The organism is Defluviitoga tunisiensis (assembly GCF_000953715.1).
Taxonomy (GTDB): domain Bacteria; phylum Thermotogota; class Thermotogae; order Petrotogales; family Petrotogaceae; genus Defluviitoga; species Defluviitoga tunisiensis.
Window position 1 is genome coordinate 403,391 of record NZ_LN824141.1, and the last position, 115,343, is coordinate 518,733.

The 115,343-nt window shown below is 30.6% G+C and carries 105 protein-coding genes and 6 tRNA genes (2 of these 111 running past the window's edge); 50 read left to right on the top strand and 61 right to left on the bottom strand.

The features are described 5' to 3' along the window. The 3 genes in view from DTL3_RS01860 to DTL3_RS09890 are tightly spaced (each overlapping or abutting the next) and all read left to right on the top strand, a layout consistent with a single transcriptional unit that may run on beyond the window. A protein-coding gene (locus tag DTL3_RS01860) for a redox-sensing transcriptional repressor Rex (protein WP_231854030.1) crosses the window boundary here: on the top strand, window positions 1-411 show its 3' portion. 291 nt of this gene lie to the left of the window's left edge; only the last 411 of its 702 coding nucleotides appear in the window; its start codon lies off the left edge, out of view; its stop codon occupies window positions 409-411. Beyond that, a complete protein-coding gene (locus DTL3_RS01865; protein WP_052670256.1) occupies window positions 408-908 on the top strand; it encodes a hypothetical protein in 501 nt (166 codons plus the stop codon). The genes DTL3_RS01860 and DTL3_RS01865 overlap by 4 nt, the downstream gene beginning before the upstream one ends. Further along, window positions 901-1,428 carry a metal-dependent hydrolase gene (locus DTL3_RS09890; RefSeq protein ID WP_084217090.1) on the top strand — a complete coding sequence of 176 codons (528 nt, stop codon included), beginning with the start codon at window positions 901-903 and terminating at the stop codon, window positions 1,426-1,428. The genes DTL3_RS01865 and DTL3_RS09890 overlap by 8 nt, the downstream gene beginning before the upstream one ends. Window positions 1,429-1,434: 6 nt before the next feature. On the opposite strand, the gene tsaB is transcribed toward DTL3_RS09890, so the two are convergent. Together tsaB and DTL3_RS01875 are read right to left on the bottom strand one after the other, a co-directional pair. After that, window positions 1,435-2,106, bottom strand: a complete 672-nt coding sequence (gene tsaB / locus DTL3_RS01870) for a tRNA (adenosine(37)-N6)-threonylcarbamoyltransferase complex dimerization subunit type 1 TsaB (RefSeq protein WP_052670258.1) — start codon at window positions 2,104-2,106, stop codon at window positions 1,435-1,437. A gap of 19 nt (window positions 2,107-2,125) precedes the next feature. Next, entirely contained in the window at window positions 2,126-3,517 is a 1,392-nt protein-coding gene (locus tag DTL3_RS01875; RefSeq protein ID WP_045087282.1) for a tetratricopeptide repeat protein, read from the bottom strand. 141 nt (window positions 3,518-3,658) lie between these two features. On the opposite strand from DTL3_RS01875, the gene recJ reads away from it, so the two are divergent. The 11 genes from recJ to DTL3_RS01925 all read left to right on the top strand — a co-directional run bounded on the left by recJ (window position 3,659) and on the right by DTL3_RS01925 (window position 13,344). Beyond that, a complete protein-coding gene (gene recJ, locus DTL3_RS01880; RefSeq protein WP_052670260.1) occupies window positions 3,659-6,772 on the top strand; it encodes a single-stranded-DNA-specific exonuclease RecJ in 3,114 nt (1,037 codons plus the stop codon). 1 nt (window position 6,773) lies between these two features. Next, on the top strand, window positions 6,774-7,046 hold the full coding sequence (locus tag DTL3_RS01885) for a putative Se/S carrier-like protein (protein ID WP_171820573.1): 273 nt from the start codon (window positions 6,774-6,776) through the stop codon (window positions 7,044-7,046). Then, window positions 7,043-7,732, top strand: coding sequence for a Holliday junction resolvase RuvX (gene ruvX, locus DTL3_RS09350; RefSeq protein ID WP_062198230.1), 690 nt, complete (start codon window positions 7,043-7,045; stop codon window positions 7,730-7,732). Before DTL3_RS01885 ends, ruvX begins: the two co-directional genes overlap by 4 nt. Beyond that, window positions 7,723-7,794, top strand: a tRNA-Arg gene (locus tag DTL3_RS01890). Before ruvX ends, DTL3_RS01890 begins: the two co-directional genes overlap by 10 nt. 50 nt (window positions 7,795-7,844) lie before the next feature. Beyond that, complete coding sequence (mreB, locus tag DTL3_RS01895; protein WP_045087284.1) at window positions 7,845-8,849, top strand: rod shape-determining protein; 1,005 nt, start codon at window positions 7,845-7,847, stop codon at window positions 8,847-8,849. 22 nt (window positions 8,850-8,871) lie between these two features. Then, window positions 8,872-9,594 carry a flagellar hook-basal body protein gene (locus DTL3_RS01900; protein WP_045087285.1) on the top strand — a complete coding sequence of 241 codons (723 nt, stop codon included), beginning with the start codon at window positions 8,872-8,874 and terminating at the stop codon, window positions 9,592-9,594. 56 nt (window positions 9,595-9,650) lie between these two features. Further along, window positions 9,651-10,436, top strand: a complete 786-nt coding sequence (flgG, locus tag DTL3_RS01905; RefSeq protein WP_045087286.1) for a flagellar basal-body rod protein FlgG — start codon at window positions 9,651-9,653, stop codon at window positions 10,434-10,436. A 101-nt stretch (window positions 10,437-10,537) separates the two neighbouring features. Continuing rightward, window positions 10,538-11,419 (top strand): flagellar basal body P-ring formation chaperone FlgA, encoded by an 882-nt coding sequence (gene flgA / locus DTL3_RS01910; protein ID WP_231854031.1) that lies wholly within the window; start codon window positions 10,538-10,540, stop codon window positions 11,417-11,419. Between the two features lie 5 nt (window positions 11,420-11,424). Further along, on the top strand, window positions 11,425-12,057 hold the full coding sequence (locus tag DTL3_RS01915) for a flagellar basal body L-ring protein FlgH (protein WP_045087288.1): 633 nt from the start codon (window positions 11,425-11,427) through the stop codon (window positions 12,055-12,057). 13 nt (window positions 12,058-12,070) lie between these two features. Next, the gene (locus DTL3_RS01920) at window positions 12,071-13,057 is read left to right on the top strand and encodes a flagellar basal body P-ring protein FlgI (RefSeq protein WP_045087289.1); all 987 of its coding nucleotides are present in this window, start codon (window positions 12,071-12,073) and stop codon (window positions 13,055-13,057) included. Window positions 13,058-13,059: 2 nt separating this feature from the next. Further along, complete coding sequence (locus tag DTL3_RS01925; RefSeq protein WP_045087290.1) at window positions 13,060-13,344, top strand: hypothetical protein; 285 nt, start codon at window positions 13,060-13,062, stop codon at window positions 13,342-13,344. Here DTL3_RS01925 and DTL3_RS01930 read toward each other — a convergent pair. After that, window positions 13,335-14,105: a lipoate--protein ligase family protein gene (locus DTL3_RS01930; RefSeq protein WP_052670263.1), complete on the bottom strand. Its 771-nt coding sequence runs from the start codon at window positions 14,103-14,105 to the stop codon at window positions 13,335-13,337. The two genes, DTL3_RS01925 and DTL3_RS01930, sit on opposite strands and share 10 nt — an antisense overlap. Continuing rightward, window positions 14,102-14,779: a 16S rRNA (guanine(527)-N(7))-methyltransferase RsmG gene (rsmG, locus tag DTL3_RS01935; protein WP_045087291.1), complete on the bottom strand. Its 678-nt coding sequence runs from the start codon at window positions 14,777-14,779 to the stop codon at window positions 14,102-14,104. The genes DTL3_RS01930 and rsmG overlap by 4 nt, the downstream gene beginning before the upstream one ends. A gap of 71 nt (window positions 14,780-14,850) precedes the next feature. Between rsmG and DTL3_RS01940 the strand changes: the two genes are divergently transcribed. The 3 genes from DTL3_RS01940 (at window position 14,851) to DTL3_RS01950 (ending at window position 16,660) form a co-directional block, all read left to right on the top strand. Then, window positions 14,851-14,938 (top strand) — tRNA-Ser (locus tag DTL3_RS01940). A 277-nt stretch (window positions 14,939-15,215) separates the two neighbouring features. Next, window positions 15,216-15,650 (top strand): hypothetical protein, encoded by a 435-nt coding sequence (locus DTL3_RS01945; RefSeq protein ID WP_045087292.1) that lies wholly within the window; start codon window positions 15,216-15,218, stop codon window positions 15,648-15,650. 203 nt (window positions 15,651-15,853) lie between these two features. After that, window positions 15,854-16,660 (top strand): class I SAM-dependent methyltransferase, encoded by an 807-nt coding sequence (locus DTL3_RS01950; protein ID WP_231854032.1) that lies wholly within the window; start codon window positions 15,854-15,856, stop codon window positions 16,658-16,660. 306 nt (window positions 16,661-16,966) lie between these two features. Here DTL3_RS01950 and lepB read toward each other — a convergent pair whose 3' ends face one another. From lepB to ffh, 8 genes are all read right to left on the bottom strand, one after another. Beyond that, the gene (gene lepB / locus DTL3_RS01955; protein WP_045087294.1) at window positions 16,967-17,935 is read right to left on the bottom strand and encodes a signal peptidase I; all 969 of its coding nucleotides are present in this window, start codon (window positions 17,933-17,935) and stop codon (window positions 16,967-16,969) included. 5 nt (window positions 17,936-17,940) lie between these two features. Next, the gene (gene rplS / locus DTL3_RS01960) at window positions 17,941-18,300 is read right to left on the bottom strand and encodes a 50S ribosomal protein L19 (RefSeq protein WP_045087295.1); all 360 of its coding nucleotides are present in this window, start codon (window positions 18,298-18,300) and stop codon (window positions 17,941-17,943) included. A 284-nt stretch (window positions 18,301-18,584) separates the two neighbouring features. Then, window positions 18,585-19,160, bottom strand: a complete 576-nt coding sequence (locus DTL3_RS01965) for an RNA methyltransferase (protein ID WP_045087296.1) — start codon at window positions 19,158-19,160, stop codon at window positions 18,585-18,587. Window positions 19,161-19,178: 18 nt separating this feature from the next. Next, window positions 19,179-19,925: a tRNA (guanosine(37)-N1)-methyltransferase TrmD gene (trmD, locus tag DTL3_RS01970; RefSeq protein ID WP_045088546.1), complete on the bottom strand. Its 747-nt coding sequence runs from the start codon at window positions 19,923-19,925 to the stop codon at window positions 19,179-19,181. A gap of 4 nt (window positions 19,926-19,929) precedes the next feature. Further along, window positions 19,930-20,487, bottom strand: a complete 558-nt coding sequence (rimM, locus tag DTL3_RS01975) for a ribosome maturation factor RimM (RefSeq protein WP_045087297.1) — start codon at window positions 20,485-20,487, stop codon at window positions 19,930-19,932. Window positions 20,488-20,494: 7 nt separating this feature from the next. Then, window positions 20,495-20,725 carry a KH domain-containing protein gene (locus DTL3_RS01980; protein ID WP_045087298.1) on the bottom strand — a complete coding sequence of 77 codons (231 nt, stop codon included), beginning with the start codon at window positions 20,723-20,725 and terminating at the stop codon, window positions 20,495-20,497. Then, entirely contained in the window at window positions 20,722-21,054 is a 333-nt protein-coding gene (gene rpsP, locus DTL3_RS01985) for a 30S ribosomal protein S16 (protein WP_045087299.1), read from the bottom strand. The genes DTL3_RS01980 and rpsP overlap by 4 nt, the downstream gene beginning before the upstream one ends. Before the next feature lie 52 nt (window positions 21,055-21,106). Beyond that, a complete protein-coding gene (ffh, locus tag DTL3_RS01990; RefSeq protein WP_045087300.1) occupies window positions 21,107-22,426 on the bottom strand; it encodes a signal recognition particle protein in 1,320 nt (439 codons plus the stop codon). Window positions 22,427-22,704: 278 nt separating this feature from the next. Between ffh and DTL3_RS01995 the strand changes: the two genes are divergently transcribed. Next, window positions 22,705-22,780, top strand: a tRNA-Trp gene (locus DTL3_RS01995). A 65-nt stretch (window positions 22,781-22,845) separates the two neighbouring features. Here the strand turns inward: DTL3_RS01995 and DTL3_RS02000 are convergent. The 5 genes from DTL3_RS02000 to gcvH all read right to left on the bottom strand — a co-directional run bounded on the left by DTL3_RS02000 (window position 22,846) and on the right by gcvH (window position 28,999). Continuing rightward, complete coding sequence (locus DTL3_RS02000) at window positions 22,846-23,337, bottom strand: DUF1292 domain-containing protein (RefSeq protein ID WP_045088547.1); 492 nt, start codon at window positions 23,335-23,337, stop codon at window positions 22,846-22,848. Window positions 23,338-23,397: 60 nt separating this feature from the next. Beyond that, complete coding sequence (locus DTL3_RS02005) at window positions 23,398-24,345, bottom strand: methylenetetrahydrofolate reductase (protein WP_045087301.1); 948 nt, start codon at window positions 24,343-24,345, stop codon at window positions 23,398-23,400. A gap of 129 nt (window positions 24,346-24,474) precedes the next feature. After that, window positions 24,475-27,135, bottom strand: coding sequence for a pyruvate, phosphate dikinase (gene ppdK / locus DTL3_RS02010; RefSeq protein ID WP_045087302.1), 2,661 nt, complete (start codon window positions 27,133-27,135; stop codon window positions 24,475-24,477). Window positions 27,136-27,241: 106 nt separating this feature from the next. After that, window positions 27,242-28,420 carry a metallophosphoesterase gene (locus DTL3_RS02015; RefSeq protein ID WP_045087303.1) on the bottom strand — a complete coding sequence of 393 codons (1,179 nt, stop codon included), beginning with the start codon at window positions 28,418-28,420 and terminating at the stop codon, window positions 27,242-27,244. Between the two features lie 228 nt (window positions 28,421-28,648). Continuing rightward, window positions 28,649-28,999 (bottom strand): glycine cleavage system protein GcvH, encoded by a 351-nt coding sequence (gene gcvH / locus DTL3_RS02020; protein ID WP_045087304.1) that lies wholly within the window; start codon window positions 28,997-28,999, stop codon window positions 28,649-28,651. Window positions 29,000-29,893: 894 nt separating this feature from the next. Here gcvH and DTL3_RS02025 point away from each other — a divergent pair. Then, window positions 29,894-32,530: a calcium-transporting P-type ATPase, PMR1-type gene (locus DTL3_RS02025; protein ID WP_045087305.1), complete on the top strand. Its 2,637-nt coding sequence runs from the start codon at window positions 29,894-29,896 to the stop codon at window positions 32,528-32,530. 48 nt (window positions 32,531-32,578) lie between these two features. Here the strand turns inward: DTL3_RS02025 and DTL3_RS02030 are convergent, their stop codons facing one another. Together DTL3_RS02030 and DTL3_RS02035 are read right to left on the bottom strand one after the other, a co-directional pair. Next, on the bottom strand, window positions 32,579-33,178 hold the full coding sequence (locus DTL3_RS02030) for an ECF transporter S component (protein ID WP_144403459.1): 600 nt from the start codon (window positions 33,176-33,178) through the stop codon (window positions 32,579-32,581). An 83-nt stretch (window positions 33,179-33,261) separates the two neighbouring features. Next, window positions 33,262-35,271: a S9 family peptidase gene (locus tag DTL3_RS02035; RefSeq protein ID WP_045087307.1), complete on the bottom strand. Its 2,010-nt coding sequence runs from the start codon at window positions 35,269-35,271 to the stop codon at window positions 33,262-33,264. 329 nt (window positions 35,272-35,600) lie between these two features. Between DTL3_RS02035 and DTL3_RS02040 the strand changes: the two genes are divergently transcribed. Further along, window positions 35,601-36,806, top strand: a complete 1,206-nt coding sequence (locus DTL3_RS02040) for a pyridoxal phosphate-dependent aminotransferase (RefSeq protein ID WP_045087308.1) — start codon at window positions 35,601-35,603, stop codon at window positions 36,804-36,806. 27 nt (window positions 36,807-36,833) lie between these two features. Here DTL3_RS02040 and DTL3_RS02045 read toward each other — a convergent pair whose 3' ends face one another. The 25 genes from DTL3_RS02045 to DTL3_RS02160 all read right to left on the bottom strand — a co-directional run bounded on the left by DTL3_RS02045 (window position 36,834) and on the right by DTL3_RS02160 (window position 67,574). After that, complete coding sequence (locus DTL3_RS02045; protein WP_045087309.1) at window positions 36,834-37,256, bottom strand: hypothetical protein; 423 nt, start codon at window positions 37,254-37,256, stop codon at window positions 36,834-36,836. Then, window positions 37,240-38,646 (bottom strand): DUF5693 family protein, encoded by a 1,407-nt coding sequence (locus DTL3_RS02050; protein ID WP_045087310.1) that lies wholly within the window; start codon window positions 38,644-38,646, stop codon window positions 37,240-37,242. Before DTL3_RS02050 ends, DTL3_RS02045 begins: the two co-directional genes overlap by 17 nt. A 20-nt stretch (window positions 38,647-38,666) precedes the next feature. Continuing rightward, complete coding sequence (locus tag DTL3_RS02055; protein ID WP_052670267.1) at window positions 38,667-39,569, bottom strand: RluA family pseudouridine synthase; 903 nt, start codon at window positions 39,567-39,569, stop codon at window positions 38,667-38,669. Between the two features lie 220 nt (window positions 39,570-39,789). Then, on the bottom strand, window positions 39,790-40,959 hold the full coding sequence (locus DTL3_RS02060; RefSeq protein ID WP_197539537.1) for a sn-glycerol-1-phosphate dehydrogenase: 1,170 nt from the start codon (window positions 40,957-40,959) through the stop codon (window positions 39,790-39,792). 9 nt (window positions 40,960-40,968) lie between these two features. After that, window positions 40,969-42,030: a GntR family transcriptional regulator gene (locus tag DTL3_RS02065; RefSeq protein WP_052670270.1), complete on the bottom strand. Its 1,062-nt coding sequence runs from the start codon at window positions 42,028-42,030 to the stop codon at window positions 40,969-40,971. Between the two features lie 63 nt (window positions 42,031-42,093). Continuing rightward, window positions 42,094-43,974, bottom strand: coding sequence for a glycoside hydrolase family 127 protein (locus DTL3_RS02070; protein WP_084217094.1), 1,881 nt, complete (start codon window positions 43,972-43,974; stop codon window positions 42,094-42,096). 184 nt (window positions 43,975-44,158) lie between these two features. After that, window positions 44,159-44,971 (bottom strand): carbohydrate ABC transporter permease, encoded by an 813-nt coding sequence (locus DTL3_RS02075; RefSeq protein ID WP_045087311.1) that lies wholly within the window; start codon window positions 44,969-44,971, stop codon window positions 44,159-44,161. Next, window positions 44,964-45,881 (bottom strand): carbohydrate ABC transporter permease, encoded by a 918-nt coding sequence (locus DTL3_RS02080; protein ID WP_045087312.1) that lies wholly within the window; start codon window positions 45,879-45,881, stop codon window positions 44,964-44,966. Before DTL3_RS02080 ends, DTL3_RS02075 begins: the two co-directional genes overlap by 8 nt. 141 nt (window positions 45,882-46,022) lie before the next feature. After that, window positions 46,023-47,273, bottom strand: a complete 1,251-nt coding sequence (locus DTL3_RS02085; protein WP_052670273.1) for an ABC transporter substrate-binding protein — start codon at window positions 47,271-47,273, stop codon at window positions 46,023-46,025. A 373-nt stretch (window positions 47,274-47,646) separates the two neighbouring features. Then, window positions 47,647-47,916: a hypothetical protein gene (locus DTL3_RS09585; RefSeq protein ID WP_171820574.1), complete on the bottom strand. Its 270-nt coding sequence runs from the start codon at window positions 47,914-47,916 to the stop codon at window positions 47,647-47,649. Window positions 47,917-48,105: 189 nt separating this feature from the next. Beyond that, window positions 48,106-49,608, bottom strand: a complete 1,503-nt coding sequence (gene arfA / locus DTL3_RS02090) for an arabinosylfuranosidase ArfA (protein WP_045087313.1) — start codon at window positions 49,606-49,608, stop codon at window positions 48,106-48,108. 52 nt (window positions 49,609-49,660) lie between these two features. Continuing rightward, window positions 49,661-50,638 (bottom strand): ABC transporter ATP-binding protein, encoded by a 978-nt coding sequence (locus DTL3_RS02095; RefSeq protein ID WP_045088553.1) that lies wholly within the window; start codon window positions 50,636-50,638, stop codon window positions 49,661-49,663. 15 nt (window positions 50,639-50,653) lie between these two features. After that, on the bottom strand, window positions 50,654-51,619 hold the full coding sequence (locus DTL3_RS02100) for an ABC transporter ATP-binding protein (protein ID WP_045087314.1): 966 nt from the start codon (window positions 51,617-51,619) through the stop codon (window positions 50,654-50,656). After that, the gene (locus DTL3_RS02105; protein WP_045087315.1) at window positions 51,620-52,468 is read right to left on the bottom strand and encodes an ABC transporter permease; all 849 of its coding nucleotides are present in this window, start codon (window positions 52,466-52,468) and stop codon (window positions 51,620-51,622) included. Window positions 52,469-52,489: 21 nt separating this feature from the next. After that, entirely contained in the window at window positions 52,490-53,506 is a 1,017-nt protein-coding gene (locus tag DTL3_RS02110) for an ABC transporter permease (RefSeq protein ID WP_045087316.1), read from the bottom strand. A 76-nt stretch (window positions 53,507-53,582) separates the two neighbouring features. Next, complete coding sequence (locus tag DTL3_RS02115; protein ID WP_197539539.1) at window positions 53,583-55,487, bottom strand: ABC transporter substrate-binding protein; 1,905 nt, start codon at window positions 55,485-55,487, stop codon at window positions 53,583-53,585. 31 nt (window positions 55,488-55,518) lie between these two features. After that, the gene (locus tag DTL3_RS02120; RefSeq protein WP_045087317.1) at window positions 55,519-56,919 is read right to left on the bottom strand and encodes an L-fucose/L-arabinose isomerase family protein; all 1,401 of its coding nucleotides are present in this window, start codon (window positions 56,917-56,919) and stop codon (window positions 55,519-55,521) included. Between the two features lie 130 nt (window positions 56,920-57,049). Further along, window positions 57,050-58,582 (bottom strand): FGGY-family carbohydrate kinase, encoded by a 1,533-nt coding sequence (locus DTL3_RS02125; protein ID WP_045087318.1) that lies wholly within the window; start codon window positions 58,580-58,582, stop codon window positions 57,050-57,052. Between the two features lie 26 nt (window positions 58,583-58,608). Next, entirely contained in the window at window positions 58,609-59,250 is a 642-nt protein-coding gene (locus DTL3_RS02130) for an L-ribulose-5-phosphate 4-epimerase (RefSeq protein ID WP_045087319.1), read from the bottom strand. A 331-nt stretch (window positions 59,251-59,581) separates the two neighbouring features. After that, window positions 59,582-60,604, bottom strand: a complete 1,023-nt coding sequence (locus tag DTL3_RS02135) for a carbohydrate kinase family protein (protein WP_045087320.1) — start codon at window positions 60,602-60,604, stop codon at window positions 59,582-59,584. Between the two features lie 52 nt (window positions 60,605-60,656). Next, window positions 60,657-61,487, bottom strand: a complete 831-nt coding sequence (locus tag DTL3_RS02140; RefSeq protein ID WP_045087321.1) for a class I fructose-bisphosphate aldolase — start codon at window positions 61,485-61,487, stop codon at window positions 60,657-60,659. Window positions 61,488-61,543: 56 nt separating this feature from the next. Next, complete coding sequence (locus DTL3_RS02145; RefSeq protein WP_045087322.1) at window positions 61,544-63,865, bottom strand: methyl-accepting chemotaxis protein; 2,322 nt, start codon at window positions 63,863-63,865, stop codon at window positions 61,544-61,546. 15 nt (window positions 63,866-63,880) lie between these two features. Beyond that, on the bottom strand, window positions 63,881-65,374 hold the full coding sequence (locus DTL3_RS02150) for a sugar ABC transporter ATP-binding protein (RefSeq protein ID WP_045087323.1): 1,494 nt from the start codon (window positions 65,372-65,374) through the stop codon (window positions 63,881-63,883). After that, window positions 65,371-66,318 carry an ABC transporter permease gene (locus DTL3_RS02155; RefSeq protein WP_045087324.1) on the bottom strand — a complete coding sequence of 316 codons (948 nt, stop codon included), beginning with the start codon at window positions 66,316-66,318 and terminating at the stop codon, window positions 65,371-65,373. The genes DTL3_RS02150 and DTL3_RS02155 overlap by 4 nt, the downstream gene beginning before the upstream one ends. A 236-nt stretch (window positions 66,319-66,554) precedes the next feature. Continuing rightward, window positions 66,555-67,574 (bottom strand): sugar-binding protein, encoded by a 1,020-nt coding sequence (locus DTL3_RS02160; protein ID WP_045087325.1) that lies wholly within the window; start codon window positions 67,572-67,574, stop codon window positions 66,555-66,557. A 524-nt stretch (window positions 67,575-68,098) separates the two neighbouring features. On the opposite strand from DTL3_RS02160, the gene DTL3_RS02165 reads away from it, so the two are divergent. Genes DTL3_RS02165 through DTL3_RS02175 form a run of 3 tightly spaced genes read left to right on the top strand, consistent with a single transcriptional unit; the run spans window position 68,099 to window position 71,361 of the window. After that, a complete protein-coding gene (locus tag DTL3_RS02165; RefSeq protein ID WP_045087326.1) occupies window positions 68,099-69,946 on the top strand; it encodes an ATP-binding cassette domain-containing protein in 1,848 nt (615 codons plus the stop codon). Between the two features lie 37 nt (window positions 69,947-69,983). After that, on the top strand, window positions 69,984-70,571 hold the full coding sequence (locus DTL3_RS02170; protein ID WP_045087327.1) for an ANTAR domain-containing response regulator: 588 nt from the start codon (window positions 69,984-69,986) through the stop codon (window positions 70,569-70,571). 37 nt (window positions 70,572-70,608) lie between these two features. Continuing rightward, on the top strand, window positions 70,609-71,361 hold the full coding sequence (locus DTL3_RS02175) for a fumarylacetoacetate hydrolase family protein (protein WP_045087328.1): 753 nt from the start codon (window positions 70,609-70,611) through the stop codon (window positions 71,359-71,361). A 30-nt stretch (window positions 71,362-71,391) separates the two neighbouring features. Here DTL3_RS02175 and era read toward each other — a convergent pair whose 3' ends face one another. Continuing rightward, the gene (era, locus tag DTL3_RS02180) at window positions 71,392-72,333 is read right to left on the bottom strand and encodes a GTPase Era (RefSeq protein ID WP_045087329.1); all 942 of its coding nucleotides are present in this window, start codon (window positions 72,331-72,333) and stop codon (window positions 71,392-71,394) included. A gap of 453 nt (window positions 72,334-72,786) precedes the next feature. Here era and DTL3_RS02185 point away from each other — a divergent pair, with 453 nt between their 5' ends. The 11 genes from DTL3_RS02185 (at window position 72,787) to DTL3_RS02235 (ending at window position 85,522) form a co-directional block, all read left to right on the top strand. Next, the gene (locus DTL3_RS02185) at window positions 72,787-73,797 is read left to right on the top strand and encodes an ABC transporter ATP-binding protein (protein ID WP_052670275.1); all 1,011 of its coding nucleotides are present in this window, start codon (window positions 72,787-72,789) and stop codon (window positions 73,795-73,797) included. A gap of 431 nt (window positions 73,798-74,228) precedes the next feature. After that, the gene (locus DTL3_RS02190; protein ID WP_045087330.1) at window positions 74,229-75,545 is read left to right on the top strand and encodes an ABC transporter substrate-binding protein; all 1,317 of its coding nucleotides are present in this window, start codon (window positions 74,229-74,231) and stop codon (window positions 75,543-75,545) included. Window positions 75,546-75,653: 108 nt separating this feature from the next. Continuing rightward, window positions 75,654-76,526, top strand: coding sequence for a carbohydrate ABC transporter permease (locus tag DTL3_RS02195; protein ID WP_045087331.1), 873 nt, complete (start codon window positions 75,654-75,656; stop codon window positions 76,524-76,526). Between the two features lie 13 nt (window positions 76,527-76,539). Continuing rightward, window positions 76,540-77,379, top strand: a complete 840-nt coding sequence (locus DTL3_RS02200) for a carbohydrate ABC transporter permease (RefSeq protein ID WP_045087332.1) — start codon at window positions 76,540-76,542, stop codon at window positions 77,377-77,379. A gap of 121 nt (window positions 77,380-77,500) precedes the next feature. Continuing rightward, complete coding sequence (locus DTL3_RS02205) at window positions 77,501-78,220, top strand: glycerophosphodiester phosphodiesterase family protein (RefSeq protein WP_052670278.1); 720 nt, start codon at window positions 77,501-77,503, stop codon at window positions 78,218-78,220. 285 nt (window positions 78,221-78,505) lie between these two features. Continuing rightward, window positions 78,506-80,554, top strand: a complete 2,049-nt coding sequence (locus tag DTL3_RS02210; RefSeq protein ID WP_045087334.1) for a serine aminopeptidase domain-containing protein — start codon at window positions 78,506-78,508, stop codon at window positions 80,552-80,554. Window positions 80,555-80,825: 271 nt separating this feature from the next. Then, the gene (locus DTL3_RS02215; protein WP_052670280.1) at window positions 80,826-82,256 is read left to right on the top strand and encodes an NAD(P)/FAD-dependent oxidoreductase; all 1,431 of its coding nucleotides are present in this window, start codon (window positions 80,826-80,828) and stop codon (window positions 82,254-82,256) included. Continuing rightward, complete coding sequence (locus DTL3_RS02220; RefSeq protein WP_045087335.1) at window positions 82,253-83,470, top strand: NAD(P)/FAD-dependent oxidoreductase; 1,218 nt, start codon at window positions 82,253-82,255, stop codon at window positions 83,468-83,470. The genes DTL3_RS02215 and DTL3_RS02220 overlap by 4 nt, the downstream gene beginning before the upstream one ends. Beyond that, entirely contained in the window at window positions 83,457-83,849 is a 393-nt protein-coding gene (locus tag DTL3_RS02225; RefSeq protein WP_045087336.1) for a DUF1667 domain-containing protein, read from the top strand. Before DTL3_RS02220 ends, DTL3_RS02225 begins: the two co-directional genes overlap by 14 nt. Before the next feature lie 60 nt (window positions 83,850-83,909). Next, the gene (locus DTL3_RS02230; protein ID WP_045087337.1) at window positions 83,910-84,470 is read left to right on the top strand and encodes a glycerol-3-phosphate responsive antiterminator; all 561 of its coding nucleotides are present in this window, start codon (window positions 83,910-83,912) and stop codon (window positions 84,468-84,470) included. Between the two features lie 80 nt (window positions 84,471-84,550). Next, entirely contained in the window at window positions 84,551-85,522 is a 972-nt protein-coding gene (locus tag DTL3_RS02235; RefSeq protein ID WP_045087338.1) for a phospholipase C/P1 nuclease family protein, read from the top strand. 172 nt (window positions 85,523-85,694) lie between these two features. On the opposite strand, the gene DTL3_RS02240 is transcribed toward DTL3_RS02235, so the two are convergent. Next, window positions 85,695-86,384, bottom strand: a complete 690-nt coding sequence (locus DTL3_RS02240; RefSeq protein ID WP_045087339.1) for a hypothetical protein — start codon at window positions 86,382-86,384, stop codon at window positions 85,695-85,697. 369 nt (window positions 86,385-86,753) lie between these two features. Between DTL3_RS02240 and DTL3_RS02245 the strand changes: the two genes are divergently transcribed. From DTL3_RS02245 to DTL3_RS02275, 7 genes are all read left to right on the top strand, one after another. Beyond that, a complete protein-coding gene (locus tag DTL3_RS02245; RefSeq protein ID WP_045087340.1) occupies window positions 86,754-88,085 on the top strand; it encodes an MATE family efflux transporter in 1,332 nt (443 codons plus the stop codon). Window positions 88,086-88,117: 32 nt separating this feature from the next. After that, window positions 88,118-89,047 carry an ABC transporter ATP-binding protein gene (locus DTL3_RS02250; RefSeq protein WP_045087341.1) on the top strand — a complete coding sequence of 310 codons (930 nt, stop codon included), beginning with the start codon at window positions 88,118-88,120 and terminating at the stop codon, window positions 89,045-89,047. A gap of 10 nt (window positions 89,048-89,057) precedes the next feature. Then, window positions 89,058-90,200 (top strand): ABC transporter permease, encoded by a 1,143-nt coding sequence (locus tag DTL3_RS02255; RefSeq protein WP_045087342.1) that lies wholly within the window; start codon window positions 89,058-89,060, stop codon window positions 90,198-90,200. Then, window positions 90,190-91,254, top strand: coding sequence for an ABC transporter permease (locus DTL3_RS02260; RefSeq protein ID WP_045087343.1), 1,065 nt, complete (start codon window positions 90,190-90,192; stop codon window positions 91,252-91,254). The genes DTL3_RS02255 and DTL3_RS02260 overlap by 11 nt, the downstream gene beginning before the upstream one ends. Before the next feature lie 135 nt (window positions 91,255-91,389). Further along, window positions 91,390-91,466, top strand: a tRNA-Lys gene (locus DTL3_RS02265). A 32-nt stretch (window positions 91,467-91,498) separates the two neighbouring features. Beyond that, window positions 91,499-91,586, top strand: a tRNA-Leu gene (locus DTL3_RS02270). Window positions 91,587-91,624: 38 nt separating this feature from the next. Continuing rightward, window positions 91,625-91,699, top strand: a tRNA-Gly gene (locus DTL3_RS02275). 29 nt (window positions 91,700-91,728) lie between these two features. Here DTL3_RS02275 and pruA read toward each other — a convergent pair. The 12 genes from pruA to DTL3_RS02335 all read right to left on the bottom strand — a co-directional run bounded on the left by pruA (window position 91,729) and on the right by DTL3_RS02335 (window position 102,232). Beyond that, window positions 91,729-93,360 (bottom strand): L-glutamate gamma-semialdehyde dehydrogenase, encoded by a 1,632-nt coding sequence (pruA, locus tag DTL3_RS02280; RefSeq protein WP_045087344.1) that lies wholly within the window; start codon window positions 93,358-93,360, stop codon window positions 91,729-91,731. A 24-nt stretch (window positions 93,361-93,384) separates the two neighbouring features. Continuing rightward, window positions 93,385-94,530, bottom strand: coding sequence for an NAD(P)/FAD-dependent oxidoreductase (locus DTL3_RS02285; protein ID WP_171820616.1), 1,146 nt, complete (start codon window positions 94,528-94,530; stop codon window positions 93,385-93,387). Further along, window positions 94,520-94,801 carry a (2Fe-2S)-binding protein gene (locus DTL3_RS02290; RefSeq protein WP_045087346.1) on the bottom strand — a complete coding sequence of 94 codons (282 nt, stop codon included), beginning with the start codon at window positions 94,799-94,801 and terminating at the stop codon, window positions 94,520-94,522. Before DTL3_RS02290 ends, DTL3_RS02285 begins: the two co-directional genes overlap by 11 nt. Window positions 94,802-94,811: 10 nt before the next feature. After that, window positions 94,812-96,446, bottom strand: coding sequence for an FAD-dependent oxidoreductase (locus DTL3_RS02295; RefSeq protein ID WP_084217096.1), 1,635 nt, complete (start codon window positions 96,444-96,446; stop codon window positions 94,812-94,814). Then, window positions 96,439-96,747: a (2Fe-2S)-binding protein gene (locus DTL3_RS02300; protein WP_045087347.1), complete on the bottom strand. Its 309-nt coding sequence runs from the start codon at window positions 96,745-96,747 to the stop codon at window positions 96,439-96,441. The genes DTL3_RS02295 and DTL3_RS02300 overlap by 8 nt, the downstream gene beginning before the upstream one ends. Before the next feature lie 575 nt (window positions 96,748-97,322). Further along, complete coding sequence (locus DTL3_RS02305; RefSeq protein ID WP_045087348.1) at window positions 97,323-97,844, bottom strand: hypothetical protein; 522 nt, start codon at window positions 97,842-97,844, stop codon at window positions 97,323-97,325. 139 nt (window positions 97,845-97,983) lie between these two features. Next, a complete protein-coding gene (locus tag DTL3_RS02310; protein WP_045087349.1) occupies window positions 97,984-98,382 on the bottom strand; it encodes a secondary thiamine-phosphate synthase enzyme YjbQ in 399 nt (132 codons plus the stop codon). Window positions 98,383-98,400: 18 nt separating this feature from the next. Continuing rightward, window positions 98,401-98,673, bottom strand: a complete 273-nt coding sequence (locus DTL3_RS02315) for a hypothetical protein (protein WP_045087350.1) — start codon at window positions 98,671-98,673, stop codon at window positions 98,401-98,403. 7 nt (window positions 98,674-98,680) lie between these two features. After that, a complete protein-coding gene (minD, locus tag DTL3_RS02320; protein ID WP_045087351.1) occupies window positions 98,681-99,505 on the bottom strand; it encodes a septum site-determining protein MinD in 825 nt (274 codons plus the stop codon). Between the two features lie 241 nt (window positions 99,506-99,746). After that, entirely contained in the window at window positions 99,747-99,929 is a 183-nt protein-coding gene (locus DTL3_RS02325) for a ferredoxin (RefSeq protein ID WP_045087352.1), read from the bottom strand. Between the two features lie 212 nt (window positions 99,930-100,141). Beyond that, window positions 100,142-101,077, bottom strand: a complete 936-nt coding sequence (locus DTL3_RS02330) for a D-2-hydroxyacid dehydrogenase (RefSeq protein ID WP_045087353.1) — start codon at window positions 101,075-101,077, stop codon at window positions 100,142-100,144. A gap of 6 nt (window positions 101,078-101,083) precedes the next feature. Beyond that, window positions 101,084-102,232, bottom strand: a complete 1,149-nt coding sequence (locus DTL3_RS02335) for a pyridoxal-phosphate-dependent aminotransferase family protein (RefSeq protein ID WP_045087354.1) — start codon at window positions 102,230-102,232, stop codon at window positions 101,084-101,086. 289 nt (window positions 102,233-102,521) lie between these two features. On the opposite strand from DTL3_RS02335, the gene DTL3_RS02340 reads away from it, so the two are divergent. The 4 genes from DTL3_RS02340 to DTL3_RS02355 are packed head-to-tail and all read left to right on the top strand — an operon-like array spanning window position 102,522 to window position 106,133. After that, window positions 102,522-102,863, top strand: a complete 342-nt coding sequence (locus DTL3_RS02340) for a L7Ae/L30e/S12e/Gadd45 family ribosomal protein (RefSeq protein ID WP_045087355.1) — start codon at window positions 102,522-102,524, stop codon at window positions 102,861-102,863. After that, window positions 102,864-104,960 carry a translation initiation factor IF-2 gene (gene infB, locus DTL3_RS02345; RefSeq protein ID WP_045087356.1) on the top strand — a complete coding sequence of 699 codons (2,097 nt, stop codon included), beginning with the start codon at window positions 102,864-102,866 and terminating at the stop codon, window positions 104,958-104,960. Window positions 104,961-105,014: 54 nt separating this feature from the next. Then, window positions 105,015-105,362 carry a chorismate mutase gene (aroH, locus tag DTL3_RS02350; protein WP_045087357.1) on the top strand — a complete coding sequence of 116 codons (348 nt, stop codon included), beginning with the start codon at window positions 105,015-105,017 and terminating at the stop codon, window positions 105,360-105,362. Between the two features lie 57 nt (window positions 105,363-105,419). Then, window positions 105,420-106,133: a YjjG family noncanonical pyrimidine nucleotidase gene (locus DTL3_RS02355; protein ID WP_052670283.1), complete on the top strand. Its 714-nt coding sequence runs from the start codon at window positions 105,420-105,422 to the stop codon at window positions 106,131-106,133. Here DTL3_RS02355 and DTL3_RS02360 read toward each other — a convergent pair. Continuing rightward, window positions 106,130-107,446: an alpha-amylase family glycosyl hydrolase gene (locus DTL3_RS02360; protein ID WP_045087358.1), complete on the bottom strand. Its 1,317-nt coding sequence runs from the start codon at window positions 107,444-107,446 to the stop codon at window positions 106,130-106,132. The genes DTL3_RS02355 and DTL3_RS02360 overlap by 4 nt on opposite strands. Before the next feature lie 534 nt (window positions 107,447-107,980). Here DTL3_RS02360 and DTL3_RS02365 point away from each other — a divergent pair. The 5 genes from DTL3_RS02365 (at window position 107,981) to DTL3_RS02385 (ending at window position 113,397) form a co-directional block, all read left to right on the top strand. After that, entirely contained in the window at window positions 107,981-109,180 is a 1,200-nt protein-coding gene (locus DTL3_RS02365; protein ID WP_045087359.1) for a TolB-like translocation protein, read from the top strand. A 63-nt stretch (window positions 109,181-109,243) separates the two neighbouring features. Next, window positions 109,244-110,206, top strand: coding sequence for an alpha/beta hydrolase (locus tag DTL3_RS02370; protein WP_045088559.1), 963 nt, complete (start codon window positions 109,244-109,246; stop codon window positions 110,204-110,206). Between the two features lie 43 nt (window positions 110,207-110,249). Beyond that, entirely contained in the window at window positions 110,250-111,254 is a 1,005-nt protein-coding gene (locus DTL3_RS02375) for a dienelactone hydrolase family protein (RefSeq protein WP_045087360.1), read from the top strand. Window positions 111,255-111,287: 33 nt separating this feature from the next. Then, window positions 111,288-112,577: an amidohydrolase family protein gene (locus DTL3_RS02380; protein ID WP_045087361.1), complete on the top strand. Its 1,290-nt coding sequence runs from the start codon at window positions 111,288-111,290 to the stop codon at window positions 112,575-112,577. Between the two features lie 37 nt (window positions 112,578-112,614). After that, window positions 112,615-113,397: an ECF transporter S component gene (locus tag DTL3_RS02385; RefSeq protein WP_052670287.1), complete on the top strand. Its 783-nt coding sequence runs from the start codon at window positions 112,615-112,617 to the stop codon at window positions 113,395-113,397. A gap of 62 nt (window positions 113,398-113,459) precedes the next feature. On the opposite strand, the gene DTL3_RS02390 is transcribed toward DTL3_RS02385, so the two are convergent. Beyond that, window positions 113,460-114,071, bottom strand: coding sequence for a superoxide dismutase (locus DTL3_RS02390; protein ID WP_045087362.1), 612 nt, complete (start codon window positions 114,069-114,071; stop codon window positions 113,460-113,462). A gap of 81 nt (window positions 114,072-114,152) precedes the next feature. Continuing rightward, window positions 114,153-115,343, bottom strand: partial view of a ComEC/Rec2 family competence protein gene (locus DTL3_RS02395; protein ID WP_045087363.1) — the 3' portion only. Its footprint extends 141 nt past the window's final position; 1,191 of the gene's 1,332 nt are visible here — the last part of the coding sequence; its start codon lies off the right edge, out of view — the gene reads right to left on this strand; it ends in the stop codon at window positions 114,153-114,155.

Below are 115,343 nucleotides of genomic sequence, written 5' to 3' on the forward strand. Positions count from 1 at the left end.
GTTGGAAATTTAGGAAAAGCAATATCACACTATCCTGAACTTGAAAAAAACAAGTTTAAAATTGTATCTGCATTTGACGTAGATAAACGAAAGGTTAATTCTATTTTATTACCAGGAGTAGTTATTAAACATATTAACGATTTAAAGGAAGATATAAAAAAGACTAATTTTGAAATAGCTATTTTGACGGTTTCACCTTCTGCTGCTCAACCTGTTACAGATTTGTTAGTAGAAGCAGGTATAAAAGGCATTTTAAATTTTACTCCAGTTACACTAAATGTAAATGAAGACGTAGTCGTAGAAAATGTAGATTTTGTTATTTCACTTAAAACTTTAACATATGAAATAATTTCTAAAGCCGGTAGATCTTTTGAAGACCAAAGCAACTCTGAGGAGGATAGGGTATTTTGATAAACCTAATCTATCCAATTTCCTTAGAAAATTTAAACAAACTTAAGAATGGAGACAAAATATTATATACTGGAAAAGTCATATTTGTTACTCCACAAGCATTAGAAAGATTATTAAATTATTATAATTTGGAAGGTATTCCTTTATTTAACTTCTTAGGAGAGTTTGTAACTTATGGAACATTTAATTGGGCACATAATGAAATTAGGAATATTACTATCTCTAAAATTTCAAATTATTTTGATTTTATATTCTCCGCAGGGGCAAATTCTATTATAGCTGACAAACTCACTTCTAAAGCTTTGCAGCAGTTACAATATTATAACAGACCAATTTTAAAAACAATTACAAAAACAATAAAATGTGAGCAATCAAAAATTTTATTTTATAAAGACATAAAGAATGGTGGCATCATCGAATGTTGGATAAAAAATCATCCTATGGAAGTACTAACTGTCGACGAACAAAGCAAGGTGGAAAATAAAAACAATGCCTAATTTTAAAACACACATTCTCTCAGGCATTTTTATTTTCCCTTTCTTTTTTTTCTTATTTAATTGGTTTTACAGTTTTTTCTGTTTTGAAGTAAATTATATTCCCTCGGAAATTATATTCTCTTACTTTTTATTTGTGTTTGGTAGTGATTTCTCAGATGTCGATCATAATAATTCATTCATTAATAAACTTTTTAGATTATTATTAATATTCATCTCTGTCTATTATCTGTTTGAGTTTGATTATCTATACAGGACTTATTTACCTTTTTCATATAATACCTCAAATTTTATTATTATATTGTTCGGAACATTAATAGGATTACTTTTAGGTCTTTTATTTAACACACTAACTAAACATCGAGGATTTTGGCACTCAATATTTACAGGAATTGGTATCTCAATTATAATTTACTTGACAAATATCAACTCAAGAAAACCTATGAAATTATTATATAGTTTAAGCTTTTTATTTGGATTCATCATACATTTTTTACTAGACAAATATTTTCATAATAAGTAATTGAAATCATTTTTTATTCTTTTCATAATTTTCTACGGCTATTGGTTTCTGAAGATACAAAGGTTTTAATTCTTCTACTTTTACTCGCTCACCCCTCATTGCCACTTCAATAACACTTTGATTATCTATTTCTGAAATTAACAGTTCATTTTCTAGTTTATATTTTTCTTTAAAATAAATTGACTCTTTGTTTATTAAAATACAATCCTTTAGAATTTTATCAAAATTATTGAAAAATACCATTTCTGGTCCAAAAATTCTCGTGTTATTCTTATAAATAGCCACATAAGCAGCATTTTCTCTAGCACGTTTTAATACTGCTAATTTTTTATTTAATAGGTCATTTTTATATTTAATTAAAGAGGAATGACATAAAAAATCAGTTGACAAAAAAGTATAAACCTCTTTTTCTGGCTGACTTACTAACAAACCTTGTAAAGTTGCTATTGCCACTCTTATTCCTGTAAATGATCCAGGACCAATATCGACTGCAAATTTTTCTATATCGTTTATTGTTACGTTCGCTTCTTTTAATGTATCTTTTACCGCTTTCGCTAGATAATTCCCGGATTTTTTATCTAGCAAACTTTTTTTATATATATTGTCATTTTTATCTTTTAACAGCACAAACATTTCATCTAAAGAGGTAGATAAAATCAACAAATTAAATTCATTCACGGTTAATGTCTCCCTTTAACTATTCTTTTTTATCAAATACGTTCTTATCCTTTAGGTTTATAGCTGATCTATATGCATCTATAGAAGCAGTATAATCTCCCAATACTTCATAGGCTCTTGCAAGTATTAAAAAATTTTTATAGTTTCCTGGATCTTTAATTACCAGCTTTTCAGCTAAATGTACTGCGTATTTACCCAATTTAATGTTACACAAAAAATTAATTTTATTATAGGTAGGAAATAATTCAAAATATAAAAACACAAACAGAATACCTATTCCTATTCCCGCTACAACATATAAAAAAGTGGAATGTGTGTTGTTTTTATTTTGAGCTTCTTCATTAGATTTTTGTTCTGCTAATGATGAAGATAAAGAAGCTTTTCCCGCTGGATAACTTTGAATCCTCACTACATTATTTTGTAATTTTAATATTTCACCGTTGATCTCATTGTTAAAAGCAAATTTTAACTCTTCAAAGTCTTTTTCAATTGGTACAAGTTCTTGAATATTCTCTAATTTAGAATTCAAGGTTCTTAACAGAGAATAGTACATATTAGATAAAAGAGTTTTCTCAATTTGAAGGTCTTTTAGTTCATTACCTACATCAAAAACTTGAGAAATAAAAGATGATAGTTCTTGCTTTTCTACAAAAAAAACGCTATTGTTAAGCGAAGTAAGCTCCTTTTTTAACGAGAAATATTTGTCAAGCTGTGAATAAATTACTAGAGACTGCTTTAATGCATTATTATCATTTAAAAAAGAAAGAAGACTGTATATACCTAAGTAGTTCTCCTCATTTACTATATATTTAGACTTATTAATAATTTCTTCAAATAAAGCAAAATTATTTTTTGGAACAAAGGTTAATACAAAATGTTTCATGTCTTCATCAAAAAAAATTGGCAATTTAATTGAATTTTCTATAATCTTTTGAACAAATAAATCATATGAGTCAACAATTATAAAATAATTTAAGCCTTCTAATTTGTACAAATACTTATAAGACGGTTCAGAAAAATTACCGGTTGTTAGAATTTCTTCAACAATATCAGGAATTTGTGGAAATATAAAAATAATCTTTTCTGTATCCTCTTTGGGTATACGAAAATCCGTACTTAATACACCTAAGTTAATACAAAAAGACTTAATGTTTTCTGTAATAAGCTCATTCACAAAATAAAAATCTTTATACTTGTTGTATAAATATATTTTTGCAGAGATCAATTCACCAACCTCTGAAATTCGCTCGTCGGAAGGATTGTCTTGTAAATATTCTAAAAATCTTTCCCAAGCTAGCTCTAGTGTGCCCGTGTTTTTTGAAAGATTAATTAAATCATCAATTGAAAGTGCTCCAAATATACTAGAAATTGATAGAAACAAAATTGACAAAGTCAAAATACATTTTTTCACTCTTAATATCTCCTTTTTCTTAGTTAACTAAGTTAATTATACTACATTTATATCCCTCTTAATATACTTGTTTTGGTTTGTGGAGTCCTATAATGTATAATATATATAAAGAAAAAAATAATAAGAAGGGAGAAATTTAATATGGAGGAAAAATGGAAGGTTTTTTGGGACCCAAAGGATCCTCATTATAAAGAAAGGGAAAAGATCGCAAAAAACCTATCTCTTTCTTTGGGAATTTCAGATTTTTTAAGTAAACTTCTAGTATCAAGAAACATTACCAATCCCGAAGAAGCTGATATATTTTTAAACTATCCAGAAAAGCGAACTTATGATCCTTTTCTAATGCAAGACATGTCAAAAGCTGTAGAAATATTAAAAACGATTAAACAAAAAAAAGAGAAAATAGCAATATTTGGCGATTATGATGTTGACGGAGTTACTTCGTGCGCGGTTTTATATCTTGGAATGAAAAAATTAGGCTTTGAGGTAACCTCTTATATCCCATCTAGAATAGATGAAGGATATAGCCTTAATGAAAAGGCAATTTTTGAATTAAAGTCAAAAGGTTACAATAACCTAGTAACCGTAGACTGCGGAACCACATCGTTAAAAGAGATAGACTATGCCAAATCTTTAGGAATGAGGGTAATTGTTACTGATCACCACATCCCTAAAGATGAGCTTCCAAATGCCGACGCAATTTTAAATCCTAAAAGAAATGACTGCAAATATCCTTTTAAAGATTTAGCTGGGGTTGGTGTAACTTTTAAATTGCTTCAAGCACTATTTGAAACTTTTGATAAATCATTAGATCCTTTCGAATATATAGACCTAGTAGCTGTTGGCACTATTGCTGATATAGTATCTATATTATCTGAAAATCGATATTTTGTAATAAGAGGGATTGAAAAGTTAAAAACCAACCCAACCAAGGGGCTTGCATATTTACTAAACGAACTAAAAATAGTTGAATCCGAAATTGATTCAAGAACAATTGCATATAAAGTAGCTCCGAAAATAAATGCAGCAGGCAGAATGGCAAATGCATATGCAGCTTTTAAGTTATTAACTTTAGATGATGAAGAAAAAATCAATAAAGCTGTTTCTGATCTTTTAAAACTCAATTCAAAAAGGCAAAGTACAGAAAGAGAAATATACCTATATGCTTTGAGTTTACTAGATTTACATCCAGAATACAAAGATGATGATGTGTTAGTTCTCAGTGGTGAAAATTGGCATTTAGGAGTCCTTGGTATAGTCGCTTCAAAATTATCAAGTCAACTTAATAAACCTGTTTTAATGATCTCCAAAAGTAAAGATATTTGTAAAGGTTCTGGAAGAAGTCCGCAAGGAATTGACCTAATGGAACTATTACTTAAAGTCAGCGAAGAAAATATTCTTGAAGAATTTGGAGGACATAAGCTAGCTGCAGGTTTCTCCTGCTACTCAAAAAATATAGAAGCTCTTAGAAAATCTGTTAACAAAGTATATAAAGAACTTTATGGAAAAAAAGAAATTTCATACTATCTAGAGATAGATATGGAAATCGACAGTATATTTCCAAACATGTTTGAAGACCTAGAAAAATTGGAACCTTTTGGTTATATGAATCCTGAACCATTATTTCTAATAAAGAATGCTAAAATTGAAAATTTTAAATTTTTCAGTAATGGTTCTCAAAACTTTTCTGGCATTTTGAGAAATGATAACTCATTAATAGTTGACGTTTTAGGGTATGATCTAGGAATTAACTTATTAAATCTGAATTGGAACAAAAGAAAAGATCTTTTGGTAGACGTTGTTGGTACCTTTAGAATAGAAAATTCATATAATCTAAAAAACAGTTATATAAAATTTTATTTACAGGATTTAAGCATTAAAGAAAGTTTCTTCTTTGAAGAATCTTCAGAAAATGATCTTTTAAATCCAATATTAAAAGATGAACTAGATAAGATTTCTCAAATTGAAGTATTAAATGAAAACTTATATTACAATAAGATAGCAATGTTTTTGCCTAGTAAGCTCAAAAATGTCTCTTTAATCAAAAAAATCTTATTAAACCTGGAAAGTAAGAAGAAAGTAATATTAATATCTGGTACAAAAAGTCTTTTAGAACATTCTTATAAAATTATCTCTTCTTATTTGCCAGAAAATATTCTTTTTATAAATAAATATTACTCTATAAATTCAAATGTGCTTTCAAAATATGAAGTATTTTTCTTAACCGTACCTGAATTTCTAAAAAATATTGCATTGTTTGACTCAATTGACTGCCAAATTATAATTGATGAACCCTTTTACACTTTATTTCATCCGGTTATTAGAAAAGTTAGAGATTTCATCGAGTTTAGAGATTATATATTTGCAAAACAAAATGTAAGCATGTTTGGAGCTCTGTATGATGAAAATCTAAAAGAACTATTAAAGAATTATGGATTCAAAATTTTAATGGCTTCTTCTGCAAATAATAATTTTGAAGTTACAAAAGAAAGAGGTAGTATCGTTAGTATTATGAAAGAATATATCGACACTAGAAATAGTCGTGTTATAGTTCTAAATGAACCTAACAGACAAAAATCCCTTATAAAGTTAATGGATAAAAAACTTAACATAAATGATGGTAATGTCAAAGTTTTTAACCACTCTATGAGTTATAGAGAAAAAATGTTAGCAAGAGAAGAGTTTAGAAGAGAATATGCATACTTATATGTAACCTCTTTCTCAAATAATGGACTAGCTTTAGAAACAAAAGGTTATCCTACAACAATTATAATTCTTGATGTGCCAAAAACAGCCTTAGAGTTTTTAGATTTAGTTTCTGGATGGACTAATAAAAATCAAAAGATTTCTATTGTTTTTGGATATGATAAAAAATTTAAGGTTAGACTAATGTATGATTATGCCAAAAAGTACCCGTCTTTTAAAATTCTAAAGAAAACTTATGATTTTATTAAAGCAAACAATCCAGAAATAGATACTGTTGTGAGTACTTTGTTTAAAGGAGAAAATGACCTTGCATTTGTTGTTTTAGGAGTGCTTCAAGAAGCTAATTTAATAAAAATTCATAACGAAGATATAGAAATTACTAATCCGTTTGATTTAAAAAAATTACGTGATACTTCTAATTTTAAAGAAAACATTCTTGATAGTTGGTTGCTTAAAAACTCCATATATTTTTATGAAAATCTTGATACAAGAGAATTCATAGAATTCTTAAAAGGAGATACCACTAAAATAGGAGCTAGAGGTGTATAATTTGAATAAAATTATCACAACAACTATTAATCTGGATACAATTATTATTACGCAAAATTATGATATTATTTATATAAAAAATTTATTAATACAAAATGGGATTTTTTGTAAAATTTTTCCATGTCCTCAAAGTTTATCAGAAAATTGCGAACCAGTAATTGTTGTTTCTTCAAGCAATGAATTATCTATAAAAAAAATATTAACCAAAAATAACATAAGTTATGAATTGATAAAAATGAAAAAAGATATAGTAGGTGAACTTTTAGAAAAATGAGTATATATTGCGTTGATTATGGAAACACCTTATGTGGAATAGCTGTTGCTGATGAAAATCTTAAGATAGCCTTACCAAAAAATACCGTTAAATCAGATTCTTTAATTGATTTTTTACAATCTTTAAATTTGGACGAAAAAAGTGTACTTGTTTTTGGTTTACCTATTTCTTTATCTGGAAGATATTCACATCAAACTTATTTAACTGTTGAAGCGGCTTTGAATATTAAAGAACAACTAGGTTGCCAAATCTACTTTGTAGATGAACGACTAACAACTACGTCATTATTCAATGAACTAAAAGGTGATATATCATTTAAAAAAATTAAAAAAACGAAGGATCAAAACAGTAGTGTTTTGATTTTAAACGTTTTCCTAGAAAATCCTCATGCAGCTATAGAATTAAAAGAAAAATCAACATATAAAATAGAAAATGATTTGTCTAGTTATAACAATATCATAATTTTTGATGTAGCTATTAACAATATACTAGAAAAAGCTAATAAAGATCATTTGATTTTATTCACTCAAGATCCTTGGATCTTTTGGTTTTATTACAGACAAGGACTAAAAAGCACATCTTTAATTTCTGATTTATACGATCAATATGACTTAATAATATCTATTAAAGAAAATGAAAAAAAAATTAGAACTTTATTTCCTTTGTCCAAATTAATGTGCCTGTAGCCTAAAGGACAAAGCGTTGGACTCCGGATCCAAAGATGCGGGTTCGATTCCCGCCAGGCACATAATTAATTTATTTTATTTTTTATTAGTAATCAAAGACAGGAGGTAAATTATGGCAAAGTCTGATTTAGGTATAGATTTAGGAACTGCAACTTTTGTTGTTTACCAGCGAGGCAAAGGAATTATTATTGAAGAACCATCGGTTGTTGCTATAGACAAAAACAAAAAAAATATGATAGCTATAGGAAAAGAAGCAAAAGATATGCTTGGAAAAACTCCCGATCAAATACAAATAATTAGACCTGTACAAGATGGAGTAATTGCTGATCCAAATATAATAGAAGAGGTTTTAAGATATTTCATAAAAAAATCTAACTCTCGTGGTTTCGGCCTTTACAAACCTAGTTTAATTATTGGTATTCCTGCTTTAACTACTGATGTTGAAAGAAGAGCAGTTAAAGAAGCCGCTGCACGGGTTGGAGCATCTAAAGTTTTTCTAATTAGCGAACCCTTAGCAGCTGCAATTGGAAGTGAAATTGATATTGCAGAACCTAACGGACATATGGTTATAGACATTGGCGGAGGTACAACAGATATAGCTGTACTAAGTTTAGGAGGATGTGTAATAAGCGAGACAATTAAAGTAGCAGGGGAAACAATGGATCAAGAGATTGTAAAATACATTAAAAGGCGTTATAAATTTTTTATTGGTGAAGCTACAGCTGAACGGTTAAAAACAGAAATAGGCAAGGCTCATCCAAGCGAAGAAAATTTTGAAACAGAAGTAAAAGGGCAAAACCTGAAAACTGGTTTACCTTCTTCTATAGTCATTAATTCTGAAGATATTTTAAACGCTATAAGACCTGTTCTGAATGAAATTATTAATAAAATCAAAAATATTCTAGAAAAGACTCCTCCAGAATTATCGGCAGATATTATGATGAATGGCTTAATTGTAGTAGGAGGTACTGCAAGGTTAAGAGGTTTAGATAAATTAATAAGTGAGCAAACTGGTATAAAAACACATATTCCAGAAGATCCCCATTTAACTTGTGCTAAAGGTACAGGAATTTTGTTAGAGAACATAGAATTATTAAACAAGGTGCAAGTAAGTTAGTTTATAAAAATGGAGGATAGATATGAGGGGGATTTATGCAGCCACCGCTGGTATGTTAAATTCTTTTGCTGAACTTGATTCTATAGCAAATAATTTAGCAAATGCCGATACTATAGGTTATAAAAAAGATTATAACATTTTTAAAAGTTACTATGAAAAGGAAATAAGGGCTTATCAAAATGAAGATACCCAAGGAAAAACTATAGGCAATATTTATAGTTCTGTAATTTTAGACGAGGTCATACCGAATTTTGAACAAGGCCCTTTATCCGAAACTAATAATTCTTTAGATTTTGCTATAAATGGTCAGGGTTTTTTTAAAATTCAACGAAACGATAATTTTTATTATACCAGAGATGGTGAATTTACAATTAACAATCAAGGTTTTCTTGTAAACAAAAATGGTGATTTTGTTTTAGATGCTCAAAATAATCCCATACTTGTTGATACAGATGATTTCTTTGTACTGAATGATGGAAGTATCTCAGGAACAAATATAAGATTAAATATTGTTAACCTAGATAATATAACTAAATATGGTAATAATTATTTTACTGGAGAAGAAATCGCCCTTACACAAGAAGACTATGAAGTAAAACAAGGCTATTTAGAAGGTTCTAATATTAATGTACTGAATGAAATGATAAAAATGATTGAAGCAAATCGGAAGTTTGATATTCTACAACAAGCTATAAGTTCGACTGATTCATTAAACGCAAAACTCATTGAAATATCTTCATTTTAAGTATTTATAAGATAAATAATCTTGGTCTTCCACAAAAATAAACTGGAGGGAAGAGGATGTTAGTATCTTTATACAGTGCAGCAACTGGAATGAACGCTGAACAACGTAAATTAGATATCATCTCAAACAACTTAGCTAATGTTGATACTACAGGATATAAAAAGCAGAGGGCAGAATTTCAAGACCTTCTATATTCATCTGTTAAAGAATCAGGTACTCCAACTGCACAAGGTTCGATTCTACCAACCGGATTATATGTAGGTCATGGCACGAGGTTATCTTCAACAACAAGGATTTTTACATTAGGAAATATTGAACCTACAGATAATTCGACAGATCTAGCCATAATGGGAGATGGTTTTTTTCAGGTCCAAATGCAAGATGGAAGAATAGCTTATACAAGAGATGGTTCTTTTAAAATTGATGCAAATGGACGACTCACAACTAGTGACGGTCTTATGATAATCCCGAACATCGTAATACCTGAAAATTCCGTAGGCATTAATATCTCTCCTGATGGTATTGTCAGTGTGGTTTTGGGAGATGGAAGCATACAAAATGTTGGAAATTTAACAACTATAAGATTTTTAAATCCATCAGGTTTAAAGCCTATGGGAAATAACCTATATATTGAAACACCTGCATCTGGAAATGCTGTAGAAGGTATCCCCGGACAAGATGGGTTTGGCTCTTTACAACAAGGTTATCTAGAAAAATCTAATGTTGACGTTGTTAAAGAAATGGTCGATATGATTATTGCACAAAGGGCATATGATATCAACTCAAAAACAATAACTACTGCTGATGAAATGTTGAGAACTGTATCTAATATTAAACGATAAACTTAGTTTATGTTCCTGATGAGCCTGTTTCATAATGAAAGGCGGAAATTTGTATGCTAAATCGATTTTTGGTAATTTGTATCTTATCCATATTTTGTTTGATGTCTTCATTCGTATTTTCAACAATAATTTTCCATGTTCCAAAAGAAATAATTTCAGAAGATAGGATCTTTTCTTTGAAAGATATATTTCAAGACCTTGATTATGATAGAACAATTTCTTATATTAGTGGTGATTCAATTACCTATTCAAAAGAAAATTTGTCAAAAATATTATACGGTTTATTATCCAGTTACTACAATAACTTTGAAGTATCATTTGAATCTGACCAAATCAAAATAATATATAACGATAAGCAAACAGCCAATAAAAATAATGTTGATTTACTAGCTCTTCTAGAAAAAGCCATTAATGAATATGACTCTGAACTAATAATACAAAATATAGACCTAAAAAATGCACCTAATACTGCTGTTGAAGCTGAAATAACAAGAATCACACAATCAAATAATAAGTTATTTTTCAGCTTGTACATAACGGATGAAGATAATAAAAAAAAGTATCTTTCCCTCACAGCAGAAGTTGCTAAATTTGAAAAGGCGTTAATATATTCGAAAGATACAAAGCGAGGCACTATTTTAAACGAAAGCATGACAGAAGAAGCAACTATTAATTCATTAATAACAACATACAACCCTATCGATATTCAACTACTACAACAGGGAAAATATGAGTTATCAAAAGATGTAAAAGCTGGAGAAATCTTGGATAGTAGATACTTAAAAAGGATTCCTGACATTAAATCTGGGGATATTTTAACCATAATAGTAGAATATGAAGGCATAAGGATTACAAGTATTGCAAGAGCAATGACTAATGGAAATTATGGTGAAATCATTAACGTTAGAAATACAGAAACTGGACAGATAATATCAGGTAAACTGATAGAAGGCCCTGCAGTTTTGGTTAAAATTGGAGGATGAGAGTAATGATTAATAAGTCTAAATTTCTTTTAATTTTCACATTGATCTCTTTAGCGTTATTGACCACCACATTCGCAGATTCTCTGTGGAATAAAAAAGATGAGGAAGCTAACTCTTTATATACATATAACAATAGTTATAATATTGGTGACATTGTCACTATAGTTGTTTCAGAAAATCCCTCTCTGTCTCTATCAGAAAGCATGCCCGATTACAAAGGCTCGTCTGCTAAAACCATTAACTCCTTTGTAAGTAATATTGGTGGTATAGATTTAAATAAATTTTTACCAATTGGTTCTTCAGATCCTTCCCAGATATCAGTTCAAAATAATCAAGTTACTTCGACTTCAAGTGCGAAGGTACAATTATTTATTTCCTCTATAATCGTTGATAAAAATGAAAATGGTTTATATAAAATAAGGGGAGAAAAAGAAATTAAAATTGGAAAGAATAGAAATACGATTATAATAGAAGGGCTTATTTCCCCTAAAAATATTGCTAAAGATGGAACTGTATTTTCTGAAAGTATTGCTAATGCTAAAATATGGTACGATGGCGATATTGTTTTTCAACAAGACCCAAATGAACCATCTTGGTTATCTTCAATTCTTTCAGGAATAGCAAATTTATTCTTTTAGAGGTGGGATTCTAATGAAAACAAGACTCTCGTATTTTTTAATTTTATTAATCATAATTCCGTCTATATCTTTTTCTGCAGTTAGAATAAAAGATATTTCAAATTTTAGAGGTGCAAGAGATAACCAATTGTTTGGTATTGGATTGGTTACTGGATTAAGTGGTACAGGTGACTCAGGTAATGTAACATCAGAAATGATTAGTAATATGTTGGTTAATTTTAACATCTATCTTGATTCTCAAGTTAAGACTAAAAATAGTGCTGTTGTTATGGTCTTTGCAGATATTCCGCCTTTTTACAAAGAAGGAATGAGGCTCGATGTTACCGTAGCTGCCATAGGAGATTCACAATCACTTGAAAATGGGGTCTTAGTCCAAACGCCTTTGTATGGAGCAGATAATAGGGTTTATGCAGTTGCTCAAGGTAATGTCTTAACAGGAGGAACTAACGTCAGAACAACCTCTAATTTACAGAATAGATACAAGGTCGTAGGCTATATACCTGAAGGAGCCATTATTGAAAAAGAAATACCAGCTAGTATAGTTAAAGATAATACTGTGACCATCCATCTCAAGCAACCTGATGTTACCACTGCATCAAGAGTTTCTAGCGCCATTAATTCAACTTTTTCTTATAAAATTGCTCAAGCAACTGATCCTTCTTCTATTAGAATAGCTGTACCAGACTTTTTTGAAGATGATATCATCTCTTTCCTAGCCTTAATAGAAGAAATTGAAGTTGTTCCTGATGCAAAAGCTAAAATAGTAATTAATGAAAAAACTGGTACTATAGTTTTAGGTGGAAACGTTGAAATAGCCGACTTTACAGAAAGTTATGGTAATTTCAACATAAGCATTGAAAACAATAAAATCAATGGAAAACCTGCAACTGTTTCAACACTAATTACAGCCTTGAAATCTGCAGGCGCTACACCTCAAGATATTATAGCAATAATACAAACTGCTAGCCCTTATATTTATGGAGAACTGGTGGTGATGTGACAATGAATACAGATAGTATAATCTCAGCTTTAACGTTAACAAGGTCTAGTTATAATAATTCTGATGTCAAAGAGATTACTGAAACTTTTGTTGCAAATATTTTTTCAAAGGTTTTAAACGATATCCAAGAAAATGAACTTATTAAAGATAATAAATTAATTCCTGAATCCAATGCTGAAAAGTGGCTTAAAGAATTAATAAACCTAGAATACGCAAATTTAATAGTAAAACGATCAATGCAACCTTTAGTCCAAGAGATAATAAAAGCTTTCCCTCCTCAAAGATGAATATTAAAGTTTTTTCTAATACTATCAGCATACTGTATTTCTTTTTGTTCTAATTTACTATCGATAACTTTTTCTTTAAAAATCAATTCAAAGCCTTTTTTAAAGGCATTCGCGAGGTTTTCTTTTGTGAAGTTACTATTGTTCAATGATTTAATATCAACAGTATTTTTTTGTAAATAATTTTTAATTTCTTGCTTATTTGAATATTTAAAAGAACTTACATAATCCTCATAATCAAACTCTATAGGAATAGAACCATGCTGTAAAATAAATATATTTGTTCTATATTGAGCACTTCCGACAAATTTTCTTCCATCAATTTTAATTTCATAAACAGAGGGCGCATCATAACATATATCTTTTGTTAACCCTCTTTTTTTTGAGTTTTCTAATTCTGCATTTACTCCCAATAATTTAAAAGATTCTATCAGCGCAGATGATATTTTCAAATAACTCTCTAATAGATTTCCAGATAATGTTGTATTATTTAGATAAGTTGAAAATGAATACGTAAATTCTCTGTTGTGCAAAACAGCCCTTCCACCTGTAGGTCTTCTAACGATGGATATCCCTTTTTTAGCTATATAGTTTAAATCCAAATTCACAGTTTTTTGATGTTTACCAAGAGAGATAGTAGGATTAGTCCATTCATATATCCTTATTGTTGAAACTTTTTCTGAGGAAGAACTATAAGCTAAAGCTAAATCCAACGCCATATTCATTGTACCTTCATGTTTCCCATCTACTATCAATCTAATCATATACTCTCACCAATTGGATATTTCTTAGGAATTCCTTTTTCTCTGGGATATATTTTAGCAGTTTTTTCTAACTTTTTAAAAATTAACAAATATCTTTTCTTTTTACCCCCTTCTATTTCGTATTCAATTATCTTCTCTTGACTGAGCTTAAAAATGTTTAACGCTTTCTGTATATATTCCCATTCATCATGGAAGACATTTGGTCCCTTAAAAAGAGACACTAAGCCCTGAATCTTTACCAAGGGGGTTAAATATTCTAAAGCAATATCTCCTCTTGCTAACGCTCGACATGTTGCATAATCAAAGTATTCACGATATCTCTTTGCAAAATCTTCGACTCTCTCATCAAAAACCTTTACATTCTTCAAATTTAATTCTTCAATAAAACTTTTTATAGCTGCAGCCTTCTTTTTCACACTTTCTACAAGATAGAAAAATTTCTCAGGAAAACATATAGCCCAAACTAATCCAGGTATACCTCCTCCTGTTCCTACATCTACAACCTTTTTTGAGGAAGAGAAACCATTATCACTAAAGATAGGGATTAGAGAATCTAGAATAAGATTCTCATATGCAGAATTTACATCTTTATATGCTGTTAAATTTACAGGATAATTAACCAATAAATTTACATATCTTTCAAGCTTCTTCTGTGTTTCATTAGAAAGTTCCATTGACTTTATACTCCTTTTATGGTAAAATTCTCATAGTAAAGGATTGTGCACAATACTATTTTATCATATTCGGAGACGTAGCCTAATTGGCTAAGGCGTCGGTCTTGAAAACCGATGGGGTTACACCCCGTGTGGGTTCGAGTCCCACCGTCTCCGCCATACATAAACTAAATATTGATACAATAGAAACCTCTTGATTTCAAGAGGTTTTTTTGATAAAAATAATTTCTGAACTTTGCCCTAAAACTAAAGAACCAATTTTTATTGCAAAAAATGCCTATAGAGTGATTTAATAATTATTAGCATGAAAATATATGAAAGAAATTAGTTAATAAATATGATAGAATAAAGATAATTAAGAATATGTGATTAAAATAATTGATGTACATATGTAGAATATTGTGATGTTAGTAGAAATAGTTATGTAGGAGGTTTTATGAGAAAAAGAAGTTGTATAATTACAAATATTGTTTTATTGGGATGGTTTTTTTTAGATATGGTCGGATTATATTTTGGGGAACTTTATCTCGTTACTCGTTCATGGAAAGATGATGGCATCTTCTTTTTAATCTTTCTAATTTCATTACTTTTGTTTATTTTCAAAGAACGAGTTGGAAGATACATATTAACTATATGGTTGAGTATATGGCTAGTTACACAATTTCTCTCTCATGAACTATTCACAATCATAGGAGGTGGAGAAGGAAAGATCCGTTATTTTGAAGGTTCAATAAAATTAATAAATAGTGATATTTTATATATCCCGGATTTATACCATATTATTCTACATGTTCTAATACTTATTGCTTTGGTTACAACATTATTATATTCCTCATCACTTAAAAATAAGATTTATATGACTAAGTCCTAAATAATTCAGATTGGATTTTAGTTGAACATCATTTATACTATATGTAGCAATAAATCAGATAAAATGTAATAAGAATATATGGAATTTATATAAAAATAAAGATGAAATATAAGTTTATGGAAAGAAGAGTTTTCAAATTAATGGAATTTGGCGTTAATTAAGTTAATGCAAAGGGTATTTTAATAATTATTTTAAAAATAGGGGTGAAGTATTTGGAAATAAAAGATTTATTAAAAATAGTTAATGAATCTGATAGAGTCTCAGCTTTGTATGACATAATTGAGGAAGGGACAAGACTATCCACAAAAGCAGCTCAAGTAGAATTTTTGACAACAATAAGACAGATTGAAAAACATCTTAAACCTGGAATGAAAATCCTTGATTTAGGTGCTGGAACGGGACAATATAGTTTGTTTTTTGCAGGACAAGGATTCGATGTAGTTGCAGTAGAGCTAGTAGCAAAACATGTAAATCAAATAAAAGAAAAGATAAGTGAGGAGATGTCAATAGAAGTAATTCAAGGAAATGCTCTAGACTTATCAATAATAGAAGATAAAAGCTATGATATAGTACTATGTTTTGGGCCTTTATACCATTTATCTAAAATTGAAGACAGGATGAAATGTATAAGTGAAGTAAAACGGGTTTGTAAAGATAATGGAAAGATGTTCTTTGCTTTTATTTCAAATGATATGGTTATTACAACGGAAACATTTTTATACAATCCTAACTTTTTACTAGAAGATTTATATAATCGTGAAACTTTTAAGGTTGTTGATTTTCCATTTGTTTTTCATACAGTAGATGATTGTAGAAAGCTATTAAGGGATGCAGAACTAAATATTATTTCAGAAATAGCCGCAGATGGCTTAAGTGAACTTTTTCAAGATAAGATAAATAAAATGGATAATGAAAGCTATGAACAATGGTTAAATTTTCATTTCCATTGCTGTGAGAAACCTGAGTTTTTAGGGACTAGTAATCATTTATTATTTGTAGCAGAGAAGTGATCGTTTGTTATCTATAAAAAATATATATTAAAAAAGCCTTTATAGGTAGGTTCACAATTTAGCGATAATATAATATACCTTTTAGCGTTAATCGAATATTGCTAAATTGTATTAAAATTTAAGTTTATAGACATACATAAACTAAATATTGATACAATAGAAACCTCTTGATTTCAATTTGACAGTTATACACTTTTTTATGATTTTTATAGACTAAATTTTCAATAATACAAATTGCTAATGTTCTAATATTTTAAATTAAAATACCGCCTAATGGCGGTATTTTATTTGCGAATGCTATATTATTTAAAACACTTTTCCAAATCTGTCAAATGGATAAATACGCAAAAAGGTATTTCCAATAATATTTTTAGTTGGTACAAAACCAAAGAAACGACTATCCTGACTTTCAAGTGTATTGTCACCCATAAAGAAGTAGTAGCCTTCAGGTACTTTAATGTTTACTAATCCTTCAGAATCTACATAAATAAGTTCTCTAAGATTAAGTTTTGAAAGTTCTTTTTCATAATAATCTGAAAATAAAAGTGTATCTCTCATTTCTTGGTAAAAAAGAAGAGTTGGTCTTCCAGCAATTAGCCTACCTGTAAAATTGTCTTTATACATAAACAAAATATCAGAGCTCTCGATCTCATATCTATATTTTTCAGGATAAGCTATATAATCGTAAAACATAGGATCCTCAAAAATAGCGTCTCTTAAATAGTAAATATTTTCAAACTCTGGCAATATCTTACCATTTATCTCTAACTTTGAAACTTTGCTTTTGATTTGACTAGGAATATAATCAACATTCCCATAGTAGGTAATAATAAAATCTAGCCACTCAGGTATATCTGTTATTTTGCCCTCTTTTATACCTTTCCAAAACTCATTGGTCACAGGAACCAACCTTAAATTGTCCCCTGATTTACCAACCAATCTTTTAACATATTTGACATGACCTTCGAACTCAGAAGGAGCAAAAAAATCCATAAATTTATCAAAAGCTCTTAGCTGTTCTAAAGCTCGAATATCTACAAATGGTGTCCAGAAAACTATTACTTCTCCTCTTTGTGGTTCTTTATATTGATAAGTAACCTTTTCTACAAATAATCTATCGTAAACCTGGATAGTTGGAACCATAGATGGAGTTGGAACCATCATTGTTTCAAATACAAATAATCTTATTATGGTTCCAAATATAAGAGCGTATATTATGGCGTATATCCAATCTAGAGTTTCATCAATTATTTTCTTTTTAGTAGCCTCCTTCAAAAGGCTCAATCCTTCCTTTCTTTGATCCTTACCTTACCTTTTACATCTCTTAAGTAGTATAATTTTGCTCTCCTTACTTTTCCTTTCTTTAATACATCAATACTACTAACTACTGGTGAATGAAAAGGAAAAATTCTTTCTACACCAATCCTATCTGCACCAATCTTCCTTACTGTAAAAGTTTCTCCTAAACCCGAACCTCTTATTTTAATAACAATACCTTCAAAAGCTTGTATCCTTTCTCGTCTTTTGCTTCCTTCTCCTTCAACTACCTTAACATTTACTCTAACGGTATCCCCGGGTCTTATTTCAGGAATATCTTCTTTTTTAAAATTTGCTTCTACTGCATTTATTAATTGATCCATTTTTAAAACCTCCTGTATATCAGTTTTATATACTTACTTTAGAATTTCTAAAGTCCTTATTATATGTATATTTTGGATTTAATTATTCTAACAAAATACCTCTTCAATCCTAATCCTTACTAATTCTGAATATTTTTAACTTTTTCGGTACTTGTACCAAGGCAGGGAGAGGGCTCCGCCCTGAACCGGTTATAAATTCAAACGCTTACTTTTTAGAAAACTTTAATTTCTAAAGTCCCTAATCAGTTTTTATATTATATCATAATAAATTAATACCATATTTATTATTCTTGAAATACTTGTTCACCTATCAACCTATCTAATGTAATAGCTACAGCAGCCCTTACTGAAAGATGGTTGAAATCAGAATTAATCCTAATTGGTTCTAAATCATAGTCAGTTATTTCTCTTATTTCCTCTGGCATCCCCCAACCCGTACCAAACAATATTAAAAACGGTGATTCACACTCTCTAATCTTTCTGCTCAATTCATCAAATCTTATCACATTTTTTCTTGGTTTTGCAGATGTAAAGACAATCTTAGGCTTTTCAAGTTCTGTTTCTTCTATTACTGAAATTACATCTTCTAAATAACTTTCCATTTTGAAAATGTCTAAGGCATCTTTTCTATTTGGGTTATACTCACTTCCAAAACCTTTGGTCCAATATTCCAAAACTCTATCGACTATTTTTTGTTGAGATGGTAAATTACTTACTAAGAAAAAATTTTTTATATTATAAGCCCTGCATGTCCTTGAAATATCGTGTATATCAAAATTAGTAACTGCTGTTGAAACAATGGAACCATCTTTTTTTAGTATTGGATAATGAATTAAAGCTACATATATTCTATTTAACATTTATAATCTCCTTTGTTCCTAAGCATTTCTTTGAGATAGTTCTTGAATAATTTCTACTAAAAGTTTCTTATCTTCCAAGCTTAACTCTTTATTTATAAATAAATCTGGCCTTTTAAGAATTGTCTTTAAAATACTATCCTTTTTTCTAAATTGCTCAATTTTTTTATGGTCTCCACTTAACAAAATTTCAGGAACCTTCATTCCACGAAATTCAGCGGGTTTGGTATAATGGGAAAAATCCAATAAACCATTATAGAAAGAGTCATTTTCAACACTTTCTTTTGAACCGACAACCCCTGGAACGAACCTAAGCAACACTTCAATCATAACCATTGTTGGCAATTCTCCACCAGTTAAAACATAATCTCCTATAGAAATTTCTTCATCAACTATGGCTTTAATCCTTTCGTCAATACCTTCGTATCTACCACAAAAAAAAACTAATTTTTCTTTTTTAGATAAATCAAATGCTATTTGATTATTATAAGTTCTACCTTCTGGTGAGGGAAGAACGACATAGGGCTTGAAATTATTTTTTTTTATATATTCATCGTAGAATCTAAAAAAAGGTTCAACAAGCATTACCATTCCATTGTTTCCACCATAACCAGGTCTATCAGTAACTTTATGTTTATCCACTGTGAAATCACGTAAATTTAACACATTAATCTTTACAATACCACTTTCTATGGCTTTTTTAATAATTCCATAATTCGTAATTATGTTAAACATTTCAGGAAAGATACTTAATATAGTAATCTCTATTTTGTTATTCTGACTCATCCTCATACCATTCCATTTTTTTAACTACAATTGTTTTTTCTTTTTTCTTTAGTTGAAGAACATGATAATTTGTCATGGGAATAAGTATTTCTTGATTTGGTGTATCGGAATTTTCATTTCTTACAGATATGACATCATTAGCCCCTGTTTCAATTATTTCTGAAACTTTTCCAACATATTCTCCGTCTTCATAATATACTTCAGAATCTAAAATTTCATACCAGTAATATTCATTTTCATTTAGTTTGGGGAGATTTTCTGGCCCAATATAAATTTCGTATCCTATAACTTTTTTTGCTTCATCCATGTTTGTTACCCCGTTCAAAGATAAAACAAAAAATTTATTTAAATTTTTAACATTGGTTACTTTACTATAAAAAAATCTTTTATTATTAGGATTATATAATAATATATCCACCAAATTATGAATAACAGTGTCAACATTGGTATATGGCTGAATTTTTACTTCTCCTTTTACACCATGAGAGTTTATTATTTTACCAACCGCAATTTTATCTTTTAATAAGTTACTTAAACTTTCCATATTTGATTCACCTTATTACTTTTAATATAAACTTCTTATCTTGTTCTTTTTTTGCTGCATTCATAATAATATTGATTGACTTGATTGTTCTACCATCTTTTCCTATAATCTGCCCAACATCTTCTGGATTTACATATATTTCATAAACAATGTTTTCTTCATCGTCAATTTCCTTAACTTCGACTTCATCAGGATATTTTACTATTTTCATTAAAATATCCAAAAGCAAGTTTTTCATTGATTAACTTCCCCTTCTATTACTGAAAGATCTTGAGTCGCATCGTTCTTCTTGGCAACTCTTGCTTGGTACTTAATTTCATCATATTTTTTCATCACACCCATCTTTTTAAGAATTCTTCTTGCAGTATCTGTCGGTTGGGCTCCTTTTAAAAGCCATTCCAAAGCCTTTTCTTCATCTAGTTTATATTGGTTAGACTCGTTCAAAGGATCATAGAATCCTAAAGATTCGATGTACTTACCTGTTCTTTTATTTCTAGAATCTACAACAACAATCCTATAAAAAGGTTTGTGTCTCCTACCCATTCTACTCAATCTAATTTTTACCATTAGAACACCTCCATATTTTTAAAACAATTTTATTGTTAGTTAATATCATAGGTTAAAATGGAAAATTCCTCATTAATTTTCTTCCTTTTAATTTCTTCATTTGTTTCATTGTTTTTTTCAGCTGATCATAATTTTTTAACAGTCTATTTATATCTTGAATGGTGGTACCACTACCTTTTGCTATCCTCTGCTTCCTAGAATAAGACAGAATTTTTGGATTTTTTCTCTCCTTTGGAGTCATAGAATTTATAATAGCTTCATACTTTTTTAGCTCTTCTTCTCCTTTAATAATATCAACCTGGTCTTTGGGAACATTAGGTAACATTTCTATTAGGCCTGACAAAGACCCTAAACTTTTTATCTGTCTTATTTGATCTAAAAAATCTTCTAAATCAAACTTTCCCTCCAAAAACCTTTCTGCATCTTCTTCAGCTTTCTCTTTATCTACTTCTTTTTCAACTTTTTCAATAAAAGAAAGAACATCACCCATTCCAAGAATTCTACCCACATATCTTTCAGGGTAAAATTCTTCAAGATCATCAATTTTTTCTCCAACACCAACTAATTTAACGGGTTTATTTGTTATATATTGTATAGATATTATAACCCCACCACGTGAATCTCCATCAAGTTTAGTGATTATAAAACCTGTTAAATCCAGCTTATCATTGAATTCTTTAGCAGAATTGACTGCATCTTGACCCACCATTGCATCTACTACCATAAGTATTTCTTCGGGTTCTAAAATATTTTTTATTTCTTCTAATTCCTTCATCATTATTTCGTCTATATGCAATCTACCTGCAGTATCAATTATTACAATATCATGCAAATTCCGTTGAGCATACTTTTTACTATCTTCAGTAATTTTAACAGCATCTTTTTTATCTCCACTAAATACGGGAACTCCTATATCTTGTCCTAACTGAATTAGTTGGTCAATAGCAGCGGGTCGATATGTATCTGCTGCAACCAAAAGAGGATTGCGCCCTTTTTTCTTGTATTTATTGGCTAATTTAGCTGCAGTGGTAGTTTTTCCACTACCTTGTAGACCTGTTAGCATAATAAAAGCAGGATTTTTTGATATATTAATTTTATTATTTTTATTTCCCCCCATAATTTCTATCAAACTATCCCTAACTATTCTGATAAATTCCTGATCAGGGGTTAGACTTTCGAGAACTTTTTCTCCTAAAGCTTCTTCTTTAACTTTTTCAACAAATTCCTTCACCACTTTGTAGTGAACATCAGCTTCTAAAAGAGCTAATTTAACTTCTCTAACCGCATCTTTTATATTTTTTTCTGTTAGCTTACCTTTTCCTGAGAGATTTTTAAAAACTCCAGAAAGCTTTTTTTGCAAACTTTCAAACATTATCCAACCACCTCACTAAAATCCCTAACCAAGTATACTACAAAAATAAAGAACTTTGGTGAAAAATTTGATAAAAGTAAAACATAAGAGAAAAATTAATGTTGCTTTTATATTAATTTTTTTATAAAATAAAAATATCATGCAAAAATCTATATTTGCTCGCTAAAGTTCTAATCATAAAGATAAGAAAGGTTTGTTAAAAAATGAATTAACCATTAGTTAAAGAATAAAGCTCTTGATACTTTCTTTTTTTTATGGTATAATAGATTTGCTTTGATACGCCTGTAGCTCAACTGGCAGAGCGGCGGTCTCCAAAACCGCAGGCTGGGGGTTCGATTCCCTCCGGGCGTGCCAATTTTGTATACACTGAAGAAAAGAAAGCCGACTTTAAAGTCGGCTCTTTTTAATTAAGATTGCATTTAAAACCCATATTTAAAATCGTCATCATCTAAATCATCATCAAAATCGTCATATTCTTCATAATCCTCATCATCCTCGTCTTCAATAAACCAATCTTCGTCAAAGTCTTCATCTTCATCCTCATCTTCATCTTTGCTATAGGTATCTTCATCTTTTTGGGAATAATCGTCTTCACTAAAATCAACATCGTACTCTTCAAAATCGCTTTCATTTTCTAAGTCAAAGGATGAAAATACTTCATCTTCGATACTTTCCCAAACATCAGAAACTTTTTTGAATTCATCTTCATCATCAATACTATTTAAATAAATTTTTCCTTCTTCTTTTTCTACTGCAAAAGCAACTACTCCATTTAAAATCATTTCTTGCTTTTCTTCATCTCTTATTGCTTCTTGACATATCCAATAAGTTTTTCCATCAATCTCTAATTCTTTTAAAAACATAAAATCATTTTCATTACCTTTTTCATCGGTTAAGGTGAAAAATTCCATGTCTTCCACAATACTACCTCCTAAAATCAAAATTTCTTTATCTTATATATTAAAAAACATTTAAAACACATTTTGAAACTCTCGTAATACTTCTTTTACAGCATCTCCTTTTCCCATTGTGAAAATATGTACACCAGGTACGCCGCTAGATAATAATTCTTCAATCATTTTTATTGTATGTTTAACCCCAACATTAAACTCGTCTTTTGGCGTTTTTGCCTCATCAAAAGCTTCAACTAATTCTTTCGGAATGTTTACAAAAAAAGATTTAGGAATATTATATAAGGATTTTTTAGATACTATCGGTTTTAAACCAGGTATTACTGGAACATTAATACCTCGTTCACTTATTTTGTCAAGAAAATTTATATAATAATTAACATCAAAAAACATCTGGGTAATAATGAACTGGGCACCTAATTCTATTTTTAATTTTAAATTATCTAAATCCTTTTCTAAATTAGGTGATTCAAAATGTTTCTCAGGATATCCAGCAACACCTATGCAAAAATCTGTAGAGTAATTATATCTTGTCGGATATACATAAATACCTTTGTTAAGGTTAACAATCTGTTCGACTAAATCACAAGCATATTTATGCTCGTCAAATTCTCTAAAGGTATACCTGTTTTTATCTCCTCGAACCACAAATACATTTTCAATCCCAAGATAATGTAAATCAATTAATATATCTTCTAATTGATATTTATTGAATCCCACACAGATAAGATGAGGAACTACATCTACGTTATATCTGTTTTTAAGAGCGGCACTAATTCCAACTGTGCCTGGACGTTTATTTACAATTATCTTATTAACTTCTAAACCATTTTCTAAATATTCAACTTCGTTAGCATGCTTAGTAACATTTATAAAAGATGGAGAAAAATTCATTAATCCATCGACTACATTATAAATATCTAATATACTTCCTCCTCTATTTGGAGGAATAATTTCAAAGGAGAGTATTGGTTTACCTTTTTGACTAATTACATCAACAATTTTCATTGTTCTTTCACCATATTAAATAATCATAAAAAACAATTTTTATTAATTCTAACACAATTAATGTATTTTGTCAATCGAGCTCAAAGCATGAAAAAAGCGGGGATTGAATCCCCGCTATATTTGATACAATTAATAATTTACTTTTTTACCTCTTTTATACTTTGCAGCTGCTTGAGCCGCTGCTAATCGTGCAACTGGAACTCTATATGGTGAACAACTTACATAATCCAAACCCACTAAATGTGCAAATTCAATAGATTCAGGATCTCCTCCATGCTCACCACAAATTCCAACTTTTAGATGTGGATTAGTTGACCTTCCACCATCTAGAGCTATTTTAATTAGTTTACCAACACCTTCTCTATCAATATGCTGAAATGGATCCTTTTCATATATTCCTTTTTCAATATAGTCGTTGATAAACTTTCCATAGTCATCTCTTGAGAAACCTAATCCTAATTGAGTAAGGTCGTTTGTACCAAAACTGAAGAAATCAGCTTGTTCACCAATCTGATCTGCAACTACACAAGCTCTCGGTACTTCAATCATTGTACCAACCTTGTATTCTAAATCAACGTTGTGTTCCTTGATGAGTTCGTCAGCTATCTGAGTTATAGAATCTTTTAAAATTGTAAACTCTTTGACATTTCCAACTAGAGGAATCATTATTTCTGGATGTACCTTCTTTCCCTCTTTCATTAATTCTATAGCTGCAAGAAGTATTGCTTTTGTTTGCATTTCAGCTATCTCAGGATAAGTGATTGCAACTCTTACCCCTCTATGACCCATCATTGGATTAAATTCTTCAAGTTCTTTAACCGTTTGCCTTAATTCTTCTTCAGTGATTCCCAAAGTTTTTGCTAATTCTTTTATCTGTTCATCTGTTTCAGGAACAAATTCATGTAAAGGAGGATCTAAGAGCCTAATAGTAACAGAGAATCCTTCCATCTCTTTGAATAAACCTTTAAAATCTTCAATCTGATATGGAAGAAGTTCTTCCAAAGCTTTTCTTCTCTGTTCTTCACTCTTTGAAACTATCATCCTTCTCATTTTATTAATTCTTTCAGGGCCAAAGAACATATGTTCAGTTCTACAAAGACCTATTCCTTGAGCACCATATTCTCTAGCCACTTTGGCATCTCTTGGTACATCAGCATTTGCTCGAACACCTAAATCGGAAACTTCATCTGCATAATCAAGTAAAGTTGCAAGTTCTCCTGCTAATCCTTCAGGTCTTATAGTCTTAACTTTACCAGCATAAACTTTTCCTTCATTACCATCTATTGAGATCCATTCTTTATCTTTTATAACAACACCATTTGCTTTAATAAGTCTATTCTTCAAATCTATTAATATATTTTCTGCTCCCACTACAGCTGTTTTACCCATACCTCTAGCTACAACTGCAGCATGTGAAGTCATACCTCCACGATTGGTTAAAATACCTTGTGCAGCGTTCATACCGCCAACGTCTTCAGCAGATGTTTCTGGTCTAACAAGAATAACTTGTTCTCCTTTTTTTGCCATTTCTTCAGCTTCTTCTGCACTAAAAACAATCTTTCCTGTTGCTGCACCTGGTGATGCTGGCAATCCTTTTCCAATATATTGGGCTCTTTTTAGTTCTTCAGGATCAAATACTGGATGTAGTAGTTTTTCGATATCTGCTGGATCTACCCTCATAACAGCTTCTTGCTTATTAATTAACCCTTCTTTTACTAAATCAACTGCTATTTTAACAGCAGCAGCAGGGGTTCTTTTACCATTCCTTGTTTGTAAGATATATAGTTTACCTCTTTCAACAGTAAATTCAATATCTTGCATATCTCTAAAATGGTGTTCTAATTTATCCATTATTTCAGTTAATTCTTTATATACATCTGGCATTATATTTTTTAATTCATCCAAAGGTTGAGGAGTTCTAATACCAGCCACAACGTCCTCACCTTGAGCGTTCATTAAAAATTCACCATAATATTTCTTTTCTCCAGTACTTGGATCTCTCGTAAATACAACACCAGTGCCACTATCTTCTCCCATATTTCCAAAAACCATTGCAACAACGTTAACTGCTGTTCCTAAGAAGTTTTTATCGTCTAATTTATTAATTTGCCTATATTTTATGGCTCTTGGGTTATTCCAACTTCTAAATACCGCTTCAATTGAAATCCATAACTGTTCCATTGGGTCTTGAGGGAAGGATTTTCCTTCTTCCTGATATATTTTCTTATATAATTCAACAACTTTTTTGAAATCTTCTGCATCTAACTCTATATCAGTTTTTACTCCCTTTTCTCTTTTTACTTTGTTCAAGGCTTCTTCAAATTTTGCATGAGGGATTTCTAGCGATACATCTCCAAACATCTGTATAAACCTTCTGTACGAATCCCAAGCAAATCTTTCGTTATTAGTCTGTTTAGCTAATCCTTGAACCGATACATCGTTTAAACCCAAATTAAGAATGGTATCCATCATTCCAGGCATTGAAACTGCTGCTCCAGAACGAACAGAAACAAGTAAAGGATTATCATTATCCCCAAACTTTTTACCTAAAACCTCTTCTAATTCATGCATAGCTTGCTCAACTGCAGGTTTCAAATCATCTGGGAGTTTCATACCATTATCCCAATAATACTTACAAACCTCTGTAGAAATTGTAAATCCTGGTGGTACTGGTAGTCCAAGCAATGCCATTTCAGCAAGGTTTGCACCTTTACCACCTAAAATATCTTTCATCTTGGCATTTCCTTCGACTCTGCGATTATTCCAAACATATACGTATTTCTTTGACATCATTTTACCTCCCTTTTTGCATAAATTTTGATAGCTAAAATATATTATATTATATTAATTTTTTTTCTATTTCTCATTTTAGTAAAATTTAATATACAATTTTCTTTTAAAATGCTTCTTCTTTTATCATTTTAAAATTAAGCCTGTTATTTTTTTGTTCTACATATAAATATGAGATGAGTTTCTTTTTTACGAATTCATTCTTGTTTATTCCTAAATTTCTACTAACTCTATATTTCCAGGTACCTGTATTTACATAAACTTTTTCAACAGGGCTATTATCTATCATATTTAGTGATGCTCTATGATTATGCCCCATAATTAAAAATTTAACTTTATCTTCTTCCAAAGCGATATCATTTTCTCCGAAACCTATCAGGTATTCTTTAGGTATATAAAAACTTTCATTTAAAAGTTTTTCAGCATTCATTAAAAGATAATTTGAATTATTCATACTTCTAAAAAACATCCCCAACCTTACAATTGCCTCTCCTAGTTTTAACCCCCCCATATTATTTACAAAAATATTTGATAACACATTCACTCCAGGATAATTTACCTTCAACCACCTTTTTACTTGGGGAGTTTTAATAAGTCGGGTAAAAACTTTTATCCATTCTTTTTTTAAATCATAGTTCAATAAATATTTTTCTTTTAGATTGTCAAGCCATTTAAAAACATCCAGTTGAGGATAAATATTCTGATATTCAGAATACAGCTCTTCGGAAAGAATTTCTACAGCTATATTTCCAAAATGATGATTCATGTATTTAGTCATATATTCAGAAAAAGAAGGTAAAATATTATTGTTTTGATCTTTACTCAACCTATTCACAGGGTCGAATTGGTTTCCATGAATTAAGAAAAGCTCAAATTCCTCATCATAGTAATACGGAACTATTTCACACTTCTTGAATATTTCCTTTATTTTGTCACAAATTTTTTTATTGAAAAGAAAGTAATAATCATGATTTCCAACTATATAATAAATTCTATTTTTCTTTGAAAAACGTTGGAATGTTTCAATTAACTTTTTATGATTATTAATGATTTCATCAATTACATTGACATCACATTGTTGAGCATACTCAACTGCTGTATTAGCCATATAACCATCATTTACTGCATTTGTTAACTCAAAAAAATCTCCAACTATATATAACTCAGTATCATCGCTATTCATCTCAATTAGTTCATTTAATAACTTGATTAGTCTAGCGTCATAAATAAAATCATCACTTTCATTTCCTAAGCCAATATGTAGATCACTCATATATACTTTCATCAATGTTCCTCCAAAACAGTTAAAGAGTTGAGAAATAATTCATTTGAATTATAGCATATACTTACTAAAATATTTTAACGGTTTAATAAAGTGTATACGAGATTTAACGTATTTGTGGAAAGAAACCCATTTAAGCTAGCAGAGATATCTTTAATTTGAAGAATCACAACGAAGCCTTTTATATTCAAAATAAAAAGTCCTCAATTAATTGAGGACTTTTTATATCTTTTAAATTTCTGGTTCTTCATCCAAAAGTTCTTCAATTTCAGAAGGATTAGATATTTCTATTTTAGCTATCCATCCCTTATCTTCTGCATCCTCATTAATTATTTCTGGAGAGTCTTCTAAGTCATTATTTACTTCAATTATTTTTCCACTTATAGGGGCATAAACATCTTCCGCAGCTTTAACTGATTCTATTGTACAAAGTATGTCACCCTTTTTTACGGTTCTTCCAATTTGAGGCAATTCAACATATGTAACATCCCCTAATTCATCTGCAGCCTTTTTTGAAATACCAACAACAGCAATATTGCCATTAACTATTACATATTCATGAGTTTCCGTAAATTTTTTCATATGTTCTCTCCTCCTCCGAACAATAATTATTTAACTTTATATCTTAATGATAAAGATATTATACCATAAAGTTAATTAAAGGGTAAACTACTATTAAAATCTGTGCCTATATTATTTAGATTAAATCCTATTGAAAATACTCATTAAATATGATAGAATTGCTTGAAGGGGAGTAACTCGTTCTGCACCATCGTCATCACGGCACATGCCCGGTGGTGTAGCAATTCTTGAGAGTGAGACCTTTATTCGAATATGAATAAAGGTCTTTTTTGCACTTTATAGTATCATTAAAATGCTTTTTAGAACTTTTAATATCAGCATTTTCAAAAATAAAATATTAAAAATTTACCGTTTTCAAGGTTCAGTCTTATCCTTCCACTACTTAAACTCTGACGAGTTTTGAAGTGGTGGCTTGTAAGAAATCCAACAGAACTAGTTTATTACACCCTTTTATAAGGAAACCGTTCAAAGGAAATAATATAGCCACTCCAGGATATTCCACTCGTTCTGGACACTGCGGTTGGTGGTTAAACATCGATCTTGAGAACCATAAGGATTTTGCATGTAGCAGTAACTGGCATTTATCCCCAACCTATAGAGGTCAGGGCTTTCTGCCAAAAAATGATAAAATTTATAAAGTGAGTAAAACATATTTTTAGGGTTTTTAAAAATGAAGATTTTCTAAAAATAAGCATTTTGAATTTAACATGGGTCCAGGGCGGAGCCCTCCCCAATTCTTCGGTACAAATATTAAAAACTATAAAGAGATTAATAATTAGTGAGAATTAAAAGTTGGAAGGTAACCACTTTAAACACAAGGTATTAAAAGTTAGTTAAATTCAGAGTTTTAGAATTTCTGAAAACAATAAACATATTTTGTAAGGGAGGAAAAAAATGGCAAGTTTCCACACCAAGGATGTTGAAGAAGTTATAAAAGAATTAGATACAAATATCAGAGGTTTATCATCCAGCGAAGTCGAAAAAAGAATTCAAAAATATGGTTATAATGAATTAGAAGAGAAAAAAGGGAAAACCTTTTTTCAAATGTTTATTAGTCAATTCAAGGACTTCATGATCATTATTTTATTAATAGCTGTAGCTATTTCTTTACTTGTTGGAGAAGTTATAGATGCCGCCATAATTTTAGCAATCGTGGTTCTTAACGCCTTATTAGGTTCCATTCAAGAAAATAGGGCTAATGAAGCCTTAAAAGCTCTTAAAAAGTTGTCTACTCCACACGCTAAAGTACTGAGAGATGGTGAAGTTAAAGTGGTGTCATCTAAAGAAATTGTACCAGGAGATATTGTGTTATTGGAAGCAGGAGACTTTGTACCGGCTGACGGAAGACTCATAGAAGCTGCCGCTCTCAAAGTAAACGAATCATCGCTTACAGGGGAATCCGTTCCTGTAGAAAAACAGATTGATCCTCTAGATTCTGAAAATGTGAGTTTAGGGGACAGAATAAATATGGTATTTGCTGGCACTACAGTTGTCTATGGACGTGGAAAGATGGTCGTTACTGGTACTGGAATGAATACCGAAATGGGAAAAATAGCTTCGATGATGGGTGAAGAAGAGGAAACAATTCCTCTACAAGAAAGATTAAATAAATTAGGTAAAACTTTGGGTATAGCGGCTCTATTCATTTGTGCCTTAATTTTTCTTATTGGTTATTTAAGAGGTACACCAATTCTGGAAATGTTTTTAACTTCTATTAGTTTGGCAGTAGCGGCTATTCCTGAAGGTCTTCCCGCTATAGTTACCATTACACTCGCTATTGGAGTCCAGAGGCTCGCAAAGAGAAATGCTATAATACGTAAACTTCCAGCAGTAGAAACTCTTGGAAGTGCAAATGTAATTTGTACTGATAAAACAGGAACACTTACCTTAAACCAAATGACTGTAACACATGTTTATATTGATAATAACATTAAGAGATTTAAAGATATAAACGACGATAATAGGATCTTTAAGCTAATTGCGACTTCAGCTCTTTGTACAGATGCGAGAATTAGTGAAGAAGGTAAGAAAATTGGAGATCCAACCGAAGTTGCTTTAGTTGCAGCCCTTAAGAAACTAGGTAAAGAAAAAGTCGAACTGGAAAATAAATATCGTCGAATTGATGAACTTCCTTTTGACTCTGATAGAAAGCTTATGACAACAGTGCATAAATATGAAGATAAATTTATTTCTATTACAAAAGGAGCTCCTGAATATTTAATTTCAAGATGTTCTCATATAGATGACAATGGAAAAATAAGGCCTATCAAGCAAGAAGACTTACAAAATATTGATAAAGCCAATGAAGATCTTGCTAGAAATGGCATGAGAATTTTGGCAGTAACATATAAATTCCTTCAGGATGATAATTTTGATAGGGAAGAATTAGAAAAGAACCTTGTTTTCTTAGGCCTTATTGGTATGATAGATCCTCCTAGACCTGAAGCCAAGGAAGCTATTAGAAAATGTGATTTAGCAGGTATCACAACTGTAATGATTACAGGAGATCATAAACTTACAGCAGAGGCTATTGCTAAAAGTTTAGGGATTCTTCATGAAGGAGAAAAGGTAATTACTGGAGAAGAACTTGACAAAATGGATTTCGATGAGTTAGTAAAAAATATAAAAAAGATTAGAGTTTATGCGAGAGTTGCACCAGAACATAAGGTTATGATAGTTAAGGCTTGGCAAAAAAATGGCGCTATCGTTGCAATGACTGGAGATGGAGTTAACGATGCACCTGCTCTTTCTCAAGCTGATATTGGTGTCGCTATGGGAATAACAGGAACAGAGGTAGCCAAAGAAGCTGCAGATATGGTCTTAACAGACGACAATTTTGCTACAATTGTGTCTGCTGTTGAAGAAGGTAGAACTATATATTCAAATATACGTAAATCCGTTAGATATCTACTTTCTTGTAACATCGCAGAAATTCTTACTGTTTTTATTGCGACTTTGATGGGATTAGGTCAACCTCTGCTTGCAATCCATCTTTTATGGATTAATCTTGTTACTGATAGCCTTCCAGCTTTAGCTTTAGGAATGGAACCACCAACAAAAGACGTTATGATTGCTAAACCCCGAAGAAGAGATGAAAGCATATTTGCTGATGGATTAGGTATCCAAGTTCTAATTGAAGGAATTATAATGAGCCTTTTATCTATAACTGCTTTTATGATTGGAAGAACGCATAGTCTTGAAACTGCTGAAACTATGACTTTTATGACTTTAGTATTTTCACAGCTATTTCATGCCTTAAATGCACGTTCAAACAAAGAATCATTATTTAAAATAAATTTTTTCAGCAACAAATTCCTGATAGGGTCAATAGGCATAGGAATTCTCCTACAATTAACTTTAGATACACCTTTCTTAAGTAAGATTTTTGAGATATCTGTGCTCAATATGAATCAATGGTTATGGGTTTTAGCACTTTCTTTTGTATTTGTTATTCTTGTAGAAATTGAAAAGATCTTCTTAAGATTATTTCATAAAAAACCTGATAAAGAATTTATAACTCAACAACTATAATAAAGATATCCCCGATCCAAAAACGATCGGGGATATTTTTATTTAAACTTAATAACCTGCTTTTTTAACTGCTCTAATTACAGCAATTGTTATTAAAACAGCGATAATTATTTCTGGAATGCCATTTGTTAAACCTATTGCTAAAATAACTCCTCCTACAGCTTCCTTTTTTATCTCCATAGCCTCTGCAATTCTTCCAGCATAAAGAAGATACATCATTCCTAAAACTCCTACAGTATTTGTTAGAGTGCCTAAAGCAGCACTTATGCCTACTGAAATACTATCTGCACCTTTTGAAACCTCTCCATTCTTTCTAGAAGAAAATAAATTAAAGACAAGTTTGTATGAATAATATGAAACAAGACCTATCAATATCCTTGGCAAAACCGAGACCAACGGATTTATAAAAGCAAAAGACAATATATTTGGTCTAAGAAGTGCCTGTATTATACTTGATATCCCAAATATTAACCCAATAACCATTCCTGCAATAGGACCTTCTAAAATTGCTCCTATAACAACAGGAATATGCATTGTAGTTGCATTCGCAGGTGGAATAGGGATAAAGCCTAAAGGAGTAAACCCTAATATAAAAGAAATAGCAGATAATAATGATATAGTTACTAATCTCTTGTTTTTAGATTTCATTTCTCCCTCCATCCTAGTAATTTTTTCTTCCCCTTTTAATAATAAAAATATTTAACCATTATTATAACATATAAATCAAAACTTTAAATATTAGGTTTCAAATATTTGTCAAACCAATCTGAAATCTCTTTTAATCTTCTGATTCGATGCTTTGGTTTTCCACTTCTACTCAATTCATGATTTTCTCCTCTAAACATCACCAATTTTGCTTCCACACCATTATATTTAAGTGAGGTGAACATTTGAAGTCCCTCAGCTAGCCAACATCTATAGTCTTCTTCTGAATGTATGAACAAAGTTGGAGTTTTAACTCTATCAGCATATTTCATGGGAGAATGAAACCACAATTTTTCAAAGTTTGTCCAAGGAGTTGCTGCCTGCTGGTCTTCAACAAAGTAATATCCAATATCTGTGGTTCCAAACTTTGAAATCCAATTAGCTATGCTTCTTTGAGAAGCAGCTGCTTTAAACCTATTAGTGTGGCCAATTATCCAATTTGTCATGAAACCACCATAACTGCCTCCGGTAACTCCTAATCTATCCTTATCAATAAAAGAAAAATTTTCTATAACAACATTAACAAATTCCATAATATCTTCATAATCTATTGTGCCATATTTTCCTCTTATATCAGCAAATTCATTTCCCCTTCCATCGCTTCCTCGAGGATTGCAAAACATTACTACATATCCAATATTTGACCAATACTGCATTTCATGGAAAAAAACTTCTCCGCTATATACAGTTTTCGGTCCTCCATGTATATCTAATATTGCTGGATATTTTTTGGTTTCATCAAAATCAATGGGTTTCATAATCCATCCTTCAATTTCCATACCTTCTTTGGTATTAAAAGTTATTCTTTGCGGTTTTGATAATTTTTTTTCTTTAACAACCCATTCATTAAAAAAGGTTATTTGATTTTCTTGTTTATCTTTTAATTCATATAATTCTTGTAATTTGTTATCCCTCATACCTACAAATACTATACTTTTATCAAACACATCAAAACCATCTACAGATCCGTGCTTTGTTGTTAACTTTTCTCTTTTTCCGTTTTCATCTATTCTGTTAATATATGAATTTCCATATTCAGTTGTCTCAAAATAAAAATAGTTTCCCTCAACTTTAAATTCTTGATTTGAACCATATCTACAATCCGATCCAACTGAACTCCAAGTACTATAGTCAAAATCTGTATGAATTTGCTCTACTTCTTTAGTCATTATATTCATTAGATAAAACTTAGGATTTTCATTCACTCCATAATTTTTCATGTTCGAACCTAAAAATATTATTTTGCCTTCTATAAAATTTGCATATGCATAACTAAAAGGATCTTCATGTGTTAACTTTTCTAGCTGTCCATTATCAATATTGTATAGATACAAATCTGACCTTATTTCCATTTTATCTTTAAATGTGTTAGATATATATATTAACTTGCTTTTATCATTACTTATATTAAAATCGTCGACATTTGTTAGTTCGTCAGTAATAGGTGTTAATATTTTTTCATCAAAAGAAAAAATGTATAATCTGTTTCTTTTCTTATTTGTAAATCCATGACCATTAGACCAAAAAGGTATTTCATCCAAGATTTCATAATCTTTTTCTTCTCTCATCTTTTCAAGCAATTTCTCTTTTTCTTCTGGAGAAGAACTTATTAAGTCATTTATTTTTCTATCATAAATACCGGTTAAAACAAATTTCTTGTCATTAAGTGGTTCTATTTTTGTAACCATTAACGGAACTTCAAAATATTTTTCTGCTTCTCCTCCATTTATGTTAATTTTATAGTATATTGTAAATGGTTCTCCTTTTTCTAATCTTTTTTTATCTTTTTCTTCTCTAACAGTTGAAAATATGATATTATTTTCATCTAGCCAGACAAAAGAACTTTCTTGATTGAAGCTAGTCAATTTGTTTATTTCACCTGTGGAAACGTTATATACCCAAATATTTGACAAATACTTATTCTCATCAACGTCCATCTCATGAATTACAAAAGCTAAATTTTCACCGTTAGGGGAAAATTTAGTGTTAGATATAAACTTGTACTTCGTAAAATCATCTAAGGCTAAAGCATCCATCATACTTCCTCCCTCTATCGTAATTAAAATTAGTTTGAAAAGCTAATTAATAGCTTACAATTGAATTATACATCAAACATCTCAAAAATCAATAATTTAGCAAGTTATTATTTGTATTAACCTTTTTATATTTTTAAACTTTTAATAACAAAAACGTTTCTTTGATTGCATATATTTAACCTTCGTATATTATTATATAAAATAAATTTAATAATTTTAACATTTATTTTCTTCTTTTTTGGGGATTATTATTAACAAAGATATTGTGTAAAATTTATGAATTCTTCTAAAGTAGTCTATTTGAATAGTAAACCAGGAGGAGGGTATATATGTTTTTATCTAAGCGGGTTTTAAATACCCAGGCTTCACCGATTAGAAAATTGGTTCCTTATGCTGAAATGGCAAAGAAAGCAGGAAAAAAAGTATACCATTTAAATATCGGTCAACCAGACATGGAACCACCAAAGGCTTTTTTTGAAGGAATAAAACGATATACACCAAATGTAATATATTACAGTCACTCAGCAGGATTATACGAATTAAGAGAAGCTTTTTCTATGCATTATAAATCAAAGGGGATAAATTTTGATCCTGAAGATCTGGTAATAACAACCGGGGGTAGTGAAGCGGTTATATTTGCAATGGCTTGTGTGGCGGATCCGGAAGATGAAATAATGGTGATAGAACCATTTTATGCAAATTATAGAGGATTTGCTGAGATGTTAAATATCAGACTATGTCCTATAAAAGCCGATCCTAGAGATGGATATTCAATACCTTCTTGGGACGAGTTAGAAAAGGGGTATAACAAAAAGGTCAAAGCTATCATCTTTTCAAATCCTTCAAATCCCACAGGAACAGTATATAGTTATGAAGAACTAAAAAGAATAGTAGATTTTGCAAAAGAAAAAAATATTTTTGTAATTTCCGATGAAGTTTACAGTGGAATTATATTTGATGGCAAAAAACATATTTCAATTATGAACTTTGAAGATCAAGATAGATTCATTTTTCTTGATAGTATTTCAAAAGAATATAACACTTGTGGGGCTAGAATTGGTGTACTGGGTACCAAAAACAAATGTTTTTTAGAAGAAGTGATGAAATTTGCTCAATCAAGATTATGTCCTCCTTTAATTGAACAATGTGGTACATTAGGGTTGTTGTATGATTTGGATAAAGATTATACGAACAAACTAATAATTGAATATCAGAATAGAAGAGATGTTGCATATAACGAAATAAAAAATATAGAGGGTGCCATTTTCCAAAAACCTAGTGGTGCATTTTACATGTCTATAGAATTACCTATAGATGATTCTGAAGAGTTTGTTAAGTGGACTCTTACTGAGTTTGATATTGATGGAGAAACAGTTATGGTTGCACCATTAACAGGTTTTTATGCAACACCAGGCGCGGGAAAGAAAGAAATAAGAATAGCCTATGTTTTAAACTCTGAGGAACTAAAAAAAGCATGCAATATTTTAAAAGAAGCTGTTTATGCTTACAATTATGTATATAGCAAGGAAAAATAGTAAAGGTATGCCACTTGCATACCTTTATTATTTTTTTTCATTGATTGGTTTATTCTCTTCCTGAGATTTTTTAGCAACACCTTCGGATTTTCTTTCTTTTGTAAAATAAATGACCCACATTAATCCTAAAAGATTCGCGACATATACTACACTTAGAATCATAGAAGAATATAAAACAATAGATAAAAATGTTAATGTTGTTAAGAAAGTGAAAGAAAATGCCAAACTATACTTTTTTTTCATTAATAATCTTATATAAAAAAATATTAGTAAACTCACCAATACAATATATAACAACGTCAAAAAAAACTTTGTCAAATCTGAGAAAGCATAATACTGAAAAAGCCTACCTTTAGAATTTTCTAGATAAAATAAATACAAAGAAATCCCTGCAACGGCTATACTTGCAATAATTACCACACTTCTTAAAAAATTATTTAAATTTTTCATCCTTTTCCTCCCCCTTAATAACACTTTTTGCATTATTCTCGCCTTTTTGCTCTATTTGAGGTTTTCTCATATTTTTTAATTTTACAACAATATCTTCTACAAATATTATAATTAACAATAAAATCAAAGATACTAGAAAACCATTAACTGTTCTTAATAAACTCAAATATAAAGGAGTATGTATATGCAAAAATGTATCTAATATAGAAACTGGTAAAATCGACTTAAAAAAATCCCATATAAACGTCCTACCAGGAATGGGAGGTGTATAGTAAAAAAAATAGGAAATCAATTCTTTTGTCCTAGGCCTCGCAATTAGCACTTTTTCTAGAGAATCTCTGAGTTTTCTTTCGAAATTAGAAACAAACGCCCAATTTGAGCTTCTTATTATATAAATAAATCCAGCAAAAATGAGTAATATAACTAGAATAATATCACTTCGCTGAACTTTTATATTTTCAATCTTTTTAAATGTTTTTTTTAATTCACCTTTTTTAAATTTGAAACCAGTATAGTCTATAAAAGCCTTGCACAAGACCAACAAGGGCAAAATAACTAGTAAAATTTTAACGCCCCTAACATTATTTAATTTAAATATAAATAATGTATCGTAACCACTCATGTAAACTAATGTTCCAAATAATAACGAAAAGGTTATAATTTTTAGGAGATTTTTCTTAGATATTTTAAAAAAGATAATGATAGAAAAAAGCGTTGCTGCAATGGTAAAAGACCAGTTTTTTAAAAAAATAAATACTAGAATATAAACAAATGAAAACAAAGGAACGAAACTAAATAAATTCAAAGTAATCAATCCAAAACCGAACCATTTGATAAGAGGTGAAGGCAATAAATAAGTTATAGATTCAATATTAACGGGTGTTCCCAAATCTTGATGAATTAAATATATCAGATTTAAAGACCTGGAATGTTCAGGAAACATAAAATATCTTATCTTTCTTTCTGTAAGTGCCCTATGAAATCTTTGAACTATCATTTGATCATCAAATTTATCTATTTCTGCGGCTTTTATATAATGCAAATACCGCATTTTATCAAGTATATTTTTATCAAGTTTGTCTTTTATATTAGTAAAATATTTGTCAAAATCTGAAAATTCCGAAATTAAAATATAGTTGTATTGTTCTGAAAGACCTTTAAGAAAATTGTTATCTTTTTCATACCCCTGGGTTTGGAAATCTTTTAAAATCGCATGATTTTTATAGACATAATAGGAATAACCTTCCATATTCTCGGTACTAAGCGTGCTTTCTAACGGAAGAATTGAATAAGTTTTTGAATTTTGCCAATCAACATAAAAAGAATAAATAAAGAATATTAAACAGCATATTAGGGAAATAAAAAAAATATGCTTCTGTATTTTTTTCATCGTAATCCCCCTCATTATTTCTAACTATCTTCCTTTAATTTAGCTAATACAGTCTGAAGATCCTGACTGAGTGGAGCAGCAAATTCATAATGAATCCCATTATAATCAAAAGAAATCTTGTATGCATGAAGAAAAAATCTTTTTAAATTAAAATTTTTTCTTAATATTTTATTTATCTCTCTATTTCCATAAGTATCATCACCTGCAATAGGAAAACCCGCCTCTGAAAATTGAACCCTTATTTGATGCTTTCTACCAGTTAACAGCTCTATTCTTACTAAAGTAAATACACCATGATTAGTTTTAAATTTCTCTACAATTTCATATTTCAAATATGCTTCCTTTTCATCAACAAGACTTGTCAATTTCCCTTTATTGTTTTTTAATTCTCCGACTAATAATGCTAAATAAATTTTTTTTGATTCTCTGCCTTGTATCAAATAGGAGATTTCTCTGGCTGTCTGTTTAGACTTTGCTATAATCATGACTCCAGAAGTGAGTTTATCTAACCTATGAACTAAATGTGGTTCAAAATCTCCCTGAGAATAATACATTACACCTTCAATTATTGTAACTTTTTCCTCTTTGTTACCAGGATGAACTGAAACTTTAGGAGGTTTGTTAATAACTAAAAGGTCTTTGTCTTCATAAATTATGTCAAACTTCATAGCTCGAGGCTTTAATGATGGCATAAGCGGTCTTTTAATATCTTCAATCTTTTCTTCATTGAGTATTATTTTAACTGTATCTCCAATATTCAAGAGATAATTATTTTTTTTAATTCTTTTCTCATTAACTTTTACAAACCCTTTTCTAATCAAACTATATATTGCACCCAATTTCAATTCAGGAAAATTTTTCCTAATAAACGTGTCTAACCTTGAATAATAATTTTTTTCATCTACTTGAATTTCTTTTTCCAAACTAATAACTTCCTCCTTAATCTAGCCTTGCTATACTGATACACCTTCAAAAACTCTACTACCTTTCTAATCATCCTGGGGATTCTTAAGAAAAATGCATAGTTAATATTTATTTATAGGTTGATAATCCTTTTTATTATAACACCTTTTTGTATAACTGGAAGTCACTAAAACAAAAAGTCCACTCAATGCAAGAGTGGACTCTTTACAATTATACAGTTTAGTAAAATTCTTCTGTTAGAATTTTTGAAAATTTTTCTAATAGATTATTTTCATATGCAAGTTGAAGTATTGTGTATCTATTTCTGATTTCTCTTGCATGTATTATACTATCAGCAAAAACCTCTTCCGGAATTCCTAAATCCCTAGGATTATAAATAGAACCAACTTTTTCATGAATAGAAATTATATATTCAGGATCAGGCAGATCTATCTCATTAGGAATTTTATCTTTCATTAATTGGTATATCATGGAAACAACAAGGGTAGCTGCTCCAACAGAATTTCCATGCAATGGATGAGATTGATTGTTTCGCAAAGCTGCAATTTCCCAATAATGTGCTAAATGATGTTCGGCCCCCGAAGCGGGCCTTGAATATCCTATAAAACCTATGGCTATTCCAGAGACAATAAGAGCTTCTGTTAATTGCCTTATAATTTTCTCATCTCTATTTTTAATTCTTTCTGCATTCTCTACACATTTCTCTCTAGCTTTCTCTACAAGATTCACAGTTGTTTGACAGTAATATTCATTATTTATTATTTTTGATAGTTTCCAATCTGTTAAAGAGGTGTATTTGCCCAATATATCTCCGAAACCAGCATGAATCATTTCTAGTGGTGCTTCTTTTAATATATTTGTATCTGCAATTATTGCTTTTGGATATACAGCTTCATACGTCATTTTAAATCCTTCTACAATAAGAGGTGAAACGGTAGAAGCATATCCATCCATAGAAGGTGCTGTAGCAACAATAATGTAAGGTATATCCAGTTTATAACTAATAAATCTACAAATATCGTTTATGGTACCCGAACCTATTGCAAGAATTAACGATGTATTTTTGGGAACTTCTATTATCAACCTACCTATACTTTTTTCGTCAGGAACTAAATCACTATTGGTGTAAAAAACATAAGATTTTAAATTATACCTTTTCTTTTTTAATTCTTTTTCTATCTTTTCTCCACAAACTTTATAAGTATTTTTATCTGCTACCAAGAAAATGCTCTTATCTTTAAATCCTGCTAATACTCTTTCTAAATCTTTCAAAGCACTTTCATTTACAATAATATTTTCTATATGAACTTTATGAGTTTTTCCACAATAACAGTCGAAATTCAAATTTGCCATTTCATTAATACCTAGCTTTAATATATCATCAATCATATTTTTCACCTAAATTTTTCTAATTATACTGTTCCTTTCGATAAATTCGGCTTTCTCCACAACCTTTTCAGGTTTACCATTATTGTTTTCTTCAATCATTTTTAAAAGCATTTGTGCCGCTTTCTCTCCAAATTTTTGTTTTGGATGTCTAAAAGTAGAGATCTCTAGTGCTTGTGCAAAATCAGCATCATCAAATCCAATTATTGATATGTCTTTTGGAATTTCTAGCCTCAATCTTTTAGCTGCCATAACTACTTGCATTGCAACAAGGTCATTTGAACAAAATATAGCAGTTGGTACATTATCTTTAGGAAGACTCAAGAGAGACATTATTAAATTTATTGCCGTATCAGATGTCTCAAGGGCATGAAAAGGTAGTTCATATAATGTGGTTTTTTTATATTCTTTAACTTTATCTATAAAACCATTCGCCCTTTCAACAGTAGCTTTATGAATCGCCTTATAAATAACTGCTAACTTTTTATGACCTAAAGACAAAAATTTATCTGCTGCTAAAGCACCACATTCATAATCATTTAAGATTAAAATTCCTGCTTTAGGGATATCTAAATCACTGTTAATAATGACCATTGGTATTTTTTCACTAATTTGCGTTAAAAGATGTATATTTGCTTGTTTAGTAGCACTAACTACCGGATCAATTATCAATCCTTTAACACCATCATCCATCCATCTTTCTAATATCTCTTTTTCTATAACCGGATCATTCTTAGCATTCCCAATGAAAGATTTATATTTAGTATTTCTTAGTTGATCTTCAGCCCCCATTACAATGAAAGGAAATATATAATCTGTCAAAGATTGCGTCGATATCCCAATGTTTTCTTTGTCTTTTTTTACTGATTTAACGTAGGTGCCACTACCTCTTTTTGATATTAAATACCCTTCGTTTTCTAAATCTGATAATGCTTTTCGAACCGTTTGACGACTTACAGAAAAGTATTCCGCTAACTTATTTTCTGACAGAATCTTATCTCCTTTTTTTAAATGTCCACTTCTCATCTGATCTAAGATGTATTCTTTGATTATTTCTTGTTTTGTTTTTTTCACTGCAGATACTCCTCCATAATATTTCTTTGTTTTTTTATTATAAATCTTATTGTATTATATCATCTATTTTCTCAACCAAACATTCATAGGTCCTTCTTCCCTGTTTGCCCAAGAGAAATATGGAACTAGAGTCATATTAATTTCTTTTGTATTCATTTCTCTATTCTTTAACTGTTTATACAACTTTCCTTTCCAATCCTTTAAATCTTTAACGTATCCTTTGGTCTTTAATTTAAGTATTTTTTTTGATCCTATTTCAAAATTTTCCTGCTCAAAATCCCCGTTAACGTCGATTATATAGTTCCATACGTCGCCATCTTTATTATCTGCTTGTTCTGCGCAATATACCAAAGGTCCTCTTTTTATTGCTACTTTTTCAAGATTTTCCCTTACAAAAGGATGACTTTCTAAATAATTTATGGTTATTGGAAAATCTAATTCAATTTCATGTGTACCCATCCAATTTTTATGAATTTCAATAAAACCTTTTTCGGTATTTTTAGAGATCTTCTCTCCATCAACTACTATTTCATAACTATCTACCCATGAAGGTTTTCTTAGAAATACCTTGAAAGTATTATCTCCTTTTGTTGAGATGTTTACTCTTATCTTTCCATCCCAAGGGTAGTCTGTTTCTTGAGTTATTACAACTTTCTTTCCACCAAACTCCAAATTAGCTTCGCTCTTTTCGTACAGATTAATGTAAATTCCATCCTTAGATGTTGCATACATGTATCCAGAAAAAGAGGTTAGAGTTCTTGCAATGTTAGGTGGACAACATGCACATTCATACCATTGCTGTCTTCTATGCCTTCCTCTATCTTCTAGAGGATTTACATAAAAATAATGTCTACCATCTATAGAAATCCCAGATAACAATCCATTATATAACACTAATTCCATTAAATCAGCATATTTGGCATCACCCGTTACTAAAAGCATTCTATAGTTCCACATAAATAAAGCTATTGCAGCACAAGTTTCAGTATATGCTCTTCTATTTGGAAGTTCATATTCTTCTCCAAATGATTCCCCGTCATATCGTGATCCTGCACCACCTGTCACATACATTTTTTTGGTAACTAGATTATTCCAAAGTTTTTCTAAAGTAGAAAATAACTCTTCGTCACCTGTTTCCAAATAAATATCCGTTGCTCCATTACAAAGGTACAACATTCTTACAGCATGACCTGTCATCTCTTCTAATCCTTTGAAAGGCTTATGATCTATATAATATTCTGGATTGAAGAATTTGTAGGTGCTTGCATATCCATTTCCTCGCTCTTCTAAGAAATATTTAGCAAGATCTAAATATTTTTGATTGTTTGTTTCACGGTATAACTCAACTAACGCCATTTCAATTTCTGGATGTCCAGGTGCCCCTCTTTTTTTATCTAGACCAAAGGTGTTTGCAATTAAATCAGCAAATTTAATTGCTACATTAAAAAGAGTGTCTTCTCCAGTTATCCTTTTATGAGCAATAGCTGCCTGTATTAAATGACCTGCACAATATAACTCGTGTTTTGTTGCTAAATCACTCCACCTTTCTTTCTTTTTCTCAAAAGTAAAGTAAGTATTTATGTATCCATCTTTGTCTTGAGCATCTCTGATTTCTTGAATCGTATTATCTATTTTTTCTTTTAATTGTTTATCGTCATTATCTATAAACAGTAAAGCATAAGAAGCTGCTTCCAACCATTTGTATACATCAGAATCACTAAAGACCATTCCTCTAAATGAACCCTCTTTTTTTCCAGAAGCTATTCTGAAATTATCTAAAGTTCCCGAGTCTTCTAAAATTTTATATTGGCTAGGGATAGTATCTTCTAACATTGTTTTTAAATATTCTCCCATGAAACCACTTATCTCCACAGAATCAATAGAAAATGGTGTTATCTTGTTTTTCGATGAATCTAAAAAGTTTATTATTTTTGCTCTAGTCATTTTTTTATTCCTCCTCACATAATATATAATATCTGTTTAGCTTATTACTTCTAGTTAATCTGTTTTTTTACTACTTTTGGACTTATAGAATAGTAATTAGTCATAAGGATAAACTCTTTTATTACCTATTAACTTTTATTTTTTTAGCAACTAAATCTTTACTTAAACAAAAATATTTTAGTATTCATTTAATTGCTCCAGCTGTCATTCCTTGAACAATATATTTTTGCAAAAAAATAAATAATATCACGATAGGTATAATAGCTAAAGTTGAAAAAGCCATAACTTTACTCCAATCTTGAATCTGAGCGCTTAAATAATTATATAGACCAACTGTAGCGGGATATTTTTCTTGATTTTGTAGAAAAGTACTAGCAAAAATAAAGTCCCCGTATCCCCAAACAAAACTAATAACTCCAACAATTGTTAAACCACTACTAGATAAAGGCCATGTTATTTTAAGAAATGATTGAAATTTATTACAACCGTCTATTCGCGCAGCCTCTTCAAGCTCCATAGGAATTTGCAAAAAAGTTGTTCTTAATATAATAGTAGCAAAAGGTATTGCAAAAGTTGCATTCGCCAAGATTACTGAGAGATATGTATTTAATAAGCCTAAATCATTAAAAAAAAGGTACAAAGGAGTTGCTACAACGATTTGAGGAAGCATTTGAGATATCAAGAAAAAAAGTAATATAATAGTAACCAATTTAGAATGCATTCTTGCAATTGCATATCCAGCTAAAGAAGATGCTAATATTACTATAATTGTGCTTGAAATAGCTATAATTAAGCTGTTTGCTATATTCTTAATTACTCCATCATTAATTGCAGTTTTTATATTTTCCAGAGTTAATTGCCTAGGTATAAAAGTGGGCGGATAAGAGCGAAATTCAGAGCTATGTTTTAATGATGAGGAAATCATCCAATAAATAGGAAAAAAATACAATACTGTTATCAAAATAATTATCGCAACAATAAAAATTTTTTTAAGCATAACTTTCCTCCTTGCTTGTTACTTTTATATAAAATATTGATATAATCAACATAATAAAAAGTAAAATATTAGAAATTGCAGCCCCTTGACCAAATTCAAAAAATTTTAAAGACATTTGATAAGACCAAACAGAAAGAATGTTTGAGGCATTAACTGGTCCTCCTCCTGTCATAGTTATTATTAGTCCAAAAACTTTAAGAGTAAAAATAGTTCCTAAAATTAAAGTAGCAAAAATAGTAGGTTTTAGTAGAGGTAATGTTATATGATAAAATTGCTTTATTTTATTAGCTCCATCTATTCTAGCTGCTTCATATATATCAGATGGAAGTCCACTTAATCCCCCAATTAGTAACATCATATTAAAAGGAATTCCGTACCAAATATTAGCTATGATAATCCCTAATAATGCGTAGTTTGGATCGCTGAGCCAAGAAATCGGATTTCTAATAAAGTTGAATTCCATCAATATATAATTTATTGCACCACCTTGTGTTGACAAGAGCCATTTCCAAGTTGTTGCAACAACGATATCCGGTAGAACCCATCCTAAAAAAATAAAACTTCTACAAAAATTATTTAATTTTGAAGGAATATCTTTCCTTGTTAAAATCAAAGCAAAAATAAAACCGATTATAAACTGAAAAAAAACACTAGCGGCAGTGAAAACAATCGTATTAAATAATACAAGCAAGAAATCCGAAGAATGAAGAACATCTTTATAATTTTTGAATCCTATAAAAGCTTTACTTGGTAAATTTATAGTAAATAAATTAAAATTTTGAAAACTTATAATTATATTATAAACAATAGGGTAAATTGCAAAAACACATAAAAAGAAAAGTGCAGGAATTAAAAAAAATAGTAAATAACCCTCATTTTTATACCATTTTTTTATTTTATACTTATTCATTAACTTCCCTCCACAATATTTTCTTATTCCTAATATATTTTTAAATCATTTTGTTATTTACTTTAATTCAAAAATGATATAAATGAAAATCTCTAAGATCTTGCTTTCGTGAGCAAGATCTTAGAGATAAAAAGACAGCTCTTAAAGTAATTTTTTTATATTATTGGCAGCTTCTTTCAAAGCTTGTTCTGGTGATGCTTGACCAGAAAAAGCTTTTTGAAAAGCTATTTGAATATAATTTGAAATCTGTGGCCATTGAGGGTGAGGACCTCTAGCTTTTGCAAATTCTAATTGCTCAAGAACAACATTCATCGGAAAATTTTGCCATTCTGGATTAAACTCCATTAAACCCCCTCTGCTGGGTAATCTATTGCCATCTTTGAGATGCTGTACATAGTTATTATCATCGTAATATAGCCATTTCAAAAATTCCCATGATTCTTCTTTATGGTCACTTCCGGCCATTATTGCAACATTTTCTCCGCCTAATGCAGAAGCACGAATATTTTTTTTGTTGTTCACAGGTAATAAAGTAATTCCCCAATCGAAGTTTACATCATTTAACGCATCAAACATCCATGGGCCATTTAAAGCCATACCTACTCTTTGTGCTGTAAAGAAATCAAAAGATTCAGTTTGTGTAATATTTAAAACATCAGAAGGAGCCCATCCGTTTTTTATAAAATTGGTAAGAAATTTTATCGCCTCTGCTGCTTCAGGAGTATCTAAGGAATCATAATCTGCTCCAGCCATTTGTATAAAAGGAAGTATTTGAAATGTACCTTCTTCACTCTTGAAAGCAGTAAATATCATCCCATAAATTTCTTTACCCAAAGCACTAATTTTACTTGCTGCTATTTCCAATTCTTCCCAGGTGGCTGGGGGATTATTAGGATCTAATCCCGCTCTTTTAAACATGTCTTTATTATAAAATAATACAAGCGTATTACTATTATCAGGCAAACCATAAATTTTATTATTGAATGTAACGGAAGCTAAAGGGCCTTCAAATATTTGATTAGTTTTTTCTACAACCTCTTCACTTTTAACTTTTGAAGTAATATCCTCAAAAGCTCCCATACTGGCAAAAGAGGCGTGACTAGCTATTTCAACATATACTATATCTGGTACATTACCTGATAAAACAGCTCGAGTAATTTGGGGATTTAAATTCTCGTAGGGAATATAGGTATATTTAACTTTAACATCTCCATGTGTATTGTTCCACCGTTCAACAGTATCATATATACCATGTACTCCTTGAGTAAAATATCCCCATATTTCCAAAGTTACCGTTTCTCCTAATAAAATGTATGAACAAAATATGAATAAAACAATCAATGAAAAAGCTTTTGTAACTCTTCTAAAGTTTCTCTTTTTACCAAAAAACATAGTAGATCCTCCTTTGAATTTAAATTTATATTACAAATTTGCGATTTTTATCATTCAATACTCACAGTTTTTAAAGGCAATAATCTTCTCCTATGTACAAACATTCTGAGTTTAAATACTTGCTTGATTTGATTGATCAGATTGATTGTGTGTAGCCCCTGATGTTGAAACGATAATCTCAGGTCGGTAAAACTCGTTTTCCTCATTGTTATTTATTTAAAATCGTATTTGTTCAAAAGGTTAAAGTTATAATTCCACAGAACTGATTCGTTACCCATTTTCTCTCAAGCTATAGGATCTGATCTATTTTTCTTTTCCCTTTTGAACTTTCTATTTCTCTTTTTAAGCATTATTTTGATAATTCTTTACTCGATCAGATTATAGATTTTACTTTTAAAAAAATCAAAATAGATATTTTTGATCCTAATAACCTTTGTATCTCCTTTTCCTTGTGACTTTTTGTTCCTTCTTCGACAATAAAAAGAGACAAGATAAGCTTAAACATAATAACAACTAGTGCTATGGATCCTCCCTTTATGCAGATTTCGATGTTTAACTTGTTTCTAATTCTAAGCCAATCAATTGATGAAAAACTAGCCAGAAATACTCTAAGCACTTCATCGGGTACAAAACATGAGATCATTACTTACTATTTGTTACTTTTTTAAAATTAATATTTTTTAATAAATAGTAATTGTATAACTTTGTTATTAATATACATTTTTCTTTCAGAATAAATTCTTTCTTGCGTGTTTTTACCTAATGCAATTAAAAATGTAGGTTTGCTTAAAAAGCACTCTTTTTCTGATTACAAACTAAAATTAATTATTAATCATTTTTTACCTACTCTAATTACATTCCAAGAAAGAGGAGATAGCTCAGCCATTACTTTTTCTCCTTCATTTCTTGCATTACCATTTGAGTGAGGTTTAACATTATCTGGCTTATCCTCAGTATTAACAGCTTTAAGATCACTATTTTCTAATACTATGTGTTCAATTACCGAATAATCTTCAAACCCTTTTAATTCGCATTCAAATACCATTTTGTCTTGTGCTCTGTTTACTGCAAAAATAGTTAATTCATTTTTTTCTTCGTTAAAAACAGGAATAGAATCTACGAATGGAACTTCTTTAAAATCTTTCGTGTCGTATTTATCAGTTGAAATTACTGGTTGTAAGACCTTTCCTCGACCAAAGTTTGAGGCATGCATAAACGGATAAAAAATAGTTTGTCTCCATGCTCCTCCACCTTTTCTTGTCATGATTGGTGCTATAACATTTACCAACTGAGCCAAACATGCAATTTTTACTCTATCAGCATTCTTTAAAAGCGTAATTAGCATTAAACCAACCAATAGTGCATCTTCGAAAGTGTATACATCTTCAAGTAAAGGAGGAGCAATTTGCCACGGCTCTACTTTTTTATCAGCTTCTCTTGAATGAAACCAAACATTCCATTCATCAAATGATATATTAATCGTCTTTTTACTTTTTTTCTTACCCTTGATGTAATCACAAGTCGCAATAACCGATTTTATGTATGAATCCATATCGATGGATTTAGCCAAGAAGTTTTCAATGTTATCCTCGTAATTATCGTAATATGCATGAAGTGAAATGTAATCAACATAATCATATGTATGTTCAAGAACTGTTGCTTCCCATTCGCCAAAAGTGGGAATGTGCCAACCAGAACTTCCGCATGCAACCAAACTAATATCTGGATCCACCAACTTCATAACCTTTGCTGTTTCTTCTGCTAATCGTGCATATTCTTCAACTGTTTTATGGCCTATTTGCCATGGACCATCCATTTCATTTCCTAAACACCAAATCTTTACTTTATGAGGTTCTTTATATCCATGCTTTTTTCTTAATTCTCCATAATATCCTCCACCAGAATGGTTACAATATTCAACAAAGTTACGAGCTTCATCTATACCTCTTGTACCAAGGTTTAAACTCATCATTGGTTCAGTATTTACTTTTTTGCACCATTCAATAAACTCATTTGTACCGAATTCATTTGGTTCTATGGATTGCCATGCTAATTCAAGCTTTTTCGGTCTTTTATCTTTTGGACCCACGCCATCTTCCCAATTATACCCAGATACAAAATTCCCGCCAGGATAGCGAACTATCGAAACATTCAGTTCTTTCACTAAGTCAATAACATCTTTTCTGAAACCTTTTTCATCAGATTTTGGATGCCCTGGTTCATATATTCCAGTATATACTGCTCTACCAAGATGCTCAATGAAAGAGCCAAATAACCTATTATCCACTTTATCAATTATATAGTTCTTGTCTATGTACATTTTAGCTTTTTTCATACTCTATACCTCCGTTTTTATAAATTAAAGAGGAACATTTATTATTACCACTTTATTTGAATTCTTCATATAAAAAACACTTTATTTTTCTGTTCTTTATATAATAATATTCGGGGTTTTTTTCTCTACATATTTTTTTTACGTTTGGACATCGATTAGCATATTTACAACCTTTCAACTGATATTCAGATACCTCTGTCATTTTTTCTTCATTTTTTTCATTGTCAAACAAGGATATTTTTGTTTTATCAGGATCAGGTTCGAGAAGAGCTTTCATTAAAAACTGAGTATAGGGATGTAATGGCTCACCTAAAATTTCTTTAGCGTTGCCTATTTCTACTAAATTACCTCTTAACATCACTCCTATTCTATCGCTTATATAGTATGCTGTAGAAAGATCATGAGTAATATACAATACACTTAAATTTTCCTTTTCTTTAAGCTGTTTAAATAAATTCACAATAGATATTCTTAAAGAAGCATCAAGCATGGAAACAGGCTCATCTGCTACTAAAAACAAAGGTTTCACCACTAAAGCCCTAGCAATTGCAATTCTTTGTAACTGCCCTCCTGAAAATTCATGAGGATATCTTCCTTTAATCATTTGATAATTTAATCCAACTTTTTGTAAACATTGATCTATAATGTAATTAATTGAGTCTTTATTTCGGGCTATATTAAAATTTTTTACTGTTTCATATATAAATAAATCTGTCTTTTTCATGGGATCAAATGAATCAAAAGGATCTTGGAATATAGGTTGTATTTTTTTCATAAATTCTAACATTTCAAAATCATTTATTTTCTTGCCATTCAATAGAATTTCACCTATATCAGGTTTTATTAATTGAAGAATCATATTTGCTAAAGTACTTTTCCCACTTCCACTTTCCCCTACCAAACTAAAAATTTCAGGTGGGTCGGTGGTTATGTCTAAAGAAACATTTTCGACCGCATTAAATGTTTTTTTAGAAAAGAGAATTCTTTGAGAATAAGTTTTGGTAACATTTTTAATAGAGATACCTTCCATTGCGTTCACAGAAAATCACCTCTCTAATAAGTGACAAGCAACAGCATGATCTATAGTTATTTTTTTTAAATTAGGCTCCTCTTTTATACAAATATTTTTTGCAAAATGGCAACGAGGATGAAATTTACATCCTGAAGGAGGAGAAGTAAGATCCGGAGGAGATCCTGGGATTGCTTTTAATTCTCTTATATCTCCTATCTTCGGAAGAGAATCAATTAACAATTTGGTATAAGGATGTAAAGGATTTTTAAAGAGAGCTTTTGTTTCTGCTACTTCTACAATATTTCCTGCATACATAATGGCAATTCTTGAACAAAAATTCGCCATGACAGACATATCATGGGCTACTATAATGATAGTATTTTTGTATTCGTTTTGTATCTTTATAAGTAATCTCAATACATCCAATTGAACACCCACATCTAGTGCAGAAGTAGGTTCATCTGCAACGATCAATTCAGGGTGAAATAGCGATGCAGCTGCAATTACAACTCTTTGTTTCATTCCTCCAGATAATTGGTGAGGATAATATTCTAAAATATCTGCAGGTAAGCCTAAATGGTGTAAATGACTAATCACCAAATTATAATATTTTTCATAACTCAAATTCATACTATGAGCTTTCCATAGATTTCGAAAAAATTTCTTAATTCTTCTTACAGGGTTTAGTACATTCATTGAACCTTGGGGAATATAAGAAATTTTTTTCCACCAATTTGAGGATATATTCTTTTTTGTTACAGAATTAATCTCATTTGAGTCCTTAAAATTGTATATAATTTTTCCTTTATCAAGATATAAAGGAGGCTCTATAAATCCATAAATAGTCTTAACTAAAGTTGATTTCCCACATCCGGATTCTCCGGCTATGCCAAATATTTCATTCTCTTCTACAGAAAAGCTTACATTATCTACTGCTTTAGTAGTAGAGTTGTTATGAACATAATATGCACTAATTTCATAGATTTCTAATAAAGACATTTAAGAGATCCCCCCTTGGGCTCTAACTCTTGGATCTATATATTCGTTTAAACTTACTATTAAAAGATAAAGAGATGTAAACAAAAGAATAGCTCCTATTAATGGTATTGCTAACCACCACCATACTCCTAATATAAGTGCTTGATGTTGATTTGCCCAATAGATAGTGGTTCCAATTGAAGGAGTTTGAAGACTTGTTAAGCCTAATACAGATAAAGTAACTTCCAATCCAAGAGACCAAATCATATTATTAATAAACGTTGAAAAAAAAATAGGTGTAAGATGTGGAAAATATATTTTGAAAATCAAATCAAGAGTTTTCATTCCCGAAAATCTGGCTGTATAAGTTAGTTTTCTTTCTTTTAAACTTAATATTTGGGATCTAAATAATCTTGCGTCCCAAGACCACCCAAAAAAGGCTAATACAACTGCCAATAAAAAGAAAGGTAACCTTCTAAACACCATTGCTATTAATATCATTACTAAAAGGACAGGCAAGGTAATAAAACTATCGTTTATTATCATAAGGACACTATCAGTCTTTCCTCCTTTATAACCTGAAACAGTTCCTACAAGTAACGCTATTATTCTTGAAATAGACGCAGTTATTAAACCAAAAAAAATAGAATTGCGAAATGCAAAAGAAGTCATCCAAAAAAGGTCTTGACCTTTTGAATTAGTCCCAAAAATGTAATCTAAGCTTGGAGGCCTATTAACAGGAACATAATAAGTAGAAAAAGGATCTATAGGTGAAAAAAATGAAAATGATGAAAAACAGAATATCAATAAAATGATAATAAACCCAATTCTAAATCTCATATCCTTTTTAATTAAATCTTTAAAATTCATGTCTCAACCACCTTTCTTGGCTTATTTTTCATAAGAGATTCTTGGATCAAGCAATGGATATATTAAATCAATAATTAATGTTCCTAATGCAACAGCTAGTATTGAAAAAATAGTTACTCCCATTATTAAATTATAGTCAGACCTCAAAATGGCTTGATATGCTAAAAAGCCAATTCCAGGATAATTGAAAACAATCTCAACTATCAAAGTACCACTAAAAAGCATTCCAATTTGTAAAGCCAGTCCAGTGACTTGAGGTAACATTGCATTTCTGAGTATATAACCCCTAAAAATTTCGTTTTTCTTTATAGCAGTTAATTTGGCATAAGTAACATAATCCTCTTGAACAATATGAGAAACCAATGTTCTCATTCCCTGAAACCAACCACCTATACCTAAAATAAATAAAGAAAGTGCAGGTAAAAATGCGTGTTTTATAACTTCAAGAATGAAACTCCAGCTAAAATTAGGAATAATGCCAGGTGGATAAGCGCCACCAGATGGAAAAATAGGAAAAACATGAGAAAAAAGAATCAAAAGAACCAATGCAAGTATATAGTGAGGTATAGGTCTAAATCCATTTATAATAACTTCCACAGTTCTCGCCCATTTTTTATTCCTATTGTTCCCGACAATTCCACCTAACCAATTTCCTAAAATCCAGGATAGAATAGTGGTTATTCCTAGAAGTCCTATTGTCCAAGGTAAAGAGTGAAATATCAGTTCTGTTACAGGTGTAGGAAAATAAGCAAAAGATGGTCCAAGATCACCTTTTAAAAAGTTCCCCCAGAAGGTAAAATATTGTTGAAAGATGTTTCCTTTTAAGCCATAAGCTATTTCTAGATTTTCTCTAAGCTGCTCAACTGCTTGAGGATCTATATATTGTCCTTGACTCATAACTCGACCTATTGCTTGCTCTACAGGACCAGTATCTGGAGATAATCTAGGAAGTATAAAAATTATCGAAGTACTAATGATTACAAGAATTATGAACTGAATAATTCTTCTGACAACATAGTCAACTAAAGATTTTTTCATTATTCTTCCTCCTAAAAATACCTATTCTACCAAGAAACACCCGCCTAAGGAGACCTTAGGCAGGTTAAAACTAATTTTACTTTCTACCTGTAGGTTTTAATAATGGAAACATATATTTGCTATTTGCCCAGTTAGGAACAGGATTAGTGTAAGGATTTTCTGCAGTAGGATAACCTGTCCAATAATATCCATCACAAATGGTAAAAACGTTATATGACATAAGAGGAATTTCAGGCATATCTCTAACCATCAATTTCAGAAAATCTAATCCAATATCTATATTTTTCTCATAATCGAAAAAATCTGTTTTTTGCATGTTCTCAATTATTTTGTCTAGTTCTTCGCTTTTATAGCGTATATAATTTGAGCCAGCTGATAGGACCCCACTCTCTTTATAATAATCTGAGTGCCAAGTTCGGAGGAAAAATGAAAGATCAGGATGACCTCCCCAAGTTTCTATATTCCATGCATAAGCAACTTCAAAGTTACCCGGATTCAAATAACTAGGCCAAAGAATAGCAGTACTGACACCTTGAATTTGAGCATCAATTCCAAATTTTCTCCATTGTTCTGCTATTTTCTCCGCACCTCTAGTAGCTATAGGTCTTCCTTCAGCTTCACAAATAATATTAATTTTCCACAATTCTCCATTTGGTAGTCGCCATCGACCTCTATTATCCTTTGTAAAACCTTGACTTCTAAGTAATTTTTCTGCTATTTCTGGTGAATATTTCCACCACCCATATCCTAAAGATTCTTTAATTTTCTCGAGATCCGTTGGAACTTCATAACCAAATTGCGATTTTGCTAAATCAGCAACTTTGTGAGAAATAGTATCATCATAGGGATAAAATTTTTCACCTTCGACTTCTAGATAAAACTCTTTTAACCATGATTCCATAGGATCAAAATACCATTTTAAGTGGTTGCCTGTAGGAGGAACTGCTATAGGTGAAAGAGTTGCTGCTCCATTATAAGAAGCTAAAGCAACTTCTGGGGCATTAATTGTTAGTGTGAGAGCCCAGCGAACCTCTGGAATATTATAAGGATATTTTTCGTGATTTAATAGCACTGATATTAAAGTTGGATCAGGATGAGCCCATGGAAATTTATCAAACCAAGTCACAGCATATTGATTACTCTGTATTAAAGATATAGCAGCTTCTGGAGCTAAGTCATGGATTATGTCGAGTTCATGTTTCATCTGATCTAACACCCTTCTTTCTTGTGTTAAGCCAATGTAAAGAACATAATTTGGACCTGGTTCTCCATACAATTTGCCTAAAGTTGTTCTCTCCCAATCATCTCTTTTTTCCCATAAAGTCCAGTATCCATTTGGATCAAAAGATTTCAAAACATAAGGACCTAAACTAACTGGAGGATTAAATTTATATGCCTCTGGATCTTCAACATGTTCATAAATATGTTTTGGCATAATATAACAGCCCGACCATCGAACTGTAAATGTTGAATGCATTCGAGAATTTGGTTCTTTCAATTTCAAAACAACTGTATAATTATCCGTTTTATACACTTCATCAACATAAATTTGAAAATTTGATCCCCAAGACATCGTTGGATGAGCTTTTAATGTTTCTACGGTAAATACTACATCATCCGCTGAAAATTCAATTCCATCACTCCAATAAATACCTTCTCTTAATTTAATAGTCATTTCTGTGTAATCATCGTTATAAATTGGAGGTTCTGCTGCCAACGAATTTAACCATGGATCTCCTTCAATACCCGCATCAGGGTCGATATACCACAATGCATCCATACATATTTGTTGAAGACCTCTTGACCATGAAGGAGACCCAGGAGCCCACAAATTAAAGTTGCCCGGATCTGTTGCTCTTCCATCTGGATTTTCTATAATTATTAGCTCGTTTCTAGGTACACCTGGCATATATTCTGCTTGCGCAAATATAAATGTACTTAAAAGAATCACAAAAAATACAAACATAAAACTTTTTTTCACTTTCTCCACCTCCATATAATTAATCTGTTTCTCACACCCTTACACACTCAATACCCACCATCTCTGCAAACAGCTCCCACCTCCTAACAATATCTCCGATGTTGAAGCACTGGTGATGCGTCCCTCCGTTCTTAAGCCAGTTCTTCATAGAGTCTCTTACTCCGGTATCTGGTTTAAAATGAAAGTATGGCATTTCGACGTTTGGATATTCTTCGCTGTCTAGTACTTCTCCTTTTGATACAACTAACCTGAAATTACCTTCACTGATTGGAGCTAACGAAGCTATAGTCCCTTGCCCTGGTTGAACGTTAAATACAATTGTTGGAGGGTTGTTTAGATCCCCTATTCCCAAAAATCTGTCTATAAGTTTTATTGGTTTGTCTTTTCTTGCGACCTTCCAATTTCCCTCACCCATATGGCTCATAAAAATAGAGTCTCTTTCAAAATCCATTGCGTACATTTCTGTAAAATGTCCATTTTCTCCCAAAATATGGCCTAATATCACAGCAGTTGCAGCAAGGGCATCTCCTTCAGCTCCATATCCATAGCCTTTTGCCATCAAGTTGGAAGCTGCCATTAAAGGTAGTTGTTCAAATCTTCCATCGTCTTTTACTGAATCAAAATATATACTGTATCCGTCGTAATTCTCGTCTTTCAAAAATTTTTCAATTGCAACTTGAAACTTTGCGGCAAAGTTGTATTGTTCTTCTTTCAGGTTAGGATCAATCTCAAAATTCTTGGCATTTTCTCCCTTAACTTTTTCAATTTCTTCTTTTGTTACTTTTTCCAAATATGAGTATATCTTACCCATACTTTCATCAACAACTTCAACTCCAAGCTTTTTTAGTAATGCTGATGAATCAAATGTAATATCACCCATCCCCGGCATTCTTCCTATAACTGCTATTCTGATTCTTTTAGCAGCTTTTGCAGCTTGAGCAGCTAGCGCCCAATCTTCTATCTCTTTTTTGAACGCTTCATCTTTCCAATCCCCACTAATAACAGGACAATTTATTCCTAATCTAACAATTGCGTTCATGTTATCTTGAGCGCCGTGTATTCCTTGATTGTATGTTAAGTGTTCCATATTCCAATCCTGAGTAACAGAAGGTAAAGGTTGAGTATTAGCAAGCATTATTGGTAATTTGTTATTTTTTAATGCTGGTACTATTCTTTGTCCTGGACTATAAGTTAACATCATAATCATTATTCCGTCTAACTCTTTATCGTTGTTGTATTCTTCAACTATTTGTTCAATATCTTTTCTATCTCTTGCAGGTCTTGAGAATTTAAAGTTTGCAATATCTTGGAGTTCTTTAATAACATTTCTTACATAATTTGATTGAGTTTCTACAATATTTGGATAAGTCTTGTCGTACAGTTTTTGCATGATTCCTAAAATACCGATTTTTGGTTTTCTTTTTACTATCATCATCACACCTCCAAAGTTAACTATAATATAATTTTCATTTTTGATTAAATACGATTTTTTAACTTAATCGCTGCTTGTAATGAAAGCTAAGGTTACTCTATTCTAAATTCAAAATATTATTTCTAAAAATCTACAATTTTGATATTTTATGCATTATGTCTTTTGTGTTTTCATACAATTCTAAAAAGAGTTGGTAATATTGATCGTATTTCTTGAAATTCTCTTTTTTTGCTTCAATTTTTGATTCAATCTTTATCCATTTTTTTATTTCTTCTGGTTTTTTAAATATACCAGTCCCTAAACCTACAAGAAATGCGTCTCCTAAAGGTGCCTCGATATTATCAGAAAGTTTTATCATGTTATATCCTGTAACATCTGCAAATATTTTTGTCCACAATTCTGAATTGGCAACTCCACCTACTATCCAACAATCTGGATTCAATTTAATACCAGATTCTTTAGCTGTTTCCATGTTATGTCTCAAAGAGTATGCTGCTGATTCCATTAAAGCTCTATATACATGATGCTTTTGATGATAGAGCGAAAGTCCTAGAATAACTCCTCTTGCGTCCGGATCCCAAATAGGTGAGCGTTCTCCCATAAAATATGGCAAAGCTAATAATCCTTCACTTCCTAAAGGCACCTTTTTTGCTTTTAATTCCAGAAGGTCATAAGGAGAAATACCAACTTGTTTACCTACATTAGATTCCAATTGCCCAAATTCATCAATAAACCAATCAACTAAAGCCCCCGTTGTAGCGCTTCCCCCAAAAGTGTAAAGTAATTTATCTGCTTCGACTACGTAAGGATAATTAACTAATTTTGAAGAAGTTGGTTTTCTATCGTTTAAGAGAGTTCCCCAGCAAGTTGAAGTTCCTGCCATAAATACGTGTTCTCCCTCATTTAAAATCCCTGCACTTAATTGAGCCATTGGTGCATCTATTCCTCCACTTATTATTGGAGTACCCTCAATTAAGCCTGTCATTGTAGACATTTCTTTAGTAAGATAACCTGCAATATCATGAGAATTAAGGATCTTTTCAGGAAGCATAGTTATTGGTATTCCTAATGCATCTCCCATTTCTTTAGACCAATTTTTAGTTCTAATATCAAAAATCCCCCCAAGATTTCCAGCCGAACTATAATCTGTTGATAATTCCCCAGTTAATTCAAAAATAACATAATCTTTCGGACTAACAAATTTATACGTTTTATTCCAAATGTCTGGTAAATTATCTCTTATCCACATTATTTTTGTAAATCCAAAATAAGAATCTACATAATTTCCGGTAATTTCAAAAAGTTTATCATGAGGAATATTATCTTTAACCCATTGTGTTTCTTGCCAAGCTCTTCTATCCATCCAAATAAGGCATGGATAGAGAGGGCTCATATTTTTATCTACTGGAACGCCCGACCCTCCGTACAGACCGCTAAACGAAACTCCTGCTACCTCTTTAGGATTTACATTAGCTTTTTCTAAACTTTCCTTCAAAGTTTGAATCACTGCTTCAACCCAGACCTTCGCTTCTTGTTCTGCCCAAGAAGCTTTTGGTGTGTTAACTTTATAACTTCTATATGCTTTTGATACCAAAGTGCCATTTTCATCCAATATTACTGTCTTTGTACCTGTTGTTCCAATATCAGTTCCTATTAAATACATCTTTTTCATTTCCTCCTTAAGATTGCTTATTTCTTTTGTCCATAACTTTTATGATGAAATTCAAAAAGTCTTTTAGCTTCTTCCTTATCTAAAGGTTCTGGATTTCCCATGGTTCTAGCAAAATAGGCTGTTTTTGCTACTTCTTCTAAAAATATAGCGTTTCGTATAGCTTCTTGGATGTCTTTACCCATGACTATTACTCCATGCTTACTTAAGAGAACTGCTCTTGCTTGATTAACTACATCAACAACAGCCTTTCCTATTGCTTCTGTTCCAACAGGGGCATATGGAGAGACTGGAATTTCTACTCCAAAGACATCTGCATGAGCTGTACTGTATACAGGAAGAGGTTGGTTTAGTAAGGCAAAAGACGAAGCGTATGGAGAATGTGTGTGAATGATACTTCCAATATCATCTAAATTATTATACAGGTACAAATGTGTTGCAGAATCAACAGAAGGTTTCAAGTCACCTTCAACAACATTACCTTGCATATTAATCACAACCATATCTTGAGGCTTTAATTTATCATATGGAACACCGGAAGGCTTTATTATAATGTGGCTTCCTACTCGAACGCTAACGTTCCCGCTTGTGTATGCAACTAATCCATATTTTTCTAGATTTAAATGAGCCTCATAAAGTTGATTTTTCAAATCTTCATACATTAGCATGCACTCCTTTTATTCTCTGTAATAGATATTTCATAACTGTTATTTTTATTACGTGTAATGTAACTTGTATGATAATAATGTTAAAAGATGTACACTGTCTAATTTTATATTTTCCTAAGTTGTATATACAAATTATATATTTAAATCTTTATATATCAAAATGTGTTTAAAATCAATTACATATAATTACGAGACTTTGAGGACAAATAACTTGTATTATCAACTTTTTTCTTAGTTTTTGAAAAAATATGTTCATCTATTAATAACAAAAAAATCCCAGTCGAATTTACTTCAACTGGGATTTTATTTAACTATATTATTATATTTATTCTCCTAATTTTCGAGGAGGAAAATAATCAAACAATTTCATCATATTTTTTATATTGCTTATTCCATCGGTAGTACCGGATTTTGAAAGACACGCAGTTGCTGATGCTGTTCCAACTTTAAGAGCTGTTGACATATTCCAGCCTTGATATACAGAATATAATATTCCTGCACAAAAAGCATCTCCTGCACCTACTGTCCCCTTAATATAATCTTTAGGTAAATCAAAAGAAGGTTGTATATAATAATTATCATCCTCATCTAAAGCAAAAGCTCCTTCTGGACAATGAACTATTACCCACCTCCTTACTCCCATTTCTTTAAGTTTAAAACAAACTTTTTTCATATTATTTATTATTAACTTACCAGTTATATTTCTCAGGGGTATATTTGTTGTTAAAGACGCTTCTATTTCATTTATAGTACAATAATCAGTATATTTTAAAGCTGGAGGAACAATTTTAGAAAAGCGGTCAGAATTTTCACTTACTAAATCAATTGAAGTTTCTATATTTTGTTTTTGAGCAATTGAAAATAACCTGGCTAATTTTGTTCCATATTGAATATCTTCTGAGTCAAGCCTATCTAATAATAATGGATACCCTATATGTAAAATTTTTGAATGAATCTTAGCAAAATCAAAATGTGAGATATCAAGCAATGTGTTTGCACCACGATAATGGAAAAAAGTCCTTTCTCCTGTTGACTCTATAACCACGTCATCAGTAAATGAAGTTGCAGCGTTATTTTGTATGTATACCATTTCTGTGTTTATATTATTCTTTTTTAATATTTCTAATACATATTTTCCTGCTTCATCATTGCCTATCATTCCTATTGCTTGAAGGAATATAGTATTGTCCATTCTTGCTAAGTCTATTAAAGTATTAGGAACAGCTCCTCCAACAGAATAGCCCATAGATAATATATTAGCTAATTGCCCGACTTTAGGGTAATTATCAATAATTTTTATATAATCATATACAATAATTCCACCAATTGTAATGCCTACTCTATCCATTCCATGTTTCTCCTTTTATATATGCAAAATCAATCAATTATTTATAATGCCATTAAAATAAGTTATGCTTTTTGATGACTTCATCAACCGAAGCGTTTTCGTGAACAATTTCTTTAAGAGCATTTATAAGAGATTCCATTTTAGAATTTTGCCATACGTTTCTTCCAAATACTATTCCTTTTGCCCCTGCTTCAATGGATTCTTTAGCAATTTTTAATATATCTTCTATACTATCCATCTTAGCACCACCTAATACAAAAACTGGCACTTTTAAATTATTCAATAATTCCTTGAATTCTAAAATATTTCCTGTATATGGAATTTTAAGAACATCTGCTCCCAATTCTAAAGCAATTCGTGCTGCATGTCCAATTAAATTTGCTGATGTTTTCTTTTCTTTTGAAGTATGACTTGTCCAAAAAACAGGTTCTACCATTAAAGGTATATTCCATTTATCACAGTTATTTGCGACCGTGGCCACGACTTCAATACTCTCCATTTGAACACTATCTTTCTCACCCCAAGGTAACAGAACTTTAACTACATCAATAGCATTTCTTAAAGCAAATTCTAAATTGGCAATTATTTTATGTCCAATTATATTTCCACTTTCTCCAGGAATAGTTGAAGACAAAGGCAAATCGATTGTTAATATTCTTCCTGGAGCATCTTTTGAAGAAAAAATATCAGTAGTAATTTTCGCTATACCTGGGCTTATCAATGTTGCATCTATTCCTAACCTAATAAGATTTTCTAAAGTTCCAAGAGGATCTTGGAGTCCTGCTATATTACCCATTATTAAACCATGGTCAATCGGTATAATAACAGATTTACCACTCTTTGGATTTAAAATGTGTGATAATCTAAGATCTTTTATTCCCATTTTTTCTACCTTCTCTCATGACCTTTTTGGAAATACGATTTAAAATAAATTCAATTTTACAATCTATATTGCTCTACCAAAGAATTTATAGTATCAGAAAGATCTAAAAGTTTTTGAGATTCCAAAGTTAATCCCTCCATAGCACTTGCAACTTCTTCTAAATTCTGTTTAAATATAAGAAGCCCTTGGGAGGTGTCTTCAAACTTTTTAGATATTTCTGTAGTTTCATTACTTACTTCACTTATTAGTTGATTTTCATCATCTATAAAGTTTTTTAAAATTTCTACCGTATTTACAATACTCTCAATATATTCCTTAACGCTATTTATTTGTAAACTTAATCGCTCAATTTGTTTGGCACTTTCTTCAACTTTTTTACTTGTATTTATATTTGATTCAACCACTGTATTTACAGTACTTTCCATCTTAGTAATAGCGTCTTTAATATCAAATGCCATTTTTTCTGAGTCTTCTGCAAGTTTTCTAACTTCTTCGGCTACCACTGCAAAACCTTTCCCAGCTTCTCCTGCACGAGCTGCTTCTATTGCGGCATTTAAAGATAATAGATTTGTTTGTTCAGCGATAGTTCTTATATTTTCAACAAAAGAACTGACATCCATAGTGACTTTTAATAGTTTTTTCATATCTAAAATATTTTTTTCTACATCTTTAGTAATTTTCTTGTTTTCTTCTGCAACATTCAATATTTTTGATATTTCTTCATTTATAGCAAGTTTAAATTTTTCCGCATTTAAAAGGGATTCTTCTGCTTGACAGCTTAAGAGATCAGATCTATTTTTGACTTCATTCAAAGAAGAGGTTAATTCTATTAATCTATCAACTGAGTCGTTGAGGGTTTCACTGTAACTTTTAACTTCTCCTGAAATTTCCTCACTAACTGCTGAATATTCCTCAACAGCCGATGCAGTATTTTCAGAATTTTGTATAAGGATTGTTGTAGAAGTTTTTAGCTCATTTAAAGTTTTATTTAAAGAGCTTGCAACTTTAATGAATGCGTTATGAACCAAAGCTACCTCATCTTTTTTTAAGGAAGGAGTTGGTAATTGTGAAAGATCCTTTTTTAAAATATTATCTGCTAATTTACTTGTATTTTTTAGTGTCCCGGTTATTGAACGATTTAGTACATAAGTTATTAGAATGATAATACATATAACTATTATCGTAGTAACTAAAGTTTTATTATAAACAGAATTTATGCTCTTGAGAACATTTTGAGCGTTATTGGAAATAACTTGTGCATTTGAAATAGCATATTTTTGTATATTATCCATTTCTTTTTCAACTAAGTCAGAAAATTTTTCTAAAGAAGGAATTAATTGACTACTGATGAGACTACTTAAATCGTTGGTTAATTCTTGAACCTCAGTTTGGTTTTTTGATAAGTTAATAGTTAAAGAAGAAGTTTCATCTCTTAATTTTTCTCTTTCTGAACATAACTGAACGTATTTAATTACATTTTGACGATATACATCAACAGTTTTTTCAAGAATGACGGCTTCAATCGGATTCATAACGAAATATCCACCATCCAAGACAAACTGAATAATTTTTTTTATATCTTGAATAGGGATATCTAGAGATTCTATTATTTTTTCAGACACATTATTTTGTATCAATATTTCTCTTGCTGTTAGTTTAAGAAGATTTATACTAGCTTCGACTTGTGGAAAATTAGGAAGTAAGGAACTGTTCCATAATTTTTCTATACCCCAAATACCAATTTCTTCCAAACTTATTCTTTTTTCAGCATCGTGTTTAACTTGTTCATTACCTTCAAAATCATTCCACTCAGGAATATTTTCTAAAAGGTCTTTGATTTTATTTATTTCTTCTTCTAAGCGAGTAGAATTATAATTTAATAAGTAATTCATTTCATTTTCGATTTCCTGCACAACTTTTTCTTTATTAGAAAGAGATTTAGCTATTTGATTGGTTTTTTCATTATTTTGAATAATAAGTGAAATTATTTCGAGAGCTTCTTGATTTATGTTTTCCAATAACTGGAATAATTTTGAAGTTTCTTGTATAAAGCTTTCACTTAATTCTTTTGATTGAAGAAGAAATTTTTTACCTTCAGAAATATACAAATCAAAGTTTTTTTGATTATTTTCCACCTCACTTAATTTTGAAAGATATCCCGAAGAAATTAAAGATATATTTGCTTGGCTGGTATTATAAAAACCATGAAAAAAGTCTTGAAAAGATTCTAAATTTTCAATTAGGATAGCTACAGAATTTATAGTTTGATTACCTTGGTTTTCTACATTAGTTATTGAAAATCTTACAATCAATAGGATTAAGATTAAAGCTGTAATAACCACAGTATAGCCCAAAATAATTTTTAAACTTATTTTCAATAAATTCAACTCCTGTTAAACATAAATTTTTTCTTTTTGTGTAGCTAACTTCATAATTTTTTCTTGATTAGCTTCTTTGGAGGAAAGTATCCCTGTTAGATGCCCATAAGCCATAACAGCGATCCTGTCACTTATTTGCAGTATTTCAGGCAAATCCGATGAAATCATAATAATTGCCATCCCTTGGTTAGCAAGGTCGGATATTAATTCATATATTTCTGTTTTTGCGCCAACATCGATACCTCTTGTTGGTTCATCTAATATCAGTATTTTAGGTTTCAAAGCAACCCATTTAGCTACTACAACCTTTTGCTGATTTCCTCCAGAGAGAAATTTTACCTTCCTATTCATAGAAGGAGTTTTTATATTGAAAGTATCAATAGCCCATTTGGTTAATTCTCTTTCAGATTTTTCATTGACGAATACAAATTTTTTCAATTTATCTAAACTGGGAAGTGTTATATTATCTTTTACTGAATGTATTAATATAAGACCTTTTCTTTTTCTATCTTCCGGTACCATACCTATTCCTAATTTCATAGCGTCTAGAGGATTTTTAATTTCCGTTTCTTCATTATCTATGTATATTTGTCCAGATTTCTTCTTTCTTAAACCAATTATGGTTTCCATAATTTCAGTTCTTCCGGCACCTATTAAACCCGAAAAACCTAAAATTTCTCCTTCACGAACTTCAAATGAAACATCTTCAAAAACATCCCCACTCAATTGTTCAACCTTCAAGACAACATTACCAATTTTATGTGTCTTTTTTATGTAAAAATTTTCTATTTTCCTTCCGACCATCATTTCTACAACTTCATCTATTGTTACGTTTGAGATTTCTCTTGTTTCTATAAGTTCTCCATCCCTTAAAATACTTACTTTATCTGCGATTTCAAATATTTCTTCTAATCGGTGAGAAATAAATATTATGGTTACTCCTTTCTCCTTTAAATGTTTAATAACTTCAAATAATTTTGCTACATCTTTTTGAGGAAGTGAGGAAGTAGGTTCGTCCATAATGATTACTCTAGATTCTTTATAAGTAGCTCTTGCAATTTCAACCATCTGTTGAATTCCAAGGGTAAATTTTCCCAATTTTTCATTAGGATTGATCCTCAAATCGAATTCTTTTAAAAATTCTTTTGCGGATGTGTATAATTTTCCAAATTTGACAAAAGAGCCCATTTTAGGTTCTGAACCCAAAAAAAGATTTTCTGCTACTGAAAGATTTTCCATTACAGATAACTCTTGAAAGATAGTAACAATTCCTTCCTTAATAGCTTCAGAAGGATGTTTCCACTCACATTCTTTATCATCGAATATTATTTTCCCACTTGTTGGTTTATAGACTCCTGCAATTATTTTCATTAAAGTCGACTTACCTGCCCCATTTTCTCCTACAATGGCATGTACCTCTCCGGGATAAAAATCAATTGAAACATTTGACAAAGCTTTTACACCGGGAAATTCTTTTGTGACTTCTATAACTCTTAAAAGAGGTTTCATGATTCTTTACCTCCTCTTAGCTGATCAAAAGCAACGGCTATGATAATAACTGAACCAATAGCAACTTGCTGCCAAAATGAGGAAACCCCTAAAAGAATAAGTCCGTTTCTAAGAACACCCATTATTATTGCACCAATTACAGTTCCTAGAATAGTTCCTTCACCACCTTGCAAACTTGTACCACCTATAACAGTTGCTGCTATTACATCTAATTCATAACCTTGCCCTGCATTTGCTTGAGCGACACCCAACCAAGCAGTCATTAGAAATCCGGCAAAAGCCGCTAATAATCCGTTGATAATGTACACCAGCATCAATATTCTATCAGTTTTTATCCCCACTAATTTTGCGGCTTCTAAATTGCCGCCGGTAGCATATATTCTTCTTCCTACAATAGTATATCTCAAGAAAATATAGGCAATTATGGCTACTCCAGCAAAATATAAAACTGGAACAGGAATTGGTCCAACCATCCCTTGACCTTGAATAGTAAAAGATTGCGGAAAAGGAGAAATTGGCCAACCTCCACTTAAAACGTAAGCTAATCCTCTAGCGATACTCAGCATGCCAAGTGTACTTATAAAAGGTGGGATTTTTATTTTGGTGATGAGAAATCCGTTTACTAGTCCACATAAAACTCCCACCAAGAAACCTGATAAAACACTAGCAAGTGGATGTACTCCAAAATCGTGCATTAATAAACCCATAACTACCCCGGATAGCCCCAAGATAGATCCTACAGAAAGATCTATACCTCCAGTTATTATAACCATAGTCATGCCACAAGCCATGACTCCTATGAAAGAGACATTTAGGATAATTGTGAAAATGTTGGCTACTGACAAAAATCCTTTTGCTGTAATACCTAAAAAAAGCATCAGGACAATTAATACTAAAAAAATGGTAAATTCTCTAACAGCAAATATTTTCTTAACTAATTCCAATTCATTTTCCTCCTTTACTTCTTCATTATTATTTGCTTACCCATGCTTTCAAAAATCATTTGATCTAATTTTTATTTCATTTTATAGATTTTACAAGAATATAGGTGTAAATGGTCAAAAATATCTGTATTATCAAAATATTTCAAAGAACATTTTTATTAGATAAAGCAATTATTTTAAAGAAAGCAACGGGAGTATAAAATTCCCATTGCTTTTTAGAAAAAGAAACTATAGATTTACTTTTTTGTATAAACTTTGTTTGCAAATTCGAAGAATTCATCAACATTATCTTTTGTTACAACATCAACTCCTGTATCAATAATATAATCCACAGAGCCGTCTTCTAAAGTTACTTGAGGTAATAATTGTAGAGTTTTATCTACACCAATTTTATACATATTGTAAAGAACTACGACAGATAAATATCCCATATCATAAGGTCTTTGACCAACTAGACCTTTCCACGCATTAGCTTTTATGAGTTCTAATTCTGGTGGAAGGGTATCAAATCCGACAGTTAGTAATGATTGAGCTTTTTCCATCCCTCCTAATGCATTAACAACAGTGTTTACAGGTGCAAATAAAGGCCACCCTCCCGAAGCAAACCATCCATCTAAATTAGGATATCTTCTTGTCACATCTGTAAGTACTTGAATTGCGACAGCAGTGTCATCATTGCAGGGAAAAGGATCTGCTACATATACTATTTTTTTACCAGTTTTCATTGAATAATTCTCCATAGCATCTTTAAATCCAGCTATTCTTTCGTTCAGATTTACAGCAGCCAAACCACCTGTTAAAATTGCAAAATTCAATGTTTCTTTTTCCGGTTTGTATTGATCTATAAGAGAGCTCATAAGTTCTCCAGCTGAGTATCCAGCATTATAGTTATTTGTTCCTAAATATACATATCTTCCACTACCAGGTGAGTCAGAATCAAATGTTATAACAGGTATTTTTCTGTCTAATGCAGTCTTTATTATAAATTTAATTGCTTCAGGATCGTTGGGAGATATCCCTATTCCATTAACTCCGCGAATTATGTAGGTTTGTATCTTTTGGGCTTGCTCCGCTGCATCCGCTTCAATCGGAGCGTCAAATATTGCTTGAACTCCTAATGCAGTTGCCGCATCTTTCATACCATTCTCAGCAGCAAACCAATAAGGATTGTTCAAAGACTTTGGAGAAAGTAAAAAAGTTTGAGAAAACGCACACACACTACCCAAAATTAATAAAACTACTAACAAACGCTTCATAAAAACACCTCCAGTAATAATATAGTTAGACAACTAATTAAAAAATGAAACAAAAAAAGCCCTAACATAATAAAAATTATGTTAAGGCATTCATAACCTTACTTTTATATTAAACTTACTTTCTTCACACCAATTTCATGAGTATGAAAGAAATCATTTGAATTAATATAATCATTTTTTGTGCTTTTTGTCAAACTCATTTAAAAACGATTAAAACGGATTACAAGAAATCTTATAGAATTATAAATGATTAACTGACAAAATCTTAATTATTCGTCAATATTGACCAAAATTATAGCAATTCAATAAAATTAATTCTGAGGTTTATTAATTTATCAAAAGAATTTATAGTAATTTTTTCTCAACATTAATAAATTTTACCTGATTACAATCAAAGAACTTCTAAACTAAAAACAAAACTTTTTATTTACAAAATGCGATGATTCTTTAAATATTTATATTAATTATTAAGTTTGGTATAATTGATAAAGTAACTATATTTTTTCATAATGTTAAGGTGAAAAATGAGTGAATATATTTTGGAGTTCTTAAATTTTTCTGTAAAAGATCAGGATTATGAAGTTTTGACTAATTTTAATTTAAAACTTCAAAAGGGAGAAATTATTTCCATTGTAGGACAAGATGGTTCGGGCAAAAATTCTATCATTTATGGAATGATCGGTGATTTGCCTGCTGAAGGTTTACTATTGCATAAAGGTCATCCTTTATCATTTGACTTATTTGAATTGAAAACAAATAAAATAGAAATTATAAATCAAAAACCCAAATTAATAGAAAATATGTCAATTGCAGAAAATCTTTTTTTAGATATCTCTTTTAATAAAGAATCTTATTTTTTTTATAGTAAAAGAAAAACAAATAAAATTATTTTAGACACTTTTAAAAAGTATCATCTAAATATTCCTCCTAATACTAAAGTAAAAGAATTAACTTTAGAAGAAAAGAAGAATCTCGCATTCGTTAGAGCATTTTCTTTAAATCCAGATGTTGTAATTTTATATGAACCTTCAGAAAATATTTCTTTAACTTCCTTGAGAAATTTACACTCAATGATTAAAAGGCACAAAAGTGAAGGAAAAAGCGTAATTTATATAACAAAACAATGGGAAGATGCTTTAAGAATAGCCGATAGAATTGCCATTCTCAACGAAGGAGAGATAACAGAAATTCTCAGTTCAGATGAGGTTAAAAATAATCCTAAGAAATTGATAGACAAAATTATTGGTGTAAATCTAAATGACAATAGTTCAGACTTTAATGATAATCAATTGATAGATTCTGTTTTCGAAGCAGTAGAATACTTAACGTCAGAATATGAATTAAATGATCTTTTAAATTTATTAGCAGAAAATACTGCTAAAGCAACAAGAGCAGACGCATGTGAGATTTCTTTAATAGATGAAGAAACTTCTACTTTAATTGATAAATCTATTTATAAAAGTAACGAAAATATTGAATTTCTTCCTAATGAAGCAGAAATATTAAAATTAATTGATGAGGAAAAGGTTTATTATTTCACTAAAAGAGACAAAGGTTTTGAAAGATTTTTTAGACTAAATAACGATATCTGCAGCTTAATTTGTGTTCCGTTTTACATAAGATCACGTTTAAGTGGAATTATTCAAATTTATTATAAAGATTATCATTTGTATACTGAAGAAGAAATAAAATATTTAGAAACAATTGCTCATCAAACTGCTTTGGCAATCCACAATACCAAATTAATTGGGAATTCAGTGCTATTAAGGGAAAGCCACCATAGAATAAAAAACAACCTTCAATCTATAATAAGTTTGATCTCTCTGTATAAAACTTCCATAAAAAAAGGATCCCAAAAGGATATAATAGGGATGTTAGACGATTTAATTTCTAAAATAAAAAGTATTTCTGCGGTACATGATTTGTTAGCAAAAGATAAATTAGGCAGAAGTATCATTAATCTAAAAGACATGATAATCCATATCGTACAATTTATGATTAATACAAGAAAGGGTATCGAATTTAAACTTGAATTAGATGATGTTTTTGTTTCCTATAGTAAAGCTTCAACTATAGCTTTAGTTGTTAATGAACTAGTAACAAATAGTTTGAAATATGCGTTTATTGGAAGAGAAAGTGGCGAAATTATAATTGTTTGTAGATATCATCATGAATCAATACTAATAGAAATTTCAGATAACGGCATAGGATTTCCTGAACATTTTGATATTAACGAAAGTAATGGGTTAGGACTATCAATTGTACATTCAATAGTTACTAAGCAATTAGCTGGAAACATTATAATAAAAAATAATAATGGTGCTAATATTATTATAGAAATTCCCGCTAAGCAAGTTTCTATTAATGAATAATAAGGAATATTCTAATGTAATGTTGAGGGGGAAGTATATGAAAAATTTAAAGGTGGTAGTTGCTGAAGATGAAATTCTTATACTAATGGGATTAAAAAGCAATTTAGAAAGTTTAGGTTGTATTGTGATAGGTGAAGCCACAAATGGAAAGGAACTAATTGATATTGTATTAGAAAAAAAACCCGATTTAATTATTGCAGACATCAATTTACCGATCTTAGACGGACTTGAGGCATTAGATATAATTAATCAAAAGATGAACATTCCTTCGTTAATTGTAAGTGAGTATGATGATGAAGAACTAATCCAAAGAGCTTCAGAAATAGGTGTTTTGGGATATCTTATAAAGCCTATCGATGAATCTGACTTAAAAGCCGCAATAGAAATCGCTATTTCAAAATTTGAAGAAATTAATAAGCTTAAAAAAGAATTAGAAGAAACTAAGGATGCTTTAGAATCAAGAAAAATTATAGAAAAAGCAAAGGGGATAGTGATGGAACGATTGCAACTAAAAGAGGATGATGCGATGAAATTTTTGCAGAAAAAAAGTAGAAATTCTAATAAAAAGCTAGTCGATGTCGCAAAAGATATCATTGAAGCTGATAAGGCTTTTAGATTAGACTAAAAATATTGAAAAATTAGCGATTATGGAGGCAGAGGGCATGAAATACGTCAGATTTATGAAAGATACTATAATCAGTTATGGAATTTTAGAAGAAGAAAAAATTCAAGTTATCAAGGGAGATATATTTAATGAGTTCGAAATAACTAATGAAGTATATCACCTATCAGAAGTAAAGCTATTGCACCCATGCACTCCAAGTAAAATAGTATGTGTTGGTTTAAATTATCGTGATCATGCCGAAGAAATGAAAGATAAACTACCAACGGAGCCAATTATTTTTATAAAACCTTCGACTGCTGTCATTGGTCCTCTCGATAATATTATCTATCCTTCAATGAGTAGGCAAGTAGATTATGAAGCAGAGCTGGGAGTAATAATTAAAAACAAGGCAAGAAATCTAGAAATAGAAGAAGTAAATAAACATATTTTTGGTTATACATGTTTCAATGATGTAACTGCACGTGATTTACAAAAGAAAGATGGGCAATGGACCCGTGCCAAATCGTTTGATACATTTGCGCCATTTGGACCTTTTATTACAACAGATATGAATGCCAACAATTTAGATATACAACTTTTATTAAATGGTGAAATAAAACAAAATTCCAATACCAATTGTATGATATTCTCTGTAGAAGAACTTATTAGTTTTATCTCAAAAATAATGACTCTTTTACCAGGAGATGTTATAGCAACAGGAACGCCTTCAGGTGTAGGACAAATGAAAATTGGAGACAAAGTGGAAGTCAAAATAGAAAGAATCGGCACTTTGATTAATTATATTATGTAATTATCTGTTAGCCTTTTTTGAATCTTTAATCTATCTTGTCGCTTTTTTATTAACTTTTCTTATAGCTTCTTCATTGTATCCCATTACTTTATTTAATATGTTTTCATTATCTCGCCATTTCTCTCTTACCTTTACATATAGATCAAGATAAACCTTTGTTTCAAATAATTCTTCAATATCTTTTCTTGCAAGTTCTCCAATTTTTTTTATCATGTTTCCGTTCTTTCCGATAATTATAGGTTTTTGACTCTCTCTTTCAACATATATTTCTGCTCTTACATACAAAACTCCATTCTCTCTTTCTTTCAATTCCTCTACTACGACGCCAGTTGAATGGGGAATCTCCTCTCTAGTTAGATTAAATACCTTTTCACGTATTATTTCAGAAATAATAAATCTAGAAGGCTTATCAATAATAATATCTTCAGGATAGTACTGTGGCCCATATGGTAAATGTCCAATAATTGCTAATTTAAGTTCAGAAAGATTTTCTCCCGTAACAGCTGAGACAGGAATACTTTCAACAATATTATTACAAACATCTTCTATTTGATTAATCATATTTTGGATGTAGCTTCTATCTCTAAGCTTGTCTATTTTATTAACAACTAATATAGTAGGAATATTAGAAGCATTGATTACCTCTGCTACCCTCAAATCTGATTTTCTTATTCCTTCTGTTGCGTCGGTCACAAATAGTATCAAATCTACTCCTTCAAGAGCATGAACAGCAATATTGTACATATATTCTCCAATTTTTCTTAAAGGTTTATGTATCCCCGGTGTGTCCACAAAAACGATCTGATAATTATCTTCAGTTAAAACACAATTTATTCTATTTCTTGTAGTTTGAGGTTTTTCAGATACAATGACAACTTTTTGACCCATCAATGCATTAATTAATGTGGATTTTCCAACATTTGGTTTTCCAGCCACAGTAACAAAACCACTTTTAAAAATATTCTCTTCCATATTTTCCTCCTACATTCGTCTAATTTTCTCGCTTTATAAATTCGAAATTCTTTTTTAGAAAATCTTCATTTCTAAAGTGACTAAACAATTTATTTTGCATCAAAAATATATAATCATCTCACTGATTACGTTGTAATTATATCATATCAAGTTTTTTTAAGAGTTCATACAAAGAAAAATTATTCTTAAAATTTACACATAAATGATATAATATGTTGAATAATTTAATACAATATTTAATTATTTAAGAATATTTTTCCCCGCTCTTTACATACTTACCTTTTTAAAAATCGTTCTACAATGTTCAAATATTGTACGACAATTTCCTTCATAACCTAATTTAATTTTCAACAAAATATACTACTTATTATACATATATTTTTCTTAATTTATTAACTATTTTATTGTTAGAGAAAAAATTACCTTCTGAAATCAGAAAGGAGGTGATTTAAAATGATATCAACAGCTAATAAATATGCTTTAAAATTAGAAGACGTATGTTCTCACGTAGGCACATTTGAACTTAAAAATATCTCTTTTGAACTTGGTGGTGGAGATGTACTTTCGGTGTTAGGGCCTTCAGGATCAGGAAAAACTGTTCTTTTAAGAACTATTGCCGGATTAATAAAACTAGATTCTGGAAAAATACTATTAGGCTCGCATAGAATTGATGATTATTCTCCCAAAGATAGAAAGGTTGGATTCGTATTTCAAAATTACGCTCTCTTTCCTCACCTTGATTCAAAGCTTAATTTGGGATTTCCTTTATATATTAGAGGAAAAAAGAAAAAAGAAGTGTACGTAGAAGCTACCAATGTTGCTCAAGAACTAGACGGACTTCCAAATTATTTAGAATTTAAGCCAAGTGAACTTCCTGAAGGTATGAAACAATTAATTGCCCTTGGAAGGGAAAAATTAAACGAGTGTAATTTATTACTTCTAGATGAACCTTTAAGCCAGCTTGACAGAAAATTGCATATCGAAATGAGAACGTTATTAAAAAAATTTATTACCGACTTAAGTAAAACAACCGTTGCTGTTTTTAGTGACCCTGAAGATGCGATTGCTCTAAGTAATTATATTATGATTTTAGATAATGGTGAAATACTACAATATGGAGAAACATTTGAAGTATACAATAATCCAATAAACATTAAAGTTATGGAACTCTTATCAAGATTAGGATTGAATATAATAGATCTTGAAATAGTTGGAGGAAAAATTTTCAAGACCTTTTCAGTTAATCTTCCCGATGGTTTATATAAATTATGTTTTAGACCAGAAGAAATTGAAGTCAGCAATAAGGGGTTAGAAGTTATATCTCAAAAAAGCTATATTTATGATTCTTCAAGAAAGATAATTGAATGTGATTTTAAAGGACAAGTTCTTAAATTACTAGTTCCTAAAAGTACTTCTCAAAAGTTTAAATTTGTTCCAACAAACCCAAAATTTTTTAATTTATAACAAAATTATTGATTTAATAAGTATATGTGAAAGTGATAAAAATAACGTTTAATAATATGATTGATTGATTAATGAACTATTACAAAATAATTGTGTTTAAAAGATATAGTATACATTCATCATAAAACATTCATATTATTTAATCTTTACTTAAAACAAATGAAAATTTATGATTTTCTTCTTTATTGACATGTATTTACAGATATTTAGTTTAGTTTATTCTTAAAAGCTCTTAAACGAGTTTGACTTTATTTGTGATTAAAGTTAAAATGTTGTTGTATATTATTGGGTTTATAAATAAAAGCTAAATAACAAAAGGCTGGAGAAAAGGAGAAAAGCCTATTCTTACCAAAAGATTGGTGAAAATAGGCTTTTTTCTTTGTTACATGTATTTAAGTTATATTACCTAAATACCTTGAGGAGGTGTCTTTATGAAACGTTTTGTGTTGTTATTTTTATCTGTTTTACTTTTGGCAGGGTTTACATTTTCTGTTACAACGATTGAATTTTGGCATGCTATGAGCGGACAAAGAGTTCCCCTAATTGAAAACATGGTTAAAGACTTTGAGGCTCTTCATCCAGATATTAAAGTAAACATTCAATTTACTGGTAGCTATCCTGAAACTATTAGCAAACTTATTGCTGCTGTTCAATCTAAAAATGCGCCACATGTTGTTCAGATATATGAAATTGGTACAAGAATTATGATTGATAGCGGCGTAATTGTTCCTGCACAAGAATTGCTAGATAAAGATCCCACTTTTGATGTTGGAGTATTACTTGATCCTATAGTAAATTACTATACAGTTGATGGAAAACTTTATTCAATGCCTTTCAATTCGTCAACAGCTTTATTATATTACAATAAAACTCTTTTCAAAGAAGCTGGACTTGACCCAAATAAACCACCCAAGACATATGACGAATTTCTAGAATATTCTAGACTTCTTACTAAAAAAGATTCTAGCGGAAAGACTATTCAATACGGTTTTACATGGCCAACTCACGCATGGGTATTTGAGCAAATGTTAGCGGTGGCGGATGCTCCTTTTGTAAATAACAACAACGGAAGAACAGGAAGAGCAACGGAAGCTGTTTTCAATAATGAAGCAGGTTTAAAGATATTTAAACTTCTCGACCAATTAAACAAAGAAGGCTTAATTATTAACACAACTCATGAGGATTGGTCTGCAGCAAGGCAAAACTTTATCTCCGGTAAAGCTGCAATGTTGATTACGTCAACTTCTGATGTACAATTGTTTGAGGAAGGATTAAAGAGTAATAATTATGAACTTGGAACTGCTTTTTTACCTGTACCTGATATTTCAATAAGCGGAGGTCCTGTAGTTGGAGGAGCAAGTCTTTGGTTAATTAAAGGCCATCCTGATAATGAACTACAAGCGGCTTGGGAATTAATGAAATTTATTAATAACGAAGAACAACAAATTACATGGCATAAAGGAACTGGCTATTATCCCGTAAGAAAAGATGCAGTGGAAACTTTACATTACGAAGGATTCTATGCTGATAATCCAAATTATTTCACTTCTTTGTTACAGTTATTATTAGCAAAAAGAAATTACAATACCGCAGGAGCAGTCATAGGAGTATTTCAAGAAGCACGTGAAACTATAGAAAATGCTTATGATAAAATGGTTGCTGGTCAAATGACCCCAGAAAAAGCTTTGAAATGGGCGGAAGAAGAAGTAACAAAACTTATAAAGGAATACAATAAATTTTATCAATAGTATCTATTAACAAATGCAACTAAAAATACTATAGCAGATTGAGAAACATCAATTATTTTCCAGGGGAGAAGAGTATTCTTCCCTGGATTTTAGAAGGAGTGAAATAAAATGAAATGGGGAAAATATACTCCATTCCTACTATTAATACCTACGTTTTTAATTATCATTCTTTTTATTTACTGGCCAACCATCTCATCTTTTATGCTTAGCTTTTACAAAGTCTCTCCATTTGGAGATAGAAAAATATTCGTAGGCTTTGATAACTTCATTAATTTATTTAAAAGTCAAGCTTACTTAAATTCAATAAAAGTGACTATAATCTATGTTGTCATCACTGTCTTTAGTGTAATTTTTTTTGGATATCTTATAGCTTTGCTGTTAGATAACAAAGTTTTCGGTGTTAAATTTTATCGAACTTTAATATTCACACCTTATGCAATTTCATTTACAATTGCAGGTGCTCTTTGGACATTTATGTTAAACCCAGTAGCCGGCCATATTAATTATTTTCTTGATCGTTTTTTTGGGATAAGCGCCAATTGGCTTACTGGTCAACCATTCGCATTGATTTCTATAATGATTACAAGTATTTGGAAAATGCTTCCTTTTTCCATTATATTTTATCTAGCAGGTCTCCAATCTATACCAGAAGAAGTCATAGAAAGTGCAATTATTGACGGAACAAACAACTGGCAAAGAATTTGGAAGATAAAATTTCCAATGCTTTCTCCAACAACTTTTTATCTTATTATTATGGAAATTACGCATTCTATGTTTGAATCTTTTGGAATCATAGACATAATGACAAAAGGTGGTCCTGTAGAAACTACTACGACCATGATATATAGATTGTATTTAGATTCATTTTATTTTCAAAAAACGGGAGAGGCTGCCGCTCAAAGTGTTATTTTGTTTCTAATAATGTGTTTTATTACTTTCTTCTATTTTAGGTTCGGCGAAAAAACCGTCCATTATCAGTAAGGGGTGAATAATATTGAAAATATCGTCAAAGAAGAAAATAAATTATGTATTAATCGAAGTTGGATTAATAATAGTATCAATAATAATGTTTTTACCGTTTTTTTTAGCTGTATCTATGAGTTTTATGAGCGAGGTAGAGGTTTTTTCATATCCACCAAAATTTCTTCCTTCTCAAATTAACTTTAAAAACTATAAAGAAGCATTAGATATAATGAATCTTAAGAGAATGCTTTTAAATTCTTTCATAGTAGCAACTTGTACTACACTGGGGAAAATAATTACCGGGACTCTTGGTGCATTTGCTTTTTCTTCTTTTAACTTTAAAGGTAAAAATACTCTTTTTTTTACTTTATTTATAACTTTGTTTTTGCCTGCAGAAACAGTAATGATTCTTCCTTTATTTATGATCATGTCAAAATTCGGGTGGGTCAATACATATTGGGCTTTGATCATACCTTTCACAGCATCAGCAACCAATACATTTTTATTTAGACAACATTTTATGTCTATTCCAACTGAATTAGAGGATGCAGCAAAAATTGATGGCGCGACTCCTATGCAATATTTTAGGAAAATATTGATTCCATTATCAGGTCCGATGATAGCAGGGGCTTCAATAATTAATTTTGTTTACGCTTGGAACATGTATTTATGGCCATTAATAGTCACAATGGATAATAAAATGAAGACAGTTCAAATTGGTGTAAAAATGCTAATAGCAACAGATAGTACAAACAATTGGGGAATAATCATGGCAGGAACATTGATGGCTGCCCTACCAACATTAATTTTATTTTTTGTACTTCAAGATCTATTTGTTAAGAGTTTAGTAACCAGTGGATTAAAGGGATAAAAATTATTTCTTGGTAGATAAATTCATATGAATGTTTAAATTCTTATTTTTATAATATAATATCTAGAGTGTACTTAATGACAATATCTAATTGAAAGTTCTTATGAAGGAGGAGCGATTAATGGAGGATTTTTTAGTATTGGGTCATAGAGGTTACAGAGCAAAATATGCAGAAAACACTATTGAGGCATTTCAAAAAGCTTTAGAATATGGTGCTGATGGTATTGAATATGATTCTAGATTAACTAAAGATGGGGTTCTTGTAGTATTACATGATGAAGAAATTAATGGCATAAAATTAAACTCCATCGAATATAACCAACTAAAGAATATTAAATTTTCAAATGGTCAAACTATACCTACTGTTGAAGAAACAATTAGATCTTTGAACAATAAAGCTATCTTAAATCTAGAAGTAAAAGAAGTGGAAGCAGCTATTCCTTCTTACGAAATAACAAAAAAATTAGGGGCATTAAAAAGAACATTATTTTCATCATTCAAAGTTGATGCACTAAGAAAAATAAGAAAAATAGATAAAGAGGTTAAATTAGGACTATTGGTTCAATATGATACCTTAGATAATTTACCTCAATTGCATAAGGAATTAAGCCTTTATTCTTTAAATTTATGGGTTGATGCTGTGAAAGAAAATATTCAAGAATCATCAAAAATGTTAAGAAAATGGAAAGATGCTGGCTTGAAAATATATTTATGGACTCTTAACAATCCTCAAGATTTATATGATTTAGAAGGTTTTTACGATTGTGTAATAACCGATGAAGTGGAACTAATAGTTACTGAAAGAAAAAGAATGAAAAAAAAGGAACAATCTTCTAAATAATAATATGTTTAATTGCAATGAAAATTGACTTTATCAATTTGCGAAGATTTTTTGATTTAGTTCGCTTTGTTTACCTATAAACAGGCTTAGTCAACTAAGAATGACTCTGATACAATTTGACTTTATTTAAAAGTAAATATAAAATAATAATGATTTTACATATTTGGCTAGAAATCCAGAGAAAAGCCTATTATTTCCAGACAACTGGAGATAATAGGCTTTTTTAAGTGGTAGACTAATATTTTGGAATTCAAAAGGGTAATACACTCAAGGGAGGTTTTAATTATGAAAAAAGAAACAAAACTGATCTTTTTCTCCATTGTTTTAATTCTTTTTGGAAGTATTCTTGCTCATATGTTTAACACCTCATTTTATTCAGTAGACGTTAAAAGGATAAATTTTGAAACTGACACTGGTATTCTGTCAGGTCTTTTGTACATGCCAAAGGATGCTAGTGCAGCGGATCCAAGGCCAACAATCATAACTACCCATGGGTATTTAAATTCCGCTGAAATGCAGGATGCTAGTGCAATAGAAATGTCAAGAAGAGGATATGTTGTTCTTGCGCTAGATATGTATGATCACGGTCATTCTATAAATAAAACAACATATGAACCTGCTACATCTTTCTTTTCTTTTTGGCCTAATGCTATTTATGATGCTGTTCAATACATGTATAATCAAGAATATGTCTTGAAAGATCCGGAAGGTAATGGAATCATTGGAGTTGCAGGACATTCTATGGGGGGATTTTCTTCTACGGTTGCCATGGTAAAGGATGAGCAAGATTTTTTGAAAACTGGCGTAAGAAAAATACATGCAGGGCTAACTATGGGATCTGATTATTCTTGGTCTAGCTATCTGGGAATCAATTCTGATGTAGCATTTGCAGCTTACGGACCAAGAACTGTTGGAATAATAGCTGCACATTATGATGAGTTTTTCTTCGATTCAGAAGCCTCAAAGACTGGTGAAACGGTTGTTTTCAAAGATTTCATAAACAAACCTGAAGGAAGAGCCTTTTTAGGGAATCCTGAGAACCCAATTGAAGGATTAATGTTTACATTAGAAAACGGTGGTAGAAGGGTAATTTATGAACCATGGGAAATTCACCCTTGGAATCATTTCTCGTTTGAAACAACAAGATACCAAATATCGTTTTATACAAAAGCATTTCAAGGATATACATCTCCAAATCAGAAAAATGTGGGATTAGGTCCAGAAAATCAAAGATGGATGTTAAAAGAATATTCTGAATTTTTGGCATTAATTGGATTCTTCCTACTTTTTGTACCCTTAATAACCGCTCTCATTAAGTTGCCAATTTTTTCAAAGGCCATAACCACACCAACTTTAGTCATTCAAGCACCCAAAAATACACTTACAAAAACGATATATTGGATTTTCTTTATTTTTGGAGCTGCATTTCCTGCAATCTTCTTTCCAAGTTTGATGGTAAAAGGTGGATCAGGTATGGTTATTTTAAAGGTTTCATCACTCATAGTCTTTGCTCTGTCAATTATTATTGGAATTATTTTACACTCTAAAGCAAAAAAAATAGAGGGAAAATCAACAAAGTCAATCATAAACGGCACTATATTAATAGCACTGTCAAGTTTACTCCTTTTCTTATCTATCAATTTTGGAAATAATTTGTTTGTATTAAGTAGTTATTTCAATCAACCTACTACGAACCAAATTGTATACTGGGCGCTAATAGTATCTGAAGTTATTCTTATTTTAACGTTAGTTATGTATTATCTAAACAAAAGATATTCAGAAATCACTCCAAAACACTATGGCTTTGTAACTAATTGGAAATCTATAATATCATCCCTCTTTGTAGTAATTGTTGCTGTAGTAATTGGATTCGCATTACTATATTTAATTGACGCTCTATTTAAAACTGATTTTAGAATATGGACATGGGCGGTTAAAACTTTTGAAACTTCCCATTTAATTGCCGCTTTGAAATACTCTCCTTTCTTTTTCTTGTTCTATTATATAATAGGAATTTCTGTAAATGCTAATACAGGATTTATGAAAAAATCAAAAGGATATTTATTTTCCTGTATATCCGTTGTGGGAGGACTTGTAGTATTTTTGTTACTGCAATATGGTCTTTTATTCTTTAGAGGAAAGGCATTATGCCCATCTCAAGCTTTGAACCCCATCTTGCTTTTTGCTTTGATACCCTCATTAATCGTAGCAACTTTTTATACAAAAAGTCTCTATGAAAAAACTGGTAATGTATACACCGCAGCCTTTTTAAATACCATATTAATGACAATAATATTAGCAGCTAATACAACAACATATCATGGATTAATATAGGAATTATCGGTCAAAAAATCCAGACTCAAAACCGATATGGTTACTTTTTTCACAATGTATTTTTTTGAGTTAAACATTTAAAAATAGTGGTTAACATTTGTCAAAAACTAAAAAGTTTGTGATATAATATAAGAAACAAATAAATCTCTCGCTGAATGCGATTGATATGGTAGAGACTAAAGAGAAAACCATATCCAACCGAGGTTATTTCCTCGGAGCTTGGATATGGTTTTTTTGTTTATTAATCTGAAAATTGAGGAGGTTGAAAATTTTGATAGCTGTAATAGGAGGAGGCATAGTTGGTTCTTTAATAGCCAGAGAGATAAACAAATATGAAAAAGACGTGTATTTGTTCGAGGCTAAAAATGGAATAGGAATGGGTGTTACAAAAGGAAATTCAGGGATAGTTCATGGTGGGTATGACGATCCTCCAGGTACTTTAAGGGCCGAACTATGTTATATGGGAAATAGACTATATGATGAATTATCAAAAGAACTATCAATAGAAGTTTTAAGAGTGGGATCTCATGTTGTAGCCTTCAATAATGAAGAAGTTAGCATAATAGACGAAATTGAAGAAAATGCTATAAACAATAATGTTAAAGAATATAAAATATTAGATAAAAATGAAATACTAGAAATGGAACCTCTTTTGAACCAAAATGTATTGAAATCCTTTTATTGTCCAATTGCTGGCGTAACAGAGCCTTGGGAAGTAGCCATGCAAGCAGCAAGATCTCTTGAAATAAATGGTGGAAAAGTATTTAAAGAGAAAAAACTTGTTGAGGTAAACAGAAAAAACAATAAATATGAATTAATTTTTGAGGATGCCAGTTCATATTTAGCAGATTTAGTAGTTAATGCATGTGGTTTATATGCTGATGAAGTTGCTAAACTTTTTGGAGACAACTTACCTTTTATCTTCCCTGTAAAAGGAGAATATTTTCTTTTTGGAAAAGATATTAAATATACTAATTCTGTTATTTTTCCAACACCCACTCCTTTAACAAAAGGATGCCTAGTTGTTCCAACAGTTGATGGAGGATTTTTGGCTGGTCCTAATGCTCGTGGGGTAAAATCAAAAAAAGATTTTTCAACAACCCCCGAAGGTCTTCTAGAAGTAAAAGAAAAATCATTAAAATTAATCCCTTCTTTAGACTTTTCAAAAAATATTGTAAAAGTTTTTGCTGGTTTACGTCCTGAAACTCAAAAAAAAGATTTCTATATAGATGTAGGAGAACACGGCAATGTTATACATGTTTCAGGTATTCGATCACCTGGTTTAACTGCTGCTCCTGCAATTGCCAAATATGTAGTTGAATTTTTAATAACCGAAAAAATGCATATAGGGCTAAGAAAAAGGGAAGACTACATAAGTCATGTTGGAAAAATTCCCCATTTAGTAGAAACCAACCTAAATTATTGGGAAAAAGTAATTGAAGAAGATTCTGAAGCTGGAGAAATGATATGTTTCTGTAACAAAGTCACAAAAAAAGAGATTAAAGAAGCTATAAAAAATGGAGCAAGAACAGTTGATGATATAAAATTTGCAACTAGAGCATCATTTGGAGAATGCCAAGGAAGTTTTTGCACATCTAAAATTCTAAAAATAATATCTGAGGAAACACATATATCTCCTCAAGATATTCAACAAAATGAAAAAGGATCTTGGATAATTGCATCAGAGGTGAGGTCAATATGAAATATGAAACCGATGTAGTTGTTATAGGAGCTGGTGGTGGAGGATTAGCAGCGGCAATATCTGCAAGTAAAGCCGGGGCACAAGTTATATTAATTGAAAGGGAAGATGATTCTGGAGGCGTATTAAATCAATGTATACATAACGGTTTTGGATTACATTACTTTAGAAAAGATTTAACCGGTCCTGAATTTAAAGAATCTCTTCAAGAAGAGCTAGAAAAGACAAATGTAACTGTTTTAAAGAGTACTTTTGTTCTAGAAGTAACCCGAGATAAAAAAATACTTTTTGTGAATAAAAACGGAATAAATGAAATAAAAACTAAATCATTGGTTATGGCAACAGGAGCAAGAGAAAGACATTTTAATTCATTAGCTATACCTGGTGACAGAGTCAGCGGTATTTTTACAGCAGGTGTTGCCCAAAAATATATAAATCTACAAAACTTAAAGCCAGCAAACAAGGCTTTAATACTTGGGTCTGGAGATATTGGATTAATAATGGCAAGAAGACTGCATTTAGAAGGAATAGAAGTAGAAGGGGTAGTAGAGATATTACCTTATCCTGGAGGACTAGAAAGAAATGTTCAACAATGCTTACGAGATTATAATATCCCTTTATATCTATCCCATACTGTGACAAGAGTAGAGGGAGATAAACGACTTAATAGAGTATATGTTTCTCAGGTAGATGAAAACAGAAACATAATTCCAAATACAGAAAAAATTTTTGAGGTAGATGCACTAATAACCTCTGTAGGGCTAATTCCATCTATAAAACCTGTCGAATTTGTACAAACTGCGCCTGGTTTTGTAACTTCGAATACTAATCAAACTTCAGAAGACTGGATTTTTGCTGCAGGAAATTGTACAGTCGTGTTTGACTTGGTTGATTTTGTTGCAAGAGAAGGCGAAAAAGCTGGAAAGTATGCTGCTCTTTATGCTAAAAAAGAGTATCTTCCACAAGAATTAATAAAAATCAAGAAGGGAGAAAATATTAACATACTACACCCTTCATACATTGACCCCGAAGAAAAATCCAAACTTTATATCAGAGTCTCTAAAGTATTTGATAAAGCAGAAATTGTTGTAGAACCTTTAGGAATAAAAATTATAGAGGAAGAAGCAAGGCCTTCCGAAATGATTGAAATTTCATTAAAACCTTTTCAAGATTCAAAAATAAAAGAAATTGAGGTGAAAGCCCATGGAATTAGTTAATCACAAAAAGAAAAAGATAGTGTGCGTTAACTGTCCTCTTGGCTGTAAAATAAATGTAATTTATGCTGATGCAGATGAAATCGAAATATTCGAAGCAAAAGGGAATAGATGTAAAAGAGGCTTGGAATACGTTAAACAAGAACTTACAGATCCCCTAAGGGTAGTTGTTACAAGCGTAAAGGTCGAAAATGGAGAAGTACCTTTAGCTTCAGTCAGATCCACCAAACCGGTCCCTTTAAGATTAATGAACGATATTATGGAAATACTAAAAAATACTAAAGTTACCGCACCTGTTAAAAGAGGAGACATAATTATAAGCAATATTTTAGATACAGGAAGTGATATAATAATAACAAGAAGTGTGAATAAAATAAACTAAATAGCGTTTTAAAGCGGAAATAATTGATTGTGAAATAAAATACAAAGACGAGGGGAAAAAATGAATAATTTAAAAACATTAGTCAAAGAAAACACCATTATACCTGGAGTAAGAGACTTGAATGATGTTGTAGATGCTACAAGAACAAAGTCAAATATTATATTTTTACTTACAGGATCTATACTAGATTTAGAAAATATAGTAAGATTCGTTCGAAAATATGGGAAAAAATTGATAGTTAATATTGATTTAGTTGAAGGTATAGCTTTTGATAAAAAAGGTATCGAATATTTAGCTAAAAAAGATCTATGCGATGGAATCATCTCTACAAAGAATAATTTGGTTAGATGTGCTATGAAAGAAAATCTTCTAACTATTCAAAGAGTATTCTTAATTGACTCGGGTTCTCTTAATTCTATCAAAAATCTTATTGATAAAAGTAATGAACCAGACGCCTTTGAAATTCTTCCTGCAGTAGCCGCACCCTATTTTATCAACAACGTTAAAACTAACGGTATAATTATAGCAGGAGGGTTGATTACTAAAAGTTCTGAAGCTGAAGAATTATTTAAAAAGGGAGTCAGGGCTATATCAACGAGTGAAAAATCATTGTGGCTCTAATGTGGTTTTATATAGATTTATGTATAATTTAATCTAACCTATCAAAGGTAATATATAAATCTTTAAGGGGGAATTAAATTATGAAAAAAAGTTTATTGTCTTTTCTAGTTCTTCTTATATTTGCAACTAGTTTACTTTCATGGAGTGGGCATGCCGCTTATACGTATTATATAATTCAAGATATACCAGATATAGACAAACGAGTATCCATAACAGAGTATAGTTACAAAGAGGATAGGGAATATAATTTGGAATTTCTAATTCTTGAAGATGTTGCTGGAAAAAGAAAATTTATAGATGTACCATACGGGATAGATATTCCTCCAGATCCCCCACCAATAAATAACCAACTTCCTGTTTGGCAAATTTTATCAATATACTCACCTGAACCGGATTTTGGAATGGATGAAGGATTAAAACTTCATCCATTGCAAGGTCTGATAGGTAATAGCCAGGGAGTAAGACACATGAGATATAAAATAGGGATTTTGAAGGCTTTTGAAGCAGATAAATCTTTCTTATACTTTGTGAATATGTCAAAACAAGCCTTTGAAAACGGTGACGAATATTGGGGATACAGATTTCTCGCTCGCGCTATTCATTTCATTGAAGATCTTTCACAGCCTTATCATAATTCTCCCGGAACATTTTTTGAAATGATTGGAGCAGCTTTTAGCAAAAATAAAGCAAACAAACTAAATAATGCTCATTATTTAATGGATGATTATCTTATTTATCTTTTATTTTATTCTGATGCCGCTGCAAAAGAAGTTATATTGGGTGCGAAACCTATATTCTTTGACAGTTATGAAGATTATGTAAAAGAGGTTATGAATTATACTTTAGACAAATTCCCCATTATACACAAGGAGATTAAAAATGCTTTTGGAGACAAACTTGAAAGTCCAGTTAGTTTAGTGGACATAGAAAATGCTGATAAAGACGGTAAATTAGTGAAGATAAAATCCGAAACCTTAAGCATTTTATCTTATTCTTCCTCTGTTATAAAAGGATTTTTACTTGATTTTTTGAATTCTGTTGGTGAAATTTGATAATTGTAATATAACATTTATATATTCATTTTAAACAGAAAAAATAAACGAAATGCTTGAAAAAAGAAGAAATTATCAGACAGGGTCATAATAAGTAGAAGAAGTTGGATAACAGAATTATCCAACTATGAAATAAAACAATTATTCACTTTAGAAATTTGAAAGAAAAGAATTAAAAAACCTTAACTTTTGTAGATAAACCCAATACAACATTTACATTTTCTAGTAAGCTAAAATCCTCGTCAGCTATATTTTTGTTGATGTTTAATCCCGCGTATAAATCTAGCCCTTCAAAAATCCAAAGATTATTTTTAAAATTTTGAACTCCATAGAATGCTATGGTGTAGCTATCTAAATTGAAATCTTCTACATAATCTAAAGTTCCTTCTATATTAATATAACTTTTAGAAGTCTCTTTTTCAATTATCTCGATACTTGTCTTTGCAAAAAAACTGTAGTCTTTTGAAATCTTCTTTACTGTCTCACCATTTTCTTCAACATATTGCTTAGTTTCACTGTAAATTACCCCTGTATCAACATATATATCTTCAAAGGTGTATCCTAAAGCCATAGATATTGCAGAGTGATCTTGAAAAGAATTAGAATAAAACATACTAAGTTTAAAAGGTTTGTTATATATTTCGTTAAATCCAACTTTAATATAAGCTCCTTGATTTACCTGTGAAACTCCTGTTTCCATAAAACCGAAAAGTCCCCACCTAATCCCAAATGCAGGATTGAAAGTATCAAAATAAAGATAACCTTCTTGAACAACTTCAGCTGTAGGAGTAAGAAAGGAAACGGAAAAACCAAAAACCCCTAAAATAATTATGCAAACTATAACTGCTATGGATTTTCTCATATTTTATCTCCTTTTTAAATGAAATATTAGTACTCACGTTAGAAATTCCAATATCTTTTTTCGGTACTTGTATCTAGGCGGGGTGAGGGCTCCGCCCTGGACCTGTTATAAATTCAAATGCTTACTTTTAGAAAATGTTCATTTATAAAATCACTAAAATGAAATATTGATATAATAAGATAATTTATCTTATTATATCAGATTCCTTCTCCTTTTATCATACTTTTCGTACACAAAATATTTTACATTGTCATTTCAAATTTTTCATATAATAGTTATAAATATATTTACAATTATTTACCACAAAAAAATGGCGCTTTGTGATAAAATTGCCTTTGTTACATTTATTATAATAATTGGAGGGGTTAAGTGGAAGTCTATAAAAGAATAATTAAGATTTCTCTTCCTATAGCTTTACAACAAGTTATCTTTACAAGTGTCAACTTTGTGGATACTCTAATGATAGGGGCACTAGGAGAGGTGGCTATAGCTGCTGTTGGACTTTCTAATCAAGTTTTTTTCTTATATAACTTAATACTGTTTGGTCTAGTTTCAGGAGGCGGAATCTTTTTTGCTCAATATTGGGGAAAACAAGAAGAAGAAGGTCTATCCCGTTCTGTTGCATTGACGATCATTTCAGCTTTATTCTTTTCTATTCCATTCTTTGTATTAAGCTTTTTTTATCCTAATTTGGTCTTAAATTTTTTTAGCCCAGATATAGAAGTTATTAATCTTGGAGCCGTTTATTTAAAAATTATTGCCCTAAGTTTCCCATTATTTGCGATTTCATTGGTAACTTCTTTTATGCTAAGAAGCATTAAAAAAGTCCACATACCTTTGATTATTACAATCATAGAATTATCTTCAAATATATTTCTCAATTACCTTCTTATTTTTGGTAAGCTTGGATTTCCGACTTTAGGTGTAAAAGGAGCTGCTATAGCAACTTTAATTGCAAGATTAATAGGATGTATTTCTTCGGTTTTAATAGTATACCTAAGAAAAATGCCTGGTAGGATATATTTCAGACACTTTAGAGAAATAACCCCTAAATTCTTTAAAAGTTATTTTCACTATGCTATTCCTACAATGGCAAATGAATTTGCATGGTCTTTAGGAGTTACTATGTATTCAATTGTTTATGCTCATATGGGAACGAATGTAATAGCGGCTCAGAGAGTGATGGCCACTATCGAAGGTTTTGCAACTTCAATCACTTTCTCTATAGCCAATGCTGCTTCCGTAATAATTGGTAATATGCTTGGCACATCGCGCTATGAAGAAGCCTATGATGTTTCTAAAAAAGCCTTAAAGTTAGCCGAACTAATAAGCATTTTTGCTGCTATAATATGTATTATAATTACTTTTTTCATTGTCGAATTATTTGATGTTTCAGAAGAAGTTAAGAAGATGGTAAGAATAACAATTACAATTTCTATGAGTTTTCTACCAATAAAATTATTTAATGGAATGAATGTAGTCGGATTTTTAAGAGCAGGCGGTGACACCAGATTCTCCTTTATTGTAGAAGGTTCAACTTTATGGTTTATAGGTGTTCCATTATCCGCAATTGGAGGTTTAGTCTTGAACCTGAGCTTCCCTGTTGTATATCTCCTTACTATGACAGAAGAAGTGATTAAGTCCATAATCCTTTATTTTAGGTATAAAAGCAAAAAATGGTTAAATAACGTATTAGAATGATATAAAATGAATTTAGAAATGGGGGAATATATATGGAAGAAGTTGTTGTAAAAGTAAACAATCTAAAAAAACAGTACAAAGATGTAAAAGCCGTCGATGACGTCTCTTTTTATGTCAAAAAGAAAGAAATTGTTGCTATCCTGGGTCCAAATGGCGCTGGAAAAACAACAACTCTTGAAATATTAGAAGGGTTGAGAAAAAGAGATGAGGGTGAAATATACTACTTTGGTGAAAAAGTAGATCAAATTGACTCAAATATAAAAGAAAAAATAGGTGTACAATTGCAAAGCACTGTTTTTTTCCAGAATTTAACTGTTATAGAAACACTTAGAGCTTTTGCTGGTCTATATCAAAAAAGTCTCGAAGTTGAAAAGGTTCTTACTGACTTTAATCTTGAAGAAAAAAAGCGCAGTAGAATTTCAAAACTTTCAGGAGGTCAATTACAGAGACTTGCTTTAGCTACGGCTGTAATTAACGATCCTGAGATACTTTTTCTTGACGAACCTACAACAGGTTTAGACCCACAAGCACGAAGAAATACTTGGCAAATAATCTCTAATTTAAGAAATTCAGGTAAAACTATAATATTAACAACCCACTATATGGAAGAGGCAGAATTTTTAGCAGATAGAGTTTATATATTTGATCAAGGAAAAATTATTGCAGAGGGCTCGGTTAGTGAACTCGTTAATTCTTTAGGAATGAATTCAATAATATCTTTCAAAATCAATTCAAATGGCAATTTTGATGACATTAGCGAAAAACTATTTGATGAAATTGATCTTAAAGTCAGTAAAAATGAGAATTTTTATAGAATAGAAACTGTAGATCTTGAAAATGCTCTTTTAAAAATATTCGAAGAAGCAAGAATGAAAAAGTTTGATATATCAGATATGATTATTAGAAAACCAAATTTAGAAGATGTTTTTTTAAAGCTAACTGGTAAACGGTTGAGAGACTAGGTGAAAGTATATGAAAAAAATTATTAATTTAACAAAACTCTTTTTTATAAATTCTTCAAGGGAGTTTGCTGTTCCTTTTTGGACTATTATATTTCCCTCGCTTTTCTTCCTACTCTTTACAAGTATTTTCGAGAATATTGGAAACGTTGAAAATATGGACTTTAAAATAGGCGTATATTATGAACAATCTTTACAAGGTATTGCAAAAAATACTTTTGACGAGGTCTTTTCTTCATCACAATTTAGTAATACCCCGTTCACGATGATTGAATATGATTCTTTTGAAAAAGGTTTAGACAACTTAAAAAAATCTAAAATAAATGCACTTGTAGTTTTCCCGGAAAATTTCAATCTATTAAATGTAAAGTTTTTTATCAAAGATTTAGAAGTACCCAAATTGAAAGTATACTATACTAATGAAAATTCTTCAGTGTATGCTAAAAACATATTCGGCGTATTCATAGATGAAATAAATACTAGGATGTCTACTAAAGGTGAAGGAGTTCCATTAACAGTTAAAGAAGAAATCATAGGAATGGATTCATCACAACCTTATAGATATAGAGATTACCTGTTCCCGGCTATCATTCTTATGTCTGTTTTAACAGTAGCAGTTTTTAATATGCCTTTTGATTTTTCTTTCAACGTAGAAAAAGGTATTTTTAAAAAATTAAGCTCTTCACCTATAAAAGGTGGCGAATTTTTTGTCAGCTTCCTACTCTCACATATTATCTTATTAATAATGTCACTAATTGTATTATATATTGAAGCATATCTTTTTAATGTTAGTACAAATATTTACAAACCTAGTTTTATTGGTTATACATTTTTCTCTATTATGATAATTTTAAGTGTGGGGCTTTTTCTTTCTTCATTGTACAAAAATATGGGAGCTGCAGGAGCAATCTCTCAACTAATATATCAAGCTACAATATTTTTGAGCGGTTTTTATTTTGATGTAACTAATTCACCTTGGATAATACGATGGTATGTTTATTTCAATCCAGTAACCTATTTAGTTGACGGAATGAGAAAGATAATGCTCGGAAGTTCTATTTCCTTGGTTAATATTCTTGTACCTGTTATATGGATGATTTCTTCCATCTTGATATTTTCTTTGACTTTTAAGGGGATGGTATACAATGAAAAATAGACGGATGTTTTCTTTAATAAGTATTTTTACTAAAGACACTTTTAGAAATTGGATGGAAGTATTTTTTACCCTTCTTTTGCCTATACTTTTGCTATTATTATTTGGAACTATTTTCGGTACTGAAGCTTCTTCCAGTACTAAAGAATATAAAATTGGAATAGTTGGAGATGTTGATGAAACAATAATTAATTCAATTCCTTACAAAGTAGTATTTTTTGAAGACAAAAATAGCATTACAATGGCCTTAAATGAAAACATAATTAATATAGGTTTATTATTAAATCATGAAAATAATGAATTAACTTTTATCCAAAAAGAACCAGATATGAATGATGAAACAATAATATTTATAAAATTAGAACTACAAAATATACTTAAAAAGCATTATGCTGGAATAAAAGAAGATTTTATAAATGTAGAGTTTATAGAAACTTCTATTGGAGAGAACCAAGAGAATCCTCTAGATTTTATTATAACAGGAGTAATAGGCTTGTCTTTATTGTCGGGCGGAATGTTTTCAATGATCAATGTTTTTGGAAGATATAAAAAAAATGGATTGATAAAAAGATTTTTAGCATCTCCAATAAAACCCTTTGAATTTACCTTATCAGCATCTGTATCTAAACTTTTTTTTAATTTTTTATCAATGTTTATCATCATTATTTTAGGTAAATATTTGTTTAGTTTAAATTATAATTTTAATTGGTTGTCTCTCTTTTGCGTGTTTATTTCTTCTTCAATTGGAATGATGGGACTTGGATTGTTACTCCTTCTGATATTTAAAGATCCTGCAATTGCAAGTGAAGCTGCTACCATTCTTTATGTTGCTATGACTTTCTTTTCGGGAGTTTATTTTCCTATAGAATTTTTACCTAAAGCAATTCGCTGGATAAGCAATTTTTTACCAGTAAAATATGTTGCAGATTTGATAAGATTTTCTGGTAATATTAAACAAATGACATTAAATAATTTTTTAGTTATTAATTTGATATTATTTGTTATTGGTTTTTTTCTTATTTTCGTTTCATCTAAAATTTTTTTGAAAGAGGAATAATAACAATTAAATTAACGAAAGAACTAATATTAAACACAATTTTACTTTTTGTTTTAATTTTTTGCTTGACAAAACGACTACAAAAGGTTATAATAATTAAGGTTAAATAAGGTAAAAATAAACTATTACAAAAGTGACCCGCTAGCTCAGTCTGGTAGAGCATTTGACTTTTAATCAAAGGGTCCTGGGTTCGAATCCCAGGCGGGTCACCATTTTTGTATTTCTTTTTGTTATTAATTCAGTCGCGCGAGTGGCGGAACTGGCAGACGCGCAGGACTTAGAATCCTGTGGATGAATAATCCGTGTGGGTTCAAGTCCCACCTCGCGCACCACTCTATATATTAAAAAATATAGATTAAAAAATACAGAAGCGGATATAGCTCAGCGGTAGAGCACTTGCTTGCCAAGCAAGGGGTCGTGGGTTCGAATCCCATTATCCGCTCCAATAAAAAACCCGAAAATCGGGTTTTTTTGTTATTCTTCTTTCATAAAAGGATATCTAAAATCCTCCGCAGGAACAAAATTCTCTTTTATAGCACGTGCAGAAACCCATCTTAAAAGATTTATAATAGTTCCCGCCTTATCATTTGTTCCAGATGCCCTAGAACCTCCAAAGGGTTGTTGTCCTACAACAGCACCTGTTGGTTTATCGTTAATATAAAAATTACCCGCTGCGTTCGCTAACTCCCTTTCCGCCTTAATTATTGCGTCTCTATCTTGAGAAATTATAGCCCCTGTCAAACCATATGGAGACGTTTCGTCACAAAGTTTTAAAATTTTTTCAAAATCTGAAGGATCGTATACATATACTGTTAAAACAGGCCCAAATATTTCTTCTTGCATAGTTTTAGATTTAGGATTGTTGGTAAGAATCACTGTCGGTTCGATAAAATAGCCAATAGAGTCGTCATAATTTCCTCCAAAAATAATTTCTGAATCATGGCCATTTTTAGCATATTCTATATAACTTGTTATTTTATCAAAGGCCTTTTTATCAATAACTGCGTTCATAAAATTAGAGAAATCTTCGGGAGATCCTATTTTTATATCTTTTAAATCCTCTATAAGTTTATTTTTTACTTGAGCCCAAATATTTCTTGGTATATAAGCCCTTGATACTGCTGAACATTTCTGACCTTGATATTCAAATGCACCTCTTATTAATGCGGATACAAGCACATTAATATTAGCTGATTCATGTGCAACGACAAAATCTTTTCCTCCTGTTTCTCCAACTATCCTTGGATAAGATTTATATTTATCGATATTATTTCCAATTTTTTTCCACATGTTTTGAAAAGTTGAAGTTGAACCGGTAAAATGAATCCCAGCGAGGTTCGGATCGTCAAGAACTAAATCTCCAATTTTTGAACCATCACCTGGTATAAAATTAATAACCCCATCAGGTAACCCAGCCTCCTGAAGCAATTTGATAACAAAATAGGCAGAATACACTGCTGAAGAAGCTGGTTTCCATAGAGAGGTATTTCCCATAATTGCCGGAGCTGTTGGTAAGTTACCAGATATTGAAGTAAAATTAAAAGGTGTTACTGCGAATATAAATCCTTCCAAAGGTCTGTACTCCATCCTATTCCAAACGCCTTCAACAGATTTTGGTTGATCTAAATATATTTTTGTAGCGTAGTAAGAGTTAAATCTAAAAAAATCTGTTAATTCACAAGCTGCGTCAATTTCTGCTTGATAAGCGTTTTTACTTTGGCAAAGCATTGTTGCAGCATTTAAAGTGCTTCTCCACTTTGTAGACAAAAGGTCTGCTGCCTTCTTAAATATAGAAATTCTATCTACCCATGAAAACTCGTCCCATATTTTTCTGGCTTTTAAAGAATTTTCAATAGCTAGCTGAACTTCTTTTTCACCAGCTTTGTGATAGTACGCAAGAATATAGTTATGTTCATGGGGCATTACACATTTACCTATATTACCTGTTTTTACTTCCTTTCCACCTATTATTATAGGAATTTCTAATTCTTTGTTCTTAAGCTCTTTTAGCTTTTGTATTAAATTTTTTCTTTCTTTACTTTCCGGCTCATAATTTAAAACAGGTTCATTGGTAGGTTCATCAAATATTGGAATAGAATTGTTCAAAAATCATTCCTCCTTTCTAATAAATTAAACTACTGACGGTTCAGATATTACTTCCCCTCTTTTATATCTTTCAATATCTAAAATAACATCATAAGTGAACTCACTTTCAGTAATAATGTCTGCCATTAAAACTCCTATAGCTGGTGCAATCATAAACCCATGACCACTAAAACCACAAGCAACATAAAAATTTTCGACATCTTTTATTTTCGAAACTATCGGTTGCTTGTCAGGGGAAATATTATATAAACCTGCCCATTGCCTTAATATTCTTATTTTGTTTAGTGGTGGTAAAAGCCAAGTAGCTTTTTTACTCATAGTTTCTAAAAATTGCCATGAACTATGAGTATTAAACCCAGGTGGTTCATTTTCAGGTCCATAACCCATTATAAAACTACCATCAGGGGTTTGTTGACAGTAGATATTGTAAGAAAAAGACATAAGCATAGGATCAAGTATGGGTTTTACAGATTCTGTAACTAAAATTTCATGTCTTTCAGAATATACAGGTAGTTCAACATTCACCATTTTTGCTATTTGTTGCGACCAACCACCTGCAGCGTCAACTACTTTTGAGGTTTCTATAAATCCTCTATTAGTCTGAACTCCAATTATTTTACCTTTTTCAGTTTTTATTTTTTTTACTTCAGTAAATTTATTTATCTCAACTCCTAAATTAACTGCAGCTTTTGAGTAACCGTAAGTTACCTTAAATGGATTCGCATGACCATCTGTAGGACAAAAGGCTCCTCCAACTAATTTATCTATGTTAAGATCTGGTACTATATCTTTTGCTTCCTGAGGTGTTACTAGTTTTGAAGGTATATCTAGACTATTTTGAACTTCAATATTCCTTTTGAATAGACCCAATTCATTATCCGAATATGCCAAAAGTAAATAACCCTTTTGTTTTAATTCTATATCCACATCAACATTCAAAGTATCTTTAAAATTTTCAAACACCCTCATACTTTCTCTTGCTAAAAGGCAATTCTGTCTAGTTCCCCATTGCTGCCTAACCCCTGCCCCACACCTACCTGTAGCTCCACTTGCCAAAAAAGATCTTTCAACTAATACAATATCTTTTACTCCTCTTTTAGCAAGATTGTATGCAACTGAATTACCTACTACTCCTCCTCCAATTACGACAACACTGGCCTTATTTTTCAACTTCATCACCTGCAATTATTTCTTCAAAAGTAACTCCTCCATAAGGAGGCCTTATGTTTTGTAATTCAATTTTTTCTATTGATATACCAGTAATTTCAGCAATTTCTTTGGAAATAAGCAAACCACAAGTTTTACCTTGACAAGGCCCCATACCAATTCGTGAAAGTCTCTTAATTTCTTCTATCGTTGTAAATCCTTGCTGAATCAAATTTCTAATGTCTTTTAAAGTGACATCTTCACATCTACATATAATAATATTATCTTCATTCATAATATTATCCTCACTTTACTTTAATATTTCTAGTTTCAAGGAAATACTCTTTTGGTACCTCTACAGTTACAACGGTTGTTTTATCTTGAATCTTTCCATCTATAACCCTCTTAACTATACCTTCACAAATTTCTGTTCCTTCTCTATTTAGAACTAAGACCGTTTGATCTTTCATAGGTTTAGGCAAAAATTCATAAGGTAGAGTAACTAAAGAAGTTGAATCAGTATAATTTTTTTGTACAACAAACATCGCTAGTCCTGGACATTTACTTACGCAAATTGCACATCCTGTGCATTTTTCAAAATCTACATAAGGTAAGTTATTGATATTACCTTCTTCAGATATTGCATCAAATGGACACCCTTTTACACAGGGATCACAAGGAAATTTTTGAAAACATTCAGATATAGCTATCGGTCCTTTATTAAATATTTCTTCACTCTGAGGTAATTTCATTTTTAAATTATCATTACTAGGAATACCTGTTCTCATCAAAAAAGATATGTCATACTCTTCATTTGACATTCTTTCATCATAATTCTTTGAGTTATTTAACCCTATTTTTTTTAGACCTTTTCTAACTTTTTCACCAACAGGTCCTGCCCTTAATAACTCTAATTCTTTCTTTGCTTCCATTATTTGCTTCTCTATCTCAAGTTGATATTTAACGTTTTTATTAATCCTTTTAGCTACATTTAATCCGGCAATTTGACCCTCTATAATTGCAGATGTTGCCTCTTCTATTCCTGAAACATCACCTGCAACAAATAAATTTTTTATATTAGTTTCCATATTTTCATCTCGAATAGGTATGTATCCACCTAATTCTGATATATACACGGTTTTAATATTAGTTTGTCTTAATAGATCTGTTAAGGGCGTTAATCCTACAGATAAGCAAATAGCATCGCATTTTATGAATTGGTCAGTATCTATAATTTCTCTCCAACTACTGTCAAGCTGACATATTATTGCACCTTCAACTTTATCTTTTCCTACAGCCTTTTTTATTGTGTGGGAAGTTAATATTGGAACCCCCATTCTTCTTAATTTTGAAGCATGAACAGAATAACCACCTATTTTAGGAGCAGCTTCTATAACGCAGGTAACTTCAACTCCAGCTTGAAGTAGTTGATAAGAAACTATTAGTCCAATATTTCCAGAACCTACCATTAATATTTTTTTGGCAGGTGAAACTCCATATAAATTCATTAAGGTTTGAACCGCACCTGCGCCAAACACCCCTGGAAGATCATTATTCTCAAATGCTAAAAACTTTTCTGATGCACCAGTGGCAAGTATTAGAGCCTTCGGAAAGTATTTCATCATTTTGTTATTGGTAAGAATGGTTACTATTTTATCTTTATATATTCCTAAGACCTGCGAAGAAGTAAGTACTTTTATATGTTCATTTTCTTTTATCTCTTCGACAAGAAGATTAGAAATTTTTAATCCTCTAGTTCCAGCATATTCTTTCTCGGATCCAAAAAATCTATGAGTCTGTTTAACTAATTGACCACCTAAAAATTCACGTTCTTCTACGAGAATAACGTTTACTCCATAATTTGCTGCAGCTAGTGCTGCAGAAAGACCCGCAGGCCCTCCTCCGACTATTATTAATTCAACTTTTTCAATGTTATGCATCTTTAATCACTTCTTGACTTTGAGTTTCTATCTGCATACCTTCTTTCAAAGGGGTAATACACGTTCTCACGTTAGGAATTCCATCAACCGTCATTAAGCACGATGAACAATGTCCAACTGCGCAAAATATACCTCGTGGTCTTTTTTGCTTTTTACTTTCACTAAGTTTGTATATTCCTAAGCCATATAAAGCAGAGGCTATTGTATCGTTTTTAAATCCGATCATCTCTTTCCCATTAAAATAAAACCTAATTTTTTCGCCCTTTTTAAACTCTAAGATGGGATGTTGTTCTATCCTCATATTTTTCCTCCTGATTAATTTATTGATAATATTTACCTAAGAAATCACAAAATCTGCACTATATAATATATTTAATCTTTGTTTTTCATCACTTGCAGTCAGGGAGTGGTAAAGGCTCCCACTAGACCCATTATAAATTCAAAATTCCATATTTTAGAAAATCTTAATTTATAGTGTCCCAATATAGAAAATTAAATCGTTGATTTAATAGAATCAAGACTATAACAATTCTCTACATTTTTTGGCACTTTAGCCAGAAAATGAGAAGGAACCAGCTATAGATAAACAATAAAATTAATATATTATTTTTTATTAATAATCTATTTAAATTTAATCATAATTGTTTAAATATGTAAAATCTAATTAAAGCCCATTATGAAAAAAATTTCAGGGTTATACTTAATTATAAAAGAAAATCAAAGTTTTTTTCATCTACTTTTAAAATTTCTAAGAAAAGAATTAATAAAGAATTCTTAGTTTAGTAATTATCTATTCTTAAGAGCATCAAAAAATAACAGGGACTTTCGTCCCTGTTATTTTTTATAGATAATAGACATTTGCTTTTAATTATTTAACTAATCCTCATAGGAATATCTTGGTAGCCGATTACAAAACCTTTGATGTGACTCAAAATCCTGCGTTCGGAACTTTTCTTTTCTTTGTATCATGTTAATTGTTTTATCTTGGTATTTTATTTCCAAAGGTTTGAAGTAACTGTAGTCGTTGATTCTAATTTTAAAGCCTGTTAATTCTATAGTAACTTCCGGTTTAATGTCGCTTATAAGATCATGTGGAATCTTTAATGAATAAGTTTCATCTTCAATTTCTACTACTAACTCCACAAAGTAATCACTTTCCACCATGTTTTTTATGGTACCAGTTACAGTAATAGGTTCTATTTCTTGGTCCTGGGCATGGTAATTCAACTTTAACTGATCATTCGCTTGGATCCGTGAACGATTCTCAAAAGCATTCTGAGTTCTATCTACTATTCGTTCCCTATGATTTGTTTTTAAATTTACATTTGGCTTAACCTGAGAAAATATAGATCCTACTAAAAATATACTTAATACAGCTAATACTAAAAATTTTTTCATATAAACACCTCCACTAAGTTATTAATTTCCTTCAATAAAATAATAAATTTTTTCTCTTAAAATCAACTTAATGAAAGCTTAAAAAATACTTAAAAAATTGAGTTTTTATTTAGAAAGAATAACACTTTTTCAGAAGATTTTAACCGTTTATTGTTTTTATCAAGAAAGTCCTGTTACGAGGTCCATCAAATTCGTAGAAGTAAATTCCTTGCCAGGTTCCTAGTAACAATTTTCCATCCTCTACTATTAAAGTTAATGAAGGACCAATAAGAGAAGATTTTATATGAGAATCTGCATTTCCTTCAACGTGAGAAAAATGACTACTTTGTGGTACTTTCTCTGCCAAAAAAGTCGTTATATCTTTTTTAACCGAAGGATCAGCGTTTTCATTTATCGTAACTGCAGCTGTAGTATGAGGCACAAATACTACCAATATTCCGTCACTCAAATTAGATTTTTTAATGCTATCTCTAACATAATCTGTTATATCAATCAATTCTTCTCTTCTACGTGTTTTTAAGGAGTAAGAATAGACCATACAATTTCACCCCTTTAATTATTTATTATATATGATGTTAGCAACTATAGTTATCGAATTTCCTTCTTTTGAGACGTGTACTTTAACATCCTCTCTTTTTACGGAAAGATGTTGTACAGCATAATCTTTTATATAATTTACAACATAATTCAAATTTTCTTCGTCTACATTTGTTAATCTAATCTCAGAGATGTTGTTATTATTCCTATTCTGAGAATTACTTAAGAATGAATTCATTCTTTTAATTGCGGTTTCTCTAGTTTTTTTCGACTTTCTAGTGAAGGGCCACATTTACTCTTCACCCTCTTCGCCTAAATAAATTTTTTATAAATTCCAAGAACCCTTCTGGAGTATGATCAAGCTGAGATAAGTCCTTTTCTATAGGTATATTTTTTCCTAATATTCTATCACTAATATTATCGAATACAATGTGTAAATTACTTCCTTTGCTAATTGAAAGAGGATTTCCTTCATTAGTTGATAACAAAATATCTTCGCTGTCTGGAATAATCCCCAACAAATCTAAAGCAAGTGCATCTTTTATGTCATTTGCGGAAAGCATCTCATTTTTCTTTACAAGTTTTGGTTTAATTCTGTTTACAATCAAGGAAATATTATCTTCAGTGTAACCTTGATTTTCAAGAAGCCCTACTACTCTATCAGCATCACTTATAGCGGTTAAATCTGGCGTTGTAACAACTATAGCATGCTGGGCAGCTACAACAGCATTTTTGAATCCTCTTTCTATCCCTGCAGGTGAATCAATAAAAATATAATGAAAATGCTTAGAAAGTTTTGTAACAATATTAACCATATCTTCTGGAGATATCATATCCTTATTTGCAACTTGAGAGGAAGGTAATAAAAAGAGATTTTTTAGCTGTTTATGTTTAACCAACACATCCATAACAGCTTTATTTCCATTTATCACATCAATTATTGTGTATACTACTCGATTTTCTAAACCTAATACAATGTCTAGATTTTTCAAGCCAATATCAGCATCAATTAAGCAAACGTTGTATCCTTTTTTTGCTAAAGACGCCCCTAAATTAGCTACTATCGTTGTTTTTCCGACTCCGCCTTTACCAGATGTAATGACAAACACTTTTGAGTTTTCCATCTCAACCCCTCCGCTTCAAACGCCTTATAGAATAATCCCGCCCTTTATAACGCTCCCGTTGATTTTTATGAATTACAATCTTTATAAAATATTAAATTTAACTTAAAAATACATAAGACCTTAGACTTATTATACTACAAAAATAATTAAAAATATAAAAAATACCTGTTTTTTGATAATACATAAAAAAAAATCGGGGAAACCCCCGATTCATTATTAAAGATGTTCAGTATCCTATCTATTATTCTTCTATACTAATAGCTTCAGTTGGGCAAGCATCAATTGCATCTTGAACGCAAGGTTCATTACTTTGTTCATCAATTACTTCGGCTTTCCCATCATCTGCCATTTGAAACACATCTGGGCACAAACTTTCGCAAATCCCATCTCCTATACATGCTTCTTTATCAATTATTATTTTCACCTACCGCACCTCCTAATGAGTTTAGTATACTTTTTAAATAATACACCCTTTATTAATCACACTACTAAAAATTATTTTATGTTCTTTAATAAGACGAATTATAAACTCATTTACAATACATCGGATCGGCCAATAACAAATTATTTAAATCTTACAATTATTATTATACCATAATTTTTCAAATTAAGTTTAAAAAATAGCTTAAAAAATTTTTATATCATAATTTTATTAACTTCTTCGACTATCCTATCAATAATATTAATTCCTACTCTTTCTTGAGCTTCCTTAGTAGATGCTCCAATATGAGGTGTAACAACTACGTTAGGAAGAGAAAATAGTTCTTTATAAAAATCGCTAACTGGAGGTTCTTCTTCGAAAACATCTAAACCTAATCCAAATATTTTACCATCTTTTAAGTACTTTAATGCAGCTTTTTCGTCTAAAACGCCACCTCTTGCTGCATTGATAATTATTACATTATCTTTCATTAATTTTATTTCCTTTTCACCAATCACATGAAAAGTTTTCTCATTTTTTGGAAGATTCAAGGAAATAATATCAGATTGTTTTAGTAGATCTTCAAATGAAACTTGCTTAACTTTATATTTATTTTGTTCCTCTGCGGTAAGATTAATAATGTCATAAACTAGAGTTGTGGTATTAAAGCCTGTTAATAATTTTGCTAAATTTGTTCCAACATATCCAAAGCCAATTATCCCAAATGTTTTTCCAGACAACTCCAAACCCTCAAGTTCCTTTTTTTCCCATCTTCCTTCCTTGAGTCCTATTGATGCCCTAGTGATATTTCGATAAATATCTATAACCATTCCTATTACTAACTCAGCAACAGAAAGAGCATTTTGACCTGGGGTATTTAATACTTTTATGTTTTTGACTTTAGCTGCTTCAAGGTCTATATTATCCAAACCCATTCCAGCTCTTCCTATAATCTTTAGTTTAGGTGAACTATCGATAATTTCCTTGGTAACTTTTGTTGCGCTTCGAACAATTAATACATCTACATCCTTCATTTTTTCTTTCAATTTGTCTTTATCAAAGTGTTCAGAAGTTATGGTGGCATTAGGTAATTCTTCTTTAAGTTTCTGCAATGCGATCTCATCTAACGGATCGTTTATATGAATTTTCACTGCACATCACACTCCTTCATTAACAAAAACTTCTTCAGCTGCTTTTACTCCTTTGCCCAACTCAACTTTGAAACCAAATTTATTTAAACTCATCTCTAATGCACTAATTGCTATTATAATATCAAATTTAGACATATATCCTAAATGTGCTATCCTAATAATTTTTCCTTTGAGTTGAGACTGACCTCCGGTAAATACTATTCCCCAATCATCTCTCAAAAATTTTATTAGTTTTCCTGCATCTACTCCCGCTGGAACTTTTATTGCAGTTACAGCATTTGATGGCTTTTCTGCGAAAAGTTCTAAATTTAAGGCCTTAACTCCGGCTCTTGTTGCTTCACTCATTATTCTATGTCTTTCCCAAACGTTTTCAATACCCTCTTCTTTTAACATATTCGTAGACTTAACTAGCTGGTAAATCAGATTAACAGGTGGAGTAAATGGGGAATCTGGATAATTCTTTTTGTATGATCTAATATCAAAATAATATCTGGCATTTTCACTTTTTTCAACAATTTTCATAGCCTTATCACTCAAGGCTATCATTGCCAATCCTGGAGGCATCATAAAACCTTTTTGTACACCACATACTACAACATCAACATTCCATTCATCCATTTTTAGTGGCTCTGCTAATAATCCTGAAATCGCATCTACAACTAATACTGCGTCTGTTTTGTTTACAATTTCTGCAATTTCTTTGATAGGATTAACAACTCCTGTAGAAGTTTCGCAAAGAGTTGTAAAAACTGCCTTTGTATCCGGATTTTCTTCTAGTGCTTTTTTTATTTCTTCCGATCTAACGTACTTTCCCCATTCAACATCGAGCTCAATTAACTCTGCCCCGTAGGCTTTACATAGATCACACCATCTTTCACCAAACTTACCAGCGTTAACTGCAATCGCTTTATCTCCAGGAGATAATAAATTAGCAACTGCTGCTTCCATTGCTCCAGTACCTGATGATGCCATTGTGTAGACAAAGTTATCAGTCTGAAATAAGTACTTTAAATTTTCTAGTGCTTCGTTTTGAATATCAAGGTACTGTGGAGTTCTGTGATGAATAGTATCTTTTGCGCCTTCAAGTAAAATATCAATTGGTACAGGCGTTGGCCCCGGTGTCATTAGATAATTCTTTTTTAGCATTCTTGCCATGGATATCCCCTCCCTTGTTTTTGAATGCTAATAATATTTTAACTCTTGTAAAACAAATTTCTGCTTAAATTGTAAATAAAATGTGGAAAAATTAAAAAATAAAATAAAATGTGAAAATTTTCGTTTTCTGTATTTTGTTAGGTATTGTATCACAGTTTACAAAAATTAATATGGATAATTTTTGTCGACTTTGGATATTCTGCATAATAAAAGAAATATTTTGAAAGCAGATAATTTAATGTTATAATTAAGAATATAGCAGCAACTATTTGAAAGAGGGACCTTTAAAATGAATTCACTAACTTATGAAGACAAAATATTAAGTTTTTTAGGTTTGGCTGCAAAGTCAAACAGTATTGTTTTTGGTAAAGCTAACATCAAACATTATCTTAGTTGCCCCCAATTAAAGAGAAAATTAATTATTCTTGCACGTGATATCGGTAAAAGAGTCAAGTTAGAAACTATACAAAATTGCAAGAACTATAATGTTCCTTTTATCGAAATTAATAAGACTAAATCAGAAATTTCTAAAGCCATTGGGAAAGTAAATATAAGCGTAATAGGAATCACTAACGAAAGTATTATACATGGCATTTTAGACGTAGTGCGTGAAAATGGAGGTGGTTTATAAGTGTCAAAGACTCGGGTATACGAAATCGCAAAAGAATTAGGAATGAATTCGAAAGAATTAATTGAAATACTACAAGAAGAGTTTGATATACAGGTTAAAAGTCATATGAGTACTCTCGAAGACGAAACTGTTGAGGCTATAAAAGAACTGATTGAAGAGATGAGAGAAACAAAAAAAACTGAGAAAAAGCATAAAGATTTATCTAAAGATGCTAAAGAGTTATCTAAGGAGGAAGAAGAAATAACTGAACTAACAGAAGAAAGAACCATAAAAGAAATTCGTTTGTCTGAAGAAAATTTGACTCTTGATAAATTAGCAAAGGTAATTGGTGTTGAACAAAACGATATTATCAAAGATATGTTTCTTAAAGGAAAGATTTTAAGACCTGGTCAAGAATTAGATAAAAATACTGTTGAAGAAATAGCCTTAAGCTATAATACTATTGTTTCTTTTGACTCCCCCAAAATCGAGCCTGAAGTCGTTGAAAGTGATGAAGAAGACTTAGAATTGCAATTGGCAAAACGATGGATTGAGATATATGAAAAAGAACAAGACCGTTTAACAAACAGGCCACCCGTAGTTACAATAATGGGTCATGTTGACCATGGTAAAACTAGTTTGTTAGATGCCATTAGGCACAGTCATTTAGCAGAAAAAGAAGAAGGCGGTATAACTCAATCTATTGGAGCCTATCAAATAGAATATAAGGGTGAAAAAATTACTTTTATAGACACTCCTGGGCATGAAGCTTTTACTGAAATGAGAGCAAGAGGTGCCCAAGTAACAGATATAGTTGTTCTTGTGATAGCAGCTGATGATGGCGTAATGCCACAAACAATAGAGGCCTGTAATCATGCTAAAAGTGCAAATGTCCCTATAATAGTTGCAATCAATAAAATTGATAAACCTAATGCAAATATAGATTTAACAAAACAACAAATGGTTTCAAAACTTAATCTAGTTCCCGAAGATTGGGGCGGAGACACGATAACGGTTCCTATATCAGCAAAAACATCCAAAGGAATAGATGACCTTTTAGAAATGATTATATTAGTCGCTGAATTACAAGATATTAAATGTATTCCAGATGGCAAAGCTAGGGCTGTTATTATAGAAAGTAAAGTAGATAAAGCAATGGGACCACTAGGAACGGTCATAGTAAAAGATGGTATATTAAAAACAGGAGATGATTTTGTTGCAGGAGCTACCTATGGTAGAGTAAGAAGAATGATAAACGACAAAGGACAGTCTGTTGATGAAGCAACACCTTCTACTCCTGTACAAGTTTTGGGCTTCAACGATGTACCAAGCATGCATTCAATATTATATGTTGTTGATTCAAAAGATGAAGCCAGAACGATTGCAGAAAAAATAAGGCAAAGAGAGTTGGAAAAATCTCAATCTTCTAATAAGAGACATATTAAACTTGAAGATATAATGGAAATGATGCAAGCTCAAGAAAAGAAAACACTTAACATATTATTAAAGGCTAGCACCTACGGTGAAATAGAAGCACTAAAAAATGCTATTCAAAAATTTGAAAATCCAGATATAGATATAAAAATAGTACACGCAGGAATTGGCGCTATAAGTACTAGCGATATTATGCTTGCTTCTGCATCAGATGCAGTAGTACTAGGTTTTCGTGTAAAAGCTGATTCTAAAGCTATAAAAATGGCCGAAGCAGAAGGTATACAAATTAGAAGGTATAATATTATATTTGATCTTATAGATGATCTAAAGAAAGCTTTAGAAGGTATGCTTGAACCAGAAGAAAAAGAAGAGATTATTGGATATGGTGTAATAAAAGATGAATTTAAAATAAAAGGTATTGGAAAAGTTGCTGGTGTCCAAGTTACCGAAGGCCAGGTATTAAAAAATGGTGGTGTTAGAATTTACAGAAATGGCTCTCTCGTTGCAGATGTGAAAATTGCTAGTTTAAAACATTACAAAGATGAAGTTAAAAGCATCGAGGCACCTAAAGAATGCGGTATATTATTTGAAAATTATGAGGATTTCTCGAAAGGCGACGAACTTGAATTTTATAAAATTGTGAAAGTAAAAAGGGAACTTAACATTGAACAAGGTACTAAATAATTATTTGTACTATATTATAATATAAATCAAACATAACGGTGAGTTGAAATAACAATGGAAAAAGATTATAAAATATATGGAATAAGAGGTGCGACCTCTATTGAAGAAGATACAGCAACACTTATAACTGAAAGGGTATTGGAGCTTTGGAATGAAATTACTTCCAAAAATGATATAACAAGAATAATTTCTGTTATTTTTTCAGTAACAAGTGACATAAAATCTCTCAATCCTGCGACCGTTTTAAGGAAAACCTTAAATTTGGACTCTATTCCTTTTATGTGTTTAAGTGAATCAGAGTTTGAAAATTCACCAACAAAAATTATTAGGGTGCTTATTATTTGTGAAAGTAGCACCCCAAATTTTGTTTACCTTCATAAAGCATCTCAATTGCGCAAGTAAAATCTTGCTATTTATATTGACATTTTAAAACTACAATTATTCTAAGAGGTGGAATCTTTGAATCGTGACATGATTAAAATGATTTATTTTGATTTAGACCATACCCTTTGGGATTTCGAAAACAATTCTAAAAGCGCTCTCAGACTAGTTTATAATAATTATCGGAATCTATTAAATTCTATAAACACCGAAGCATTTATTTCAACATATCAAAAGATTAATACACAGCTTTGGGATTTATATAGAAAAAAAGAAATAAGTCAAGAAGAACTAAAGCTTCTAAGGTTTGATTTAACCTTAAAAACTTTAGGAATTGAATATAATGAATCATTAATACAAGAGATTAATGACGTATATCTAGATACATTATCAAAACAAGAAATGCTTATAAATGGTGCAAAAGATGTTTTAGAATATCTTTGTGGTAAATACAAGTTAGGAATTCTAACTAATGGTTTTAGAAAAACTCAATTGGCAAAATTAAATTCATCTGGAATAGACAAATATTTTAAGATTTTGGTGAGTTCAGAAGACATTGGATTTCCAAAACCAGACGAAAAAATATTTAGTTATGCACAAAAAGTTTCAGGCTACCCAAAAGAAAAAATAGCTTACATTGGAGACGACTTAGAGAACGATATTCTACCTGCAATTAAATTTGGAATGCACGCTATTTGGTTTAAAAACAATAATTCATTTATTTCTAATTTACCAATCAAAGATAATATAGTAATAATAGATCATTTATCAGAATTAAAAGACATATTCTAAACCTTTTGCAAATAATAAATTCCTTTTTGAACTATACGAATATTTTTCCCCGATATTAAATCTAAATATGTTTCTTTTAAGTCAAGAGGTTTATCTTCCAAAGAAATAAATATTATAATTTCACTTTTTTCATTTTTCTTTTTAAAAATTAACCTCTTTTCTTTTACATCCATTAATTCATAAGCTCCTTTAGAAAGAACAGAATGCTCTTTTCTCAAGTTAATTAACCTTTGCGTATAATTAAAAGTCCTATGTTCTTCTTCCGTCCAACTCTCTTTAAATCTCATTGCTACTCTACCGCTATCAGAAAAATGATGCGCCAGGGGATCGCCTTTCAATGCAATTTCATTACCATACTCTAACATTACATTTCCAGTTAAAGCCATTAATAATCCCATCGCTATATAAAAAGAGTCCATATCTTTACTAATATCAATAAATCGAGGTAAATCATGATTCTCTATAAAATACGTTAATTGAAAAGTATCTTCATTTAGTTTGTTAGATAAAATTATTTGCTCATACAAATCTTGTAAACTTTTTTTCTGTTCTCCTAAAACTTCTTTAATAATATTATAAGTTGCAAAATCAAAAAGACTTGTAAAACGTTGCGCATCATATCCTTTAAATTTTTTCAGCAATGCAAAATTTTTTTCTTTATCTCCTTCATCCTCCCATACTTCGCCTAAGATAATAACATTTTTATTAATTTTTTTCATTCTATCAGAAAACTCTTCTAGAAAATCTAATGGAAGGCCTAGAGCATGATCTAATCGGAATCCATCTAATTCAAAATTCTCTAGCCAGTATTCTCCAACTCGAATTAAAAATTCTCTAGTATCTCTATCTCCTAAATCCCAAAATAAAAAAGATCCTTGCCATCGTATCTCTTGTGGAGATTGAGGAGGTTCTGTTTTAACTTTCAATCCTTCAGGGATAGTAGAAAAATCATATTTTTTCGAGGCATGATTGAGAACCAAATCAATAATGACTTTTATATTTCTTTTATGAGCTTCTTCAAGCAATTTTTTTAAAATATCATTAGCCTCTTCTTCTGAAACTGAACTAATGTTTTCAGAAATTGAAAAATAATCAATAACGTCATAGCCATGGGTTGTTTGAGCTTTAAAAATAGGACCTAGATAAATCAAATCAATGCCAAGCTCATTTAAATAATCCATCTCTTGGATTATTCCTTGTAAGTCACCATCTATAGCATTTTTCTCATAGTACTTGTATGATTCTTTTGGAAAATCATTACTTAATTCTCCATTTTTAAAAAACTTGATCAATATATGATATCCAATAAACACATTTTCTCCTCCTAAAATAGGTTTTACATACAGTCTTCACAAATTTCAAAAACCTTATTATATGTATGTTTTGATTTAATTATTACAGAATACTTCATTTCTTTAACCTTTTGGTATTTGTAGTTATAGCGAGGGCTACACCCTGGACCCGTTATAAATTCATAATTTCGTTTTTAGAAAATCTTCGTTACTATAGTCTTAAATATAAAAGAGAGGGCTTTTTTAAGGATTCAATTTAAATTCAGAGTCTTTATTACCTGCGATCTGAATTTGACAAATTAAAACTTTATATTCAGAGACTTCATTCTTTAATTCTCACTATATTTATTGTAAATATTACCTGTAATCATTTTATCATTTCTTTTTTAAGTATATGAAAACGTTTCCTAAAAATCTTTTGATTAGAGGTTGGTAAAGTAATAAAATAACATAAATTCTGATATAATTAAAGAGTAGTTATATAAATTTTATATGTAATATAAAATTAAAACATAATAAAATCATTTTTTCTTTAATAAAGGTGAGAATTAATCTATGAAAAGAAGGATTTTTGTTATATTTGCCTTTGTTGTTTCTATCATTTCTTTTTCGGTAAATGTGTCAAAAGACACTTTGTTAATTAGCATAAACGATAATACATGGATCACTAGACAAATCGCCGAAAAAGTCAAGAGCATCGGCAATTATATGTATGATATTGAAATAAAAGATGTAATGACAGAAACTATAAAAACAGAGAATTATGACGTAATAATGAACATATTTACTAACACTAAGGAAAATATTACTATTGCTTTTGGATACTTTCAAGGTGGCGGTTTTTCGTATTCAGAAACAACTAATGAGACTGCTGACTGGGTTGAAAAATTTGCTGTAAAAGCTTTAGAAAATCTTTCATTTCAAAGATTTTTATACGGAGAAAACTGGGATATTTTACAACTAACTTTTTGGAAAGGTGTAGATGAATATCCCATATACCAAAACGAAAAACTATATTTTATAAGTGACAGATATATTGGTAACAGAGAAATTTATATATTTGATTTTGTCAATGGAACAGAAAGTAAAATTCCTTTAGAGTCTTCAGCAGAATATTTCCCTGATATTTCACCTAATAATAATTTTCTAGTGTTTCAAACTAGTTTATTTGGAAAATGGGATATAGTGTTATATAATTTGATCACAAAAAAAATAACAAGAATTAGCCCATCTAATAAAAACGCTTATTCTCCTTATTTTTATGACAATACATTAATTTTATTTTCTATGGAAGATGAATCAGGTCAAGGGACAGAAATTTGGTATTATGACTTGTATTATAATAAGTTAGAGAAATTAAGTAACTCAAAAAGACTGCTTAAATTTAGACCAAGTAAATGGAATGGAAACAATATTACTTTTTATGCGATTAATTTAGAAGACGCTAGTGTAAATATTTACTATTTAGATGAAGACAACAAAATCTATCCTTTGCTAGTAGATCCTTTTAACCAAACGGACAGTTGGTCTAATGGTTCGGAACTATTGGTATTTTCAGAATTTAATGGGAAGTATTTTAGTATTTATGAATACAATAATAACGAAAAAATTAATTTAACTAGTTCTATTACAAATGACTGCTTTTATCCGACTTATTCTCCTGACAAAAAATACGTTTTTTTTACCAACTACTACTCTGAAGCTGACGTTTTTGTATTAAAACGTGAAGCTATTTATAAACAAAGAAATAACTGATTTGGAGTGATTTAAATACCAAAACACACCAGTAGTGACTCGATGAGCGACGTTTCTAAAAAAATGTCTAATTCAAGATATTTAAAAATTCTGATTAAGATCCTTGGATTTATATTAATAATTATTCTTTTTTTCTGGAATGCGTTTTTGACTTTTTTAATATTGATACTTCTTAACTTGAAAACATTAAGAAAAGCTGTTTTTGGTAGACTGCCTTTAGAATTCAATAAAAATGCCTTTGAAGGGCCTGTTACATATACATATAAAGAAGATAGTATCCCTTTAAAATTAGATATCTACTATCCAACAAAAAAGCGAGAATTATATCCTGCAATCTTCTTTGCACATGGAGGAGGTTGGATTAGTGGAAGTAGAAAACTTTCAAGTGTTACTACATGGTCAAAATTTTTGGCAAGCAGAGGGTTTTCTGTTATAGCCATTGATTACAGATACAGTTATTTTCATAGTTACGAAGAGCTGATACAAGACTATTCGGCCGCTTTAGATTATATAAGAAATAATTCTAATCATCTAAAGATTGATAAAAATAAAATAGTATTAATGGGAACGTCTGCTGGAGGAACACTTTCTCTCTATTACGCAGCATTTAATACTTTTTACAATAATTTAAGCGCTATGAAAGGCATTAAAGGTGTCATTGCATGGTATGCACCAGCAGATCTTTTGGACTTATGGAGAGTTGATTCATTGTTTGCAAGGGTTGCAGTTGTAACTACCATGAAAGGCAGCCCAAACAGAAAAATTGAAGATTATAAAATGTACTCACCCATCAACTACGTCTCAACAAGAATGTGTCCTACATTGCTTGTTCATGGAGAAAAGGATACTACTGTTCCAGTTGAATCTTCAAAAAAGCTATATAAAAAGTTAAAAGAACAAGGTGTTCAAGCTAAATTATTAATTCATCCTGATGGTAACCATAGTTTTGAGTTAGATTTAAAAGATTTTTTAACCATTAAGTATGTTGAAAGAACCGTTAGTTTTGCAAAAGACTTGTGTGAATAATTATACTCACAAAAAATATTAATCAAGAAAGGGAAGAAGAAAAGTGATCGACTTTACATATGATAAATATAACAATAATAACATAGACTTTGTTCAAGGTTACATAAATAAGGGTAAAAACTACAGAGAATCTATAATAAAATATCCATCCCTCTATACACATGCAAAAAAGGGAACTGAATTAAATGAAATATATCTTTTTGAACCTAAGAAGAAAGCTGTAGGCCTCGTTATTATACTTCATGGTTTAGGTACTAAAAATATCTCATATATATTAAAGATGGGGAGATACTTTTCTAATTTTGGTGTTAGAGCCTTAGTTCCAATACTCCCTGATAATTACACAAGAACCTCCAATGGATCTATGAGTGGAAAAAAATATTTTTCTGATAGTGTAGGCAGCATTTTAAACACTTGGGAACATGCTGTTGTGGATATTTTATCGCTTATAGATTTTTTGAAGATGAATAATCTATGGCATGAAAATAATTGTATGATCGGATATTGCCTTGGAGGCATGGTTTCAGTTATAGTTAATTCTATAAATACTTCTATCAAACACAATTTTATAATAGCAAGTGGTGGAAATATTGCTGATCTACTTTGGAATTCTCCTATCCTTCAATATGCAAGGAGAGATTTTTTAAACAACAAAGATGATCCGTATTTGTTAAATGATAAAGATTATCTAATAAAAATATTTCAAGATACTCTTAAACATCCCGATAACTTTAAAAGTGTCGGCGATATTTTGAAATCAGAAATTCATCCCTTGTTAAAAGTCGATCCCGCTCTCTATGCTAAATTTTTACCCAGAGAAAAGGTCACTTTTTTGGAAGCAGCTTTTGACTTTGCTTTACCAAAAAGCTCTAGAAAAATATTATGGGAAAATCTAGGAAAACCTAAAAGAATTGTTTTACCTATAGACCATATAACCTGGTTGGCTTTTCATAGACTGATATCGAACATTATCTTAAATGAAATGAAGTTTGAAGGTGTAGGTTATCAATTTTTAAACTTAAGATATATAGCAAAATTTCAAAAATAAAAGCCTAGGATATCTCCAAAGGAGAAATTAATAATGTACATATTACAAAAAGATGGGAGATTTCATTATATTAATACCAGATTAAATAATCGTTCATACATCACACCTTTTGTAACCGACACTCATTTACATGTACTAGGTTTAGGTGAAAAATTATATTTTCCTTCTCTTGAAAGCAAAAATTTAAAAGAAATTGAAGATATTATAGAAAAACTCTTAAAGAACAATCCCAAAGAAATTATACTAAGAGGTTGGTCCGAAGAATTTGCAAAACCCTCTAAATTATTTTTAGATAACATAGCAAACAACTTACCTATTATCTTAGTGAGAAGGTGTTCGCATTTAGCATTCGTAAACTCTAAAGTACTTGAGATTGTAGATTTTAGTGATTGTAGGGAATACGTGGATTATGTCAATGGAATTGTAAAAGAAAAGGCTTTAGAAAAAATTTACGCTATAATTGATTCTCCGACTTATACAACTGAAATATGGAATCATGCAAAAGATTATTTGCTGGATAAAGGTTATGGCTATGTACATTCCGATGACTTGCATGGCTTATATAAAGATGAGTTGCCTTTTAAACCTACTGATAATTTAAAAGTTTATGAAAAGGTGGCTGTAACCAATTATGAACAACTAATAAGTTATCAAAAAGACGGCTATTTTGATAAGTTTTCTTGTGTTAAAATCTACTTAGATGGTTCACTAGGAGCAAGAACTGCTTATTTACTAGAAAAGTATAATGATGATGAAAATAATTTTGGAATAAAACTTTGGAAAGATGAAGAATTAATTAAAGTACTAGATTTTTGTGAAAAAAACAATTTACATTTAGCGGTCCATGCTATCGGTGATGGAGCGATTGAACAGTTATTATATGTTTTTGAAAAAGTTAAGCCTAGGTTAGTTCATAGAGTTATTCATGCTATGGTAATGAGCAATGATCAAATAGAAAGAATAAAGAAACTTAATCTTATAGTAGATATTCAACCACAATTTATCGAATCAGATAAAGGTTTTATAAACAATAGACTTGGTAGGAACGTTGATAAAGCATTTAATTTTTCAAAATTATACAAAACAGGAATCCCTTTATTTATTTCTTCTGACGCCCCTGTGGAAGATCCTGATTGGATAAGAGACTTAATAAGATTAGATAAGCTAGGAATACCCTACTGTTATTCTTTGTATCAAATTACTTATGCCCCAGAATTTATTGATAATTTTGATAGAGGCAGCACAATTTCTGAACAGGCTTTAATCTTTAATGACAATCCTTTTAATCAAATATCTGTCCCCAAAGTGTATAATAATAAATAACAATGTATCATCTTTCAAAAAAGAGGGGGGTAAGTATTTGAAGTTAAAAAATCTCGTTATTACTGGTATTATGGTTGCATTAATTTTTGTATTGACTTTTGCTATAAAAGTGCCTGTTCCTTTTACCAGAGGGTATATTCACTTAGGAGATAGTATGATTTTTATAGCTGCTATTTTATTTGGTTGGCGAGTAGGAGCTTTGGCTGGTGGATTAGGTTCTGCTTTAGCTGATGTTGTTGGCGGATACGCTTTTTGGGCAATACCAACTTTTATTATCAAAGGAATTATGGGGGCTTTAGTAGGATTAATTTCAGACACTTATAGAAAAAAATATTCTTTAAAAAAAGAGATTGGTATTTTCTCGGTCAGTGTAGGGGTATGGAGTGCTTTTATTATTAGTGTTTCTATAACATTAACAAGTTTAATTAATAATCTACATACTTCATCAATGACTGCGACTTTAATGAATGAGCTAGGTTATGACAATTTAGAAGACTTAAAAAATTTCCTATTGAATACTCGAAATATAATAAACATTGTATTAATAGTTGTTCCAGTCGTTTTAATTTTGATCTCGTTGATTCTAAGAAAAAAGGACTTAAAATTGTTTAACCTAGGAAACTTAATGGGCAGTTTAATTTCAGGACTATGGATGGTTTTTGGATATTTTATCGCTGGTAGAATATTACTTGGAAATTGGATTATTCCAATTTTTGAAATTCCATGGAATATTTTACAATTCACAGTTGGAATGATCATAGCATACATTGTATTACTTGCCTTTAAAAATACAACTCTTTTCCAAAACTCGGACTTATAAATGTATAGTTGATTGAATATAAAAAGTAGGTCATTAAACCTGACCTACTTTTTTATTGATATTCATACAATATTTAAATAATTTTTTTCAACCTCTTCCCAATTTACCACATTCCACCAAGATTCAATATATTCAGCTCTCCTATTTTGATACTTTAGATAATAAGCGTGTTCCCATACATCTATACCTAAAATGGGGTATAACCCTATCATAATAGGATTATCTTGATTTGGAGTAGATATTATTGATAAATGACCATATTTATCCAGCACCAACCAAGCCCAACCACTACCAAACCTATTAAGAGCGGAATCAGAAAACTCCAATTTAAATTTATCAAAGCTTCCGAATACTTCATCTATCCTCTGTGCTAACTTCCCAATGGGCTTCCTGCTTCCATTTGGTCCCATTATACTCCAAAACAAGGTATGATTATAATGTCCTCCTCCGTTGTTTCTGACAGTAGTTCTAATATCGCTCGGTATATTATCTAAATCTTTCAGAAGATCTTCAAGGTTTTTGTTCATTAATTCTGGATGTTTCTCCAAGGCTTCATTTAATTTATTCACATACGTTGCATGATGCTTCGTATAATGAATTTCCATGGTTCTTGAGTCAATATATGGTTCTAAAGAATCATAAGAATAATTTAATTTTGGTAACTCAAATCTCATATTAGCACCTCCAAAATGATTTATATCTTAATTCGGATAATTTTTGTCGTATTTAAATTATACTATTAATTTTTAAAAATGTCAAGATTTCGAGGTGCGAAAATGAGTCAGTATTAGAACATAAAAAATCAATACTAAACTCCATAAAAATAGGGGTAAAAATTGAGAGTCAAAGGTAAAAGGTTCAAAAAAAGTAAACAATTTTACAAATTTTTTAACCGATAAAGCAAAAAATGTTGAGAAAGAATGTAACATTTTCCAAGGAAGGAGAGCAGAAAATAATCCGCAGATTATTAACAAGGAGATAGCAGGGGTTAAAAGGGGTGTTACTAAAAGACCCATTAATGAAATCTCTCCAAAATAGATAACGGAAAGAGGAAAAACCCCTATGTAAGAAGCAACAGGGATTAACAATGTTTTCAGAGAGGAATTTTTTACATTATTTGAAGTAAATAAAATCATGAAAGATGCTGCATAACTCATTAAAAAACTAATGTTAAAAATATTTTCTGGAACATATAGGAGATTAAGATAACCTATAAGTCCCAGTATATTATATGAATTAATAGGAATATCAAGTAGTTTAAAAATGTTCAAAACAACTAACATACTTACTGCTCTAACAGAACTTGGTGTAAAACCAGTTAGAATTAAATAACTACAAATTATAAATGTACTTAAAACTAAACGAAGATTTCTTTTTGGAACTAATATACTAATAAAAGAGGTAATTAAAGAATAAATTAAAAACACATGCATACCTGATACAGCAAACAAGTGAAGAGTACCTGTTTCTTTGAACACTTCTTTATCTCGCAAATTACCCATAAAAGAGCTAACTAATACATCCCTTGCTTCTTCATTTTTTATATTTTCATACAACCTATTAGTAATATTATCTTTTATTTTCATAATAGATTTATTATTAGCAGGAGCAATATATTCTACATCTAAATATCCTTCTTCTATTTCACCAAATAAATAAACATTTTTTCCTGTACTTAGAGGAACTGTGCTATATTTATTGTAATAAATCTTATAATAATTTCTATAGGAATACCAAGTACGATCACTAAACACTTTTTCGGAAAATATAGTGTAATTATTACCTCTTTTATCAATAATTTTTCCTAGTATGCCTACCTCCCCTTTAAGATTAATCGGAGAATAAAATAGGAAAACTAGAGAAAACAAACATATCAAGAACACTTTAACTTTATCTTTTTCAACAATATATAATAAAAAAAATAAGATAGAGAAAGCTGTTATTTG

What these genes read in the sequence shown, in the direction of transcription:
- DTL3_RS02260 (WP_045087343.1), top strand. Translation starts at nt 90,190, where the DNA reads ATGAAAAATAGACGGATGTTTTCTTTAATAAGTATTTTTACTAAAGAC.
- DTL3_RS02100 (WP_045087314.1), bottom strand. Translation starts at nt 51,619, where the DNA reads ATGTCTTTATTAGAAATCTATGAAATTAGTGCATATTATGTTCATAAC.
- DTL3_RS02000 (WP_045088547.1), bottom strand. Translation starts at nt 23,337, where the DNA reads ATGGAATTTTTCACCTTAACCGATGAAAAAGGTAATGAAAATGATTTT.
- DTL3_RS02240 (WP_045087339.1), bottom strand. Translation starts at nt 86,384, where the DNA reads ATGAGAAAATCCATAGCAGTTATAGTTTGCATAATTATTTTAGGGGTT.
- ffh (WP_045087300.1), bottom strand. Translation starts at nt 22,426, where the DNA reads ATGTTTGAAAGTTTGCAAAAAAAGCTTTCTGGAGTTTTTAAAAATCTC.
- DTL3_RS02305 (WP_045087348.1), bottom strand. Translation starts at nt 97,844, where the DNA reads ATGAAAAAATTTTTAGTATTAGCTGTATTAAGTATATTTTTAGTAGGA.
- DTL3_RS02370 (WP_045088559.1), top strand. Translation starts at nt 109,244, where the DNA reads ATGTCTAATTCAAGATATTTAAAAATTCTGATTAAGATCCTTGGATTT.
- DTL3_RS02175 (WP_045087328.1), top strand. Translation starts at nt 70,609, where the DNA reads ATGAAATACGTCAGATTTATGAAAGATACTATAATCAGTTATGGAATT.
- DTL3_RS01920 (WP_045087289.1), top strand. Translation starts at nt 12,071, where the DNA reads ATGAAAACAAGACTCTCGTATTTTTTAATTTTATTAATCATAATTCCG.
- DTL3_RS02310 (WP_045087349.1), bottom strand. Translation starts at nt 98,382, where the DNA reads ATGGTCTATTCTTACTCCTTAAAAACACGTAGAAGAGAAGAATTGATT.
- DTL3_RS02045 (WP_045087309.1), bottom strand. Translation starts at nt 37,256, where the DNA reads ATGAAAAATTTAAATAATTTTTTAAGAAGTGTGGTAATTATTGCAAGT.
- DTL3_RS02105 (WP_045087315.1), bottom strand. Translation starts at nt 52,468, where the DNA reads ATGAATTTTAAAGATTTAATTAAAAAGGATATGAGATTTAGAATTGGG.
- DTL3_RS02125 (WP_045087318.1), bottom strand. Translation starts at nt 58,582, where the DNA reads ATGTATTTAATAGGAACTGATATTGGAACAACAGGTACAAAGACAGTA.
- mreB (WP_045087284.1), top strand. Translation starts at nt 7,845, where the DNA reads ATGGCAAAGTCTGATTTAGGTATAGATTTAGGAACTGCAACTTTTGTT.
- DTL3_RS02135 (WP_045087320.1), bottom strand. Translation starts at nt 60,604, where the DNA reads ATGGATAGAGTAGGCATTACAATTGGTGGAATTATTGTATATGATTAT.
- DTL3_RS02290 (WP_045087346.1), bottom strand. Translation starts at nt 94,801, where the DNA reads ATGAATGAAGATAATATTATTATATGTAGATGTGAAGATGTCACTTTA.
- DTL3_RS02185 (WP_052670275.1), top strand. Translation starts at nt 72,787, where the DNA reads ATGATATCAACAGCTAATAAATATGCTTTAAAATTAGAAGACGTATGT.
- aroH (WP_045087357.1), top strand. Translation starts at nt 105,015, where the DNA reads ATGGAAAAAGATTATAAAATATATGGAATAAGAGGTGCGACCTCTATT.
- gcvH (WP_045087304.1), bottom strand. Translation starts at nt 28,999, where the DNA reads ATGAAAAAATTTACGGAAACTCATGAATATGTAATAGTTAATGGCAAT.
- flgA (WP_231854031.1), top strand. Translation starts at nt 10,538, where the DNA reads ATGTCTTCATTCGTATTTTCAACAATAATTTTCCATGTTCCAAAAGAA.
- DTL3_RS02015 (WP_045087303.1), bottom strand. Translation starts at nt 28,420, where the DNA reads ATGAAAGTATATATGAGTGATCTACATATTGGCTTAGGAAATGAAAGT.
- DTL3_RS02210 (WP_045087334.1), top strand. Translation starts at nt 78,506, where the DNA reads ATGAAAAAAGAAACAAAACTGATCTTTTTCTCCATTGTTTTAATTCTT.
- DTL3_RS02295 (WP_084217096.1), bottom strand. Translation starts at nt 96,446, where the DNA reads ATGCATAACATTGAAAAAGTTGAATTAATAATAGTCGGAGGAGGGCCT.
- DTL3_RS02160 (WP_045087325.1), bottom strand. Translation starts at nt 67,574, where the DNA reads ATGAAGCGTTTGTTAGTAGTTTTATTAATTTTGGGTAGTGTGTGTGCG.
- DTL3_RS02195 (WP_045087331.1), top strand. Translation starts at nt 75,654, where the DNA reads ATGAAATGGGGAAAATATACTCCATTCCTACTATTAATACCTACGTTT.
- DTL3_RS02230 (WP_045087337.1), top strand. Translation starts at nt 83,910, where the DNA reads ATGAATAATTTAAAAACATTAGTCAAAGAAAACACCATTATACCTGGA.
- era (WP_045087329.1), bottom strand. Translation starts at nt 72,333, where the DNA reads ATGGAAGAGAATATTTTTAAAAGTGGTTTTGTTACTGTGGCTGGAAAA.
- ruvX (WP_062198230.1), top strand. Translation starts at nt 7,043, where the DNA reads ATGAGTATATATTGCGTTGATTATGGAAACACCTTATGTGGAATAGCT.
- DTL3_RS02085 (WP_052670273.1), bottom strand. Translation starts at nt 47,273, where the DNA reads ATGTTTTTTGGTAAAAAGAGAAACTTTAGAAGAGTTACAAAAGCTTTT.
- DTL3_RS02025 (WP_045087305.1), top strand. Translation starts at nt 29,894, where the DNA reads ATGGCAAGTTTCCACACCAAGGATGTTGAAGAAGTTATAAAAGAATTA.
- DTL3_RS02150 (WP_045087323.1), bottom strand. Translation starts at nt 65,374, where the DNA reads ATGAAACCTCTTTTAAGAGTTATAGAAGTCACAAAAGAATTTCCCGGT.
- DTL3_RS02235 (WP_045087338.1), top strand. Translation starts at nt 84,551, where the DNA reads ATGAAAAAAAGTTTATTGTCTTTTCTAGTTCTTCTTATATTTGCAACT.
- DTL3_RS02380 (WP_045087361.1), top strand. Translation starts at nt 111,288, where the DNA reads ATGTACATATTACAAAAAGATGGGAGATTTCATTATATTAATACCAGA.
- DTL3_RS02060 (WP_197539537.1), bottom strand. Translation starts at nt 40,959, where the DNA reads ATGATTGATGATATATTAAAGCTAGGTATTAATGAAATGGCAAATTTG.
- flgG (WP_045087286.1), top strand. Translation starts at nt 9,651, where the DNA reads ATGTTAGTATCTTTATACAGTGCAGCAACTGGAATGAACGCTGAACAA.
- DTL3_RS02120 (WP_045087317.1), bottom strand. Translation starts at nt 56,919, where the DNA reads ATGATAGTAAAAAGAAAACCAAAAATCGGTATTTTAGGAATCATGCAA.
- DTL3_RS02110 (WP_045087316.1), bottom strand. Translation starts at nt 53,506, where the DNA reads ATGAAAAAATCTTTAGTTGACTATGTTGTCAGAAGAATTATTCAGTTC.
- DTL3_RS02030 (WP_144403459.1), bottom strand. Translation starts at nt 33,178, where the DNA reads ATGAAATCTAAAAACAAGAGATTAGTAACTATATCATTATTATCTGCT.
- DTL3_RS01930 (WP_052670263.1), bottom strand. Translation starts at nt 14,105, where the DNA reads ATGATTAGATTGATAGTAGATGGGAAACATGAAGGTACAATGAATATG.
- DTL3_RS01980 (WP_045087298.1), bottom strand. Translation starts at nt 20,725, where the DNA reads ATGAAAAACTTGCTTTTGGATATTTTAATGAAAATAGTAAAATATCCT.
- DTL3_RS02365 (WP_045087359.1), top strand. Translation starts at nt 107,981, where the DNA reads ATGAAAAGAAGGATTTTTGTTATATTTGCCTTTGTTGTTTCTATCATT.
- recJ (WP_052670260.1), top strand. Translation starts at nt 3,659, where the DNA reads ATGGAGGAAAAATGGAAGGTTTTTTGGGACCCAAAGGATCCTCATTAT.
- DTL3_RS02225 (WP_045087336.1), top strand. Translation starts at nt 83,457, where the DNA reads ATGGAATTAGTTAATCACAAAAAGAAAAAGATAGTGTGCGTTAACTGT.
- DTL3_RS02080 (WP_045087312.1), bottom strand. Translation starts at nt 45,881, where the DNA reads ATGAATAAGTATAAAATAAAAAAATGGTATAAAAATGAGGGTTATTTA.
- DTL3_RS02130 (WP_045087319.1), bottom strand. Translation starts at nt 59,250, where the DNA reads ATGTATGAAGATTTGAAAAATCAACTTTATGAGGCTCATTTAAATCTA.
- ppdK (WP_045087302.1), bottom strand. Translation starts at nt 27,135, where the DNA reads ATGTCAAAGAAATACGTATATGTTTGGAATAATCGCAGAGTCGAAGGA.
- DTL3_RS02075 (WP_045087311.1), bottom strand. Translation starts at nt 44,971, where the DNA reads ATGCTTAAAAAAATTTTTATTGTTGCGATAATTATTTTGATAACAGTA.
- DTL3_RS02205 (WP_052670278.1), top strand. Translation starts at nt 77,501, where the DNA reads ATGGAGGATTTTTTAGTATTGGGTCATAGAGGTTACAGAGCAAAATAT.
- rimM (WP_045087297.1), bottom strand. Translation starts at nt 20,487, where the DNA reads ATGGAAAGTTTAAGTAACTTATTAAAAGATAAAATTGCGGTTGGTAAA.
- DTL3_RS02035 (WP_045087307.1), bottom strand. Translation starts at nt 35,271, where the DNA reads ATGGATGCTTTAGCCTTAGATGATTTTACGAAGTACAAGTTTATATCT.
- DTL3_RS01965 (WP_045087296.1), bottom strand. Translation starts at nt 19,160, where the DNA reads ATGTTAAATAGAATATATGTAGCTTTAATTCATTATCCAATACTAAAA.
- DTL3_RS02070 (WP_084217094.1), bottom strand. Translation starts at nt 43,974, where the DNA reads ATGACTAGAGCAAAAATAATAAACTTTTTAGATTCATCGAAAAACAAG.
- rsmG (WP_045087291.1), bottom strand. Translation starts at nt 14,779, where the DNA reads ATGGAACTTTCTAATGAAACACAGAAGAAGCTTGAAAGATATGTAAAT.
- rplS (WP_045087295.1), bottom strand. Translation starts at nt 18,300, where the DNA reads ATGGATCAATTAATAAATGCAGTAGAAGCAAATTTTAAAAAAGAAGAT.
- arfA (WP_045087313.1), bottom strand. Translation starts at nt 49,608, where the DNA reads ATGAAAAAAGCTAAAATGTACATAGACAAGAACTATATAATTGATAAA.
- DTL3_RS09890 (WP_084217090.1), top strand. Translation starts at nt 901, where the DNA reads ATGCCTAATTTTAAAACACACATTCTCTCAGGCATTTTTATTTTCCCT.
- DTL3_RS02040 (WP_045087308.1), top strand. Translation starts at nt 35,601, where the DNA reads ATGTTTTTATCTAAGCGGGTTTTAAATACCCAGGCTTCACCGATTAGA.
- DTL3_RS02165 (WP_045087326.1), top strand. Translation starts at nt 68,099, where the DNA reads ATGAGTGAATATATTTTGGAGTTCTTAAATTTTTCTGTAAAAGATCAG.
- DTL3_RS02095 (WP_045088553.1), bottom strand. Translation starts at nt 50,638, where the DNA reads ATGGAAGGTATCTCTATTAAAAATGTTACCAAAACTTATTCTCAAAGA.
- DTL3_RS02050 (WP_045087310.1), bottom strand. Translation starts at nt 38,646, where the DNA reads ATGAAAAAAATACAGAAGCATATTTTTTTTATTTCCCTAATATGCTGT.
- DTL3_RS02190 (WP_045087330.1), top strand. Translation starts at nt 74,229, where the DNA reads ATGAAACGTTTTGTGTTGTTATTTTTATCTGTTTTACTTTTGGCAGGG.
- DTL3_RS02255 (WP_045087342.1), top strand. Translation starts at nt 89,058, where the DNA reads ATGAAAAAAATTATTAATTTAACAAAACTCTTTTTTATAAATTCTTCA.
- DTL3_RS02300 (WP_045087347.1), bottom strand. Translation starts at nt 96,747, where the DNA reads ATGAGGATAGAACAACATCCCATCTTAGAGTTTAAAAAGGGCGAAAAA.
- DTL3_RS02335 (WP_045087354.1), bottom strand. Translation starts at nt 102,232, where the DNA reads ATGGCAAGAATGCTAAAAAAGAATTATCTAATGACACCGGGGCCAACG.
- DTL3_RS01915 (WP_045087288.1), top strand. Translation starts at nt 11,425, where the DNA reads ATGATTAATAAGTCTAAATTTCTTTTAATTTTCACATTGATCTCTTTA.
- DTL3_RS02315 (WP_045087350.1), bottom strand. Translation starts at nt 98,673, where the DNA reads ATGTGGCCCTTCACTAGAAAGTCGAAAAAAACTAGAGAAACCGCAATT.
- DTL3_RS01900 (WP_045087285.1), top strand. Translation starts at nt 8,872, where the DNA reads ATGAGGGGGATTTATGCAGCCACCGCTGGTATGTTAAATTCTTTTGCT.
- DTL3_RS02250 (WP_045087341.1), top strand. Translation starts at nt 88,118, where the DNA reads ATGGAAGAAGTTGTTGTAAAAGTAAACAATCTAAAAAAACAGTACAAA.
- DTL3_RS01925 (WP_045087290.1), top strand. Translation starts at nt 13,060, where the DNA reads ATGAATACAGATAGTATAATCTCAGCTTTAACGTTAACAAGGTCTAGT.
- DTL3_RS02140 (WP_045087321.1), bottom strand. Translation starts at nt 61,487, where the DNA reads ATGGGAATAAAAGATCTTAGATTATCACACATTTTAAATCCAAAGAGT.
- minD (WP_045087351.1), bottom strand. Translation starts at nt 99,505, where the DNA reads ATGGAAAACTCAAAAGTGTTTGTCATTACATCTGGTAAAGGCGGAGTC.
- DTL3_RS09585 (WP_171820574.1), bottom strand. Translation starts at nt 47,916, where the DNA reads ATGATCTCATGTTTTGTACCCGATGAAGTGCTTAGAGTATTTCTGGCT.
- DTL3_RS02340 (WP_045087355.1), top strand. Translation starts at nt 102,522, where the DNA reads ATGAATTCACTAACTTATGAAGACAAAATATTAAGTTTTTTAGGTTTG.
- DTL3_RS02220 (WP_045087335.1), top strand. Translation starts at nt 82,253, where the DNA reads ATGAAATATGAAACCGATGTAGTTGTTATAGGAGCTGGTGGTGGAGGA.
- rpsP (WP_045087299.1), bottom strand. Translation starts at nt 21,054, where the DNA reads ATGGTAAAAATTAGATTGAGTAGAATGGGTAGGAGACACAAACCTTTT.
- DTL3_RS02005 (WP_045087301.1), bottom strand. Translation starts at nt 24,345, where the DNA reads ATGAAAATTGTTGATGTAATTAGTCAAAAAGGTAAACCAATACTCTCC.
- DTL3_RS02170 (WP_045087327.1), top strand. Translation starts at nt 69,984, where the DNA reads ATGAAAAATTTAAAGGTGGTAGTTGCTGAAGATGAAATTCTTATACTA.
- DTL3_RS01945 (WP_045087292.1), top strand. Translation starts at nt 15,216, where the DNA reads ATGAGAAAAAGAAGTTGTATAATTACAAATATTGTTTTATTGGGATGG.
- DTL3_RS02390 (WP_045087362.1), bottom strand. Translation starts at nt 114,071, where the DNA reads ATGAGATTTGAGTTACCAAAATTAAATTATTCTTATGATTCTTTAGAA.